The sequence below is a fragment of the Lentzea sp. DG1S-22 genome (assembly GCF_036321065.1).
Taxonomy (GTDB): Bacteria; Actinomycetota; Actinomycetes; order Mycobacteriales; family Pseudonocardiaceae; genus Lentzea; species Lentzea jiangxiensis.
The window spans coordinates 2,289,713-2,405,055 of sequence record NZ_CP143276.1; the positions used below are offsets into that span (position 1 = coordinate 2,289,713).

Here is a 115,343-nt window from a genome sequence, read left to right on the forward strand (position 1 = left end):
CGGCAGCACGCCCCTGCGCATCGCCTCGACCATCTTGATGACACCGGCGATGCCCGCCGCCGCCTGCGTGTGGCCGATGTTCGACTTCACCGACCCGAGCCACAGCGGTTCCCGCCGGTCCTGGCCGTAGGTCGCGAGCAGCGCCTGCGCCTCGATCGGGTCGCCGAGCCGGGTGCCGGTGCCGTGCGCCTCCACCGCGTCGACGTCCGAAGTGGACAGACCGGCGTTCGCCAGCGCCTGCCGGATCACCCGCTGCTGCGACGGACCGTTCGGCGCGGTCAGACCGCTGGACGCGCCGTCCTGGTTCACCGCGGAGCCCTTGAGCAGCGCGAGAACCGGGTGGCCGTTGCGCCGCGCGTCCGACAACCGCTCCAGCAGCACCATGCCGACGCCCTCGCCCCAGCTGACGCCGTCGGCGCCGTCGGCGAAGGCCTTGCAGCGGCCGTCGAGCGCCATGGCCTGCTGCTTGCTGAAGTCGATGAACGGGCCGGGCGTGGACATGATGGTCACACCACCGGCGAGGGCCAGCTCGCACTCGCCCGAGCGCAGCGAGTGGGCCGCCATGTGCAGCGCCACCAACGACGACGAGCAGGCGGTGTCGACGGACACGGCCGGCCCCTCGAACCCGAAGGTGTAGGCGATCCGGCCCGACATCATCGAGCCCGAGGTCCCGGTGCCGAGGAATCCCTCGACGTCGTCGGGGATCGTCTTCAGCTGCGAGGCGTAGTCGTGGTAGATGGCGCCCGCGAACACACCGGTCGCGCTGCCGCGCAGGTCCGCGGGCTTCAGCCCGGCCCGCTCGAAGGCCTCCCAGGAGACCTCCAGCAGCACCCGCTGCTGCGGGTCCATCGCCAGCGCCTCGCGCGGCGAGATGCGGAAGAACTCCGGGTCGAAGTCGCCGGCGTTCTCCAGGAACCCGCCGACCCTCGTGTTCGAGACGCCCTGCTTGCCCGGCGTGGTGTCGAACAGCGCCGCCAGGTCCCAGCCGCGGTCGTCCGGGAACGGGGAGATGCCCTCGCGGCCCTCGGCCACCAGCGACCAGAGGTCCTCCGGCGAGCGCACCCCGCCGGGGAAGCGGCAGCTCATGGCGACGATCGCGATGGGGTCGTCGGAGGCGGCGACCTGCGCCCGCACCTGCGGAGCGCCCGCCACCCCCAGCTCGCCCAGCAGCTCGGCGCGCAGGAAGCTCGCCAACGCGACGGGAGTCGGGTGGTCGAAGGTCACGGTCGACGGCAGGCGCAGGCCGGTCGCCGAGCTCAGGCGGTTGCGCAGCTCGACCGAGGTCAGGGAGTCGAAGCCGAGGTCCAGGAACCCGCGGCCGGGCTCGATGCCGCCCGGCGTCACGTGGCCGAGCACCAGCCCGACCTCGGTGCGGACCAGGTCCAGCAGCTCGTGGTCCTGCTCGGCCTCGGTGAGCGAGGCGAGGCGGCGCGCGAGCGAGGAACCCCGCCCGGCGCCGGACTGCGCGACGCGCCTGCGCGGCGTGCTCACGAGGCCGCCGAGCACGGCCGGCAGCGAGGTGCTCCGCGCGGAGGCGCGGAGCGCGGGCAGGTCCAGCTTGATCGGGACGGCCACGGGCGCGTCGGCCGCGATCGCGGCGTCGAACAGCGCCAGGCCCTCCGGCACGGTGAGCGCGGGGGTGCCGCCGTTGCGCAACCGGGCGAGGTCGGCCTCTCCGAGCGCCTCCCCCATGCCGGCGGCCCACAGGCCCCACGCCATCGACTGGCCGGGCAGGCCGAGGGCCCGCCGGTGCTCGGCGAGCGCGTCGAGGTAGGCGTTCGCGGCCGCGTAGCTGCCCTGCCCCGGCGCGCCGAGCACGCCGGCGGCCGAGGAGAAGGTGACGAAGAAGGCCAGGTCCTGACCGGCGGTCAGCTCGTGCAGGTACCGGGCGGCGTCGGCCTTCGGCCCCAGCACGCCCGCCACCCGCCGCGGGGTCAGCGAGTCGACCGTGCCGTCGTCGAGCACGCCCGCCGCGTGCACCACACCGGTCAGCTCGACGCCGTCGAGCAGTGCGGCCAGCGCGTCGCGGTCCGCGACGTCGCAGGCCACGGCCGACACCTCGGCGCCCAGCGCGGTGAGCTCCTCGGCCAGCGCCGCCGCACCGGGGGCGTCGAGCCCGCGGCGGCTGGTCAGCAGCAGCTTGCACACGCCGTGCGTGGCGACGAGGTGCTTGGCCACGACGGCGCCCAGACCGCCGGTGCCCCCGGTCACCAGCACCGTCCCGCCCGGCTCGGCCGCCCGCGGCATCGACAGGGCGACCTTGCCGATGTGCTTGGCCTGGCTCAGGTAGCGGAACGCCGCCCGTGCCTGGCGCACGTCCCACACCTTCACCGGGAGGGGTTCGAGCACCCCCCGGTCGAACAGCTCGACGAGGGCGGTCCACATCTGCGCCGTGCGCTCGGGCCCCGCCTCGCTCAGGTCGAACGCCTGGTAGCGCACGTCCGGGTGGTGCACGGCCACGTCGTCGCGGACGTCGGCCTTGCCCATCTCGAGGAAGCGGCCGCCCGGCGCCATCGTCCGCAGCGAGGCGTCCACGAAGTCGCCCGCCAGCGCGTTGAGCACGACGTCGACCCGGCCGAACCGCTGTTCGAAGTCGAGCGTGCGGGACGAGGCGATGCGCTCGTCGGCGATGCCCGCCTCCCGCAGCACGTGCTGCTTGCTCTCGCTCGCGGTGCCGTACACGACGGCGCCGAGGTGGTGCGCCAGCTGCGTCGCGGCCATGCCCACACCACCGGCGGCGGAGTGGATCAGGATCGACTCCCCCGCCTTCAGCTCACCGAGGTCGCACAGCGCGTAGTAGGCGGTGAGGAACACCAGCGGCACGGTCGCGGCCTGTTCGAACGTCCACGCCGCGGGCTTGCGGGTGATCATCTGACGCTCGACCACCGCCGCCGGGCCACCGCCACCGGCGACCAGGCCCATCACCTCGTCGCCGGGCGCGAGGTCGGTCACGGACGCGCCGACCTCGGTGACGACGCCGGCGAACTCGCTGACGAGCAGTCCGGCCTCGCCGCGGTACATGCCCAGGACGTTCAGCACGTCCCGGAAGTTCAGGCCCGCCGCGCGCACGGCGACGCGGACCTCGGTCGGTTCGAGCGGCTGCGCCGCCACCGGCTCCAGCACCAGGTGGTCGACGGTGCCCTTGCCGGACATGCCGAGCCGCCAGCCGCCCGCGGGCGGGACCAGGCGGCCGGTCGTCTCCGCGGCGACCAGGCGCGGCACCAGCAGCTCGCCGTCGCGCAGGGCCAGTTGCGGCTCGTCGGACGCGAGCACGGCGTCGGTGATCTCGGCGGCGTCCACGAGCGCGAAGCGGTCGGGGTGCTCGGACTGCGCGGAGCGCACCAGGCCCCAGACCGCGGCCACGGCCGGGTCGACGGCGGGGTCCTCCGGGCCCGCCGAGACGGCGCCGACGGTCTGCACGAGGAGCTTCGCGTTCTCGAACCGCTCGTCGGCCAGCCACTGCTGCAGCACTCCGAGCGTGGCGGAGACCGCCTCGTGCACGTCCTGGCCGCCGGCGCGGTGCACGACGACCGGGGGGACCTCGTCGCCCAGGTCGTCCCACCACGCCCAGCCGGGTGCGTCACCGGAAGCGGAGGTGACCGGGTTCCAAGCGAGCTCGTAGAGCCCGTTCTGCTCGGCGGACGTGCGGATCTGCTCGGCCGACACCGGCCGCACGGCCAGCGAACCGACCGTGGCGATCGGCGCTCCCTCACCGTCGGCGACCCTCAGGGTGACCGCGTCGGTGCCCGCCGGGGACAGCTGCACCCGCAGGTCGGCGGCGCCGGAGGCGTGCAGGCTGACGTCCGCCCAGGCGAACGGCAGCCGGGCCTGGCCGCCCTCGTCGGCGGCCAGGGCGTGCAGGGCGGCGTCGAGCAGCGCCGGGTGCAGGCCGAACCGGCCCGCCTGGTCGCGCGCCCGGTCGGGCAGCGCGACCTCGGCGAACGTGTCCTCGCCGCGCCTCCACACCGCGCGCAGGCCCTGGAACGTCTCGCCGTAGTCCAGTCCCAGTGCGGCGAGCTCCCGGTAGTGCCCGTCGAGTCCGACGGCCTCCGCACCGGCCGGCGGCCACTCGGCGAGGTCCCAGTCGGTGCTCGGGCTCGCGGCGACCAGCGAACCGGAGGCGTGCAGCGTCCACGCGCCGTCGACCGCGGCGCCGCTGGGGCGCGAGTGCAGGGTCAGCGGACGACGGCCCGCCTCGTCCGCGGCGCCGACCCACAGCTGCACGTGCACGCCCGCGTTCTCGGGCAGCACCAGCGGGGCCTGGAGGGTGAGCTCCTCGATGGCGGTGAGGCCGGTCTCGTCGGCCGCGCGCACGGCCAGTTCGACCAGCGCCGTGCCGGGCACGACCACCGCGCCCATGACGACGTGGTCGGCGAGCCACGGGTGGGTCCTGGTGGACAGGATGCCGGTGAACAGGAACCCGTCGGCGTCGGCGACCGAGACGGCGGCACCGAGCAGCGGGTGGTCGAGCGAGCTGAGGCCGAGCCCGGACGCGTCGCCCGCGGGCGCGGTGACGGGCAGCCAGTAGCGGTCGCGCTGGAACGGGTAGGTGGGCAGGTCGACCACGCGGGCACCGGAGAAGTACGCGGCCCAGTCGACCCGGCCGCCGTGGACGTGCAGCTGCGCGAGACCGGACAGGATCGTCGCGACCTCGTCGCGGTCGCGGCGCAGCGCGGGGACGAACCGGCCGTCCGCGCAGTCCTGGCCGGCGGCGGACAGCACGCCGTCCGGACCGAGCTCCAGGTACCGCGTGACACCGGCCGCCGCCAGGGTCGCGACGCCGTCGGCGAACCGGACGGCCTCGCGGACGTGCCGGACCCAGTAGCCGGGGTCGCAGATCTCCTCGGTGCGGGCGAGCTGACCGGTGACGTTGGAGACCAGGGCGATCTTCGGCGTCTGGTAGGTCACCGCGCGTGCGACCTCGGCGAACTCGGCGAGCATGGCGTCCATCAGCGAGGAGTGGAACGCGTGCGAGACCGCGAGGGCCTTGGTCTTGCGGCCGGAGGCGGCGAAGCCCGCGGTCACCTCGGCGACGGCGTCCGCGTCGCCGGAGATCACGACCGATCGGGGACCGTTGATCGCGGCGATGTCGACGCCGTCGCGCAGCGCGGCCCTGACCTCGTCCTCGTCGGCCTGGATCGCGGTCATGGCCCCGCCGGTGGGCAGCGCCTGCATGAGCCTGCCGCGGGCCTCGACGAGCTTGGCCGCGTCCGGAAGCGACCAGACGCCGGCGACGTGCGCCGCGGCCAGCTCGCCGACCGAGTGGCCGATCAGGAAGTCCGGCTTCACGCCCCACGACTCGACCAGCCGGTACAGCGCGACCTCCAGCGCGAACAACGCCGGCTGGGCGTTGCCCGTCTGGTTGAGCACCTCGGCGTCGTCGATCTCCCGGATGCCGGGCAGCAACGCCGCGATCTCGTCGTACGCCTCGGCGAAAACGGGGAACGCCTCGTACAGCTCACGCCCCATGCCCAGCCGCTGGGAACCCTGCCCCGTGAACAGGACGGCGAGCTGGCCGCCCACGGCCTCGCCGGTGGTGACGCCGGGGGCGCCGGCCCCCTGGGCGACGGCGCGCAGGCCCGCGCGCAGCGAGTCGAGGTCGGTGCCGGTGACGACCGCGCGGCGCTGACCGGTCGCCCGCGTCGCGGCCAGCGAGTAGCCGATGTCGGCCGGGTCCTCGTCGACCTGCAGCAATGCCTCGGCCTGGGCGCGCAGAGCGGCGTCGGTCCGGCCGGACAGCACCCAGGGGATCAGCGCGGGCGCGGGCCCGCGGTCGGGCAGCTCCGCCGGCTCCGGTGCCTGCTCGAGGATGACGTGGGCGTTGGTGCCGCTGATGCCGAACGACGACACACCCGCGCGGCGGACGCGGTCGGCCGGCCACGTGCGGTTCTCGGTGAGCAGCGAGATCGAGCCGGACGACCAGTCGACCTGCGGGGTGGGGGCGTCGATGTGCAGGCTCGCGGGCAGCACGCCGTGGCGCAGCGCGAGGATCATCTTGATCACGCTCGCGACGCCGGCTGCGGCCTGCGTGTGGCCGATGTTCGACTTGACCGAGCCGAGGTGCAGGGGGCGGTCCGCCTCCCGGTTGCGGCCGTAGGTGGCCTGCAGCGCCTGCACCTCGATGGGGTCGCCGAGGGTGGTGCCTGTGCCGTGCGCCTCGACGGCGTCGACGTCCTTCGCGGTCAGGCGGGCGTCGGTGAGGGCGGCGCGGATGACGCGTTGCTGCGATGGGCCGTTGGGCGCGGTGAGGCCGTTGGACGCGCCGTCGGAGTTGACCGCGGTGCCGCGGATGACGGCGAGGACCCGGTGGCCGTTGCGCTGGGCGTCGGACAGCCGCTCGAGCACGACCACACCCGCGCCCTCGCCCCAGCCGGTGCCGTCGGAAGCGGCGGCGAAGGCCTTGACCAGACCGTCGCGGGACAGCCCGCGCTGGCGGGAGAACTCGACGAAGGCGCCGGGGTCCGACATCACCGTGGCGCCACCGGACAGCGCCAGGTCGGACTCGCCCGCGCGCAGCGAGCGGACCGCGAGGTGCAGGGTCACCAGCGACGCCGAGCACGCCGTGTCGACGGTGACCGACGGACCCTCGATCCCCAGCACGTAGGAGATCCGGCCGGACAGGACGCTGCCCGCGGTGCCGGTGCCCAGGTAGCCCTCGACGCCTTCGACGCCCCTGGGGATGTCGCGCGCGTAGTCCACGCCGTTCGTGCCCATGAACACGCCGGCGCGGCTGCCCTTGAGCGAGCTCGGGTCGATGCCTGCCCGCTCCAGCGCCTCCCACGAGGTCTCCAGCAGCAGGCGCTGCTGGGGGTCCATCGACACGGCCTCGCGCGGGGAGACGCCGAAGAACTCCGGGTCGAACTCGTCGGCGTCGTGCACGAAACCGCCGAGCCGCACGTAGCTCGTGCCCAGGTGGTCGGGGTCGGGGTCGAACAGCGCGTCGACGTCCCAGCCCCGGTTCACCGGGAACTCGGTGACCCCGTGCCGGCCGGTGACCAGCAGGTCCCAGAACTGCTCGGGTGTGCGCACGCCGCCGGGGAAGCGGCAGCCCATTCCCACGACGGCGATCGGCTCGGCTTCGCGGTCCTCGACCTCGGCCAGCCGGTTTCGGGTGCGCTGCAGCTCACCGGTGACCCGGGTCAGGTAGTCGCGCAGCTTGGCGTTCTCATCCACGGTTGCCCCACTCATTGGTCAAGATCACGAGCGCCGGCTCAGGTGCCGAGCTGTTGGTCGATGAAGGCGAAGAGCTCGTCGTCGGACGCCTCGGTGAGGTCGGTCCGCGCCACAGCTCCGCGGGAAGGCACTGGTGCGGAGCCGAACTCCGCGACGAGCGCGTGCAGGCGCTCCAGGACGGCGGCGCGCGCCTCGCTGCCGGCGTCGAGGCCGCCGAGCACGTCGGCCGCCCGGTCGAGGTCGCGCAGCAGGGCGTCCGCCGCGCGCTCGGGCCCCGCCAGCTCGCCCCACAGGTAGTCCGCGAGCGCGAGCGGTGTCGGGTAGTCGAAGACCAGGGTCGACGGCACCGACAGCGACGCCGCCGCGTCGAGGCGGTTGCGCAGCTCGACGGCGGTCAGCGAGTCGAAGCCGAGCTCGCCGAAGGCGCGGTCCGGTTCGATCGTCGCGCTGCTCGGGTGTCCGAGCACCTTCGCGACGACTTCGCGGACCAGGTCGAGCAGCAGGCGGCGCTGCTCGGGTTCGATGAGCCCGGCGAGCCGTTCGCGCAGGTCCGGTCCAGCCGTCGCGGCAGGGGTCTCCGCCCGCGGGCGGGGGATCTCCGCGAGGACCGGTGCCGGTCGCGAGGTGTCGAGGTAGGCGGGCCAGTCGAAGTCGGCCACCGTCACGGCGGCGTCGCCCGCGGCCAGCGACTCGACCAGCGCGTCGACGGCGGCCTGCGGGGCCATCGGCCGCAGTCCCATCCGGCGCACGCCCTCGTCGAGCGAGCCGGCCATGCCGCCCTCCGCCCACGGTCCCCAGGCCACCGCCGTGGCGGGCAGGCCGTCGAAGCGCCACTGCTCGGCCAGCGCGTCGAGGTGCGCGTTGGCCGCGGCGTAGGCGGCCTGGCCGCCGTTGCCGAGCACCCCGGCGACCGAGGAGTACAGGACGAACGCGTCCAGTTCGAGGTGCCGGGTGAGGTCGGCCAGGTGGTGCGCGGCCTCGACCTTGGGCTTCGCGACGGCGGCGAACCTCTCCGGGGTGAGGCTCGCGATCAGGCCGTCGTCCAGCACCCCGGCGGTGTGCACGACGACCCGCAGGTCGTCGAGCTCCGCCACCACCGCGGCCAAGGCCTCGCGGTCGGCCGCGTCACAGGCGCGGATCTCGACGCGCGCACCGAGTCCGGTCAGTTCCGCGGCGAGCTCACGCGCTCCGGGGGCGTCCTCTCCCCTGCGCGACAGCAGGACCAGGTGCCGCGTGCCCGCCTCGACCAGCCGCCGGGCGACCACGGCCCCGAGCGCACCCGTGCCACCGGTGACCAGCGCGGTGCCGCTCGTGGTCCACGTGCCGGTGGCGGGCTCGGAGGGGACGAAGCGCCGGGCGTGCACGCCGGACGTGCGGATCGCGATCTCGTCCTCGCCGCCGGAGAGCACCTCCAGCAGCCGCGCGACGGAGCGGGCGTCCGGAACCTCCGGCAGGTCGACGCAGCCACCCCAGGACCGGGGTTGCTCGATCGCCGCGACCCGGCCGACACCCCACACCTCGGCCTGCTGCGGCGAGGCGACCCGTTCGTGCCCGCCGACCGCGACCGCTCCGCGCGTGGCGCACCACAACCGGGTGTTCTCCCGCAGCAGCGCCGCGGCAGCCATGCCGTCGCCGACGAAGGCGAGGACGTTGCCCTCGCGGGCCTCGGCGGCGCTGACGACGGTCGTCCCCAGCGCTCGCGCGGCGGCCTGCGCCCAGGCGTCGTCCTGCTCCGCCACGACAGTCCAGGGTCCGGCCGGACGGCCTGCCGAGGTCGGGACGGGCGTCCACCGGACGTGGTGGCGCCAGCCGCTCGCCCGCTTCGCCGGTGCGGGCGCGAGCCAGAACCGCTCCCGCTCGAACGGGTACGTCGGGAGGTCGACCGGTTCGGCACCGGTGCCCGCGAAGATGCCGGGCCAGTCGAGCTTGACGCCGTTCGCGAACAGGGTGGCCTGCGCGTGCGCCGCCGTGGTGACCTCGTCGCGGTTCTTGCGCTGCACGGGCAGGAACAACCCGTCCGGCACGCAGTCGGCGCCCAGCGCGGACAGCGCCGCGTCCGGGCCGATCTCGACGAAGCGGCGGACTCCCGCGGCGTGCAGGGCGGTCACCCCGTCGGCGAAGCGGACGGTGTCGCGGACGTGCCGCACCCAGTACTCCGGGTCGGTGACCTGGTCCGCGGTGGCGAGGGCGCCGGTGAGGTTGGAGATCAGCGGGATGCGCGGCGCGGCGTACTCGACGTCGCGGGCGATCTCCCGGAACTCGGCGAGCATGCCGTCCATGTGGTGCGAGTGGAAGGCGTGGCTCACCGCGAGCCGCTTGGAGCGCTCGAACCGGGAGGCCATCCGGAGGACGGCGTCCTCGTCACCCGACAGCACGAGCGACTCGGGGCCGTTGACCGCCGCGATGCTCACGCCCGGCAGCAGCTCGATCCCGGCCTCCGCAGCCCTGACCGCGACCATCGCGCCGCCCGCCGGCAACGCCTGCATGAGCTTGCCGCGGGCGGCGACCAGCCTCGCCGCGTCCTCCAGCGACCACACGCCCGCGAGGTGCGCGGCGGTGAGCTCGCCGATGGAGTGGCCGAGCAGGTAGTCGGGCCGCACGCCCCACGACAGGACGAGCTCCGCCAGCGCCACCTCGAACGCGAACAGGGCGGGCTGGGTCACCGCCGTCTGGTCGAGGGCTTCCGGCACGGTGCCGTGCACGACGTCGAGCAGGGAGAAGCCGGTGTGCTCGTCGAGGTGTGCCGCCACCTCGGCGAGCTTGTCCGCGAAGATCGGGTACGCGGACAGCTCGCGTCCCATGCCGAGCCGCTGCGCCCCCTGACCGGTGCACAGGAACGCGACCTTGCCGGTGCTCTGCGTGCCGGTCACCACCTCCGGCGACTCCGCACCGGACGCCAGGGCGGCCAGTCCGTCCTCGCCGAAGACCACCGCGCGGTGCGCGAGCGCGGCGCGGCCGGTGGCGAGCGTGAAGGCGACGTCCACGGGGTCGAGACCGGGCACCCGGCCCGCCAGGCGCCCGGCCTGGCGGCGCACGGCCTCCGCGCTGGTCCCCGAGAGCACCCAGGGGACGCGGGCGGGCGGTGCGGTCGTGCGCTCGGGGGTCGTGCGCGGCGGCGCCTCGCGGAGGATGACGTGGGCGTTGGTGCCGCTGATGCCGAAGGACGACACCGCCGCGGTGCGGGGGTGCCCGGTGGCGGGCCAGTCGCGGTGTTCGGTGAGCAGGCGCCCGTTGCCCGAGCTCCACGAGACGGCGGGCGAGGGCTCGGTGACGTGCAGCGTGCGCGGCAGCTCGCCGCGGCGCAGCGCCTCGACCATCTTGATGATCCCGGCGGCGCCGGCGGCGGACTGGGTGTGCCCGATGTTGGACTTGATCGAGCCGAGCCAGAACGGCTCCTCGCGGTCCTGGCCGTAGGTGGCCAGCAGGGCGTCGGCCTCGATCGGGTCGCCCAGCCTGGTCCCGGTGCCGTGCGCCTCGACGACGTCCACCTCGTTCGCGGGCAGCCGGGCGTCGGCGAGCGCGGCACGGATGACGCGTTGCTGCGACGGGCCGTTGGGTGCGGTGAGGCCGTTGGACGCGCCGTCCTGGTTGACCGCGGAACCCTGGATCACCGCGAGCACGCGGTGACCGTTGCGCTCGGCGTCCTCGAGCTTCTCCAGCAGCAGGATTCCCGCGCCCTCACCGAAACCGGTGCCGTCGGCGGAGGCGGAGAAGGACTTGCAGCGGCCGTCCGGGGACAGCGCGCGCTGCCGGGAGAACTCGACGTAGGTGTCGGCGATGGGCATGACGCACACGCCCCCGGCGAGAGCCATCGAGCACTCCCCCGTGCGCAGCGCCTGAACGGCCAGGTGCACGGCGACCAGCGAGGACGAGCAGGCGGTGTCGACCGTCAGCGCCGGTCCCTCCAAGCCGAGCGTGTAGGCCACCCGGCCGGACAGGACGCTGCCCTGGGTCCCGTTGCCCAGGAAGCCCTCGACGCCGTCGGGCAGCTCCCCGACGCCGGTGCCGTAGTCGCTGTACATGAGCCCGGCGAACACGCCGGTCGCGCTGCCCTTGAGCGTCGTCGGGTCGATGCGCGCGTGCTCCAGGGCCTCCCAGCTGATCTGGAGCATGAGCCGCTGCTGAGGGTCCATGGCGAGCGCCTCGCGCGGCGAGATCCCGAAGAAGCCCGGGTCGAAGTCGCCGGCGTCGTGCAGGAAGCTCCCCTCACGGGAGTACGAGGTGCCGCGGTGGTCGGGATCGGGGTGGAACAGCTCGCCGAGGTTCCAGCCGCGGTCGGCCGGGAACTCCGACACCGCGTCGGTGCCGGAGGCGACCAGGTCCCACAGCTGCTCCGGCGACTCGACGCCGCCGGGGTACCGGCAGGCCATGCCGATGATCGCGACCGGTGCGTGGGCGTCGTCGACCAGCTTCCGGTTGCGCGCGGCCAGCCTGGTGCTCTCCTTCACCGACTCCCGCAGTGCCGCGACAAGTTCTTCGTTGGAGGGCATCAGGAGTTCTCCGAACCAGAGGTGAGTGACACGGTCTTGTCCCCGGCGGCCGCCATGACGCGCTTCACCAGTTCGTCGGCGTCCAACTCGTCGACCAGGTCGTCCGCGGGGGCCACCGCGTCCACGAGTTCGGCGGCGGCCTGGTCGTTCGCCAGCCGCACCAGCGCGTCCAGCACCCCGGCCGCCCGGAGCCGGTCGAACGGGACCGCGGCGAGCACGCGGCGGATCCGCTGCTCGTCCACCGGACCGTCGTCGGCCGGCTCGTCGAGTCCCGGCAGCAGCGACAGGACGAAGACGGCGATCGCGCGGGGTGACGGGTGGTCGAAGACGACCGTGGCGGCGAGGCTCAGCCCGAACGTCGTGTTGAGCCTGTTGCGCAGGTTCACCGAGGACAGCGAGTCGAAGCCCAGCTCGGTGAACGCGCGCTCCGGGTCGATCACCGCTCCGGAACGGTGCCCCAGCACGTCGGCGACCAGCTCGAGCACGACCTCCAGCACCGCGTCCCGCCGTTCGGAGGCGGGCAGCGCGGCGAGGCGTTCGAGGAGGGAGAGCTCCCCCGCCTCGGTCGTCGTCGCGTTCCGCCGGCCTGCCGTGCGCACCAGGCCGCGCAGAACGGGCGGGATCTCGGTGGTGCGCGCCAGGCGGTTCAGGACGGTGAAGTCGAGCTTCACCGGCACCGCCAGCGCGTCGCCGACCGCCGGTGCCGCGTCGAAGGCGCGCATGCCTTCCGCGCGGTCCAGCGAGGAGAAGCCGTCCCGGCCGAGGCGGTCCGCCTGCGCCTCGTCCAGGTGCACCGTCAGACCCCGGTCCTGCTGCCACGGTCCCCACGCGAGCGACCGGGCGGCGAGACCTCGGGCACGGCGGTAGCCCGCCAGCGCGTCCAGGAAGGAGTTGGCCGCGGCGTAGCCGCCCTGCCCGGGAGAGCCCAGGACGCCGGCGGCCGACGAGTACAGGACGAAGTGCTCGAGGCCCATGTCCTGCGTGAGCTCGTGGAGGTGCCAGGCCGCGTCGACCTTCGGGGTGAGGACTCCGGCGAGCCGTTCCGGGGTGAACGCGGTGACGACGCCGTCGTCGAGCACGCCCGCGACGTGGACCACGCCGGTCAGCGGGTGCCCGTCCGGGATGCGGCCCAGCACGGCGGCGACGTCCCGGCGGTCGGCGGCGTCGCAGCGCTCCACGACGACCCGTGCGCCCAGGGCGGTCAGTTCGTCGCGCAGCTCCGCCGCTCCCGGTGCGTCGATCCCGCGGCGGCTGGTCAGGACCAGGTGCTTCACGCCGTGCTCGGTCACCAGGTGCCGGGCGGCCAGCGCTCCCAGGTCTCCGGTGCCACCGCTGATCAGCACGGTGCCCTCCGGGTCCCACGTCGCCGGGTCCCCGGCGGACGCGGCGGGGACCAGGCGCGGCACGACCAGCTCACCGCCGTGTGCGGCGACCTGGGGCTCCCCGGTCGCGACGGCCTCGCCGACCGCCTCGGCCGGACCGTCGAAGAGGACGAACCTGCCGGGATGCTCCGACTGGGCGGAGCGGACCAGGCCCCACACCGCGGCGGCGGCCGGGCTCGGTTCGCCGGGACCGGTCGCGCCGCTGGTGCGCACGACCAGGGTCGCCGCGGCGAACCTGTCGTCCGCGAGCCAGGTCTGCAGGACCTCCAGCACGGTCGCGGTGAGCCGGTGGGTGTCGGCGACCGGGTCGTCACCGGCCGGCGCGGAGAACACGACGTGCCCCGCGACGGGGCCGTCCGCGGGCAGGTCGGCGTGGTCCGTCCACGGCTCGGCGGCGCGGGCCGGCGTGCTCGACCATTCGACGGTGTAGAGGTTCTCCAGCGCGTCCGCGCCGCGCAGCTGGTCCGCCGCGACGGGCCGGACGACGATCGACTCGACGGTGAGCACCGGCTCGCCGGCGTCGTCGACCGCGGACAGCGTGCCCGAAGTCCCGTCGGTCCCCGTCAGCCGCACCCTCAGCGTGCGCGCACCGGTGGCGTGCAGCGAGACACCGCCCCACGAGAAGGGCAGAGCCGGGGACTCCTCCGCGCCGGGAACCAGGAACAGGGTGTGCAGCACCGCGTCGAGCAGGGCCGGGTGGATCGTGAAGCCGTCGGCGCCGGCTTCCGGCAGGGCGACCTCGGCGAAGATCTCGTCGCCCCGCCGCCACGCCGCCCGCAGCCCCTGGAACACGGGGCCGTAGTCGAACCCGGAGTCGGCCAGGCGCTGGTAGAGGTCGGTGACGGCAACCGGGTCGGCCCCGGCGGGCGGCCACTGCACCGGTGTCCAGTCCTGGTCGGTGGCGGTGGGCCGCAGCCAGCCGTCGGCGTTGCGGGTCCAGGCGTGCCCGGCGGGAGCGTTGCGGTGGCGGCTGTGCACGGAGATCGGCCGTCGGCCGTTCTCGTCGGCGTCGCCCACGACCACCTGCAGCGCCAGCGAGGCGTCGGAGCTCAGCAGCACCGGCGTGTGCAGGGTCAGTTCTTCGACCGTGCGGCAGCCGACCTCGTCACCGGCGCGGATGGCGAGCTCGACCAGCGCCGCCCCCGGCACGATCACGGTGCCCAGGACGGCGTGGTCGGCCAGCCACGGGTGGGACGACAGCGACAACCGGCCGGCGAACAGCGCCCCGTCCCCGTCGGCGGGCAGGATCGACGCCTCGAGCACCGGGTGTTCCGCCGAGGCGAGCCCGATCGAGCTCAGGTCGGCGGGAGCGTCGTCGTTGGCGAGCCAGTACGAGCTGTTCTGGAACGCGTAGGTGGGCACGTCGACGCGACGGGCACCCGTGTCGCCGAAGAACGCCGTCCAGTCGATCGGCGCGCCGCTGATGTGCAGCCGCGCCACCATCGTCGCGAGGTCCAGGTCCTCGGCGTGGTCCCTGCGCAGCGACGGGACGAACGCGGCGGCGTCGGGCCGCTCCACGATCTCCATCGCGGCGGCGGTCAGCACGCCGTTCGGGCCCACCTCGACGTAGCGGGTGACGCCTTCGCGTTCGAGCACGTTCACCGCGTCGGTGAACCGGACGGGCCGGCGGATGTGCCGCACCCAGTACTGCGGGTCGCCCACCTCGTCCGCGCCGGCCTGCTTGCCCGTGAGGGTGGAGATGATCGGGATGCGCGGCGCGGAGTAGGTGAGCTCCGCGGTGGCCCGGCCGAACTCGTCGAGGATGCCGTCCATCAGCGCGGAGTGCGACGCGTGGCTGACGACGAGCTTCTTGGCCTTGCGCCCCCGGTCCTTGAACCGCTGGGCGATGGCCGTGGCGGTCTCCTCGTCACCGGAGATCACGACCGACGTCGGCCCGTTCAGCGCCGCGAACCCGACCAGGCCGGTCAGCTCGGGCGCGACCTCCTCCTCGGAGGCCTGGATCGCCACCATCGCGCCGCCCGGTGGCAACGAGTTCATCAACCGGCCGCGGATCGCGACGATGCGCGCGGCGTCGGCCAGCGACCAGACGCCGGCGACGTGCGCCGCGGCGAACTCGCCGATCGAGTGCCCCGCCACGAAGTCGGGGACGACGCCCCACGACTCCAGCAGCCGTGCCACCGAGACCTCGATGGCGAACAACGCGGGCAGCATGTAGTCGATCCGGTCGAGCAGCGCGGAGTCCTCGGCGAACATCACCTCGCGCAGCGGTCGCGGGAGGTGGGCGTCGAACTCCGCCGTCACGGTGTCGAAGATGGCGGCGAACGCGGGGTGGGTCGCGCAGAGGTCGCGGCCCATGCCGAGGTACTGCGCCCCTCCGCCGGTGAACAGGAAGGCGGTCTTGCCGCCGCTCGCGCCGCCCCGCAGGACCTGGTCGCTCCTGCCGCCCTCCGCGAGGACGGCCAAGCCGTCGAGCAGGCCGTCCCGGTCGGTGGCGAGGACGGCACCGCGCTCGGCCAGTGCGGTCCGGCCGGTGGCGAGCGAGTACGCGAGGTCGAGCGGGCTCGCGGCGGGGTCGGCCTCCACGGAGGACCGCAGCCGCCGGGCCTGAGCCGCGAGCGCCTCGCGGTTCGTCCCGGACAGCACGACGGGAACGGGCGGGTGCTCGCGGCCACCGGAGGAGTCCTCGGCGTCCGCTTCGGCGGGCGCCTCTTCGAGGATCAGGTGGGCGTTGGTGCCCGAGATGCCGAAGGACGACACGGCGGCGCGGCGCGGCTGGTCGCGCCGGGGCCACTCCCGAGCCCGCGTCAGCAGCTCGACGGAACCCGACTGCCAGTCCACGAACGGCGTCGGGGTGTCGACGTGCAGGGTCTTGGGCAGCGTGTCGTTCTGCAACGCCATGACCATCTTGATGACGCTGCCGACACCCGCGGCGCACTGCGTGTGGCCGATGTTGGACTTGAGCGAGCCCAGCCACACCGGCCGGTCGCCGGGGCGGTCCTGCCCGTAGGTCGCGAGGACGGCCTGCGCCTCGATCGGGTCGCCGAGCCGGGTGCCGGTGCCGTGCGCCTCGACCACGTCGACGTCCCTGGTCGACAGCCGGGCGTCGGCGAGGGCCTGCGCGATGACGCTCTTCTGGGCGGGTCCGCTGGGTGCGGTGAGCCCGTTCGACGCACCGTCCTGGTTGATCGCGGAACCCCGGATGACCGCGAGCACGCGGTGGCCGTTGCGCCGGGCGTCGGAGAGCTTCTCGAGCATCACCATGCCGACGCCCTCGGACCAGCCGGTGCCGTCGGCGGCCTCGGCGAACGACTTGCACCGCCCGTCGGGCGACAGGCCCCGCTGACGGGAGAACTCGACGAAGACGCCGGGTCCGCCCATGATGTTCGCGCCGCCCGCCAGAGCGAGGTCGCACTCACCGCTGCGCAGTGCCTGCACGGCGAAGTGCATCGCCACGAGCGACGACGAGCAGGCGGTGTCCACCGAGATGGCGGGGCCTTCGAGCCCGAGGCTGTAGGCGATCCGGCCGGAGTGCACCGAGCACGTGGTGCCGGTGAGGAGGTATCCCTCCACCTCCAGGGCCTGCTCGTGCAGCCGCGGTCCGTACTCCTGCGACGAGACACCGGCGTAGACGCCGGTCCTCGTGCCGGCCAGGGAGCCCGGGGCGATGCCCGCCCGCTCGATCGCCTCCCACGTGACCTGCAGCAGCAGGCGCTGCTGCGGGTCCATCGCCAGTGCCTCGCGCGGGGAGATGCCGAAGAAGTCGGCGTCGAACTGGTCGGCCGTGTGCACGAAGCCGCCGGTGGTCGCGTAGCTGCTGCCGGAGCTCTCCGGATCGGCGTCGAACAGCCCGTCCAGGTCCCACCCGCGGTTGGTGGGGAACGCGGAGATCCCCTCCCGCTCCTCGTCGACCAGTCGCCACAGGTCCTCGGGGCTCTCGACGTCACCGGGATAGCGGCAGGCCATCCCGATGATCGCGATCGGCTCCCTGTCGCGGGACTCCGCCTGGCGCAGGCGCGTCCTGGTCTGCTGAAGGTCCGCGGTCAGCTTCTTCAGCAGACCGACCAGCTTCTCTTGATCCGCCATCTCACAACCTCAAAAGGAATGTTGACCAGGACAGGGGGCGTGCTCGGTCAGGACAGGCCGAGCTCTCGTTCCAGGTAGTCGACGAGCTCGTCGGCCGACGCGTCCGCCAGGTCGCCGCCCCCGGCGTCGACCGGCCCGGCCGCCGTCGCCGAGAACGTCGACAGCAGCTCCTCCAGCCGCAGCACGATCGTCAGGTGACCGTCCCCGTCGACGGCCGACAGGCTCGTCTCCAGGCGGTCCAGCTCGGCGAGCACGGCAGCCGCGGACAACTTCGCCGCGCCTTGCGGAGCCAGCAGCTGCTTCAGGTGGGCCGCGAGCGCGACCGTCGTGGGGTGGTCGAAGACGGCGGTCGCGGACAGCCGCACCTCCGCCGCGGTGTTGAGCCGGTTGCGCAGCTCGACCGCGGTCAGCGAGTCGAGGCCGATGTCCGTGAACGGCTTGGTCGTCTCCAGCGCGGCCACGTCGCTGTGGCCGAGGACGGCGGCGGCGTGCCCGCGGACCAGGTCGACCAGGAAGGCGTTCTGCTCCGTCTCCGTCAGGGAGGCGAGCCGTTCCGCGAGCGAGGACGACTGGGGCGCCTCGGTGACCCGGCGGGCCGCGGCGCGACCGAGGTCGTGCCACATCTGGTTGATCTCGTTGTGCTTGGCGAACCTGCGCAGTGCGGCGCGGTCGAGCTTCACCGGGACGGCCAGGGGCTCGTCCGCGCGGAGCGCTTCGTCGAACAGGGCCATGCCCTCGGCGATGGCCAGCGCGCCGAAGCCCTCCTGCTCCATCACGTCCAGGTCGGCGCGGGACAGGTTGGCTCCCATGCCGTCCTCCCAGAGGCCCCACGCGTGGGCCTGGCCGACGAGGCCGTGGCCGCGGCGGTGCTCGGCGACGGCGTTGACGAACGCGTTGGCCGCGGCGTAATTCGCCTGCCCCTCGGTGCCGGTGATGCTGCTGATCGAGGAGAACGCGACGAACCGCGCCAGGTCGAGGTGCCGGGTGAGCTCGTGCAGGTGCCAGAGCGCGTCCACCTTGGCGCGCTGGACCGCGTCCAGCCGTGCGGGCGTGAGCGATCCGAGCAGTCCGTCGTCGAGCACACCGGCGGTGTGCACGACGGCGGTCAGCGGCCGGTCCCGCGGGATGCCGTCCAGCACGCCGGCCAGCGCCTCGCGGTCGGCGGTGTCGCAGGCGGCGATGGTCGCGGTGGCACCGAGCCCGGCCAGGTCGGCGCGCAGCTGCTCCGCGCCCGGCGCGTCCGCTCCGCTCCTGCTCATCAGCAGGAGGTGGCGAACGCCGTGCTCGGTCACGAGATGACGGGCGACCGCGCTGCCGAGCGCACCGGTGCCGCCGGTGACCAGGACCGTTCCGTCGGGGTCGATCGGCCTGGGCAGGGTGAGCACCACCTTGCCGACGTGCTTGGCCTGGCTGATGAACCGGAACGCCTCCTGCGCCTGGAAGACGTTCCAGCTCCGGGTGGGCAGCGGCGTGAGCTCCCCGCTCTCGAACAGCTCGTCGAGCTCCGCCCAGATCTCCGCGATCCGGTCCGGTCCGGCGTCGATCAGGTCGAACGCGCGGTAGGTGACGTCACCGTGTTCCGCGCCGACCTCGGCGGCGTCGCGGACGTCGGTCTTGCCCATCTCCACGAAGTGGCCGCCGGGGGTGACCAGGCGCAGCGACGCGTCCACGAACTCGCCCGACAGCGCGTTGAGCACGACGTCGACGCCGCGTCCGAGGGTCGCCGCCGTGAAGACGTCCTCGAAGTCGAGGTCGCGCGACGACGCGATGTGCAGGTCGTCCAGTCCGGCCGCGCGCAGGACGTCCTGCTTGCCGGCGCTCGCGGTGCCGAAGACCTCCGCACCGAGGTGGTGCGCGATCTGGGTCGCCGCCATGCCGACACCGCCCGCGGCGGCGTGGATCAGCACGGACTGGCCCTTCTCGAGCCGGCCGAGGTCGCGCAGGCCGTAGTACGCCGTCAGGAACACCAGCGGCACCGCCGAGGCCTGTTCGAACGTCCACCCCCGCGGCATGCGGGTGACCAGCCGGCGGTCGGCGTCGGCGACGGGGCCGATCCCGCCGATGACCAGTCCCATCACCCGGTCGCCGGGGCGCAGGTCGGTCACGTCCGAACCGACCTCGAGCACCACTCCGGCGGCCTCGTTGCCGATCGTCCCGGCGTCTCCCGGGTACATGTCGAGCACGGTCAGCACGTCGCGGAAGTTGAGCCCGGCGGCGCGGACGCCGATGCGCACGTCACCCGGCGCGATCGGCTCCAGCACACCGGGGTTGGGCGTCAGGACGAGGTGGTCGAGCGTGCCCTTGCCCGACATCCCCAGCCGCCACGCGTCTCCCGGCGGGGGCGACAGCCGGTCCTTGGCCGCGGGCACGAGCCGCGGCGCGAAGGCCTGGCCGCCGCGCACCGCCAGCTGCTGCTCCCCCGACCCGATGAGCCTGCCCAGCAGCTCGGGCCCGATCGCCGCGCCGGGCTCGGCGTCGACGAGCAGGAAACGGCCGGGGTACTCCTGCTGCGCGGTGCGGACGAGGCCCCAGACGACCGCGGTCGCCGGGTTGTCCACGGCGGAGTCGACGGCGACCGCGCCCTCGGTCACCACGACCAGCTGGGAGTTCGCGAACCGGTCGTCCGCCACCCAGCGCTGGACGACGTCGAGCGTCCGGTGGGACAGCCTGCGCGCCGCTTCCGGCACGTCCAGGTCGCGGTCCACCGGCAGGTGCAGGACGACGTGCGCGGGGGCCCGGCCGTCGACGGCCTCGTAGTCCGTCCACTCGACGGCGTCGCCGAGCACCGCCGGCGCCCACTCCACGCGCAACGACCAGTCGCTCTGCCGCTGCGGCTGCAGCCCGTCGGCGGAGACCTCCTTCAGCACCAGGGACTCCACGGTCATCACCGGCTCGCCGGCGCTGTCCGCCACCCGGATCGACCAGGCGTCGCCGCTCTCCTCGCGCAGCCTGACCCGCAGGGCACCGGCACCGGAGGCGTGCAGCGTGACGCCGTTCCACACGAACGGCAGCGACAACGGCCTGTCCTCGGCGAGGCCGATCGCGTGCAGCGAGGCGTCCAGCAGTGCCGGGTGCAGCCCGAAGTCCGCGTGACTCGCGTCGTCGGGAACGACGACCTCGGCGAGGACGTCGTCACCCAGCCGCCAGGCCGCGGTCAGGCCCTGGAACGCGGGACCGTAGGAAAGACCGGTGGCGGCGAGCTCCTCGTAGCGGCCGGTGACCGCCACCGGCTCGGCTCCGGCCGGCGGCCACTCCCGCAGGTCGAAGTCCGGCGCGGGCGCGGCGGGCACCAGGGAGCCCGTGGCGTGCCGCGTCCAGGGATCCCCGGTGAGGGAGCTCGCCGGGCGCGAGTGCATGCTGATGGAACGACGGCCGTCCGCGGCGGCGGGGCCGACCTGCACCCGGATGTCCACGGCGCCGGACTCCGGCAGCACCAGCGGGGTCTGCAGCGTCAGCTCCTCCACGGTGCCGCAGCGGACCTCGTCCGCGGCGCGGACGGCCAGCTCGACCAGGCACGCGCCGGGGACGATCACCTGGTCCAGCACGACGTGGTCGGTCAGCCAGCCGTGACTCGCCCGGGAGAGGCTTCCGGTGAAGAGGAACCCGTCCCCTTCGGCGAACTCGACGGCCGCACCGAGCAGGGGGTGCTCGGCGGAGGCGAGTCCGAGACCGGTCGTGCCGGCCTGCGTGCGCGGCTCCTGCAGCCAGTACCGCTCGTGCTGGAAGGCGTACGTCGGCAGCGGCACCCGCCGGGCACCGGGGAACATGGCGTCCCAGGCGATGGTCACGCCGTGCGCGTGCAACCGCGCGAGCGCCGTGGTGAACGACTTGACCTCGTCGTGCTTCTTACGCAGCAGCGGAACGAAGACGCTCTCCTCAGCGCTCTCCGCGCCCATGCCGGACAGGGAGCTGTCCGGGCCCAGCTCGACGAACCGCGCCACCCCGAGCTCCGCGCACGCGGCCACCGCGTCGGCGAACCGCACGGGCTGCCGCGCGTGCCGGACCCAGTACTCCGGTGACGTCACCACGCCGGGCTCCACCAGGGCACCCGTCACGGTGGACACCATCGGCACCACCGGCTCGCGGTACTCGATCGTCTCGGCCACCGCGCGGAACTCGTCCAGCACCGGCTCCATCAACACCGAGTGGAACGCGTGCGACACGGACAACCGCGTGCACTTGCGGCCCCGCGCGGTGAGCTCCTCGACCGCGGCCAGCACCGGACCCTCCACACCGGACAGCACCACCGAACCCGCACCGTTGACCGCGGCCAGCGACACCTCGTCCGACAGGAACTGCCCGACCTCGTCCTCGCCGGCCCGCACCGCCACCATCACGCCGCCGGACGGCAGGTCCTGCATCAACCGCCCGCGCGCCACGACCAGCCGGGCCGCGTCGCCGAGCGACATCACGCCGGCCACGTGCGCGGCCGCGATCTCGCCGATCGAGTGCCCCACCAGGAACTCCGGCCGGACACCCCACGACTCCACCAGCCGGAACAGCGCCACCTCGACGGCGAACAACGCCGGCTGCGCCACCGCGGTCCGGTTCAACGCCTCCGCGTCGGTGCCGAACACCACCTCGCGCACGCCCGGCAGCAGCTCGCACACCTCGTCGAAGGCCGACGCGTAAGCCGGGAACTCGTCGTACAGCCCGCGGCCCATCGCCAGCCGCTGCGAACCCTGACCGGCGAACAGGAACGCCACGGGTCCACTGAGGACAGAGCCTTCCACCACGTCGGTGCCGGCCCCTCCGTCCGCGAGGACGTCCAGGGCGGCCACCAGCTCCTCGAGGTCCGCTCCGGTGACGGCGGCGCGCGCCTCCAGCGCGGCACGGGTCGTGACCAGTGAGAAGCCGACGTCCGCCGGGGACAGGGTCTCGTCGGCGGCGACGAAGGCGCTCAGCCGCCGCGCCTGCTCCCGCACCGCCGCCGGCGTCTTGCCCGACAGCACCCAGGCGATCCTGGAACCGGACGTGCCCCTGCCCGCCGCGCGAACGGGAACGTTTACCGCGTCCGCCGACTCGAGGATCACGTGCGCGTTGGTGCCGGAGATGCCGAACGAGGAGACGGCCGCCCGCCGCGGCCGGTCCCGCGCGGGCCAGGGAACCGGCTCGGTCAGCAGCGACACCGCGCCGGTGTCCCACTCGACGTGCGGCGTCGGGGCGTCCACGTGCAACGTCGCGGGCAGCGTCTCGTTCCGCATCGCGAGGACCATCTTGATCACGCCCGCGGCGCCGGCGGCGGCCTGGGTGTGGCCGAAGTTGGACTTGACCGAGCCCAGCCACAGCGGCGGTCGCCCGTCGCGGTCCTGCCCGTAGGTGTTGAGCAGCGCCTGCGCCTCGATCGGGTCGCCGAGCCGGGTGCCGGTGCCGTGCGCCTCCACCGCGTCGACGTCCGAAGTGGACAGACCGGCGTTCGCCAGCGCCTGCCGGATCACCCGCTGCTGCGACGGACCGTTCGGCGCGGTCAGACCGTTCGACGCACCGTCCTGGTTCACCGCCGAGCCGCGCACGACGGCCAGCACCTCGTGGCCGTTGCGCCGCGCGTCCGACAACCGCTCCAGCACGAGCACGCCCACGCCCTCGGACCAGCTGGTCCCGTCTGCGGCGGCGGCGAAGGACTTGCTGCGCCCGTCGGCGGCCAGGCCGCGCTGGCGGGAGAAGTCCACGAACGTCTCGGGGGTCGCCATGACCGTGACCCCGCCCGCGAGGGCCAGCCCGCACTCCCCCGACCGCAACGCCTGCGAGGCGAGGTGCAGGGCGACGAGCGACGACGAACAGGCGGTGTCGACGGTGACCGCCGGACCCTCCAGCCCGAGCGTGTAGGCCACCCGGCCGGACAGCACGCTGGCCGAGGTGCCGGTGCCGATGTAGCCCTCGACCTCTTCGGGGATCGAGTGCAGGCTGTGGGCGTAGTCGTAGTACATGACCCCGGCGAAGACACCGGTCCTGCTGCCCTTCAGCGCCAGGGGGTCGAGACCGGCGTTCTCGAGTGATTCCCACACGACTTCCAGCAGCAGGCGCTGCTGCGGATCCATCGCCAGCGCCTCGCGCGGGGAGATGCCGAAGAACTCTGCGTCGAACGCGTCCGCCTCATGCAGGAACCCACCTTCGGTCGCATAGGAGGTACCCCTGTGGTCGGGGTCGGGGTGGAACAGGGTGTCGAGGTCCCAGCCGCGGTTCACCGGGAAACCGGAGATGGTGTCCGTGCCCGACGCGACGACGTTCCAGAGGTCCTCGGGCGAGCCCACCCCTCCGGGGTAGCGGCACGCCATGCCGACGATCGCGATCGGCTCGTCCGTCGCGGCGGTGGTGAGGACGGGGGCGGTCGGGTCGGGCTCGTCACCGGAGAGCTGGACGTGCAGGAACGTCGCGAGCGCGGCGGGCGTCGGGTGGTCGAAGACGACCGTGGCCGGAAGCCGCACGCCGGCGGCGGCGCTCAGGTTGTTGCGCAGCTCGACCGCCGTGAGCGAGTCGAAGCCGAGGTCGGTGAAGGCCTTGTCCTGGTCGACGCGGTCCGTGGTGGAGTGCCCCAGCACGGCGGCGACCTGTGCGCGCACCAGGCCGAGCAGAGCCGCCTTCTGGTCGGACCTCGTCGTCCCGGCCAGCGGGCTCGTGGCGGGCGAGCCACCGGCGGCGCGCCGCAGCCTCGTCTTGACCAGCCGCTCGAGCAACGGCGGGAGGAGGGCTTCGCGGGACCGTGCCTCCACAGCGGCGAGGTCGAGCCGCGCGGCGACCGTGAGCGGCAGGTCGCGGGCCAGCGCGGCGTCGAACAGCGCAAGGCCTTCGTGCTCCTCCAGCGCCGGGAAGCCCTGCCTGGCCGCCCTGTCGGCTTCGGCCGGCGTCAGGCCGCCGCCCATGCCGAGCTTCCACAGCCCCCACACGAGGGACTGGGCCGGCAGGCCGTTCGCGCGGCGGTGCAGCGCGAGCGCGTCGAGGAAGCTGTTGGCGGCGGCGTAGTTGCCCTGCCCGGCACCGTCGAAGAGCCCGGACGTGGACGAGTACAGGGCGAACAAGCTCAGGTCGAGGTGGCTCGTCAGCTCGTGCAGGTGCCAGGCGCCGTCGACCTTCGGGCGCAGCACGCGCTCGAAGCGCTCCTCGTCGAGCGACATGACGACGCCGTCGGCGAGGGAGCCCGCGGCGTGCACCACGCCGACGAGCGGGCGGTCCGCCGGGATGGCCCCGATGACGGAGGCGAGTGCCGCGCGGTCGGCGACGTCGCAGGCGCTGATCGTGACGTGCGCACCGAGTTCGGCCAGCTCGGCGCCCAGTTCGGCGGCTCCCGGCGACTGCGTGCCGCGGCGGCTGGTCAGCACCAGGCTCGTCACGCCGTGGGCGGACACCAGGTGCCTGGCGAGTGCCGCGCCGAGCCCACCGGTGCCACCGGTGATCAGGACGGTGCCGTCGGCGGGCAGGACCCGTTCGGTGCCGGCCGCGGCAGGAGCGCGCACGACCCGTGGCGCGAGCAGAACGCCTTCGCGCACGGCCAGCTGGGGTTCACCGGAGCCGGCGGCGGCACCGGCGAACTCCTGCGGGCCGTCGAGGAGGACGAACCGCCCGGGGTGTTCGGCCTGCGCCGCGCGCACCAGACCGCACACCGCCGAGGACGCCACGTCGGTCACGTCCGGCCCGGCCGCGCCGCTGGTCACCACGACGAGGCGGGAGTCCGCGTACCGGGCGTCGGCGAGGAAGTCCTGCACGGCCGCGAGCACGGTGCGGGTGGCCTCCCGCGCACCGGCCGGACCTCCGCTCTCCGGTGAGACGACCAGGGCGAGCACGCCGGGGGCGGCGTCCACCGCGCCGTAGGTCGTCCACGCCGGCGAGTCCCCGGCGGGCACGGACACCCAGTCCACCGTGTACAGGCTCGTGGGCGACGTGACGGTCGCGGACGGTGCGCGGGACACCAGCGAGTCGACCGTGAACACCGGTGCGCCCGCCGGGTCGACGGCGTGCAGGCTGACCTCGTCGGCGCTCTTGACGGTGATCCTGACGCGCAGAGACGTCGCGCCGGTCGCGTGCACCGACACGCCGGACCAGGAGAACGGCAGCCGTGCCCGCCCGTCGTCGTCCCCGGCTCCGCCGAAGCCGATCGCGTGCAGGCAGGCGTCCAGCAGGGCGGGGTGCACGGCGAAGTCCGCCGCGGTCACCGCGGCCGGCTCCGGCAGGGCGACCTCGGCGAACACCTCGTCGCCGGCCACCCACGCGCCGCGCAGCCCGCGGAAGACGGGGCCGTAGGCCAGGCCGGTGGCGGCCAGGTCGTCGTAGACGCCGTCGAGCGCGACCTCCCGCGCTCCGGCGGGTGGCCACGACGTCGTGGTCCAGCCGTGCGGTGCCGACGGCTCCACGGCCAGAGCGCCCGAGGCGTGCAGGACCCACTCGTCGGACCCGGGCAGCCTGGAGTGCACGCTGATCGCGGACCTGCCGGCGGGGTCGGCGGGGCTGGACCGCAGCTGCAACTGAACGGAGCCGGACTCCGGGAGCACCAGGGGTGCCTGCAGGGTCAGCTCTTCGACCGAGGCGCACCCCGCTTCCCCGGCTGTCCGCACCGCGAGGTCGAGCAGCACGGCCCCCGGCACGACGACGCGGCCGAACACGACGTGGTCGGCGAGCCACGGGTGCGTGGCGAGGGACAGCCGTCCCGTGAGCACGTGGCCCTCCCCGCCGGCCAGTGCGACGGTCGCGCCCAGCAGCGGGTGGTCGCCGGGCTCCAGGCCCAGCGTGGCCGCGTCGCCCGCGGCCGCTCCGGACAGCCAGAAGTGCTCGCGCTGGAAGGCGTAGGTGGGCAGCTCGACGGTGGTCGCGGACGCCGGGAACACGGCGGGCCAGTCGACTCGCGCTCCGCGCAGGTGGGCGTGGCTCACGGCGCTGAGCGCCTCGACCTCCTCCGGGCGGTCGCGGCGCAGCACGGGCCGGACCAGCACGTCGGCCCCGTCCGGGAGGCAGTCGGCGGCCATCGCGGAGAGCACGCCGTCGGGGCCCAGTTCCAGGCACGTCGTGACGCCGGCCGACTCGATGACCCGCACGGCGTCGTGGAAGCGCACGGCCTCGCTGACGTGTGCCACCCAGTAGTCCGGTGTGGACAGTTCGTCCGGGCCCACGAGGCGGCCCGTGACCGTGGAGACGAACGGGATGGCCGGGGCGGAGAAGCCGAGGAACTCGAGGAGCGTGCGGAACTCGTGCAGCATCGGCTGCATCAGCGGTGAGTGGAAGGCGTGGCTGACGTTGAGGCGCTTGGCCTTGCCGCCCTGCGCCTGCCAGCGGTCGGCGATCCGCAGGACGACGTCCTCCGCGCCGGAGATCACGACGGAGCGCGGCCCGTTGACCGCCGCGATCCCCGCGGCGTGCTCGTGCCCGCTGAGCAGGCTCAGCGCTTCCTCTTCCGTGGCGCGCAACGACACCATCGCGCCGCGCACCTCGAGCTCCTGCATCAGCCGTCCGCGGGCGGCCACCAGGGTCGCGGCGTCCTCGAGGGTGAGCACCCCCGCCACGTGCGCCGCGGCGATCTCGCCGATGGAGTGCCCGCTGACGTAGTCGGGCTTCAGGCCCCACGACTCCAGCGTCCGGTACAGCGCGACCTCGATCGCGAACAGCGCGGGCTGGGCGTAGGAGGTCTGGTCGACCAGGGCGGCGTTCTCGCTGCCCTCCTGCGCGAACAGCACCTCCCGCAACGGGATGTCCAGCTGGATGTCCAGGTAGCCGAACGCGTCGTCCAGCGCACGGGCGAACACCTCGTTGCGCTCGTACAGCTCGAGTCCCATCGCGCGGCGCTGGGAGCCCTGGCCCGCGAACAGGAACGCGAGGCCGCCGGTCCCCGCGACGTCCCGCAGAGCAGGGGTGGCCGGGTCGATCACGGCGTCGAGGCCCGCGAGCAGCTCGTCGCGACCGCGGCCGACGACGGCGGCGCGGTGGTCGAGGGCGGCACGGGTGGTGGCGAGCGACAGGCCGATGTCGGCCGGGCTGAGCGCGGGGTTGTCGCCCACGAAGGCCTTCAGCCGTTCGGCCTGGGCGCGCAGGGCTTCCTGCGTCCTGCCCGACAGCACCCACGGCACGGCGACGCCATCGATGTCCTGGGCGTCACCGATCCGCTCGCCCTCCGCGGGCGGCGCTTCTTCGATGATCACGTGGGCGTTGGTGCCGGAGATGCCGAAGGAGGAGATCCCGGCACGGCGCGGGCGGCCGGTCACCGGCCACGGCTGTGCTTGCGCGAGCAGTGAGACGGCGCCCGCCGACCAGTCCACGTGCGGCGTCGGGCTGGTGAGGTGCAGCGAGCGCGGCAGGGTTCCCCGGCGCATCGCCATGATCATCTTGATCACGCCGGCGGCACCGGCGGCCGCTTGGGCGTGGCCGATGTTCGACTTGATCGAACCGACCCACACCGGCTTGTCCGCCTCGCGCTCCCGGCCGTACGTGGCGAGGATCGCGTGTGCCTCGATCGGGTCTCCCAGCCGGGTGCCGGTGCCGTGCGCCTCGACGGCGTCGACGTCGGCGGCGGTGAGCCGGGCGTTGGCCAGCGCCTGGCGGATCACGCGCTGCTGGGCGAGACCGTTCGGTGCGGTCAGGCCGTTGGAGGAGCCGTCCTGGTTGATGGCCGACGCACGCACGACCGCGAGAACGGGGTGGCCGTTGCGCCTGGCGTCGGAAAGCCGTTCCAGCGCGAGGATTCCGACGCCCTCACCCCAGCCGGTCCCGTCGGCCGACTCGTCGAACGGCTTGCACCGTCCGTCGGGCGCGAGCCCCCGCTGCCGGGAGAAGGCGATGAAGTTGCCCGGGCTCGCCATGACCGCGACACCACCGGCCAGCGCGAGGTCGCACTCACCGGACCTCAGCGAGTGCGCGGCGAGGTGCAGGGCGACGAGGGAACCCGAGCAGGCGGTGTCCACGCTCAGCGCGGGGCCCTCGAGGCCGAGGACGTACGCGATGCGGCCGGACACCACACTCGGCGTGTTGCCGGTCAGCAGATGCCCTTCGAACCCCGCGGGGGCGTTCGCCAGCCTCGGGCCGTACTCCTGCGGTTCCACGCCGATGAACACACCGGAACGGCTGCCGCGCAACGAGGTCGGGTCCACACCGGCGCGTTCCAGCGCCTCCCAGGCGACCTCGAGCACCAGGCGCTGCTGGGGGTCCATGGCGGTCGCTTCACGCGGGGAGATCCCGAAGAACTCGGCGTCGAACTCGCTCGCGGCGTCGAGGAACCCGCCGTGCCTGCTGTAGGTCTTCCCCGCCGCGTTCGCGTCCTCGTCGAAGATCCCCTCGACGTCCCAGCCCCGGTCGGAGGGGAAGTCGGTGACGGCGTCGACACCCTCGTCGACCAAGCGCCACAACGCTTCCGGCGAGTCGACCCGACCCGGGAACCGGCAGCCGACCCCCACGATCACCACGTCGTCGTCGTGCTCCACGACCGGGAACGCCGGAGCGGAACCGAACTCGTCGCTCTCCCCTCCCAGGCGCGCGGCCAGGGCCACCGGGCTGGGGTGGTCGTAGACGGCGGTCACGGGGAGCTCGAGACCGGTGGCCGCGACGAGACGCGCGTGCAGCTCGACCGACGCGAGCGAGTCGAACCCCAGGTCGAGGAACGACCGCGTGCCGTTCCCCAGCGCCGGTGCGCCGGGAACCATGTCGGCGAGGACTTCCGCGGTCACCCGCATGACGAGATCGCGCATCGACTGTGCCGCCACCGGATTTCCCGCAGGCAGCTCGTTTCCCCGGTCCACCACCTCGCCGGCAGGACGGAGGTCATCGAACTCGCTCAAGAGTGCACTCCCCAACTACTCCGTGGGACGTCAGTGGTGGCGAACGACAGCGCAGGCCGATCCCGCCAAAACACATCGGGACGCAGAACTGGCGTAACGTAATCACAGGTCGGGGAATCCGGGGGATGTGCGCATTCCACCAGGCGACCACCGGGAGAGAACTCCTCGTCCACCTGAACTGACCACTGCGGTGCACAATCGATCGGCGGCGATCACCTCGATTACCTGTCGATGACCGATGCGCGGAATCGCGACATCGATCGGCACGCCTGCCACTTCATAGGATCCAGCCTTATTTCTCCTCGGCCGCTGAAAGCAGCTTCCCGCCCGTGCGGCACAGGCTGAGACGAGGTGGATCACATGCATCTGGAGGCGTCGCCGTGAGCCGTGCAGCAGTTGTGTTTCCGGGAATGGGTCCTTCGAGGTTCGCCGATGTCGGCAGGTTCATGACCGTCAGCCCGTTCGCCAGGCGGAGACTGGCGCAGGCGGATGCCGCGCTCGGGTACTCGCTGCTCGAAGCGCTGCGATCCGGTCCCGACGAGTACAGCGCCGCGCAGCAGATCGCCTTCCTGGTCAACTCCGTCGCGCTGGCCGACTGGATGGAGAAGTCCCTGGGCCTGCGCCCGGACCTGTGCGTCGGCTCGAGCTTCGGCGAGCGCGCCGCGGTCGCCTACTCGGGGGCCATGCCGTTCGCCGAGGTCGTCCGGCTCACCGCCGAGCTGGCGCGGTGCGAGCTCGACTACTTCCGGGAGGAGCACCGGGACCTGGTCAGCCAGCTGGTCGTGCGCACACCCTCGGACCGGCTCGCCGACGTCCTCGCCACCATGGAGCAGGACGGCGAGTGGCACGAGATCTCCGGGTACTTCGACGACACCGTGCACCTCGTCACGATGCACGAGGAACACCTCGCGGGGTTCAAGGCGAAGATCAGCGACCGCGGCGGCTACTGCCTGACGACGATGCGTCCCGCGGCACACGCCCGGGTATTGGCGCCGTTGCGCGCCCGATTGCAAGAAGAAGTTCTGCGGAAGTTCTCCTTCACCTCGCCGGCGGTGCCGATCATCTCGGACCAGGACGGCTCACTCCTCAGCGGAGGAGCCGAAGTCGGCGCGATGCTCGACGCGGCCACCGTGAACCCGGTGCAGTGGGGGCACATCCACGACCGGCTGGTGAACGAGGGGACGACGAGGATCTGCGTGGCGGGTCCGGACTACCTGATCCACCGCCTGGACCTGGTGAAGAAGAACTTCGAAGTGGTGACGGCCAGCCCGAAGGACGCCTTGAAGCCCCGTCGGCCTTCCCAGTAAGCCCTCGCACGCGCGCGTTGCGCCGTCCAGCGCATTCACCCCACCGATCCGCAATTCCGTCGAACCGCTGAAACCCGACGAATCATCGAGGTCGCACAATGGGATTCACGTCGATTGTCACAGACGACGAGCCGGCACCGACCACAGGTTTGTGCCCCGACTTCCCCTTCGTCTACGACGAATGGCTCAGCCACCCGGCAGGACTGGGTGCGGTGCCACCGGATCGCCACGGCACCGAGATCGCCGTCATCGGCGGAGGGATCTCGGGCGTGGTGACCGCCTACGAGCTCATGAAGCTGGGTCTGCGCCCGGTGGTCTACGAGATCGAGCAGCTCGGTGGGCGGATGCGCACCGTGGGGTTCGAGGGCCACCCGGAGCCGAGGGCGGAACTGGGGGCGATGCGCTTCTCGCCGTCGGCCACGCTGTTCCACTACGTGAACAAGCTGGGCCTGAAAGCCGTGCCGTTCCCCAACCCGCTGGCCGAAGCCACTCCCAGCACGGTCATCAACCTGCGGGGGGAGACCCACTGGGCGCGCGGCCCCGAGGACCTGCCCCTCGCCTTCCAGCAGGTCTCCGACGCGTGGTCCAAGGCGCTGTACGAGAAGGCGGACCTGCCGGTCATGATGGGCGCGATGGAGCGCCGCGACTTCTCCGTCATCAAGGCCTTGTGGAACCGCACGGTCCGGGAGATGGAGAACCAGTCGTTCTACGGTTTCCTGTCCTCCACAGCGGCTTTCTCGTCGTTCGAGCAGCGGGAGATCTTCGGCCAGGTGGGCTTCGGGTGCGGCGGCTGGGACACCGACTTCACCAACTCCGTGCTCGACGTCCTGCGAGTCGTCTACACCGAGGTCGGCGACAAGCAGTACCGGATCGTCGGTGGCAGCCAGCAGATCCCGACGGGGCTGTGGCACCACGAGCCGGACGACCTCGTGCACTGGTCCGCGGGCACCTCGCTCGCACGACTGCACGACGGGGCACCGAGGCCCGGCGTGATCGGCATCGGTCGTGCCGGCGGTGGAACCGGGTACGTGATCGAGGACGTGTCCGGCGCCGTGCACGAGTACCCGGTGGCCGTCTTCACCGCCCAGAGCTGGAACCTGCTGTCCCGGATCAAGTGCGATCCCGACCTGCTGCCGTCCGATCTGTGGACCGCACTGGAACGAACGCACTACATGGGCTCGTCGAAGCTCTTCGTGCTGACCGACCGCCCGTTCTGGCGCGACCGCGACAAGACCGGCCGGGACGTCATGGGCATGACGCTGACGGACCGGCTGCCCCGGGGCGTCTACCTCTTCGACGACGGCCCGGACCAGCCCGGTGTGATGTGCCTGTCGTACACGTGGAACGACGACTCCCTGAAGGTCGCCACCCTCACCGCCGAGGAGAGGCTGGACGCGGTGCTGGCGTCGCTCGCCCAGATCTACCCGGACGTCGACATCCGCTCGCACATCATCGCGCCGCCGGTCGCCGTCACCTGGGAGACCGAGCCGAACTTCATGGGCGCGTTCAAGTCCAGCCTCCCGGGGCAGTACCGGTACCAGCGCGCCCTGTTCACCCACTTCATGCAGGACGGGTTGGACGAGAAGCACCGGGGGTTCCTCATGGCGGGCGACGACATCTCCTGGCTCGGGGGCTTCGCGGAGAACGCCGTGGGAACGGCCTTGAACGCGGTCTGGGGCGTGGTGCACCACCTCGGTGGCGCGTCCCACCCCGACAACCCCGGACCCGGTGACCTCTTCGACGAGCTGGCGCCGGTCGTCATCTGAGACACGTCCCAGGTCGTGGCCGCGGGTCCGGCCAGGACCTGGGGCAGGTCTCAGTACAGCTCGGGACGCCGGTCGGCGAGGTAGGTGGTCTCTGCGCGGACCTCGGCGATCAGCGACACGTCCACTTCGGACACCAGCAGCCCGTCCCGGGTCCCGGCGTCGATCGCGGCGACCCGGCCGTCCGGTCCCACGACCCTGGTGAGGCCGCAGTACTCCAGGTCGTGTTCCCGTCCGGTCCAGTTGGTGTACGCGACGAACAACTGGCTCTCGAAGGCGCGAGCCGGCACCACCGTCTCGGCGACGAAGTGCCACGGGGTCATCAGAGCGGTCGGCACCACCAGGAGTTCGGTGCCGCGCAACGCATGCGCGCGAACCAGTTCCGGGAACTCGACGTCGTAGCAGATGATCAGGCCGACGGTCAGTCCGTCGAGGACGGCCTGGACGACGCCTGTTTCACCCGCGCTGAAGCTCGACCGGTCGATGTCGCCGAACAGGTGCGTCTTGCGGTACGTGGCCAGATGCGCTCCGTCGGCACCGACCAGGCGCACGGAGTTGTGGACGCGCTCCCCGGCCAGCTCCGGCCAGCCGTGCACGATCGCGATCCCGGTCTCGGCGGCGATGCGCGCGACCTCGCCGCACATCGGCCCGTCCTCCGGCTCGGCGAGCTCCCGCACCGCCCGGCTGCCGATGTTGTAGCCCGACAGCGACATCTCCGGCGTGACCAGCAACCGCGCGCCGGCCGCCGCGGCCTCCCCCGCGCGCACCCGCAGACGGGCGAGAGCGCCGGCCACGTCCGAAGGGTGCGTGGAAGCCTGCCAACAGGCGATTCTCATCACGGATGTCCTCCTGCGCCGCACCACCGCGTCCGGCACGGTGACGGCGGAGGGCGGTGGCGCGGTCAAGGTCGATGATCAGCCGATGTGCGTCTTGTGGAAGCCGCTGCGCGGACGCGGCGGACGAATCGTGGTCATGAGCGGACCGAAGACGAACCAGGCCGCGCCCGTACCCGTCATGATCGGCATGGCGACCTTCCACATCACCTCGGTCTGCGCGGGCGTGCTCACGAAGAAGACCAACGCCGCCATGATGACGACCGAGATGACCCACGCGACCACGAACCGGCCGAACTGCTTCCACTCGTACCGCACCTTGGCCCGCCCGTACTTCGGCGGGGCGACGGGAGGCGGGCCGCCGGCGAAGCGGTGGTGGAAGCGCTGGTCGGCCCACCGCATGATGCCGTGCCCGAACCCGAGGGTGAGCCCGAGGTAGATGGCGGCCGCCGCGTGCGCCCACGTCGCCTCGCCACCCGAGCGCAGGTCGAACACCGTGACGACCAGCAGCACCACGTCCACGAGCGGCGTGCAGAGCAGCAGCGCGGCGCCGAGCCGGGGGCTCCGCATCGGATAGCGCACGACGAGCCCGGCGAGCAGGAACACCCAGAACGCGATCTCGCATCCGATGATCAGTGCGAGGATCAGGTTGTCGCGGGCATGACCGAGAATGTCCACCATTCCTCGATCTTGACACCGCGATCTATTCTTTTTCTATCGTTCCATCCTTCCGCTGTTCGCTCCAGGCGCCTGGACGCTTTTCGCGGGCACCGAAAGCAAATCGCTCGCCGCCCCACCCGCGGCGATCTCCTCGCACACCGCCCCGCCAGGCACTCCGCCGGAGTGCGCTCCCCGTCGCGGAACTCGGCCCGAGCCGCGAGGAAGTCTTCGCAGAAACACCGCCGCGGCTCGGGCGAGTTGTCTTTAGTCGTAGCCGCGAACGTGCCCGTCCTCGTCGGCGAGAATCTCATATCCGTCCATGGCACCCTCCTCTCGACAGTTCCCGGTCTCACAGGTCGGAGCTACCCGGCATGCCGCGGAAGAGGAACGGCTGCGCGAGGAGCCGGACAGCCGCGATTCCGCGGGCGGGTTAGTCGGCCTCACCCTCGTCGCCGCGTGCGATGTAACCCCGATCACACCATTCGACCCCGCGCGGCCATCAACCGACTATCGATCGACCATCGACGCGTTCGACGACGCTCGGTTCCCAGCCGGACGCCTGCGGCGTGCAAGGGTGCCGCCCCACGTCGTCGTATTGGTTGTACGGGAGCGTGGGGCGGCGCGGCGAACGCCCCGCTGAGCGTGAATCACCCAGCCGACGTTCTCGGACGACCCGCTAGATCCGGCCGAGCAGGTGGCGGGCGGCCTCGAAGTCGCGTTCCCCCACCAGGAACTCGCGCAGCGCCTGCTCCAGCTCGTCGCCGTGGATGGTGCCGTCACCGTCGTGGTCGAGCTCGCGCATGGCGGCGATCAGCTCGTGACGGCGCGGGCTGTGGTCGAGCAGGCGGGTGTACTCGTCCTGCCGCACCTCGCCGTTGCCGTCGCGGTCGATCAAGCCGCGGACCGTCGCCGCCACGGCGCCGCAGCCGCGTTCGCGGTCGGGCGGGCCGGGGTAGGTGCCATCAGCCAGGGCCGCGTTGTACGCGGCGGCGGTCACCGAGCCGTCCACGGGCGTGCCGGTGGCCGTGGCCAGCTGTTCCCACCACGAGTGGAAGGCGTCGTGGACCGCGTCCTCGTCCTTCTCGTCCAGGTCGAGGTGGGTGCTGATCTCCCGGGCCATCGCGAGCAGGTCGCTCCACCGCAGCACGCCGTCGCCGCTCTGGTCGAGCACGGTCTCGAAGAACGACTCGGGGACGACCTCGGCCCGGCGCATCCCGGCGGCCCTGATCGACGCGGCGGCGATCGGCTGGTAGCGCCACGGCTTGGGCAGCAGGTCGGTGACCATCCGCACGGCCAGGTGCAGGCCGTGCACCACCAGGTCCGCGCCGGGGACCAACGGCAGCCGCAGCCGTTCGCGGTACACCGGTGGCAGCGTGGCGGCGGTGGCCTGCACGGCTGCCGTGACCAGCGCGAAGCGCACCGGGGCCCAGAGGAGTTCCGGGATCGGCAGGCCGGGCGGTGGTGGCACGCGGTAGACGCTGCCGGACAACAGGTCCCTGACGGTCGCGTTGTCCTCCAGGACCTCGGCCACCACGCGGTCGAAGTAGGTCTGGAACTCCCCCGGCGTCGCGGGCAGGTCCTCCTCGTGCAGGCCGAACTGCCGGCCGACCCGGCGCCACTCGTCGTAGAAGCGAGCGGTCTCCTCCGCCGACAACGGGTCTCCGCCGAGCCGCTGCATGGTCAGCACGGCCTCGAACAGGGTCAGGTGCACCCACGCCCTGGCCCTCGTGTCCCCCGCGTCGAACGCCCTGCCGTACCCGTCCTGGCCCTGCATGCGGCGGTGGAGGCGTTCGAGGCGGGCGAGCTCACGTCGTTGTTCGGAGGCACTGCCGTAGACGTAGGTGTGCAGGCTTTCGATGGTGCGGAACAACCTCCGCCACGGCCGTGCGTTGTAGACGGAGAACTCGGCGACGGCCGCGCCGACAGCCGGATGCGCTGACTGGAGAACCAGCGCGCGGTGCATCACCAGCAGGAACCGCCACTGCCCGAGGCGTTCCCACGTGCTCGATCCCGGTCCCAGCGCCACTTCGACAGTCATTGCGCCGAAGCTAGTCGTGGCGCCGGTACCGGAGAACGATCTTGCCCGGGATTCACCTCATGCGGTGGCGGAATCCACCCGCTTGAAGCAGAGGATCACCGCCGGTAGATCCCGAACTCGTACAACGAGTAGCCCCACCCGGTTCCGCGCTGCGTGGCGTGCAGGCGGACGTACCGGCCGGTCGCCGTCACGTCGATCGAGTCCACACCACCGTTGTCCGACGTCGTTCCGTAGGCGGAGCGCCAGCTGCTGCCGTCGTCGGACACCTGGATCTCGTAGGCGCGGCCGAAAGCGCCCTCCCACACCAGGTGCACGTGCTGGAAGGTGGTGACGGCGCCGAGGTCGACCCTGATCCACTGCGGGTCGGACCAGTCGGTGGCCCAGCGGGAGGCGGCGTCGCCGTCCACGGCGTTGGACGGCGGGTAGGGGGCGCCGTCGCCGGTCTGCTGGTGCGACGAGGCGGTCACGGGCCTGCCCCGCGCCACGTCCACGCCGGCCGGCTGCGGCGCGACGACCCGCACCGACCGGGTCTCGATGCCGATGTTGCCGCGGCCGTCCTCGGCCAGGACGTAGACCTTCCACACGCCCAGGCGGTCGGGAGCCGTGACGGTGAGCCGGTTCCCGCCGACCCGCACGGGAGTTCCGGCGAGACCGCCGCTGTTGTCGATGTACCTGCTGTTGAACGCGGCCGACCAGGAGAGCGCGTCCCCGTCCGGGTCGGAGGCGGCGACGTCGATGGTCAGCGGGGCGCCCGCGGCGACGGTCCGCGGCACCGCCATCGACGAGATCACCGGCGGCGTGTTGGCCGGGGTGGCGCCACCGAACGCCCGTTGCACCGCGTAGAACGAGAGCCGCTTCTTGCCCGCGGGCGTCAGGTTGAACCAGACCGCGCCGAAGTCGTGCTCGGTGCCGTAGTGGAAGAGCGTGCCGCCCAGGGAGACCCCGGCGTGGCCGGTGATGCAGTTCCACGCCTGCGTGTATCCGTCGCGCTTCTGCACGTCGGTCGGTTCCGCCGGAACGCCGTTGACGTCGTTCGGCACCTCCCACTCCCCCGCCGGGCCCGCCTCGGTGAGGATGTACGGTTTGGTGTGGCCGCCGGAGATCCAGTCCTGGCGCACCTGGCAGACGTTGCCGTAGGAGTTGACCGAGTACAGGTCGAGGTCAGGGGTGTGCGCTTTCAGGTACGCCCACGCCCCGGTCCACGCGTCCGTGTTCGTCACGGGGTGGTGGGCGTCGATGGCGTGGATCGCCCGCGCGGCCTCGTTGAGGTACCGGGCGTAGGCGACGCGCTGGTTCTCGAGCTCGGTGCCGGAGTAGCAGTTCTGCAGGCCGAGGAGGGACTCGTTGCCGACGTTCCACATGAGCACGCCGGGGTGGTCCCGGTAGGTCGTGACCCAGTGGCGGATCTGGCCGAGCACGTCGTTCTTGTAGGCGGTGTCGGTGACGTAGTCGACGCAGCCACCCGAGCCGGGACCGCCGCCGGGTTGCAACCAGAAGCCGTTGATGACGCGCAGTCCGTGGGCGGCGGCGGCGTCGAGCAGCGGGCGGGTGGAGGCGTCCGTGCCCCAGGTGCGCAGGGTGTTGACGCCCATCGACGTCAGCTCCGGCATGTACCGGGCGGCGTCGGCCGCGGGCGGGCCCCAGGTCAGGCCCTTCACCGTCCACGGCAGGCCGTCGACCGTGAGCCGCCAGTCGCCCTGCGAGCCGGTGACGTGCACGCCGCTGCCCGGGACGACCGGGCCTTGCGTGCCGTGGACGCGGAACTCCCAGAGCGAGACGCCGTAACCGCCGGCGCGCTGGGTGGTGTGCACGCGGACGTACCGGCCGGTGCCGGTGACGTCGTAGCCCTGCCGGCCGCCGGCCGCCCCGGTCACGGAGCGGATGGTCTGCCACGTGTCGCCGTTCGCGGAGACCTGGATCTCGAACGCCGTGGCGTGCGCGGACTCCCAGTCGAGCTCCACGCGCGTCAGCGACGAGGAGGCGCCGAGGTCGACGCGCAGCCACTGCGGGTCGCTCCACGCGCTGGACCAGCGCGTGCCGCCGTCACCGTCGACCGCCGCCGAGGCGGGGGTGCCGCCGTTCTCGGTCGACGACGCCACCGCGGGTTTGCCTTGGGAGAGCGGAACGGGCGCGGCCTGCGCCGGGGCCACCGCCAGGCTGAGCAGCACGGCGAGCACCGTGCCGATGGAGCGGACGCGAGCCATCGCGCCTCCTGCCACAGGTAGGGATGTAGGAGGAGAGCGCTCTCACAACCCTGCCGACGACGGTACGACCAGACGTCGGTGGTGTCAAAAGAACCGGTCTTGACACCTCGCGCGACCTGGCGGGACGCTGGTTCGGAGAGCGCTCTCCAAGCCGGTTCCCCACGTCGGCAGGAGGACACAGGTGTTCAGAAAACTCAGCGCGATGGCGATGTCGGCTGCCCTGGTGGCAGCGGTCGTCGTGGTGGCGACGCAGTCGGCGCAGGCCGACGACCTCGTCACGCACCACGAGTTCCAGGCGAACTGCTCGGTCACGACGCACCTCCCGGACGACCCGATCGTCTTTCCGGGCCTGCCGGGCGCGTCGCACCTCCACACGTTCCTCGGCAACAGCTCCACCAACGCCCGAAGCACCAACGACTCGCTCAAGGCGGGGCAGACCAACTGCAGGACGCCGGACGACAGGTCCGCGTACTGGTTCCCGTCGGTCCTCAACGGCGACCAGGTGGTGCCGCCGAACTTCCCGCAGGTCATCTACTACAAGTCCGGCATCCTGAGGTACCGGGACGTCGTGCCGTTCCCGCCGGGCATCCGGTTCGTGGTCGGCAGTCCCTCGGCGTCGCAGGAGGAGTTCCGCACGGCACCGGGCGCGGTCGAGGGCTGGGAGTGCGGCGACAGCTTCCACAACTGGGACATTCCCGCCTACTGCCCGCCCGGCAGCCAGCTCAACGTCCGCTACCAGGCACCGAGCTGCTGGAACGGCCGCGACCTCGACTCCGCGGACCACAGGTCCCACATGGCCTACCCCGACCGCGCGACGCTGGTCTGCCCGCCGTCGCACCCGGTCGCGGTGCCGATGATCGAGTTCAAGATGGCGTTCCCGGTGTCCGGTGACATGTCGCGCGTCCGGCTCTCCAGCGGCCGCGGCTACACCTGGCACTACGACTTCATGAACGCCTGGGACGCGCCCACGCAGGCCGCGCTGGTCCGTCACTGCATCAACGGCGGCCTGCAGTGCGACCCGCGCGGGTACGACCTGTACAAGCCCCACCGGGGAGCCGCGCTCGGACCGGACTACCGGTTGCCGCGGTAGAGGACGAGCATCCCGGGGCGCGTGTCCGCGTCCTGGGATGCTCTGCGTCCTGGGATTTTCCGGGCCGGAGATGGACCGCTACGCGGCGGGCACCAGCACGATCGCGTTGATCTGCGGCTGGTTCACCGCACCGCGCACGAGGCCGACGCGCACCTTGCCGTCCGCGTCGGCCGTGACGGCGAAGTCCTTCTCCACGCCGAAGGCGGTCAGAGGGGCGTCCGCTCCCGCGGCGACGGCGGTCCCGACGATGTCGAAGTCGCTCAGCACGCGCTGACCGTTCACGTCGACGTCGAAGATCCGCTGGCCGGGACGGGTGAAGTACCAGTCGAGGAAGTACAGCCGCAGCTCGTACGACGCGCCCGCGGTCAGGCCGGTGAGCTCGTAGGACGACTCCAGGTACCGCGAGGTGTTCCAGAGCGAGCTGTCGATCCGGTTCCGGACGGTGCGGCTGAAGACCACGTTCGACCGCTTGTCCGCGGGCTTGGTGTCCACAAGACCGCCGACGCCGATGTCACCGGGACCGCCGGCGTCCACCACGACGGGGTCGGCTGCCAGCGAGACCTGCGCCGTGCCGAGCAGCAGAGCGGCCGCCGCGGCGGTCGCCGCGACCACCCGGGTGAAGTTGCGCATGCGTGAAGAGCACCACCTTGTTCGAGTTCAACGGAAAGGCTCGGCGTCGATGCCGATGTCGTGCGGCAGGAGTCTGTGAGAGCGCTCTCGCACGCCTGGTCCGCGATGCTATGAACCACCTCGGCCGCTGTCAAACGACCGTTCTACGCGCTGGAACCCCAGACGCGGCAACGGTCAGCGCCGCATCGGGGCCGCCCGTGAAGTCGCAGCTCCCGGCGAAGCCGAGGACGGCGCACAGGAGCAGGCCGCTGCCCGCCCCTGTGCGCCGCGTGTCCGATGCCCGTCGGAGAGCTGGTGCTCTCAGATCAGGCTCACGGGTAGTTCACCAGGTAGCGGACCTGGGTGGTGGCGTCCGCCGCGCCACCGACACCGTTGATGACGTTGGCGATGGTGCCCACGCCACCCAGCGACACCGCCACGAGGTGCGTGAACCGCACACCGGGCCGGTTCGGCGCCTCGAACGCGTTGTCCGTGACCACGCTCGGGTTCGCCTGGTTGAAGCAGTACACGCCGACGCCGAACGCCTGGTGCGTCGTCACCGAGTCGGCCACCTTGTAGCCGGCCCAGCCCCGCTTGGACCCGTTCATCCACGCGGCCTGGTTCGGCGGGTCGTACGGCAGCTCGTTCTGGTACAGGTAGACGCGGCCGCCGTTGCCGTTCCAGATCAGGTTGTGCTGCTGGTAGTGCTCGACGAACAACCCGTACGCGGTGACGTTGTCGCCGTTGACGACCACGCCGTTCTGGCCGGGGTTCGCGGTCCAGCTGACGCCCTCGCCGTGGTCGGCCCGCCACACCCACGTGTGGTCGATCAGCGTGTCGCGGCTGTTGACGCGCATGCTGACCGTCGCCTTGCCGGCCTGCGACCCGCCGACGCGCAGGTACACGTCGTGCAGCGAGGTCGGGTTGGCCGCGTGGGAGTTCGCGCCGGAGTCACCGATCTCCAGCAGCACCGGGGAGTTCTGCACGCCCGCGTCGACGAGGAACCCGGCCAGCCTGACACCGTCCACATCGGACGTCGTCAGCGCGGCCCTGCCCGTGGTCGGCGTCAGCGTCGCGAGGCCGAGGCCCAGGACGACGGTGTTCGGGCGCGTGACCCGGATGGTGTCGTCGAGCTGGTGGACGCCCGGTGTGAGCAGCAGGTGCTTGCCCTGCTGCAGCGCCGCGTTGATCGTCGCGGCGGGGGTGCCGGGCTTGACGATGAAGAAGTCCGCGAGCGACACCGACGAGCCGGGGTTGCCGTTCTCCCAGCTCGTGCCGCGCGAGTTCTGGCGCAGCGCGGGCAGGAAGACCCGGTACTCCCCCGAGCCGTCGAGGTACAGGTACGGCTTCTCGCGCGTCACCGGCGAGGTGTCGACGGTGGTGTGCGACGGGTTCGGGAAGTGGTTCGCGGGCGCGCCCTGGGTGCCGGCGAACACCATGTTCCACACCGAGCCCGACCAGCCGCCCGCCAGGTTGCTGTTGCGGGTCAGGAACTGCTGCTGCGAACCGGAGACCACGACACCGTCGATCTTGCTGTCCACGATCAGACCACCGCTGGCCCAGCCGTCGTAGCCGTTCCACAGGTGCGCCTGGCCGCGCAGGTGCATCCGCCGGTACGCGGTGGCCTGCGAGACCGCCCAGCGCTCGATCTGGTCGGCGGGCAGGGTGACCGAGAGGTTCTCGGTGCCGCGCCAGAAGTTCTGCGTCGCGTTGCCGAGGTTGTTCGGGTCGTCGCCCTGCTGCAGCCAGTCGGCCTCGACCCGGATGTGGCCGTTGATGTTCACGTCGTCGGGCATCAGCCCGAGACCGGCGATCTGCGTGTAGAACCGCAGGTTCACGTCGGCGTTGTAGGTGCCGGGCTTGAACAGCACGGCGTAGCGCTGCGGCCCGAACTGGTTGGTCTTCATCTGCGCGGCGATGGAGTCGAGCCGCGACTGCATCTCCGACTGCGACGAGCCCGGTCCGTAGACGAACACGTTCGGCCCGAAGTCGGGGTTGCGCGGGTCGGTCGGCGTCACGCCCGGCGTGTCGGGCGTGGTGACGAAGACCCCCAGCTCCCACAACGAGTAGCCCCAGCCGGTGGCGCGCTGGGTGCCCAGCACCCGCACGTACCGGCCGGACCCGGTGACGTCGAGCGACTGGGTGCCGCCCGTGCCCGTCGTGGTCGAGTGGACGTCACGCCACGAGTTCGCGGCGGCCGTGTCCGACACCTGGACCTGGAAGGCCTTGCCGTACGCGCCCTCCCAGCTCAGGGAGACGCGGCAGACCTGCTGGGTGGAGCCGAGGTCGACCTGGAGCCACTGCGGGTCCGAGAACTGCGACGACCAGCGGGTGCCCGCGTCGCCGTCGACGGCGGCCGACGCCGGTGTGCCGCCGTTCTCGGTGGAGGACGCGGTGGCCGGGCGGTTGAGAGCGACGTTGCCGGTGCCGCAGGCGGCCGCACCGGCCTGCGACGCAACACTGACTGAGGTCACCAAACACAGAGCGGCAGCGGCGAACGCGGCGGCCCTGGACAGGGTCGAGCCCATGGTCCTGCCTGACGGGGAGGGGCTGAAAGCCTTGGACAGGGGCGTGAGAGCGCTCTCCCAAGGGACGTTAACGCCGGGTGTCGGCCAGGTCAATCATGCGGAGGCCCGTACGACGAGTTCCGGTTCGAAGATGACGGATCTCGGTCGTCGTCCCGGTTTTTCCAGGTCCGCCAGCAGCAGCGCGGCCATCTCCGCCGCCATCCGCTCGACCGGCTGCCGGATGGTGGTGAGCTGCGGCCGGCAGGCCAGGGCGGGAGCGCTGTCGTCGAACCCGATCACGGCGACGTCGTCGGGGATGCGCAACCCGTGCGCCTGCAGCACGTCCACGGCCGCCTGCGCCATCAGGTCGTTCGCGGCGAACACGGCGTCGAGGTCGGGGCACTCGGTCAGCAGCCGCTGCATCGCGGTGGCGCCGCTCTCGAACGTGAACCCGCCCTCCGCGCTCGGCACGTACGGGAACCCGTGGCGGGCCATGGCGTCGCGGAACCCGGCGTGCCTGTCCTGGCTCGCCAGGACGTCGAGCGGGCCGGAGATGGTGGTGATGTTGTACCGCCCCGCGGCCACGAGGTGGTCGGCGGCCATCCTGCCGCCCGCGCGGTGGTCCATGTCGACGTAGCTGACCGGCATCGGCCGGCCGGGCCGCGCGTAGAGCACCGAGGGAACACCCGCGTCCAGCAGCCGCGCGGGCAGCGGGTCGGCGGGGTGGGTGGAGACCAGCAGCGCGCCGTCGGCGCTGCCCTGTCTGAGGAACTCGACGACCTCGGTCCGCGCGGGGTCGGAGTCGGCGAGCATGAGCACGGGGTGGACGCTGTGGCCGCGCAGGAAGTCGACCACGCCCGCCGTGACGCGCCCGAAGAACGGGTCGGTGAACACGTCCGATCCCCCGCCGGCACCGGAGATCACCAGGGCGACGGTGCCCGTGCGCCGGGTGACGAGAGACCGGGCCGCGCGGTTGGGCGTGTACCCGGTCTGCTCGATCGCGTTGCGCACCGTCTCCTGGATGCCGGGGTCGACGTTCCGCGTGCCGTTGACGACACGGGAGACCGTCGCGCGAGACACTCCCGCGACTCGCGCGACGTCCTCCAGCGTGGGCGCAACCTTGCTCATGCCACGGTTGTACCACGCTGGAGAGCGTTCTCCCGTGATCAGGAGGTGACGCGCACGTCCTTCACGGCACCTCGCCAGAAGTCGACGTTCTGGCCGTTGTACTTGGCTCGTCCGACCGCCAGAGCGCCCGTGCTCTCGACGGCCGGTCCGGCGGTCGCGGTGGCGACGAGCGCGCCGTCCACGTAGAGCCGGATCTCGCTGCCCCTCCTCTCGCCCTTGAGCTCGTACCAGCGGCCGACCTCCGGCGTGATCTCGAACCGGGCGCGGTTGCCGCCCGGCGTGCTGAACGCGAAGGCGCCCTGGCCGTACTGCAGGTAGAAGGGGTTCTCCGCCTGACGGCCGTCCTGGCTCACCGCGGTGGCGTAGTTGCCGGGCAGTTCGTCCAGCCGCACCTTCGCGGACACGGTGTAGTCCCCGGTCGTGTCGACGACCGGGCCGTAGGTCTCCGCCGAGCCGTTGCGGAGTTCGAGCGCGCCGTCCTTCCACGTGGCGCCGGTCGGGCTGAGGGTCAGCGGGTTCTTGCCCGTCGAGTCCTCGGCCGTGCTGCCCCTGGTCTCGTCGAGCTTCCACTCGCCGCTGCCCGCGTACGGGTAGGGCTTGCCGGCGTCGGCACCGGCCTCGATCACCCGCCGGTTGATCTCGCGGACGGGACCGGGGTCGACCTTGATGCGCTTGCGGTCGTAGGTCCAGAGCCCGTTGAGCTCGCCTTCGAGGTCGGTGACCTGCGTGTAGACCGACGCGGACATCTCCGCGCGGGCCTGGCCGAGGTAGAACGTGCGGGTGTTGTCGACGTACTTCGCCGTCAGCGCCGCCTTGTCCGCCACGCCGCTGTAGATCGCGATCGGGGCGCCGGGCCACTGGTGTCCCGGCGTGCGCAGCGTGAAGCCGCCGTGCTCGCCGTCCATCACAACGCGCTTGCCGTCCGGGCGGGCCGGGTCGGTGTTGTTGTAGTCGTGGTGGTCGATGACGTCACCCCGGCCGCTGTCCCCCTTGGAGGCGCAGCAGTTCACCCCGCTGTGCGCGTTGACGACCCGGCTCGGGTCGGCCGCCTTCACCTGGTCGGCGATCTGGCCGGTGACGGTGCGGTCCCACTCGCCCCAGCCCTCGTTGAACACGATCCACGAGTAGACGGACGGGTAGTTGTGCAGCTGGTCCATCAGCTCGCGGCCCTCCTTGACGAAGGCCTGCTGGGCGGCGGGGTTGCTGCCGTCCTCGAGGGACACGAAGTCCTGCCACACCATGAGTCCCAACCGGTCGGCGTGGTAGTACCAGCGGGCGGGCTCGGCCTTGATGTGCTTGCGGACGGAGTTGAAGCCGAGGTCCTTCTGCGCCTTCAGGTCGAAGACCAGCGCCTCGTCGCTCGGCGCGGTGTTCAGGCCGTCCGGGTAGAAGCCCTGGTCGAGCTGCATCAGGTGGAAGATCGGCTTGCCGTTGAGCGTGAGCTTCGGCGTGCCGCCGACGTTGGCGACGCCGGTGGACCGCATGCCGAAGTAGCTCTTGACCCTGTCCCGGCCCAGCGTGACGTCGAGCTTGTAGAGGTACGGGTCGTCCGGCGTCCACAGGTGCGCGTTCGGCACGGGCAGCCTGAGGTCCGTGTTCGCCGGTCCGGTGACGGTGCCGACCTGTCGGCCCCCGGCGTCCCTGGCGACGGCCGTGACGGTGGCGTTCCCGGCGGACCGGACGGTGACCGTGAGCGAGCCGGTGGCGAGGTCCGGGGTCGTCTTGAGATCGTCGATCCCCTGCTCCGCCACCGGTTCCATCCACACCGTCTGCCAGATGCCCGACGACGGCGTGTAGAAGATGCCGCTGGGGTTCGGCGACTGCTTGCCCTTGGGCTGGTGCGGCCCGGTGGTGTCGGTGACCGCGACGACGATCTCCTGCTCACCGCGCTTGAGGGCGTCGGTGATGTCGGCGCTGAACGCCGTGTAGCCGCCGGTGTGCTCCGCGACGAGCTTGCCGTTGACCCACACCCTGGCGTGGTAGTCGACCGCGCCGAAGTGGAGCTTCAGCCGCTGGCCGCCGCCGATCCGCCAGTCGTGCGGGACGGACACCGTGCGGCGGTAGAACATGTGGTCCTCGTGCCGCTCCAGCCCGGAGAGCTGCGACTCGATCGGGTACGGCACCACGACCTTCTCGCGCAGCTTCTTGCCGAACACCGGCTGCTCGCCCGCCTTGGCGGCCGCGAACTCCCACGGACCGTTGAGGTTCAGCCACCTGTCGCGTTCGAGCTGCGGGCGCGGGTACTCCGGCAACGGGTTGCGCGCGTCGAAGTCCTCACCCCACGGCGTCCGGAGCCGTTCGGTGGAGACGTTCCCGGTCGTGCGGGCGGTCTTGGCGACCTTCCTGCCGTCGACCGCGAGCGCTCCGGCACCGTCGTAGTAGATCCGGACCCGCTGGCCCTTCAGCACCCGCTCGCCCAGCCGGATCGTCGCCCGGTTGCGGCTCGTGGTGATGAGCGAGATCGGGAACGGGGTGGCGTCGACCTCGATCCGCAGGTGGTCCTTCAGGTCCTGCGTGCCGGTGACGCGACCGCCGAAGTCCGCGGTGAGCGTGCGCCCGTCCCGGGAGACCTCCGCCGTGCGCGGCACGACCTGGAAGTCCGGGGGCGGTGTGAACGCGGTCGTGGGCACGAGTTGCTTGGCGGTGGTCGCGCTCGACCAGCGCAGGAACATGTTGGCGCCGCCGGTGTCCTGGAACATCTCCAGCTTGAACGCGTACTGGCGCCCGGCGGTGAGCGCCACCGGCGCGCTGGTCTGCTCGCGGTCCCAGTCGCCGACCCAGTGGTCGATCACCGGCTGGTCGTCGATCAGCAGCCGGAACCCGTTGTCCCCGATGGCGTGGAAGGTGTAGTCGCCGGACTGCGGCACCGCGATCTGCCCGGTCCAGCGGGCGGTCGTGTGTTCGGTGCGGCCGTTCAGGAACCCGAAGACACCGGTCAGGTCGCCGTGGTTGACGTCGGCGTCCAGCACGGTGCCACCCAGCGTCGCGAAGTCCCGCGCGCCCGGTGCCGACATGCTGAAGTACTCGCCCTTCAGGCCGTGCACGGGCTCGGCGGCGCTCGCGGGTGACGTCCCGGGCGCTATGCCCAACGCCAGCAGCAGAGCGACGAGTACGGGGGCGGCTTTCTTCATCGGCGAAGATCCCCTTCGTTTTACAACGTTGTAAGAGCGCTCCCACACATCAACGCACACGATTCAACAGTCGGGCTACGGCCGTTCGGAGGCAACAGGCATGTCAAACCGGACAAGTTTCAGTGGAACCGCGCTGTTCGGTGCCGGGGTCTGGACGCAGTCCAGATCTCGGCGGACGTTTGGTTCGGGAGGGGCGGCGGAGATCCCTCGTGCCGTGGCGCCGTCAGCGATCCACCGGACCGAACCCCAGTTCCCGCACTGGCGCGAGCGTGCGCAGCGCGTCCTCACCCCACACCAACCGCACCGGCGGCCGGACCCACCGCGCCGCGTTGCCGCTGCCCCCGAAACCCTGAGCGGGCGACCGTCGGGGTCACGAAGGCCGGCGGAGCTCCCCCGACACCTCGACCCCGTCACCGGCCCACCGGACCGAACGCAGATCCCGCACCACCACCGGCGCCGGCGTCCGAAGCGCGTCCTCACCGACCCCGACGACGGTGGCCGCCCCGGCGGCGAGACCTGCCGCGATCCCGTTGCCGCTGTCCTCGAAGACCAGGCACTCCCCGATCGGCACGCCGAGCTTGTGCGCCGCGGTCAGGTAGCCCTCCGGGTCCGGTTTGCCGCGCGTGACGTCGTCGCCGTTGATGACCACCGGCGGCAACGGGATCCCGACGGCGGCCAGCCGGACCGCGAGCAGTCCGGGCGGGGCGGAGGTGACCAGCGCCCAGTTGCCCGGCAGCGAGTCCACCAGCTCGCGGGCTCCGGGGATCGCGGTGGTCGAGCCGGCGTCGGCGGTCTCGATGTCGTTGATCCGCCGCAGCGCCTCGGCGTGCGCGGAGGCGGGTACGTGCAGGCGGACGGTGTCCGTGGCGCGGCGGCCGTGCAGGCCGCGCAGGACCTCGGCCGGGTCGACGCCGTACTCGTGCGCCCACCGCGTCCACGCCCGTTCGGCGGCGACCGTGGAGTTGGTGAGCACGCCGTCCATGTCGAACAGGACCGCCCGGCAGGTCAGTGTCGTCGTCACGGCAGCGGGATCTCCAGGCTCACGGTGCCCCGCAGGTCGAGCCACGCGCGGTCGCGGCCGCGAACGAGCCGCAGCACGACCTCCTCGCAGTGCGGGCAGCGCGCGACGGTGCCGGGGGCGTTGCGGTAGACGCGCAGGGTCGCCACCGACCCCTGGTAGCCGCAGCCCGAGCACTGCCCGGTGGCCGCCGTCAGGTCCACCGCGAAGATCTCCCGCAGGTCTCCCGCCAGCGCGTTGCCGTCGACGTGGCCACCGGCGTGGTCGTCGCTCATCGGTGCTCTCCTGTCAGCCGAAGCGTTCGGTGCGGACGCGGCGCGGGTCGTGCCCCAGCGCCACGAGGACGTCGGACACCGTCTCGACGAACCCGGTGGGTCCGCACACGAAGACGTCGGGGGTGAACTCGGCGGGCCATCCGTGCGTGTTGAGGGTGGCCACACCCAGCCGGCCCGGCGGCTCCGGAGAACCCTCCGGGGCCTGCCGGGTGTACACGACTGCCACGTCCAGACCGGCGTCCTCACGGGCGCGGCGGCGCAGTTCGTCTGCGTAGAAGACGTCCTCGGGCGTGCGCACCGAGTAGATCAGCCGGAACGGCACGCGACTGCCCTCGGCCGCACGCGTGCGGACCATCGCCATCAGCGGCGCGATGCCCGAGCCGCCCGCCACGAGCGTCACGGGTGACTGACCGGTCGCGCGCCACACGAACCAGCCGCCGACCGGGCCGCGCAGCTCGACCTCGGCGCCGACGGGCAGCACGTCGCACAGGTACGGCGACACCTCGCCGTCCGCGACCCGTTGCACGCTCAGCTCGACGCGCTCCCCGTCCGGCGCGGAGGAGATCGAGTAGCTGCGCTGCACCGAGTAGCCGTCCTCGGCGGTGAGCCGGACGTCGACGTGCTGCCCCGGCAGGTGGCCGGGCCAGCCGGGCACGTCGAACACCAGGCTGCGCGCGCTCTTCGTCAGGTCGGTGGCCTCGGCCAGCCGGGCCACCCGCCAGGTCAGTCGCCCTGGTACCGCTGCTCGCGCCATGGGTCTCCGTAGTCGTGGTAGCCCGCGCTTTCCCAGAAGCCTGGTTCGTCCTCGAGCAGCAACTGGATCCCGCGGACCCACTTCGCCGACTTCCAGAAGTACAGGTGCGGCACCAGCAGCCGCGCCGGGCCGCCGTGCTCGGGCGTGAGCTCCTCGTCGTCGTAGCGGTAGGCGATCCACGCCTGCCCGTCGAGAAGGTCCTCCAGCGGCAGGTTCGTCGTGTAGCCGCCGTAGGACTGCACGAGCGCGAAGTCCGCGGCCGTCTCCACGTCCTCCAGCAGCACGTCCAGCGAGACGCCCTTCCAGCGGGTGCCGAGCTTGGACCACTTGGTGACGCAGTGGATGTCGGTCGTGACCTTCTCCGCCGGCAGCTCGATCAGCTGCTGCCACGACCAGTCGTGGCGCTGACCGGCCTCCGTGCTGACGGTGAACTGCCACCGGTCGGTCGTGACCCGGGGCGTCGGTCCCGCGGTGAGGACCGGGAAGTCCTCCGCCAGGTACTGGCCGGGCGGGAGCTGCGCGTCCGGTGACCGGCGTCGCCCGGCGAAACCGGGAGAGACGATTGGCATCGTGCCAGTAGACGACAACGGGGCGCCAGGCGCCACCGATGATCTCGGAGGTCACATGGACGTGCGGGTCGAGACGACCGGGACCACCACGGTGATCCGGATGAACCGCCCGGAGCGGCGCAACGCGGTCGACGGTCCGATGGCGGCCGAACTGCGGGACGCGTTCCTCGCGTTCGAAGCCGATCCCTCGCAACGGGTCGCGGTCCTCACCGGCGAGGGCGGCACGTTCTGCGCGGGCGCGGACCTGAGCTCGGTCGGTGATCCGGCGCGGCGCAACGAGCTCGACCCGTCCGGTGGCGGTGCGGGCCCGATGGGGCCGACGCGGTTGCTGCTGGGCAAGCCCCTGATCGCCGCCGTCAGCGGCTACGCGGTCGCGGGCGGGCTGGAGCTCGCGCTGCTGGCCGACCTGCGGGTGGTGGAGAGCGACGCGGTGTTCGGGGTGTTCTGCCGTCGGTGGGGCGTGCCGCTGATCGACGGCGGCACCGTGCGGCTGCCGAGGATCGTCGGGCTGGGTCGCGCGTTGGACCTGATCCTGACCGGACGGCCGGTGCACGCCGACGAGGCGTTGGCGATCGGGCTGGCCAACCGCGTGGTCGAGCCCGGTCAGGCGCTGCCCGCGGCGCTGGAGCTCGCCGCGCGGATCGCCGCGTTCCCCTTCGAGTGCGTGCTCGCCGACCGGGCCTCGACCTACGCCGGGCTCGACCTGCCGCTGGCGGAGGCGTTGCGGGCCGAAGGGGCGGCCGGGGTGCCGGTCGTGGCGCGGGAGGGGGTGGCCGGCGCGGCCCGGTTCGCGGGCGGCGCCGGTCGTCGCGGCGCTGGCGAAGGCGGCGCACGGTGAGGTCGGGGTTGCGGGCGATCCGGCGCCACGGCCACAGCGGTGGCATGCCGGGGTCGTCGACGGCGTGGCCGCGCACGACCGGGACGTCGTCCTCGGCGGCCATGTGCGCCGCGGCCGCCGCCAGGCGCGTCTTGCCGATGCCCGCCCCCCGGCGACCAGCAGCGGCGTCGTAGCCGCTCACGCAGTCGATCATGCCTGAACTCCGCGTTCGCCGGTTCGTGCCCGAGGCGCCGAACCGGACCCGAGGTCCTCGCGACCGGGGTACCGCCGTGCCGACCACAGCGTCAGCGCGGCGGCGCCCAGCCCCAGCAGCAGTGACGTCCAGATGTTGAGGCGCAGGCCCAGAACCGTGTTCGCCGCGTCGATCCGCAGCGCCTCGATCCACAGCCTGCCCAGGGTGTAGAGCACCACGTACAGGCCGAACGCGCGGCCGTGGCCGAGCCGGAACCGGCGGTCCGCCCAGATCACCGCGGCGGCCACGCCGAAGGTCCACAGCAGCTCGTACAGGAACGCCGGGTGGAACGTCCCCAGCACCACCGGCTGTCCGTCCGCGCCGACGACCGCGCGGCCGGCCCGAAGGTCCCACTCGTGGATCGTCAACGCCCACGGCAGGTCGGTCGGGGCGCCGTAGACCTCGTTGTTGAACCAGTTGCCGAGCCGGCCGATGCCCTGGGCCAGCGCGATTCCCGGTGCGGCGGCGTCCGCCAGCGGAGGCAGCGCCACGCCCGCGCGCTTCGCACCGATCCACGCCCCGAGCGCGCCGAGGGCGATCGCGCCCCACACGCCCATGCCGCCTTCCCAGATGTGGAGGGCTTTCACGGGATCGCCGCCGGGGCCGAAGTAGGGCTGCCACGTCGTCGCCACGTGGTAGAGCCGGGCGCCGACGATGCCGAACGGGACGCCCCACGTCGCGATCTGACCGACGACGCCGGGCCTGCCGCCGCGCCGGACGTAGCGGCGTTCGGTCAGCCAGGCGGCGACGAGGACGCCCGCGATGATGCAGAACGCGTAGGCGCGGATCGGCACGGGACCGAGGTGCCAGACGCCCTGGGTCGGGCTCGGGATGGCCGCGAGCAGCATCGCGCCAGGTTAGTGAAGCCGGGGCTCGCGCGAGGTGAAGTGCGCGGGCCCCGGCTCCCCGGTCAGCCCACCGTTCCGCCGACGATCGGCAGCACCACCTTGCTGGCGCCCAGCGACACGTCGAGCGCGACGCCGCTCGCCGCGGTGTCCGAGGCGATGTAGGCGTTGTGGTTGGTGACGAGCACGATGCCGATCCGGTGCCCCGCCGGGATGAGCGCGTCCCTGGCGTGCAGCTTCCAGGTCACGTCCGCGGTGGTCCCGCCGGTGGGCAACGCGGTCGCGGACTCCAGCGACAGGCGGTTCTTCGCGTCGATCGACCCCTTGGTCAGCATCGTCGCCGTGACGGCCTGGAGCGAGACGTCCGGCGGCCGCGCGCAGCCGGTGCGGTCGCGCAGGTCGTTCTTGCCGCAGACCTCGGTGGACAGCTGCAGCGGGCTGCGTTCGGACAGCACGGCCTGGGTGCTCGGGCCGTAGTCCACCAGCAGCGCCGTGAGCGGCACCGACGCGCGGTTCGACGCGACGCGGACGGTCAGGCTGACCTCACCGGACAGCCGTGCGGCCTTCGTCAGCGGCGCCGTCACGTAGGCGAGCCGGCCGGAGGTCGCGGTCTCCGGGTTCGCCATCATGCTCGCCTCGCTGATGTTCGCGTTGTTCGCGAGGCGCTGCGTGCCGCTGCCGGCCGCGGTGGTGGTCAGCGAACCGGACATGCCACCGGACGCGGGACCGAAGTACAGCGTGGTGTTCTTCGTGTCCGGGCGCGGCCAGGACGCCGCCTGCTCCCAGCTGCCGTCGGGCTTCTGCACGTCGGCCATGGGCTCGTTCATGATCCCGTTGTTCGCGCCCTTGAGCCAGTGGTCCATCCACAGGCCCATCACGCGCTGCCACTCGGCCTGGCGGAACGAGATCGGGTCGAGGTGACCGCCGCGGTGCAGCCAGATCTTGCGCGGCACACCGCGGTCCGCGAGCTCCTTCCACCAGCGGCCGAACTGCGACGGCTTGACGTTCCAGTCCGCCTGGCCGTGCACGACGAACACCGACGCCGTCGTGTTCTGCGCCCCCGGCCGGTAGTCGCGGGTCTTCCAGAACGACGTGTAGTCCCAGGACTCGTCGCCGTCCTGGGCCGCGAGCTTGTCGAACACCGGCTTGCACCTGGCCTTCTGCGCCGCGCTCACGACGTAGCCGGCGAGGAACGACGGGTAGTTCGACTCCCAGCCCTTGTAGCCGATGCCCTGGTCGCGGGCGTACTCGTACCAGCTCGAGATCGCGGCGATCGGCACGATCGTCTTCACACCGGGGATGTTCGCCGCGGCGGCCGCGTTGGGCAGCGTGCCGTTGTAGGAGACGCCGAGCATGCCGACGTTGCCGGTGCTCCAGCTCGCGACCGCTTCCCGGCCGTCCGCGTAGAACGCCTTCGCCCGGCCGTTGAGCCAGTCCACGACCGCGCGGACGCTCGCGGTGTCCTCGGGACCACCGCTGGTCGGGCAGCCGGTCGAGCGGGAGGTGCCTTGCATCTCCATCTCGACCACGGCGTACCCGCGCGGCACGAAGTACTCGTCGTACCAGCGGCCGAAGCCGCGCGGCAGCGCCGCCGACGACGCCGCCGCGCCACCCAGCCCGTAGTAGGGACTGGCTTCCATCACGATCGGCACCCGGCCCGGCGTGTCCGGCCGCATGACGTCCGCGGCGATCCGGTCGGGCTTGCCGTCCGCGTCACTGTCGATCGTGGACTCGACGTAGACGGTCTCGGTGATCGCCGCCGCGGCCTCCGGGGCCGCGTTCGAGGCAGGCGTGTGGATCGTCGCGGCCGTGAGCAGGGCGGCCGCGACGACGTAGACCCTTCGCATAGGTTCCTCCGTCGGAGGGCCCGATCGAGCAGCAGGGGTACAACGTCTCGGGCCCCACGGAGGAATCTCACCGGTTCCGGCGTGCCCGCCGGTACGGCCGAAAGATCTGAACCGCTATTCGTCTAGTCCATGTCCGGTCGTCAGGCCGCGACGAGCTCCTTGTCGCGGCTCGGCGCCTTCACCTTGGGCTTGCGGTTCGGCAGCGACAGGCGGAACACCTTGCGCCACGCGGAGAAGACCTGCTTGGGCAGCGGGCCGGTCACGTACTCCAGCTCGTACTTCTCGAACAGCGCCTTCACCTTGACCGCGACCTCGGCGTACCGGTTGCTCGGCAGGTCCGGGAACAGGTGGTGCTCGATCTGGTGCGACAGGTTGCCGGTCATGAAGTGCATCGCCTTGCTGCCGCTGATGTTCGCGGAGCCCATCATCTGGCGCAGGTACCACTGGCCGCGCGTCTCACCCTTGATGGAGCGGCGCTCGAAGACCTGCACTCCCTCGGGGAAGTGACCGCACATGATCACCGAGTGCGACCACAGGTTGCGGATCAGGTTCGCGGTGAACGTCGCGGCGAGCGTGGTCAGGAACGACGGGCCCGACAGCAGCGGGTGGATCACGTAGTCCTTGAGCACCTGCTTGCGGATCTTGCGGCCCACGGCCTTGGCCCGCGCGCGGAACTCGGGGTTCTTGCGGCGGCGCTTGTGCAGGTTCTTGCCCAGCTCCAGGTCGTACGCGGCGATGCCGTACTCGAAGAAGCAGGCGTTGATGAAGTTCCACACCGGCTGCCCGAGGTGCATGGGGTGCCACTTCTGGTCCTCGTCGACGCGCATGATGCCGTAGCCGAGGTCGTTGTCCTTGCCGATCACGTTCGTGTACGTGTGGTGCAGCTCGTTGTGCGAGTGCTTCCACTGGTCGGCCGGCGAGACGTGGTCCCACTCCCAGGTGGTGGAGTGGATCTTCGGGTCGCGCATCCAGTCCCACTGGCCGTGCAGGATGTTGTGACCGATCTCCATGTTGTCCATGATCTTCGCCACGGACAGGCCGGCGGTGCCGATGATCCAGGCCGGCGGGAAGAACGAAAACAGCAGGATGCCGCGGCTCGTCAGCTCCAGCTTGCGCTGCGCGGAGATGACCTTGCGGATGTAGGCGGCGTCCTTCTCACCACGGCTCGCGATGATCTCGTCGCGAATCGCGTCGAGCTCGCGGCCGAGCTCCTCGATCTGCTCGTCGGTGAGGTGCGCGGTGGGGTCGATGGCGGTCATGAAGCTCTCTTTCGAGGGGTCCGTGGCTGGGGGGTGGCCACTTCGCGGAGAAGGAAACGTCTGTGGTGGGGTGCGCCGGCTAGCGTTCGAGCTCGCAGGGGCCCGCCGCGGCGGACACGCAGGTCTGGACGAGCACGCCGTCCTCGGCCTCGGTGATCTCGCCGGTGCGCAGGTCCCTGACCGCGCCGGACTTCAGCGGCGTCACGCAGCCGAAGCAGATGCCCATGCGGCAGCCGGACGGCATCAGCACGCCCGCCTCCTCGCCGACGTTCAGCAGCGGCGTGGCGCCGTCGGCCTCGACGGTCTTGCCGGTCTTGCCGAACGTGACCTCGCCACCCTCGCCCGCCACGACCACGGTCGGGCGGAAGCGCTCGGTGTGGAGCTTGTCGGCGATGCCGTGGGCGGCCCAGTGGGCCTCGGCGGCGTCCAGGAGACCGGCCGGCCCGCAGGCCCAGGTCTCGCGCTCGGCCCAGTCGGGCACGAGCTTCTCGAGCTCGGCGACGTCGAGCATGCCGTGGGTGTCGGTGTGCAGCTCGACGAGGGTGAGGGCCTCGTCCGCGACCAGGTCGTGCAGGTCGTTGCGGAAGATCACGTCTTCCTTGCGCGGCGCGGAGTGGACCATCACGACGTCGGCGAGCCTCGTGTCGCGCAGCATGCCCATCACGGGCGTGATGCCGCTGCCGGCGGTGAGGTAGAGGACCTTCGCGGGCGTGGTCTCCGGCAGCACGAACTCGCCGGTGGCCTGGTCGAGCTGGATGACCGTGCCCGGCTTCGCCCTGCGGACCAGGTGGTTGCTGACCTTGCCGTCCGGGATGGCCTTCACGGTGATCGTGATGCGGCCGTCCGCGCGGCTGGTCGGCGACGTCACCGAGTAGGCGCGCCACAGCCGGACGCCGTCGACGTCCACGCCGACCCGGACGTACTGTCCGGCGACGTGACCGCGCCAGCCCTTGCCGGGCCGGATCACGATGGTCGCGGCATCGTCTGTCTCGCGGTGCACGGCCTCGATGCGGCCGCGCAGGTCAGCGCCCGCCCTGAGGGGGCTGACCAGGTCGAGGTAGTCGGACGGCAGCAGTGGCGTCGTGACCAGCTCCAGGAACTTCCACGCCCTGCTGCGGAGGGCGGCACTCGTCATGACTCCAGCTTGATGCGCCTCAGGGCGTAAAGTCCTGTCCGCAAGACGTGAATTTATCCAGCCACATTGTTCGCAGGGAACAAATCGTGACTCACGCAATGCAGAGGGCCACCGAACTCGCCCTCGACGAGAAAACCGTGACCGCGTTGCGGGCGGTCCTGAAGACGACCGCCGACGAGGTGGTCCGCGCCATCATCGACGAGGTGCCGAGCTACGCCAACGCCCTCTCCGGCCGCATGGGCGGCACGATCCGCCGGGCCGTCCGCACCGCCCTCGGCCACTACCTGGACCTGGCGAGCGGCACCGGCGGCGGCGGTGACGCCAGCGACGCCGCCTACGAGCTGGGCCGCGGCGAGGTGCGGGACGGGCGTTCGATGGACGCTCTCCTGAGCGCCTACCGCGTGGGCGCCCGCGTCGCGTGGCGCGGCCTGGCCGCCGGAGCCGTGCCCGCCGGTCTCCCCGCCGCCGAGGTCGCGAAGTTCGCCGAGCTGACCTTCGCCTACATCGACGAGCTGTCCGCCGCCTCCGCCGCGGGTCACGCCGACGAGCTGGCCGCCCGCGGCCTCGCCCACGAGCGCCACCTCGAACAACTGGCCCGCGACCTGCTCGCCGGCGCCACCCCCGAGGTGCTGCTGGCCGACTCACAACGCGCCGGCTGGTCCGCACCGACGACGCTGACCGTGGTGCTGCTGCCGTCGTTCCAGGCACGACCCGCGTTCCGCCAGCTCGACCCCGGCACCCTGGTCCTGGACGACCTGCCCGACTCGACCGGCGTGCTGCTGGTGCCGGACACCGACCGCGCCCACCTGCTGCGCCAGCTGACGGGACGGGACGCCGTCGTCGGCCCTTCCCGCCCCTGGATGCGGGCGTCCGCCTCGTACGCGCGGGCGGCACGGGCCCGTGCGTTGTCGTCCCTGATCCGCGACACCGAGGAGCACCTCCCCTCGCTGGTGCTGAGCGCCGATCCCGAGGCCTACGCCGACCTGCGCGCCCGTGCGCTGGCACCGTTGCACGCCCTGCCGGCCAGCTCCGCCCGGCGGTTGGAGGAGACGTTGCGGGCGTGGTTGCTGCACCACGGGCGGCGCGAGGAGGTCGCCGCCGCGCTGTTCGTGCACCCGCAGACCGTCCGGTACCGGATGCAGCAGCTGCGGGACATCTTCCCTGACCTCGGGTCTCCGCAGCGGGTTTTGGAGTTGACGCTGGCGGTGGGGTTGCCGGCGGCGGTCGACTGATTGGTTTTGGTCAACACTGAAGTTATAGAGACGGCTTATCGCCAGCGAAGAGTCGGCGCTCGATCTCGTCGGGCGCTCTGTCGACCTCCCGCGCCCACCGGGCGAGCAGACCGCAGTAGCGCTCGTAGGTCTCAGCCGGCCAGGGGCCTTCGCGGTGCAACGACGTCCAGCCGCAGCGCTCTCGCCCCAACCAGGTGACGCCACACCAGCGCGTCGCCGTGACCCGCACCACACGATCGCGAGAACCTGAGCCCACCACCCCGACGTCTTGCGGAGTGTGAGAGCCATCCGGGGTGAGCTGGCCGACCTCGACGAGGAACAACTCGTGCGCCGAGTCGCACGGGGTGACCGCCGCGCCTTCGAAGAGCTGTACCGGCGCACCTCGCCCTGGCTGGTGGTGCGGTTGCGCAGGCGGTGCTCGGACGAGCAGATCGTCGCCGAGGTGCTGCAGGAGACCTATCTGGCGGTGTGGCGGGCGGCGGACGCGTTCGCCGGTGCGGCCGCGGGTGGCAGCGCGGTCGGGTGGTTGTGGACGATTGCCGCTCGCCGGCTGATCGACGCCTTCCGCAGGCGTGCGCACCACGCCGCGCCGCCCCTGGCCGCCGCGCCCCGGCACACCGCGCCCGCCGCCGACGAGGCCGTGCTCGACGGGGTGGTCGGGGACGAGGTCGGGGACGCGTTGCGGCGGCTGGCGCCGGAGCTGCGGCAGGTGTTGCAGGCGATGGTGCTCGACGGGTTGTCGGTGCGGGAGACGTCGTTGCTGCTCGGGGTGCCGGAGGGGACGGTCAAGACGCGGGCTCGGCGGGCTCGGATCGCGATGAGGGAGGCGTTGGCGTGAACGCACGACACGAAGACTCGACCGCCCATCCGAGCGAGCTGCTGCTGCGCCGGTATGCGCGGGGTGACGTGGACATCGCCGCCGACGAGCTGTGGGCCGTCGAGTCGCACCTCGAGGCTTGTGCGCCGTGCCGCGCGCGCCTGGCCCCCGATCCCGTCGCCGAGGCGGTGTGGGCGGAGCTCGCGCCGCGGCTCGCCCTCACCCCGCAGATGCCGCGAGCGGGGCGGTGGCGCGGGCGGGTCAACGGGTGGGCGTCGCCCGCGGCCGGGCCGTGGCTCGCGATGATCCTGCTCGTCACGGCCGCGGCGGTGGCGCTGGACAGGCTCGGGGTCGCGGTGGGTGACCGGGTGTCGCTCGTGCACCTGATCGCACCGGTGTTGCCGGTGCTCGGGGTGGCGGCGTCGTGGAGCCGGGCGCTGGACCCGGCGCACGAGCTCACGGCCGCCACGCCGCGGGCCGGGTTGCCGCTCGTCTTCCGGCGCACGGCGGCGGTGCTGGCCGTGGTCGTGCCGGGGCTCGCGGTGGCCAGCCTGGTCACCGGTGCCGGGCTGACGCCGTGGCTGTTGCCGTGCCTCGCCTTCACGACCGGAACGTTGGCGTTGGGAGCGTTCATGGGGATCACGAGAGCGGCGGTCGTGCTCATCGCGGCGTGGGCGGTGGTGATCGTGGCACCGACGATAGCGTTCAGCCGCACGTCGACAGCGCTCGACGACGCCGCGGCACCGCTGTGGGCCGCGGTCCTCGCGCTGGCGGTCACCGTGATCGTCGTGCGCAGGATGGCGTTCACGCGGCTGGAGGCCAACCGATGACCGCACCGACCACCTACGCGTGGGAGATCGAGGCGCGCGACCTGGAGGTCAGGGCAGGCCGCAGGACGGCGGTCGACGGCGTGACCCTCCACATGGGACGCGGCGTGCACGGCCTGCTCGGTCCCAACGGCGCGGGCAAGACAACGCTCATCCGTGCGCTCGCGACGGTGCTCCAGCCGGTACGTGGAGAGCTGCGGCTGCTGGGCGGCGGGAACCTCCGCGAGACGAGGAGGAGGATCGGCTACCTGCCGCAGGAGTTCGGGCACTACCGCCGGTTCACGGTCCGCGAGTTCGTCGCTTACGTGGCGTGGCTCAAGGAGGTGCCGGAGCGGCACGTCCCCGCGGCCGTCCAGCGCGCGGTGGACAGGGTCGGGCTGGCCGACCGGGCCGACGACAGGCTCAGGACGTTGTCGGGCGGCATGCTCAAGCGGGTCGGCATCGCACAGGCCATCGTCAACGACCCCGAGGTGGTGCTGCTCGACGAACCCACGGCGGGTCTGGACCCCGCGCAGCGCCTCAGGTTCCGCGAACTGCTCACCGAGCTCGGAACGGACGCGTGCGTGGTCGTTTCCACACACCTGGTCGAGGACGTCGCCGCTGCCTGCACGGACGTGCTGCTGATGGACAAGGGGAAGCTCGTCTTCCGCGGCACTCCAGCGCAGCTCGTGGCGAAGGGCTCGGACCACCACCCCGGCGACAGCCCCATCGAACGCGGCTACAGCGCCGTGCTCGCGTTCCCGGACAAGCCCGGGACGTGGTGACACTCCACAAAGGACAGTGTGCGCCACGTCACAGCGAACGGAGAACCGCGGCGGACACACCACCGTCTTCCCGGTCGTGGGCAGCGACTTGAAGGAGAACGGGATGCAGGCCATCGAAGCCGACAGCCTGGTGGTGCGCGTGGGCGGCCGGCGGGGCCGCACCGCGGTGAACGGGCTCGACCTGCGGCTCGGGCGAGGCGTGCACGGGCTGCTCGGCCCCAACGGCGCGGGCAAGACGACGTTGATCCGCACGCTGGCGACGGTCCAGAAGCCCACCGGCGGAACGCTGTCGCTGCTCGGAACCCCGTTGCGGGGCACCGGCATGCGACCGCTGCGCAGGAGGCTCGGCTACCTGCCGCAGCACTTCGGCTTCTACAAGCGGTTCAAGGTCAGGGAGTTCGTCGAGCACCTGGCGTGGCTCAAGGAGATGCCGGCGGCCGAGATCCCGGGTGCGGTGCACCGGGCGCTGGACAGGGTCGGGCTCGCCGACCGCGCCGAGGACAGGATGAAGTCGTTGTCCGGCGGCATGGTCCGGCGCGTCGGCATCGCGCAGGCCATCGTCAACGAGCCGGAGGTGCTGCTGCTCGACGAACCGACGGTCGGCCTGGATCCCGCGCAACGCCTCAGGTTCCGCGAGCTGGTGGCCGAGCTGGGCCGGCGGTCGTGCGTGCTGATCTCCACGCACCTGGTCGAGGACGTCGCGGCGGCGTGCACGGACGTGGTGCTCGTGTCGGAGGGATCTCTCGTCTTCCAGGGAACCCCGGCGGAGCTCGCCACCAGGGGCACGCGGGAGCACGTCGGCGACAGCCCCATCGAGCGCGGCTACTCGGCGCTGATCAGCTCGGGTGGTGCCTGGTGACCGGACTGCGCGTCGAACTGCGCCGCTCGGCGGCGCTCTGGGCCGGACTGGTCGTGCTCGTGTCCGGCGCCGGCATGCTCTGGCTCGTCACGTCGGAGACCTCGCGGTGGAAGGCGAACAGCACCTCCGCGGTGCTGGAGCTCAGGCTGCCGCTGGCCTACGTCTGGGCACTGGTCGTCGGTCTCGCCGTCCTGCAGGGCATGCGGGACAGCCGGGCGGGCGTCACCGAGCTGTTCACCGCCACGCCCCGGCCCGGCTGGGTCCGGCTCGGTGCGCTCGCCTCGGCGGTGAGCGGAGCCGTCGCCGTCGCCGCGGTCCTGCTGTGCGCCGCGGTGGTGGCGACGGTCGCGTTCGGCGGTGGGCTCGTCTCGGCCGGGTTCGTGCCGCTGGTGGTGACCGTGGTGATCGGCCTGGCGTCAAGCGTCCTGGTCGGGCTCGCGATCGGCAGGCTGCTCCCCCACCCGCTGACCGTGCCGGTGGTGCTGGTGGCCACGTTCATGGTCGCGACCACCGCGGGCCGAGCCCTGGAAGTCCGATCACCGGACGACGAGATCTCCAGGTTCGCGCTGCTCACACCGGTCATGGACGCACCGGACACCGACCTGATCACCACCTCGGCCTCGGTGGACCTCGGCCAGGCCGCGTGGTTCACCGGGCTGGGCGTGACGGCGTTCCTGCTGCTCGCCGCCCGCACCTGGCCCGGCCGGCTGGCCGCGCTCGCACCGGCGGGGCTGGCGCTCGTCCTGGCGCTCTCGATCGTGCCGGCCAGGTACTCCGACGTGCTGGTCGTGGACGCGGTCGCGGGTGAGCAGGTCTGCGACGGCACCGTGTGCGTGAGCCGGGTGCACGCGGACCGCCTGCCCGTCGTGGCCGCGGCGGGCAGGGCCGCGCTGGCCGAGCTCGCGGCGTTGCCGGACGCGCCCACCGGGGTCCGCGAGGACACCTCCGCGATGGCGCACCTCACCGCGCCCCAACGGGATTCGAAGATCGTCTACATCAGCGCGTCGGGTCACCCGCGCGTGCTGACGCTGTCCGAGGACGAGGTGCGGCTCGAACTGCTCGCCGGAGCGGGTGTCCCGAGCTGCTCTGCTCCGAACAGCGTGAACTACTGGGAGGCCGCCGTTCGGTACGTGACCGCCGGCTACTTCAACGGTGGCCTGGCCGAGCTGGCGTCCGAACGCCTCATGTGGCACAACGAGCGGATGCGCGCCGAGGTCGACCGGGCGTGGCAGCAGTTCAGCGCCGCCTCCCCGCAGGAGCAGCGCGACCGCGTCGTGCGGGCGCGTCAGATGCTGCTGACCTGCCAGGACGCCGAACGCGTGCTCGAGGTGCTGAAGGCCGGCCGATGAGGCCGCTCGCGCTGTACGCGCACTCGCGCGGCGTCCTGGCCGCACTCGTGCTCCTGCCCGTCGTGGTGCTGCTCGCTTGGACGGCGCTGCACACACCGTGGTCACCGCTCAGCGCGTCGCTGACCGCGCTCGCCGCCGTGCTGGTCGGCACGACCGGCCTGGCGGGCCAGGACCCGGAGCTCGACGCGTCGACCGCCTTCCCCTGGCCGTTGTGGCGCTTCGGGCACCTGGTGCTCGCCGCGGTGGTGGCCGCGGCCGCCGTCCTGCTGGTGCAACGGCTCGGGGACGAGCCGTTGCCGGCGGCGTTCGTCGTCCGCGACGTGGCGGGCCTGACCGGTCTGGCCGGACTCGCGGCGGCACTCGCCGGGGCGAGGTTCGCCGCCACCGCACCGGTGGTGTGGTGGGCGGTGGCGGCGATCATGCCGCCCGCCGGGTCGGTGCCCGGCCGGATCGCCACGTGGCCGCTGGGGGCCCCGGACGACCCGGCGACCACGTGGACGGCGGGTGTGCTGGCCGTGAGCGGGATCGCCGCGTACAGCGCACGCGGCGCACGCCGTCAGGCGATCGTCTCCAGTGCGATGTAGTCGGCGATCGCCTGCTGGCCCCTGATGTTGGCGTGGACGCCGTCGCCGGTGTCGTACGGGCCGTTGATGCTGTTGGGCCGGATCGGGTCCTCCAGCACCTGGTCGAAGTCCTGCACCGTCGCGCAGGTGTCCGAGCAGTCGCCGCCGCGCTTCACGAAGTCGTTGACGGCGTGGCGGTCCAGGTTGTTCTGGTCGCTGTAGCCGGGCCGGGGCGTGATCGGCGTGACGTGCACGGCGATCCCGGCCTGGCGCAGCCGCCCGAACACCGCGCGGTAGCTCGCGGTGATGTCCGCGGCCGAGCAGCCGTTGGCCAGGTCGTTCGTCCCGTAGTAGTAGATGACGTCGGTGACGCCGTGCAACGCGAGAACATCCCTTTCCAGGCGCGACAACGCGTCCAAGCCGACGAACGGCGCCGGGGTGCGCGGGCACACGGCACTCGTCGTACCGCTGATGCCGGCGTTGGCGACGGCGAGCTGGGGGCGCGAGGAGGCGACGATCCGGCGGGCCAGCACGTCGGTCCACCGCTTGTCGGTACCGAGTTCCGTGCAGCCAGGCCCGCAGTTGGTGCTGCCCACGCCGTCGACGACTGAGCTGCCGAACGGCACGACCGTCCCCCTCAGCCGTGGGTTGAACACGTCGACCGCACTGACCACATAGGTCGATTGCACCTTCTCGGTGTAGGCCGTGCCCGCATCCGCGGTGTGGTCGCCCGAGCCGGCCGGGGTGAGGTAGTTGTCGCGGAACGCCGACTCGTGCCGTCCGGGCACGACGTCCCCGGCGACGTGCATGCTGACCGCGAGGTTCGTGTCCGGCAGGGTGGCGAGCGACGTGCGGTCGCTCCACACCGACCCGCCCGCGGGGACGGTGACGGTGCGGGAGCCGTTGAACGTCACCTCCCGCACCGGCTCGACGGCGGACCCGCCGGTGCTCAGGGCGACGGTGGTGCGGTCGATCGTCAGCGGCCCCGTGCCGAAGGTGTTCTGCACGCGGACGCGGACCGCGCTGCCTCCCTGGCTGAGGTGCGTGATCATCCGGAGCGACTGGTCGTGCAGGGTGACGGGGGCGAGGTTCTGCTGCGACTGCGCCCAGGAGGTGAACCAGACGGGGCGGTCGGCTTCGGCGGCCGGGGTGGAGAGCGCTCCCACGACGAGCACGGCCGACAGCAGGGCAGGGATTCGGGTTCTCATACCCCTGGTTCTTACCGCTTCGTGACGATCACGTCACCACCCGTGACCGCGGTGTGGACTCAGGTCACCAGACCGCGGCGGTACGCGTAGACGACCGCCTGCACCCGGTCGCGCAGGTCGAGCTTGGTGAGGATGCGGGAGACGTACGTCTTCACCGTCTCCTGGCTGATCACCAGCGCCGCGGCGATCTCGCTGTTGGACAGTCCTTCCGCGATCAGCCGCAACACCTCCAGCTCCCGCGGCGCGAGCTGCGTCTCCGCGACCTCCTCGGCGGGCCGGATGCGCGCGGCGAACCTGCCGACGAGCTGGCGCGTCACCTCCGGCGCGAGCAGCGCGGCACCACTCGCGACGGTCCTGATGCCCTGCAGCAACTGCGCGGGCGGGGCGTCCTTGAGCAGGAAGCCGCTCGCCCCGGCGCGCAACGCCTCGTAGACGTACTCGTCGAGGTTGAACGTCGTCACGACGAGGACCTTGACGGGATCGGCGACGCCGGCGCCCGCGAGCAGCCGGGTCGCCGCGATCCCGTCCAGGACGGGCATCCGCACGTCCATCACGACGACGTCGGGCCTCACCCGTGCGGCGAGGTCGACCGCCGACCGGCCGTCCCCGCACTCCCCCACGACCTCCAGGTCCGGCTGCGCGCCGATGATCGTGGCGAACCCCGTGCGGATGAGCGCCTGGTCGTCGCACACCAGCACGCGCACCGGTGCCGTCACGCCGGGTTCCCCGCCGGGATGCGCGCGCGGACCACGAAACCGCCGTCCCGCTGCCCCGCCGAGAACTCGCCGCCCAGCACGTCGACGCGCTCCCGCAGCCCGGCGAGACCCCGCCCGCTGCCGCCGACCTGAGCGGACGTCGTGGCGCCCGAGGTGCCGACCTCCACCGTGATTTCCCTTTCGCCGTAACGAACGCTGACGTTCGTCGGGTTGCCGTGCGCGTACTTGAGCGCGTTGGTCAACGCTTCCTGCACGACCCGGTACGCGACGGCCTCGGCACTGCCCGCGTCGCGCGACGCCCGGCCCTCCTCGGCGAACTCGACAGGCTGCCCGGCCAGGCGGGTCTGCTCGACGAGACCCCGCAGGTCGCCGACGGACTCCGGCCTGTGGTCGGGGTTCAGCAGGTCGAGCAGGTGCCGCAGGTCCGCGAGGGACCGCCGGCCGGTGTCGGTGATCGCCTGCAGCGTCTGGTCGAGGCGCTCGGGAGCGGCCGTCAGGTACCGGGCCGCCTCGGCCTGCACCACCATCGCGGTCACGTGGTGGGTCACCACGTCGTGCAGCTCGCGGGCGATCGAGGTCCGCTCCGCGGCGCGGGTGGCCTCGGCGACGTGCCGGCGGCGTTCCTCCTCGGCGCTGCGCGAGAGCCGCAGCCACGCACCGATCGCCCAGGCGGCCGCCAACGCCAGGTAGAAGGTGACGAACCCGGCGACGCCCTCGGTGGCCCCCAGCAGGTCCAGCCAAACCGCCAGTCCCGCGTAGGCCGCGGTCAACGCGATGACGGTCGCGCGGCGGTGGTGCGCCAGGTGCGCGCCCGCGCTGATCAGCGCGACGAGCAAGGCCGTGCCGGCGACCGTGTGGTAGCCGCGCGCCTGGTCCACCGCGAACGCGACCGACACCAGGACGAGGCAGACCAACGGCCACCGGCGGCGCACGACCAGCGGCAGGCACTCGAAGGCGATCACGGCGATCGCGAGCGCGTCGAACGGCCGGTTCGGCAGCCCGCCGAGCTGGGTGCCCTTGTCGTGCAACGCGGGCACCACCGATCCCAGGGCGAGCAGCAGCGCGAGCGGCGCGTCCTGGACGCGGACGTCCCAGCCGCGCCACCGCTGGAGGCTGATCACGCGCCGAGCGTAGCGGCCGGCACGGCGCGGCCACGGCGCGGCACGAGGTTGCCCCGGCGCTTCGCCAGCCACAGGAACGCCACCGTGACCACCACGCCCGCCAGCACCGAGTAGGCACTGGCCTCGGGCCCGAACCCGCCACCGGTCACGATCGCCGGACCGGACGTGACGCCGTCGAGCAGCCCCTCCGGGGCGTCCTGACCGGACACGCTGGTGCTGAAGATGCCGCCCTGCGCGAAGTTCCACGCGAAGTGCACGCCGATCGGCACCCACAGGGTGCGCGTGGCGACGTACGCGGCGCCGAGCATCAGCCCCGCCTCGATCGCGATCGCGACCGAGCTCCACACCGTCGCGTTGGGGTTGAAGATGTGCGCGAAGCCGAACACCAGACCGCTCAGGACGAGCGCGAGCCACGTGCCGAGCTTCTCCTCGGCGATCCGGAACAGCACGCCCCGGTACAGCAGCTCCTCGGTCACCGCCACCGCCACCATGAACCCGAGGATCGCGATCGCGCCCGTCGCCGAGCCCCAGCCGCGCACCTCGTAGCCGCCGAGGAAGGCGATGTTCGCGATCACCGCCGCGAACATCGCGAGTCCGATGAGGACACCGCGCGCCAGCGCCCCCGGCGCCGTCTTCCACGAGACCTCGGTGGCCTCGCGCCGTTCGGTCCTGCGCACCACCCACGCGTACGCGGCCAGCGCCAGCGCCGCCGCCAGGAACCCCGCGACCAGGGTGAGCGGCCAGTTCCACCCCAGCGCCTGCACTCCGGCCCCGCCCACGAACGACACGACCACCACCACGACCAACTGCTTCACGAATCGCATGGCCGCAACGCTAGGGATTTCGTGGTGCCACAACGTCCCCACGCGGTGGACATCCGCGTGTAGCTCTCCTGGGGGACAAGGCGGGTGATGCGGCCGTCTCACCGAGCCCAGCCCGTCGTCTCCCCCGACGCCGGGAGGTGCAACGTCGAGCCGGCTGACATGCTTCCCACGATCGGCTTACTTGAGCATTACCATCCCTTTACCTATGCTCTCCGGCGAGGGGAGTACTTCCCAAAGCGTCTGCCCGGTCAGTACGGACACCCGGACGGTGTCCTCGGGAGACCGCCCGCCCACGGGTGAAGGAGACCTCGAACGCAGGAGTTCGAGGAGGTTCCGTGTCCGTCGAATCCGTGGCGTCGCCCGGACTGTGGTTCATCAGCATCGCGGTGCTTCTCGGCCTGCTCGTGGTCGACTTCCTCGTCACCCGGCGCCCGCACGAGGTCTCCCTGAAGGAGGCCACCGGCTGGTCGGTGTTCTACCTGGCCCTCCCCCTCGTGTTCGGTCTCTGGCTGTGGTTCGAGTTCGGCAGCGGCCAGTCGGTCGAGTTCATCACCGGCTTCGTGGTCGAGAAGTCGCTGTCGGTGGACAACCTGTTCGTCTTCATGCTGCTGCTGACCGCTTTCGCGGTCCCGTCCGAGGTCCAGCAGCGCGTCCTGCTCTACGGCATCGTCGGCGCACTGGTGCTGCGGGGCGTCTTCATCGCGGCCGGCGCCGCCCTGCTCTCCGCGGGGACCTGGGCGTTCCTCGTGTTCGGCCTCGTCCTCTTCGCCTCGGCGATCAAGATCCTGCACGCCGCCCTGTCCGGCGAACCGGCCGAGAAGGACACCTCGCAGATGCGATCGGTGCGGCTGCTGCGCAGGCTGATGCCGGTCACGGACGACTACCGCGGCACGAAGATGGTCGTCCGCGAGCACGGCCGCCGCGCCCTGACGCCCCTGGCGATCGTGGTGGTGGCGATCTTCGCGACCGACGTCGTGTTCGCGATCGACTCCGTGCCCGCCGTGTACGGCATCACCGAGGACCCGTACCTGGTGTTCACGACCAACGCGTTCGCACTGATGGGCCTGCGCGCCCTGTACTTCGTGCTGCAGTCCGTGCTGGCGAAGCTGGTGCACCTCAACCACGGTCTCGCGATCATCCTGGCGTTCATCGGCGTGAAGCTCGTCCTGCACTGGGCCCACGGCGTCTGGCCCGCCGTGCCGGAGATCCCCACGCCGGTCTCGCTCCTGGTGATCATCGTCGTGCTGGCCACCGTCACGTTCACGAGCCTGCGCTCCCGTCGCGGGGCCGACACCAGTCCGGTGTGACGACATGGCCACCGCACGCCTGATCGGCTTCCTCGTGGACCTCGGCGTGACCCTCCTGGTGCTGACCGCCCTGGTGGTCGCGTGCGTGGCCCTGGTCTCCCGGCCGTGACCGGACGGGCAGGATCGGACAACTGCCCGCACCAGGAGCGGCCCTCGGGGACGACGAACTGACCTCGCGGCAACGGGCGGACGCGATCTCGGTCGCCCGTTGCGCGGCGGACGGCGTGCTGACCGTGGACCACGAGGTCGTGCCGCTCTCCGACGTCACTGAGGTAAGACACCGCAGGTCCCGGGGCCGGACCGTGCTCGCCGCGCGGTCCCGCGCCGAAATGCGGAGATGATCATCACGTGCCACCATCGGCCGCGTGGAACGACGCAGGTTTCTGAAAGTCGCAGGGCTGGCGGGCGTCGGCGCCGCACTCGCGGCCTGCGGCTCGCCCACCGCCCCGCCCTCCCCGTCCTCCCCGCCTTCCCCGGTCGTCCCTCCGTCCAGTTCGTCCGTTCCGAGTGGACCGCCCGACTGGGTGGCGCTGCGCTCGCGGCTGTCCGGCGGGCTCGCGCTCCCGAGCGACGACGGGTTCGCCTACCAGGGTTTCAACCCGGTGTGGGACGGCCGGAGGCCCGCCGCCGTCGCGAAGGTCACCTCCCCCGCCGACGTGCAGGCCTGCGTCGAGGCCGCACGGCGGCGCGTGCCGATCGCCGCGCGCAGCGGTGGTCACAGCTACGCCGGGTACTCGTCGCCGTCCGGGGGTCTGCAGGTCGACGTGCGCGGTCTGGCGGCCGTCGAGGTGCTGCCGGGCAACCAGGTCCGGATCGGCGCGGGTGCCGCTCTCGGGGACGTCTCCGCGACGCTGGCGGAGTCCGGCCTGTGCCTGCCGACCGGCACCTGCCCGTCGGTGGGCGTCGCGGGTCTCACGCTCGGCGGCGGCATCGGCGTGCTCTCCCGCAAGTACGGCCTGACCTGCGACCACCTGGTCTCGGCCCAGGCCGTGACGGCGGACGGCCGGGTGGTCACCGCGTCGGCCGAGCAGGAGCCCGACCTGTTCTGGGCGCTGCGCGGCGGTGGGGGCGGCAACTTCGCGATCGTCACGGAGTTCGTGTTCTCCACCGTGCCCGCGCCCCGGGTCACCGTCTTCTCGCTGTCCTACAGCGCCGGCACCGCCGACGTGCTCGGCGCGTGGCAGACCTGGATCGCGCAGGCGCCGGACGAGCTGTGGTCCAACGTCGTGGTGCGCGGCGGCCCGCAGCCGACGTGCAAGGTGGGCGGCTGCTTCGTCGGCTCCGCCGGCGAGCTCTCCGCGTTGCTGGCCCGGCTCCCCGCGCCCGCCGACAGGTTCGTCCAGCAGAAGAGCTATCCCGAGGCCACGCGGTACTTCGCGGGCGGGCCTGTCGCGCGCGAGTCGGCCGTGGCGTCGTCACGGGTGGTGCGCGAGCCGATCGGCGATCCCGCCAAGGCCGTGGGGCTGCTGACCGGCCGGTCCGACGAGACGTACCTGATCTTCGACGGCCTGGGTGGGGCGGTGGCCGCCGTCGCGCCGGACGCCACGGCGTTCCCGCACCGCAAGGCGCTCGCCAACGTCCAGATCTACCTCAAGACGCCGCCCGAGACCGCGGACGCCGCCCGCGCCGAGCTCGCGGAGATCCGCGACGGGCTCGGCGCGCTGGTCGGCGACACCGGGTACGTCAACTACATCGACCCGCAGCTCCCGCGCTGGGCGGAGGCCTACTACGGCGCGAACCTCCCCCGGCTGAAGGACGTGGCGAAGCGCTACGACCCGGACGGCGTGTTCGCCTTCGCGCAGTCGGTGCCCCGGTGACACCGGGCCGGTGGTCGTGACCGGCCCGGCGTGACACGGGCCCCCGTCAGCCGATGCGGGCGCCGACCGCGGCCAAAGCCGTGGTGACGGGCTGGAAGAACGTCACGCCACCGGTGCGGCAGTTGCCACTGCCCCCGGAGGTCAGGCCGATCGCGGTGCCGTTGGCGGTGAAGAGCGGCCCGCCGCTGTCGCCGCCCTCCGCGCACACGGTCGTCTGGATCAGGCCCGTGACGCGGCCCTCCGGGTAGTTGACCGTGGCGTTCAGGCCGGTGACGCGGCCGGCGCGCAGCCCCGTCGTGCTGCCCATCCGCTGGACCTGCGTGCCGACCCGCGCCTCGGCGGCGCGCTGGATGCGGACCCTGCGGCCGTTGCCGGTGTCGACCTCACTGGGAGCGGCGGTGCCGCGGTCGTTGTAGGTGAGCAGGGCGAAGTCGCCGTTGCCGGGGAACGTCGAGTCCACGACGGTGGCGGCCGCCCTGCCGCCCGGGGTCAGGGAGAACCGCCTGCCCGCGGCCGTGCAGTGGCCCGCGGTCAGGATGCCGGGGCGGCCGTCGCCGGTCACGACGTTGAAGCCGAGCGAGCACCGGCTGCCGCCCGCGAAGATGGCGTCTCCGCCCTCCGCGAACAGCCGGAAGGTGCCGGTCGTGCGCCGCAGCGTCACCCCGGCGCCCATCGCGTCCACTGTGGACTTGAGGTTGTCCCACCTGGCCCCGGTGACGGTGTCGTCGGCGGTGACCAGGACCTCGTCGGTGGCCGGGTTGACGGCCCACGCGGTGCCCGGCACCGACGCCTTCTGCCGCAGCGTCTCGGTGGCCTGGGCGGGAGCGGTGCGCTGCTGCGGCGCCGCCTGGCTCGCGGTGAACGTCGTGGCGGTGATCACCACGGCCACCAGCCCGACGGCGCCCGCGATCACCTTCACCCGGCGGTGGTCATCGTGGTGCTTGCCCATGTGGCGCCCTCTCGTGCGGCGGCTCGTTACCGGACCGAGATGTGCTCATGTCCAGGTGTACGTACAGCGGGGCGCACCGGTTTAGGTGAATGGCGAGATGACGCGGTGAGCACCGGACCGCGCTGCTGCTCGCCCGGCGCCGTCAGAGCTTCCGGACGAAGTGGAACGCGGTGATGTCGTACCCGGAGCCGAGGTAGAGCCGGTGCGCGTGGTGCCGCGGCGTGCCGGAGTCGAGGTGGACCGCCGTGCACCCGAGACGGCGTGCCTCCTCGTCGACCCAGCGCAGCAGCGCGCCCGCGTGGCCCTGCCTGCGGGCGGACGGGAGCGTGCTGAGGTCGTCGATGTAGAGGTGGGAGCCGGCGTAGAGGTTCGTCATGTGCCGGAAGCCGGCGACGGCGACGACCCGGCCGTCCGCGTCGAACGAGGCGGCGATCCGGTAGCCCTCCCGCCGCTGGGCGCGGACGACCTCGACGAACTCGCCGACGTCGGTGAGGTGCGGCCGGAGCTCGCGCAACGCGTCGAAGGCCAGGGCGGTGTCCCCGCCGTCGAGCTCGGCGATCCGGGTGGTGTGCTGACTGGTCACGCCGGTGATCGTCACCCGAGAAGTGGCATCCCAGAAGGCCCAATGCAGGCCGAAACCAGGATGCCACTTCGCACCGGTGCTACGGGGTCAGGTTCACGCTCCACGTGTCGAGGCTGCTGTCCGGGCCCGCGAGCTCCGGCGCCCGCGCCACGCCGCCGGACTCGCTCGCCCCCGGTCGCAACCGCATCCACCTCGTCGTGGACGACCTCGACGCGGAGGTCACCCGGCTGCGCGCCGCCGGGGTGCCGTTCGCGAGCGAGGTGGTCAGCGGGCCGGACGGCCGCCAGGTGCTCGTCACCGATCCCGCGGGCGACCTCGTCGAGGTGTTCCAGCCCGCCGGGTGACGCTCAGCGGGGCCAGCGCACGTGGTCGTCGTTGATGCGGAACTCGTGCGCGTGCGTCCACACGGCACCGTCGAGGTCGCGGTGCTCGTGCTCGACGACCACCGGGTCGTGCGCGGGCCAGAACCAGAGGGCGCACAACGTCCCTGCCGCGGCCAGCACGCCGAGCACCACGAACGCGGTGGTGATGCCCGCGGTCGTGGCGAGCCAGCCGGCGAGCGGGTAGCACAGCAGCCAGCAGGCGTGGGACAGCGCGAAGTCCGCGGCGAACAACGACGGCCGGTCGGCGTCGTCGGCGGACCGGCGCAGCAGGCGCGCACCCGGCGTGAGGGCGAGCGAACACCCTGCGCCGATCAGGCCCCACACCAGCAGCAGCGCAGGCCAGTGGTGCGCGAACAGCGCACCGGCCGACAACACCACCACAAGTGTAGTGGCCGCACGCGTCACCACGACGCGGTCCGCGAAGCGTTCGAGCAGGCCGGGCAACGCCAGCGCGGCGACGAGCGAACCCGCACCGTTGGCCGCCAGTGCCACCGCGACGTCCGCCGCGTCACGCCCGAGGCCGTCCCTGACGTGCGCCACGGTGTTGACGAACACCATCGACCCCGCGGCCGCCGCGGCGAAGTGCACGGCGAGCAGCCCGCGCAGCCGCGGCGTGGCGAGGTAGATCCGGATGCCCTTGGTCGTCGCGTCGTACCGGTGACCCTTTCGCGGCAACGGTGTCGGGCGTGGCAGGACGACCGAGAGCACGAGCAGCGCCGACGCGGCGAAGCCGAGCGCGGTGCCGAGGAAGAGCTGGTGGAAGCCCAGCACCGCGAGCGCCGCGGCCGCCAGTGCGGGGCTGAGCAGGCCTTCGAGGTCGTAGACCATGCGGGACAGCGTGATCGCGCGGGTGTAGTCGCGTTCGCCGGGCAGGACTTCCGGGATCGTCGCCTGGAACAACGGCGTGAACGCGGCGGACCCGGCCTGCAGCAGGAACACCAGGACGTAGACCTGCCACACCTCGCCGACCCACGGCAGCACCGCCGCCACCGCGACCCGCAGGACGTCGAGCGACACCAGCACGGCCCGGCGGGGCAACGCGCCGAGCAGCGCCGTGGCGATCGGCGCGACCCCGACGTAGGCGATCATCTTGATCGCCAGGGCCGTGCCGAGCACCGACCCCGCCTCGGACCCCGCCAGGTCGTAGGCCAGCAGCCCGAGCGCGACCGTGGCCACTCCCGTTCCGGTCAGCGCGGCGACCTGGGCACCGAACAGGGCCCGGTAGACCGGATCGCGGAGAACGGAAATCACCGCGGAACTATAAGCACCACAACAGGTTTGCGTCGACGGTGCAACAGCCGGTCACTGGCGACAGCAAAACTCCGGCACCGGCCCCGCCGAGGCAATAAGGTTCCGCCGTGACCGATCCGCTCGAGGCCACCCGGACCTCTTACGACGCCGTGGCGTCCCTCTACGCCGAGCTGTTCGGCGACGTGCTCGACACCCGTCCGCTCGACCGCGCGGTGCTGGCGGCGTTCGCCGAGCTCTGCCGGAGCGCGGGCCCGGTCGCCGACCTCGGCTGCGGCCCCGGGCACCTCACCGCGCACCTGGCCTCGCTCGGCCTCGACGTCTTCGGTCTCGACCTCTCCCCCGCGATGATCGCCCTCGCGCGCCAGGCGCACCCGGACCTGCGGTTCGACGAGGGGACGATGACGGCCCTGGACCTCGCCGACGGCACGTTGGGCGGCATCCTGGCGTCCTACTCGGTCATCCACACGCCGCCTTCCGAGGTCCCGGCGGTCTTCGCGGAGTTCCACCGCGTGCTGGCACCCGGCGGTCACCTGCTGCTCGGGTTCTTCGCCGGGGACCACGCCGATCCCCAGGCGTTCGACCACAGGGTGACCACCGCCTACCGGTGGTCACCCTGTGGTCTGGCGGAGGTGCTGGGCGAGGCGGGGTTCGCGGAGGTCGGGCGGGTGGTGCGCCCGCCGATCGAGGGCGAGCGGTTCCTGCAGGCCCAGCTGCTGGTGCGCAAGGCTCAGGCGGTTCCGGGAGCTGTCACCTCCGCCAGGTACTCGACGCACGCGTCGCAGAGCCAGGCCGCGAGGTAGCCGGCGAACGACGAGCGCACCAGGACGGTGAAGGCGTCCTCGCCGGTCACCTGCAGGACGATTCCCGTCCGCGCGAGCAGCGTCTGCACGCAAGTGCCGGCGGGAGCCGAAGACGGGTGCAGGTCCACGGAACATCCGTGGGCCAGCACGTCCCGGACGAGCGGCCCTTCGAGGACCACCGTCGTGCGCTGAGCCGAAGTGTCCACCACGGACCCTCTCGCGGTTCCGAGCGCGTCACGCACCACCTCCTCGATCGCGATCTGCAGGCCGGGCGCGGCCACGACGAGGAACTCGCCGGGCCCCAGCCAGAGCACCTCGACGTCCCCGAACGGCCCGGAGCCCGTCGTGAACGTGCAAGGGGCGGCGGGGAACGGCACGCCGAGTGCCGAACCCGCCGCCGCGATGGCCTCCGGGTCGGACACGCGCACGGTGAGCTGCGAGCGGAACGGCCGCTCCGCCACGGCCAGCACGGGGGCGAGCGCCGCCAGCCTGCCGGCCCGGGCGTGCAGGGGGCTGGTCGGTTCAGCCGTCACGTCGGGCACCTCCCTCGTCGTACAGCACGGATCCGGTGACCGTGACCGGCACCAGCGAGTCCTCGACGGGCACGTACACCGTCTCGCCGATGCGGTCGCGGCCCGAGCGCACCAGCGCCAGCGCGAAGGTGCGGCCCAGGGCGGCGCTCGGGTAGCTGGACGTGACGTGGCCGAGCATCCGCACCGGCGGTTGCGGCAGCCTGTCGGTCTCCACGACCTGCGCCCCCTCCGGCAGCAGCACCGAGGGGTCGACGGGCAGCAGGCCGACGAGCTGCTTGCGGTCCGCCCGGTTGTTCTCGGCACGGGCGAACGACCGTTTGCCGATGAAGTCGGCCTTCTTCTTCGACACGGCCCACGCCATGCCGAGGTCTTGCGGCGTGACCGTCGCGTCGGTCTCCCGCCCGATGATCGGGTAGCCCTTCTCGGCGCGCAGCACGTGCATGGTCTCGGTGCCGTACGGCGTGATCCCGTACTCCTCCCCCGCCGCCATGAGCGCCTCCCACACGGCGATGCCGTGCCAGGCGGTCACGTTGATCTCGTAGGCCAGCTCGCCGGAGAAGCTGATCCGGCACACCCGTGCCGGCACACCGGCGACCACGGTGTCGCGCCAGGTCATGAACTCGAACGCCTCGTTCGACACGTCCAGCCCGGAGGCCACGGCGGCGAGCACGTCCCGGGACCTGGGGCCCACCAACGGAATTGTGGCCCAGTGCTCGGTGACCGAGGTGCAGTGCACGTCGAGGTGCGGCCACTCCGTCTGCAGCCACTCCTCCATCCAGTCGAGGACCTTGGCGGCGTTGCCCGTCGTGGTGGTGACGACGTACCGCTGTTCCGCGACGCGGATGACCGTGCCGTCGTCGATCACCATCCCGTCGAGGCCGCACATGACGCCGTAGCGGATCCTGCCGACCTTCAGCGTGCTCATCATGTTCGTGTAGAGCATGTCGAGGAACTCGCCGACGTCGGCGCCCTGCACGTCGATCTTGCCCAGGGTGGAGCCGTCCATCATGCCGACGCTCTCGCGCGTGGCCTTGCACTCCCGCAGCACGGCCGCGTGCAGGTCTTCGCCGTCCTTCGGGTAGTAGCGGGGGCGCTTCCACTGGCCGACGTCCTCGAACAACGCGCCGTGGGCCACGTGCCACGGGTGGAGCGCCGTGACGCGGACGGGGTCGTGCAGCTCGCCGCGGTCACGTCCGGCCAGCGCCGCGAACGACACCGGGGCGTAGGGCGGGCGGAACGTCGTGGGCCGCTGTTCGGCGACCTCCACGCCCAGTGCCTCGGCGACGATGCCCGCCGCGATCATGCCGGACGTCTTGCCCTGGTCGTGCGCGGTGCCGATGGTGGTGTAGCGCTTGATGTGCTCCAGCGACCGCAAGCCCGCCCCGATCGCCCGCAGCACGTCCGAGACCGTGGCGTCCCGCTGCAGGTCGACGAAGCTCGTGTCCTCGTCGCCCGGCACCCGCCACAGCACCAGGCCGGACCGCGCGGTGCACCGCGAGTCGGAGACGGGCAGCGGGACCTGGCCACCGGGGGCGAACCCGGCCGCCGCGGCGGCAGCGGCTCCGGCGTCCCGTCCCTGCCGCGCACACGCGGTCAGATCCAGCTCACCGGTGGCGGATCCCGCCACCGCCACGGAAGGCAGCTCCTCCCCCGGCACGAAGGCACCGAGCTCGGCGTCGTAGCGCAGCTTGCCGCGCGCCTGGCTGAACAGGCCCATCACGGGGTTCCAGCCACCCGACACCAGCACGGTGTCGCACACGACGGTGTCGGGGGGCCCCGGGACTCCGCCGAACGGGGCGACGTGCGCGCCGGTCACCCGTCCCGCGCCCACGGTCCCGGTCACGACGTGCCCGGCGCGGACCTCGACGCCCCGCGCCGCGCACTCCGCCGCCAGCCGCGCGGGTGCCTCCGGGCGCGCGTCGACGACCAGGGCGATGTCCACTCCGGACTCGGCGAGGTCGATCGCCGCGCAGTACGCGCTGTCGTTGGTGGTGAACACGACCGCCCGCGAGCCCGGCAGCACGCCGTAGCGGTGCAGGAACGTGCGCGCGGCCGAGGCCAGCATGATCCCCGGCCGGTCGTTGCCGACGAAGACCACCGGACGCTCGTGGGCACCGGTGGCGAGCACGGTCCGCCTGGTGCGGATCCGCCAGACCCGCTGCCGTGCCGCCGTCGTCGGCGCCGCGAACCCGAGGTGGTCCGTCCGCTTCTGCAGCGCGAGCACGAACCCGTCCTGGTACATGCCGAACGCCGTGGTGCGCTCCAGCACGAGCACACCGGGGGTGCTCTTCAGCTCCGCGACGACGTCCGCGACCCACTCGGCGGACGGCCGGTCGTCCAGGTACTCGTCCACGCCCAGCAGTGCGCCACCGGCCTGGTTCCGCTCGTCGGCCAGCACCACCCGCGCACCGCTGCGGGCGGCGGTCAGGGCCGCGACCAGACCGGCGGGACCGGCACCGACCACCAGCACGTCGCAGTGCTCGTGCTTCGCGTCGTAGCGGGCCGGGTCCGGTTCGGTGGACAGACGTCCCTGACCGGACAGCCCGCGGGCCTCCAGGCCGTCGTACAGCTCCACGGTCGTGGCGAGCAGCATGGGTTCGGAGAACGGCGCCTCCACCTGCACGAGCGAGGTCGGGTCCTCGGAGCCCGCCGCGACGACACCGCGCGGCCGGCCGAGCTTCACGCTGCGCCCGATCTCGTGCACGCCGTGGGCGAGCAACGCGGAAGCAAGCGTGTCACCGGGGTGCCCGGTGTAGGCGCGGCCGTCGAAGGTGAAGCGCAGCAGGGTGTTCCGGTCGATCGAGCCACCGGTGGGCGTGCGGAACGTCACGGGGTCACCTCGGGCATCGGCTCACCGACGCGGTACACGGCGAGCAGGTCGTGGGTGCGGGTGTCGCGCACGGCGTTGAACCACCGCCGGCACCCGGCGCTGTGGCTCCAGCGCTCGGCGAACGGGCCGCTCGGGTTGTCGCGGAAGAACAGGTACCGCGCCCATTCCTCGTCGGTCAGCGCCGAGGGGTCCTCGGGGTACGCGACGTGGGCCTGACCGCCGTAGTGGAACTCCGCTTCCTCGCGCGGGCCGCACCACGGGCACGGGATGAGCTGCATCGTCAGCGCTCCTAGTGGGCCACGGCGGCGGCGCCGTGCTCGTCGACGAGAGCGCCCGTGGTGAAGCGCTCGAGGGTGAACGGCTCGTTGAACGGGTGCGGCTCGTCGTTCGCGATCGTGTGCGCGAAGCAGTGGCCGACCCCCGGCGTGGCCTTGAAGCCGCCGGTTCCCCAGCCGCAGTTCAGGTACAGGCCCGCGACCGGGGTCAGCCCCACGATCGGCGAGGCGTCCGGGCTGACGTCGACGATGCCCGCCCACGTGCGCAGCAGGTGGGCCCGAGCGAACACCGGGAAGAGCTCCAGTGCCGCAGACATCTGCTGCTCGATGACGTGGAACGAACCCCTTTGGCCGTAACCGTTGTAGCTGTCGATGCCAGCACCCATGACGAGTTCTCCCTTGTGCGCCTGGGAGACGTAGACGTGCACGGCGTTCGACATCACGACGGTCGGGTGCACGGGTTCGAGGAGCTCGGACACCAGCGCCTGCAACGGGTGCGAGGCCAGCGGCAGCCTCAGGCCGGCCATCTCCGCGAGCACCGAGCTGTGCCCGGCCGCGCACAACGCGACCTTGCCCGCCAGGATCCGCCCGCGGGAGGTCCGCACCGCGCTGATCCGGCCGCCCGAGGTCTCCAGCCCGGTGACCTCGCAGTCCTGGACCAGGTCGACACCCATCGCGCGCGCGGCCCGCGCGTAGCCCCAGGCCACGTGGTCGTGCTTCGCGATGCCCGCGCGCGGCTGGTAGGTAGCGCCGAGCACCGGGTAGCGGACGTCGGGCGAGGTGTTGACGATCGGGCAGATCTCCCCGACCCCGGCCGGGTCCACCCACTCCGCGTCGATGCCGTTGAGGCGGTTGGCGTTGACCCGCCGGACGCCGTCCCGCACGTCCTGGAGGCTGTGCGCCAGGTTCAGCACCCCGCGCTGGTCGAACAGGATCGGGTAGCCGAGGTCGTCCTCCAGGCCCTCCCACAGCTTGAGCGAGTGCTCGTAGATGCCGGAGCTCTCGTCCCACAGGTAGTTCGACCGGATGATCGTGGTGTTGCGGGCCATGTTGCCGCCCGCGAGCCAGCCCTTCTCGAGCACGGCGACGTTCGTGATTCCGTGGACCTCGGCGAGGTAGTAGGCGGTGGCGAGGCCGTGGCCGCCGCCACCGACGACCACGACGTCGTAGGACGCCTTGGGTTCCGTGTCGTCCCACAGGAAGTCGGGGTGTTCCGGCAGGTGCGCTCCGGGCGGCTGGGCCGAGCTGCTCATGCGCGACGCCTCCAGCGTGGTCGAACACTGGTATATCAGTTTGTGCGTTACCGTAGGACACATGAACGCACGGGTCAACGACGAGCCCGCCTCGGCAACCCTGACGGAGCAGGCGTACGCCGTCCTGCGCGACCGCCTGGTGATGCTGGAGATCAGGCCGGGCGAGCCCATCAACGAGGAGAGGCTGCGCACCGAGCTCGGCGTCGGCCGCACCCCGATCCGCGAGGCCTTGAAGAGGCTCGAGCAGGAACGGCTCGTCGTCGCCTTCCCGCGCCGCGGCACGTTCGCCACCGACGTGAACATCTCCGACCTCTCGCACATCTCCGAGGTGCGCAGGACGCTGGAACCCCTCGCCGCGGCAGCCGCGGCCGAGCGCGCCACGGCCGAGGACAGGGCCTTCCTCACCGACTTGCGCTCGCGGCTCGACACGGCGACGCCCCGTGGCGACAACACCGAGCTCCTGCGCGCCGACGTGGGCGTCCACCGCGCCGTCTACCGGTGCGTGCACAACCCGTTCCTGGAAGACACCCTGGTCTCCTACGACAACCTGGCCACCCGCATCTGGTGCGTGTTCCTGCCGCGGCTGTCCGGGATGGCGGGCCACGTCGACGAGCACGTGCCGCTGCTCACCGCCATCGTCGAAGGGGACGCCGAGAAGGCGTCCGAGCTCTCCGCCGAGCACGTGATCAGGTTCGAACGCGCCATCCGCGCGCTGATCTGAGCCGCCGGCCGTGTGCCGCCAGGGCCTGTGTCGGAGTCCCGTTCGATGAGAGTCGCGCCTGAGGTGGTTCCTGGCGGTGCGGCCGATCGACCCGCATACCGGTGTTGTACGTGGGTCGGTCGACCGTGCCTCTGGGCCCCTCAGGCCCGGCTATCGCGGACATGGACTTCGACACAGGCCTCAGGCGAAATCCTCGGCCCGCAGCTCCACCCGCGACGACACCCCGAGCTTCCGCAGCACCCGCGCGGCGTGCTGCTCCACGGTCCGGGGCAACAGGAACAGCACGTCGGCGATCTTCCGGTTCGTGTGCCCCGCGGCCAGCAGCCGCGCCACCTCCTGCTCGCGCGGCGACAGCTCGTTGCCGTAGCCGCGCCGCCTCCGCCGCGACGGCTTGCCGCCACCGATGCCGCGCAGCCGGTGCCGGCACCGCGCGGCGTCGCGGGTGGCGCCGAGGGCGTCGAAGGTGTCGACCAGGGCGGACAGGGCCTCGGCGGCCTTCTCCTGGTCGGACGGCAGCAGGCAGCCCGCCTCGCGCTCGGCGACCAGCGCGGCGAAGTAGGGCGCGGGCAGCGCCGCGTAGCGGCCGGCCGCCTCGCGGTGCAGCGACACGGCGTCGTCGAGCCGACCGCGTGCTTCGGCGAGCAGGCCCCGGCACCAGGCGAGCGCGGCGAACGCCATCGGCGCGTCGCGGCCCTCGATGCCGGTGGCGATCTCCGCGATCAACGCCTCGGCGTCGGTCTCCCGGCCGGCCGCGAGGAACGTCGCCACGGCGATCGGGCCGAGCTCGGTCGCCCACACCCAGACGCCCTTCGCGCGGACGATGGCGAGGCCGCGGTCGACGTCGACGCAGGCGCGGGTGACCTCGTCCTGGGCCAGCATGGTCCTCGCCAGCGCGGCGCAGCCCGCGATGGCCACCGGCGCGATCGACTCCTCGGGGGCGAACGCGCCGGTCTCGGTGAGGTAGCTCGTGGCCTCCGACCACTCACCGCGCGCCGTCGCGAGACAGCCCAGGACCAGGCTCAGCTCGCTGGCCAGCGGGAAGAGGTCGCGGTACTCGTCGAGCAGGCCCGCGGCCCGTTCGGCGAGGCCGTCCCAGCCCCCGGTCAGCCAGTCGAGGCGGGCCCGCGTGGCGTGCGCGGTGCTCGCGACGAACGGGGCCCCGCACTCCGAGGCGAACCGCAGGCCGTCGCGCAGCAGGTCCGCGCACAGGCCGAAGTGGCCGGTGGTGGTCAGGGCATCGGCGAGGTTGCAGTGGGCACGGGCGAGCTGGCGCAGCTCACCGGGCGTGCCGGCGGGCAGGAACTCCAAACCGGGCAGCACTTCCGGGTCACCGGTGTGCATCCGCGAGCCGACCACGTTGGCGTACAGGGACATCTTCAGCTCGGGGTCGTCGAACTCCTTGCGCGCACGGTCGACGTGGTCGAGCCACGGCCGCACTTCGCTCATCGGGGCGTCGCCGAGGTAGGACAGCCCCAGCACGGCGGCGCCCCGCGCGGCGAGGTCCGGCCGTTCCGCCAGGTCGGCGACGGCCCGTTCGAGCTCGGACCGGGCCTCCTCCACACCGCCCGCCTGCCGGATCAGCAGCACGCCGCGGTAGAAGCGCACCTGCCCGCGCGCGGCCGTCGACAGCCGCCGGTCGGACAGCAGGCGCTCGAGCGCCTCGGCCGGGTCGAGCTGGTCGAGGCCCTGGTGGGCGATCTGCCCGAGCTTGATCGCGAGCCGGTCGACGTCGGCCGCGGGCACGGCCGGGTCGAGCAGCAGGCGTTGCAGCAAGGCGGTGGCGGTGCCCGCGTCACCGATCTCCACGGCCCTGTCCGCGGCCGCCTCGCCGTAACGCAGCCATGCGGACGTGCTCCCGGCGCGTTCGCTGTGCTCGGCGAGCTGGACCAGCGGACGGGGCTCCACCTGGTCGAGCACCTCGACGGCGCGGTGGTGCAGCGCCTGCCGGTCGGGACCGCTCAACGTGTCGTAGACGGCCTGCTGCGCGAGAGCGTGCCGGAAGCCGTACCGCCGTGCGTCGACCTCGTGCAGGACGTGACCCGTCAACGCGTGCGTCAGCGCTTCACGGCTCTCGGAGGTCTCAGCCACCGCGGCCAGCAACTCGGCGGACGCGGGGGCGCCCAGCACGGCGGCGGCCTGGACGAGCCGGGTGGCGGTGGCGGGCAACGCGGCCAGGCGCTCGGCCATCGCGTCGCGCAACAGCACCGGCACGTCGACGTTGTCGAGCAACCGGCGGGCCGTGGCGCCGTCCGCGTGCACCGCACCGGCCGGGTTCCGCAGCGCGCGCAGGGTCTCCTCGACCACGAACGGGATGCCCGCCGTGCGTTCGTGCAGCTTGGCGGCGAACTCCGCGGACACGGGCTCGCCGTCGAGGATGGCCGAGGTCAGCGCCCGCACCTCGACGACGTCGAGCGGCACCAGTTCGAGCAACGCGCTGGTGATGCCGGTCGGCGGCCGGTACGCCGAACCCAGCGGCACGCCACCCGGCACGTCCTCGCGCCGGTACGTGACCACGATGGACAGGTTCGCCGGCGGATCGCCCATCAGGAACCGCAGCAGCTGCCGCGAACCGTCGTCCGCCCAGTGCAGGTCCTCGACGACGAGCAGCACCGGGCCGAGCACGCCGATCAGCTCCCGCATCGCCCGGAACAGCCGGTGGCGCTCGGCGCGCGGGTCGCCGGTCGGAGGTGGTGGCGCGGGCAGGTACCCGGCGAGCTCCGGCAGCAGCACACCGAGCACACCGGACACCGGGCTGAGCCGCGAGTGGTTGCGCGCCAGGCGTTCCGTGCAGTCGCGCAACGCCTCCAGCACCGCCCCGTACGGGAACGGCTCGCCCACCGGCTGGCAGTGGCCCATCAGGACGGAGATCGGCCCCAGGTCCGAGTCGAGGAGCTCGCGCACCAGCCGTGACTTCCCGACGCCCGCCTCACCCTCGACCATGATCACCGCGGGGTGGTTCGGCACGGCGGCGCGCAGCGCGCCGAGCTGGTCACCTCGCCCCACCAGCACCGGCGAGCTGGTTCTCATCAGTCCGGTGGGGTCGCCACGGCGCGCCCTGGACCTCGGTGTCCGGCTCATCCGCACCGATGTTAGGTGAAAGTCGGGTATCCCTACGTAGCGATGTCCGGATTGTTCGCGCTCCGGCGCCGCTCGATGGTGATCCGCACGTGCCGCCCATCCCTGCAGCGGCGGCCAGAACGGAGAACCCGAGATGCGACTCGACCGCACAACGCGCGCACTGGCGGCCGCCGGCGTCGGCCTGGCCGTCGCGGCGGCGATGACCAGTCCCGTGTCCGCTCAGACGGGCTCGGTCCAGAGGACCGCCGACCCCGTCGCGGGCAGCTACGTCGTGGTGTTCAAGGACGGCGCCACGGACGCACCGGCCACCAACGCGAAGGCGTTCGACCTCGCCCGCAAGCACGGCGCCAAGGTCACCAACACCTACGTCGCGTCGGTGCGCGGCTTCGCGGTGAAGATGGACGAGGCGGCGGCGAGGCGGCTCGCCACCGACCCGTCCGTCGCCTACGTCCAGCAGGACGGCTGGGCGCGGATGTCCGAGACCCAGACCGGCCCGACCTGGGGCCTCGACCGGATCGACCAGGCGAACCTGCCGCTCGACCAGCGCTTCACCTACCCGAACACCGCGTCGAACGTGACCGCGTACATCCTCGACACCGGCATCCACAAGGCGCACCCGGAGTTCGAGGGCCGGGCCAAGGACGGCTACGACTTCATCGACAACGACCCGGACGCCTCGGACTGCCAGGGCCACGGCACGCACGTCGCCGGCACCGTCGGGTCGAAGACGTACGGCGTCGCGAAGAAGGTCGGCCTGGTCGGGGTCCGCGTGCTCGACTGCTCCGGCAACGGGCAGTACTCGCAGATCATCAAGGGCATCGACTGGGTCGCCCAGAACGCGCGGAAGCCCGCCGTGGCGAACATGAGCCTCGGCGGTGGCGCGGACTCCACTGTGGACAGCGCGGTGAAGCGCGCCATCGCGACCGGTGTCACGTTCGGCCTGGCCGCCGGGAACAACAACGGCAACGCCTGCAACACCTCCCCCGCCCGCCTGCCGGAGGGCATCACGGTCGCCGCCAGCGACTCGGCCGACAGGCGCTCGATCTACACCGGCGGCCAGGCGTCGAACTGGGGCTCGTGCGTCGACCTCTTCGGCCCCGGCTCGAACATCACGTCGACCCGCAACGGCGGTGGCACCACGTCGATGGGCGGCACCTCGATGGCCACCCCGCACGTCGTCGGCGCCGCCGCGCTGCACCTGTCCGCGAACCCGTCCGCCACCCCTGCCCAGGTTCGCGACGCACTGGTGAACAACGCGACGACCGGCAAGATCACCGATCCGCAGGGTTCGCCGAACAAGCTGCTCAACATCAGCTACCTCGGCGGCGGGGGTCCCGACCCCGAACCGTGCGCCGCCGTCACGAACGGCGACGACGTGGCCATCCCGGACAACGGCACCGCGGTGACCTCGTCGGTGAACGTCACCGGCTGCACGGGCAAGGCCTCGGCGACCACGAGCGTCAAGGTCGACATCAACCACCCGTACACCGCCGACCTGGCCATCGACCTGGTCGGTCCGTCCGGTGCGGCCCACAGCCTCAAGAAGGCCGGCGGCACCACCTCGACCGGCGGCGTGCACGAGACGTTCACCGTCGACGCCTCCGCCGAGGACCGCAACGGCACCTGGAAGCTGCGGGTCACCGACGTGTGGGCCTACGACGCCGGAAACATCGACGCCTGGACCCTGACGTTCTGACGACGCCCGGAAGGACCTCCCATGCACCGCACCACCTGCGGGCTCGCCGTTCTCGCCGTCACCTCCGCCCTGCTCGTCACCCCGGCTCAGGCGGCTGAGGCGGACTTCGTCCGGGCCAAAAGCCCCGCGGCCGGCGGCAGCTTCATCGTGTCCCTCGAGCCCGGCGCCGCCGTCCAGGCGTCGTCCCAGGCCCTCACCCGGAAGTACGGCGGCACACTCGACGCCGTGTTCTCCCACGCCCTGCGCGGTTTCCAGGTCACGAACCTGACCGAGGCCGCGGCGCGGAGGCTGGCGGCCGACCCGGCCGTCAAGGCCGTGTACCAGGACGGCACCGCGAAGGCGCTCGACGTGCAGACCGACCCGACGTGGGGCCTGGACCGGATCGACCAGGCCTCGCTGCCGCTGGACAGGAAGTTCACCTACCCCGGCGGTGGCGCGTCGAACGTCACGGTCTACGTCACCGACACCGGCATCAAGACGGGGATCGCCGACTTCGAGGGCCGCGCGTCCGTCGGCGCCGACTTCATCGAGGACGGCCAGAACGGCCAGGACTGCTCCGGCCACGGCACCCACGTGGCCGGGACGGTCGGCTCGAAGACCTACGGCGTGGCCAAGAAGGCCAAGCTCGTCTCGGTCCGCATGCTCGGCACGAACTGCACGGCCAACGGTCCGGACTCGGCCGGCGTCAAGGCCATCGAGTGGATCACGGCGAACGCCCGCAAACCCGCCGTGGTCAACGCTTCCTGGACCTTCGACACCGCGGACATCGGCAACGACGCCATCGCCGGCATGATCGCCTCCGGCGTGCAGATGGCGGTCGCGTCGGGCAACAGCTCGACCAGCGCCTGCTCCACCGGCCCCGCCAAGATCGCGTCCCTCATCACGGTCAACGCGACCTCGTCCAACGACGCGCGTGCCTCGTTCTCGAACTACGGCTCGTGCACGGACATCTTCGCCCCCGGTGACAACATCACCTCGCTGGGGCTGAACGGCGGTGCCACGAGCATGTCGGGCACGTCCATGGCCACCCCGCACGTCGCGGGTGTCGCGGCGTTGTACCTGTCGGCCAACCCGTCCGCGAGCCCGCAGGCCCTGCGCGACGCGGTGGTGGGCAACGCGACCGACGGCAAGGTCACCAACCCGGGCACCGGTTCGCCGAACAAGCTGCTGCACAGCGGTTTCGTCGGCGGCGGTCCCGACCCGCAGTGCGGTCCCGGCACGAACGGCGACGACGTGGCCATCCCGGACAACGGAACCGCGGTTTCGTCGTCGGTGACCATCTCGGGCTGCACCGGCAACGCCACGGCCTCGGCGACGGTCAAGGTCGACATCAACCACACCTACACGGGTGATCTGGCCATCGACCTGGTCAGCCCTTCCAGCAGGTCCTACGTGCTCAAGAAGGCGGGCGGCGCCTCGTCCTCGGCGGGGGTCCACGAGACCTACACCGTCGACCTGTCCTCGGAAGCGCGCAACGGCACCTGGAAGCTGCAGGTGAAGGACGTCTACACCTACGACACCGGCACCATCGACACCTGGACCCTGACGGTGTAGCCGGAACACGCGTGCGGGGTGTGGTCGCTTCCGCGGCCACCCCCCGCACGTCTTCGCCCTACCGGGTGACGGTCAGCGTGAACGTCGTGGTGCCGGTCTTCCCGTCGGCCGAGGTGGCCCTGATCGTGATCGGGTAGGTGCCGGGCGGGGTGGAGAAGTTCGTGAAGATCCAGACGTTGCTGCTGCCGTTCTGGCCGATCGTGGCCGGGTTGAACGACAGCTGGGCGCCCGCGGGCACACCGGAGGCGGTCAGCGCCAGGTTCCCGGTGCCGCCGGAGGCCTTCACCAGCGTCTGGCCGAGCAGGCCCTGCCGGACGGTGGCGGACGACGGCGTCGCGGTCACGGTGACCTCACCGGTGGGCGGTTCGGTGCCCTCGACCGTCAGCGACACCGTGGTGGTGGCGGTCGTGCCTCCCGCGTCGGTGCCGGTGACCGTGATGCTCGACGTGCCGGCGGTCGCGGTGGCCGAGACGTCCAGCGTGAGCTTGGCCGAGCTGCCCGCGCCGATCGACGCCGGCTGGAACGCCGCCTTCACACCGCTGGGCACGCCGCTCGCCGAGAGGGTGATCGTCTGACCGCCACCGGTCGAGGAGATGGTGGTGGAGACGTACTTCCCCTTGGCCGCCTTCACGCTGCCCGGCGAGGCCGCGAGCGTGAAGTCGCCGGGCTGCGGGTCGCCGCCGCCCGTGACGGTCAGCGAGTACCTGCCGGACGCGGTCTTGCCGCTCGGCGTCGTGCCGGTGACGGTGATCTCGTAGGTGCCGTTCGGCGCGGTCGTGCTCGCGTCGAAGGTGACCTTGGCCGAGTCGCCGGTGGTCACCGACGCCGGCTGGAAGACCGCCTTCACCCCGCTGGGCAGGCCGCTCGCCGAGAGGGTGGCGTTCTCCGCGCCACCGGACCCGGCGGTGGTGGTGATGCCGGCGGACACCGTCCTGCCGGCCGCCACCGCACCGCTGCCCGGCGCGACGGACAGGCCGAAGTCACCGACCGGGGGCTGCGAGCCGACCTCGGTCTTCACCCAGTCGCCCATCTCGTTGTCGAGGCGGCCGTAGATCGAGTACCACTTGAAGTCCGACCGGCTCCAGGACGCGACGCCGTAGATCTTGCCGCCGACCACGAGCGGACCGCCGCTGTCGCCGGGCAGGATGGTGGTGCGGCCGTCGGAGTAGCCGGCGCAGATCATGGTGGCGGACTTGAAGCCCGCGCCGACGCCCTGGCAGGTGCTGTCGCCGTTGACGATCGGCAGGCTCGCCTTGTCGAGGGTGACGTCCTGCGAGGTGTCGTTGAAGTCCTTCTTGCCGTAGCCGAACCCGACGCCCGTCGCGCCCGGCGCGGCACCGCCCGCGTCCGCCGAGGTGGCGAACGCCGGGTACGCGGCACCGCCCTTGAGCGCGATGTCGCGGTCGACGGTCACGACGGCGACGTCGTACCCCTGGTCGAAGTTGACGTACTTCGGGTGCTTCTTGTAGCTGACGACGCCGACGGCGAACCCGCTGCCGGCGCCGCCGTCGTGGTCCGCGAGGTCGTCGAGCCCGTAGACGAACTTCTTCTCCCCCTGGGCATCCGCGCAGTGGGCCGCGATGAGGATCTTGCGCGGTGCGACGACCGTGCCGGAGCAGGTCTGGCCCTCCGGGCGGGTGCCGCCGGCGCGGATGCCCGCGACGATGCCGGGGAACTCGCTCACGGTGGCGTTCTGCCCGCCCGCGAACAGGGGTGAGGCGTCGCCGAGGCTCGTGGGACGGTGTCCCCCAGATAAGTGGCGGCAGGGGCGTTGCGGGGCGCGGCCTGCGCGGTGCTGACCGGCGTCAGCACCGTGGCCGCGACCAGGGCCAGCAGGCCCCAGGACCGTGGTGTTCTCGTCACGTCAGTTCCTCTCGGGATCTCGGGAACGCCCACCTCAGGGCAGGGACGGCGGCCGTTCGCTGCGATCACTGTCGGAGGAGTCCCGGTGCGGAACAATCAGGGTCCGCATCCGTAGGGGTACGGAACTTTCTCGCGGTCAGGGCCTGCGGAAGATCGTGATGGAGTGCCCGACCGAGTCGATCGGCGCGCTGGTGCCGAGCAACGCGCGGAGGCGGTCGCCCGCTTGGGCGATGGCGGTGTTCGACACGACGAGCAGCCCGTGCACGTCGCCGGGCTCGGCCTCGCGCGGGTCGGCGGCGTGGACGCCGTAGTGCTCGGGCACGCCGGCGCCCTTGTACACGAGCCACAACCGCTCGCCCGGGTAGCGCTTCAGCCGCTCCGCGAGCCTGCCCAGGTCCTGGCCCCAGTCGACGTTCGAGTCGTGCAGGTGCAGGTGGGTCTTCGACGGACCGCCGAACACCTCGTTGGAGTACGGCAGGTAGTACGGGAACGTCCACAGGGAACTGACGGCGACCAGCGCGGCCGCGAGCACGGCCCAGCGCCGGTGCGCGACCACGGCGGCCGCCACGGCGAGGAAGACCGGCGCGGCGATCGCGTACCGCACACCGAGGTCGCGGTTCCCGCTCATGGCGACGACCAGCAACACCGCCGCGGGGGCCAGCAGGTGCAGGGCGGCCTCGCGCTTCTCCTCGAGCAGCGCCACGACCCCGGCGCACCACAGGAGCAGCGCGCCGACCGGTGTCTTCACCAGCAACGCGGCCGGCAGGTAGTACCAGTGCGAGCCGTCGTAGTGGGTGCCGAACAGGTAGCCGCCCCACACCCGGTTCCCGAACCCGGCCTGCGCGCGCAGCCCGTCGAGGTACGGCTCGGGCAGCGGTAGCCAGCCGACCGGCGCGGACGGCAGGTCCGGCGGGCTTTCCCAGCGCAGCAACGGATCCACGGCGAGGTAGGTCGCCCACACGACCGCGAGCGCGACCACCACGAGCCAGGTGGCCCTGGCGCGGTGCCGCCAGACCGCGAGGACGAGCAGCACCGCAACGGCGGCCAACGCGTTCATCTTCGTCGCCACGGCGGCGCCGAGCGCGAGCCCGGCGAGCGGCAGGTGGAGCGCCGGGTCGTCGCGTGCCCTCCACAGCAGCCAGGCCGACGTCAGCAGGAAGCCGGTCACCGGGACGTCCAGCGTGGCCAGGGAGCCGTGCGCGATGACGCCCGGGGAGAACGCGTGCAGCGCCAACGCGAGCAGGCCGCCGGTCCTGGTCGAGATGTCCGCGGCGAACCGGAAGACGACCAGCCCGAACAGCAGCATCAGCACGATCATCGGCAGCCTGGCCGGCAGCAGCACCTCCCCCGGGTCGTTGCCCTGCCCGTAGAGCACGTGCCGGCCGAGCTCGGTCTGGTCGCCGGAGAAGCCCAGGTCGAGCCGCAGGCCGGCGAACGCGAGCCCGGTCGCCATGACGAGCTTGCCCAGCGGCGGGTGCTCGGGGTTGTAGCGCAGGCTGTGCTGCTCGAGGTAGACGGCCGCGGCACCGACGTGGACGGGTTCGTCGGCGGTCGGGGTCTGCTGCACCGCCGTCGTGACCATGGCGATCGCCATCTGGGCCAGCAGCGCGGTGACGGCCGGCGCGAACGGCCACCGCCGCGGCGGTGGTGCGCCGGTCCGCACCTCGGCGGTGCGCTGGAGCGTGGCGTGCGACAAGACCGGGTGGTCCCTTCCCGAGTGCCGGCTGACCCGACACTGCCCGAAACGGGATGCCCGCGGGATCGGTTGCCCGGCCCCGCGGCCGGCCGGGCGGAAATCCGTTTCGGCGCGCCCGCCCGCCGGGTCTAGCCTGCGCCAATGGCGCACGAGGACATCGACAGGATCGCCGGGGACACCGGCTTCTCCGGCGTGGTGCGGATCGACCGCGCGGGCGAGGTCGAGTTCGAGAAGGCGTACGGGTTCGCCCACCGCGCCCACCGCGTGCCCACCACGGTCGACACCCGGTTCGGCATCGCCAGCGGCGGCAAGGGGTTCACCGCCCTCACGGTGCTGTCGCTGGTCCGGGAAGGCGCGCTCACCCTCGGCACGACGGCCCGGTCGCTGCTCGGCGACGACCTCCCGCTGATCGCCGGCGACGTCACGGTCGAGCACCTGCTCACGCACACGTCCGGCATCGGCGACTACCTCGACGAGGAGGGCGACTGGGAGGCCGACGACTACGTCATCAGCGACGTGCACCGGCTCACGACCACCGAGGCGTTCCTGCCGCTGCTCGACGGGCACCCCGCGAAGTTCGGCGCCGGTGAGCGCTTCGGCTACTGCAACGGCGGCTACGTGGTCCTCGCGCTGCTCGCCGAACGGGCCTCCGGCCGGGGCTACCACGACCTCGTCCGCGACCGGGTGCTCGACCCGTTCGGCCTGACCAGGACCGGGTTCCTCCGGTCGGACGAGCTGCCGGGCGACGCGGCGGTGGGCTACCTCGACGGCGTCGACCGGACCAACGTCTTCCACCTGCCCGTGCTCGCGAACGGCGACGGCGGCATCTACACCACCGCGGGCGACATGACGAAGTTCTGGCGTGCGCTGTTCGCGAGCGGCTACGCGGACGAGGCCGTGCGGCCGCGCCACGACGTTCCCGAGGAGTCGTTGCGCTACGGCCTCGGCTTCTGGCTGCACCGGACCGGTGACACCGTGCTCCTCGCCGGGTACGACGCCGGGCAGTCGTTCAAGTCCACCCACGACCCGCACACCGGCACGACCGCGACGGTTCTGTCCAACACCGCGCCCGGCGCCTGGCCGATCGCCCGCGCGATCAGGTGACCACGCTGTTCTGATCGGGTGACGGATGCGAACATGTGTTCGTGAGCAGCCCGATCCTGCACGCCGACCTCGACGCGTTCTACGCGTCGGTCGAGCAACGGGACGACCCGGGCCTGCGCGGTCGTCCGGTGATCGTGGGCGGCGGGGTGGTCCTGGCCGCGAGCTACGAGGCCAAGGCGTTCGGCGTCCGCACCGCGATGGGCGGCGCGCGGGCGCGGCGGCTGTGCCCGCACGCGATCGTCGTGCCACCGCGGATGCCGGTCTACTCCGCCGCGAGCAAGGCGGTCTTCGAGGTGTTTCGCGACACGACGCCGCTGGTCGAGGGCCTGTCGATCGACGAGGCGTTCCTCGACGTCGGCGGCCTGCACCGGATCGCGGGCCCGCCGGAGGTGATCGCCGCACGCCTGCGGGCGGCCGTGCTGGAGCGGGTCGGCCTGCCGATCACGGTAGGGGTGGCGCGGACGAAGTTCCTCGCCAAGGTCGCGAGCGGCGTCGCGAAGCCGGACGGCCTGCTGGTCGTGCCCGCCGGCCACGAGCTCGACTTCCTGCACCCGCTGCCGGTCGAACGGCTGTGGGGCGTGGGCGAGGTGACGGCCGCCAAGCTGCGCGGCCTCGGCATCCGGACGGTCGGCGAGGTCGCCGGGTTCGACGAGAAGGCGCTGGTGTCGCTGCTCGGCCGGGCCGCGGGCCGGCACCTGCACGCGTTGGCGCACAACAGGGACCCGCGGCCGGTCCAGACAGGACGGCGCCGCCGGTCCATCGGCGCGCAACGGGCGCTCGGCCGGCGGGAACGGACGCGGGAGGACCTCGACGCCATCCTCGCGTCGCTGGTCGACGGCATCGCGCGGCGCCTGCGCACCGCCCGCCGCGCGTGCCGGACCGTGGTGCTGCGCCTGCGCTTCGGCGACTTCGACCGCGCGACCCGGTCGCACACCGTGAGGTACCCGACGACGGAGACCGAGGTGCTGCTGGCAGCAGCCCGGCAGTTGCTCGACGCCGCGATGCCGTTGATCTCCAGCCGCGGCATCACGTTGCTGGGCGTGTCGCTGACGAACCTGGAGGACGAGACGCCGGTGCAGATGGCGCTGCCGTTCGAGGAGCGGAAACCGGCGGCGCTGGACGCGGCACTGGACCACGTGCGGGACCGGTTCGGGTCCCGGTCGGTGACGCGGGCGACGTCGATCGGGCGCGATCCGGGGATCTCGGTGCCGCTGCTGCCGGACTGACCGCAGCGCCTTTACGTCTGATGGACTCTTGTAAACTGAAACGTGTTCTAGTTAGTCTACCCGCATGATCGCCACAGTGGTGTGGGGTACGGGAAACGTCGGGCGTGCCGCGATCCGGGCCGTCGAGGCCCATCCGGGGCTGGAGCTGACGGCCGTGGTCGTCCACAACCCCGAGAAGCAGGGCCGGGACGCGGGCGATCTCGCGGGGCTGGACCACGAGCTCGGAGTCGCGGCCACCACCGACGTCGACGCGGTGCTGGCCACCGGACCGCGCGCCGTCGTCTACGCGGCGTCGGGTGACATCAGGCCCGACGACGCACTCGCCGACATCACGAAGGCCATCAGGGCGGGCGCCGTCGTCGTCACGCCGTCGCTGTACGCGTTGTACGACCACCGCAGCGCGCCACCCGAGTTGCGAGAACCGGTTCTAGCGGCGATCGCGGAGGGCGGCGGGTCGCTGTTCGTCTCCGGCGTGGACCCCGGCTGGGGCAACGACGTGCTGCCGCTGATGGTCAGCGGGCTCGGGCACACCGTCGACGCGGTGCGGTGCCAGGAGATCTTCGACTACTCCACCTACGACCAGCCCGACGCGGTGCGGTGGCTGATCGGGTTCGGGCAGCCTCTCGACTACCAGGCGCCGATGCTCATGCCGGGCGTGCCGACCATGGTGTGGGGCGGGCAGATCCGGCTGATGGCGAGGGCCCTGGGCGCGGAGGTCGACGAGATCCGCGAGACCGTCGACCGGCGCGCGCTCGACGGGACCGTGACGACGCGGTGCATGGGCGAGTTCGAGGCGGGCACGCAGGGCGCGATCCGGTTCGAGGTCCAGGGGATCGTCGGCGGTGAGCCGTTGATCGTCATCGAGCACGTGACGCGCATCCACGCTTCCTGCGCGCCGGACTGGCCGATGCCCCCGTCCGGTGACGGTGCGCACAAGGTGATCATCGAGGGCCGGCCGCGCATCGAGGTCTCGGTCGAGGCCGTGGACGAGGGCGAGAACCGGTCGGCGGGCGGCAACGCCACGGCGGTCGGCCGCATCGTCAACGCCGTCGACTGGCTGGCCGAGCAGGAACCCGGGCTCTACGACGCGCTCGACGTCCCGTTGCGGCCCGTCGCGGGCAAGCTCGGAAGGGGCAAGCCGTGAACATCGACATCCCCGAGGGCAAGGACCCGATCGGGTACGTGTGGGGTGAGCTGGTGCCCGGCATCGGCGTCGCCGCCGCGAACCTCTCCCTCGCCGTGTACCAGCACACCACGCTGGGCCTGCGCGAGTTCGAGGCGGCGCGGCTGCGGATCGCGCAGATCAACGGCTGCCTGTTCTGCCTCGACTGGCGGACCGAGCGCGACGGCGTGAAGGTCGAGGACGGCTTCGTCGACGCGGTGGCCCGGTGGCGCACCACCGACGCCTTCGACGACCGGGCGAGACTGGCCGCGGAGTACGCCGAACGGTACGCACTGGACCACCACGGTCTCGACGACGAGTTCTGGTCGCGCATGACCCGGCACTACACCCAGGTGGAGGTCGTGGAGCTCACGATGAGCATCGGGGCCTGGCTCGTGTTCGGCCGGCTGAACCGGGTGTTCGGCCTCGACGCGCTGTGCGTGCTCCCGGAGCTCTGACCGTCCGGACAGGACCGGGCGTCAGAAGTCGGTGGCGATGATCCTCTCGATGTTCCTCTCGGCCAGCGCCGTGATCGTGACGAACGGGTTCACGACGGTGCAGCCGGGGATGAGCGCTCCGTCCACGACGTACAGACCCCGGTACCCGTGCAGGCGCCCGTGGTTGTCGGTCGCCCTGTTCAGCACGGCGCCGCCGAGCGGGTGGTACGTGAGGTGGTCGCCCCAGATCTTGTAGACGCCGAAGAGGTCGGTCCGGTAGATCGTCCCCTCCTTCGAGTTGATCCTGTCGAAGATGGTCTTGGCGGCGTTGATCGAGACGCCCTTCCACGCCGTCTGCCAGTCGAGGTCGACCTTGCCCGCGGCGGCGTTCCAGGTGAACCGGGCGCGGTGCGGGGTCCTCGTGATGGACAGGTAGAACGACGCGTAGGTCTCGATCCCGGTCGGCAGCGGCGCCACCTCGGCGAAGGCGCCGCCCGCCGCCCAGTTGTCGATGCCCAGCGTCGGGATCGACGACTGCAGCTCGCCGGTCGGGTCCCACATGTGGTTGGCGCGGCCGCACATGACGTTGCCGTTGTCGCCCCAGCCCCTGCCGACCTCGCCGTTCAGGTTCGGCAGCGCGCCCGTGGCCTTCAGCTTCACCAGCAGCTTGCTCGTGCCGACGCTGCCCGCCGCGAAGAACACCTTCGCCGCGGTCACCTCCTTGACCGCGATCGGGTCGCCGGTGGTGTCGAGCTGCTCGACGGTGACCCGGTAGCCGCCCGTGGCGGGCCTGACGTCGACGACCCTGTGCAGCGGCGAGATGGTGACGCGACCGGTCGCCCTGATCTTGGGGATGTACGACTTCTGCAACGACTTCTTGCCGTGGTTGTTGCCGTAGAGGATCTCGCCGATGAGAGCGGACTTCGGGACCGTCCCGGCGGCCTCCTGCTCCATGTAGTTCCAGTCGTACACGGTGGGCACGAAGACGTACGGGAAGTTCGACCGCTGCGCGTGCTTCCTGCCGACCCGCGCGTACTGGTAGGCCTTGGTCGTGTCGAACCACTCCGGCCGGATCAGCCCGACCCCCAGCTCGGCGTTGGCGCGCGGGTAGTAGGTGCCGTACATCTCGTCCGGGTTCACGGTCGGCAGGACGTCGGCGAAGTTCTCCCGCCTGGGCGTCACGGCCATGCCGCCGTTGACGAGCGAGCCGCCGCCGACACCGCGTCCCTGGTAGACGGTGATGCCGGCGAACTCCTCCGCGTCGAGGATCCCCGTGTACTTCGGGATCGTCTTGTCGATCGGGAAGCCGAGGAAGTTGCTCAGCGGCTGTTTCGTCCTGGTGCGCAACCAGAACGAGCGCTGGTCGGGTGTGGTGGTGTTGGCGAAGACCTTGCCGTCCGCGCCGGGGGTGTCCCACGCCATGCCCATCTCGACCATGTGGACGTCGACTCCGGCCTGGGCGAGGCGCAGGGCCGTCACGGAACCACCGTAGCCGGTGCCGATCACGAGAGCGGGAACGACGGCAGCGTCACCGATCGAGGCCGCGGCCTGGGCCACCGGCGCGACGCCCCCGAGGGCAGCCACGCCAAGAATAGAACTTGTTCCAGCAATGAACGAACGTCGTGAAGGACCCTTCAAACCGTTGTCACACGTCATTGTGTGAGTCATGTGATCTTCCTCACTCCGACAACATGAGAACAAGTTATACCTGTGCTTGTTAGATCAAGTCACTACCTGGTAGTCCCGGTTCCCTCGGGGAGCGCAGCAGGTGAGGGCTTGGCACCGAGATCCCGAACTCTCGCGGACGTCGCGGACGACGCGGACTGCCCAGCGAGACCACACGATCCGGGAATGTCCGAACACGCGTGGCCGCCCCACAATCGAACGATGCCCGAGGTATCCGAAGGTGAGGACGCCAGACCCGGCGTCGTGGTGGTGGGTGCGGGGATCGCCGGTCTGGCGGCGGCGCGTGCGCTGCGCGAACGGGGCCACGCGGTCACCGTGCTGGAGGCGCGGGACCGGGTCGGCGGCCGGATCTGGACCGACGAGCACGGGGTCGACCTCGGCGCGCACTGGATCCACGGCACGGACGGCAACCCGATCACCGAACTCGTCGAGGAGCTGGGCATCCCGCACAGCTACGTGGGCGGGGACAGCGCCTACACGGGCGGATTCGACAGCCTCGACCTGTTCGGCGCGGACCGGCGTGCGGTGAACCACCGCTACAAGAGCCGCACCCTCGAACTCGCCGACGAGGTGCTGCACCAACTGGAGCACCGCGCGGCCGTCGCCCGCGCGGAGGACCACCCGGACGTGCCGCTGGGCGAGGCGGTGCGGCAGGTCCTCGCCGGGCGCGACCTGTGCGCGGAGGACGAACAGGCCGTGCGCTACCACCTCAACGTGATCTTGCGCGAGGACGCGGCGGAGGACCCGGACAAGCTCTCGCTGAAGCACTGGGAGGACGGCTACCTCGTCTACGGCTACGGCGACAGCACGCTGCACCACGGCTACCAGTCCGTTGTGGACGCTCTGGCGCGCGACCTCGACATCCGGCTCGGGCACGTCGTGACCCGGGTCGAGAACGGCAGGGTGACGACGGACCGCGGTGTGTTCGAGGCGGAGAAGGTGCTCGTCACGGTGCCGCTCGGCGTGCTGAAGGCGGGCGCGGTGGAGTTCGTGCCGCCGCTGCCCGAGGCCAAGCGGACCGCGATCGCCCGGCTCGGGTTCGGCACGCTCAACAAGATCGCGCTGCACTACGCCGAACCGTTCTGGCCCACCGAACAGTACGTCTTCGGCTACCTCTGCCGGGACACGGACCGCTACCCCACCGTCGTCATCAGCATGTGGAAGTCGCACGGCAAGCCGGTCCTGGTGATGCTGCTCGGCGCCTCCCTCGGCCGGGAGGCCGAGACCTGGTCCACAGAGGACGTGTCGTCCTACGCCAAGTCCGTCGTCGAGGACCTCTTCGGCGCCGACGTCCCGGCGCCGCACCAGATCTCGCGCACCAGGTGGTCCGCGGATCCGTTCGCGCGGGGCTCGTACACGTGCATCGGCGTCGGCTCGTCGTCCAAGGACATCGCCGCTCTGGCGGAACCGGTCGGTGACGGGCTGTTCTTCGCCGGCGAGGGCACGAACCCGTACCACTGGGGCTGCGTGCACAGCGCCTACGAGTCCGGTCTCCGGGAAGCCGCGCGGATCAGCGGCGACGCGGCGCTCTACACCCCGCCGAGCGCCGGGAGGTCACGCGCCCAGTCGCGCGGCACGGACAGGATGCTGCGGTTCGTGCGGATGAGGATGAACCACCTCACCGAGCACGAGCTGACCGAGCGGGTGACGTGCCTGCGGCAGAGCGCCGACCCCCACGGCGTGCGGCTGTTCACCTCGCTCGCCGACTCCGAACTGGAGACGCTCGCGTCGATGTTCGACGAGATCCCGTACACAGCGGGCGATGCGCTCTTCCACGAGGACGAGCCCGCGCACGGGGTGTTCCTGGTCGCGCGGGGCGCGGTCGAGGTCGACTTCGGCGGCATCTACGAACGCGAGGTCCTGGGTCGTGGAGGGCTGCTCGGCCACTACGACATGTTCTTCAACGCCCGCACCACGTCGGCGACGGCCCTGAGCGACGACGTGGTGGTGTTCTACCTCGACCACTACCGCTACCAGAGCTTCCTGTACGCGTTCCCCGACGTGATGATGCTGATGCTCGCGGACCTCGTGACGCGGTGGGAGCAGCTGGAGACCGTGCTCGGGCCCGCACCCCTGCCGAAAATGGATGGAGCGCCACCACCGCGAGCCGCTACCTTCCTGGCCGACTGAGTCGCCGAGGCAGGGACGTGCCGTTGTACACCTCTTGAGTCTTCCCGAGCGCTGGTCTTCGTTGCGCGCCGCTCTCTGAGCAGCGCGCTCCCCTTGCTGCGGATTTCTCACCGAACGGTGTACTCCTGTGCTCAACACCTGGGCCGTCGTGCCCACCTGCCTTCCGCTCGTCCGCCGCCGTTGCCACGTGTGCGAGGCCGACCGCTTCCGGGCGAGCGGCAAGTTCCGCGTCAACGCCAACCACAAGGTCCTCGACGCCTGGCTGCTCGTGCTCTGCACCGGTTGCGGGGACACGGTCAAGCTCACGATCTTCGAGCGGACGCACGTCCGCTCGGTGCGTCCCGAGCTGCTGAACCGCCTGCACGACAACGACCCCGGCCTGACCGCCGAACTGCTGCGGGACCCGCTCCTGCAGCACCGCAACCGCGTCTCGCTCGACTGGGACGGCGCCTGGCGCCTCGACACCGCCGGCTCCGACCTCGACCAGGAGGTGGTGGACGTGGCGGTGCGGTTCGAGGCGCGGATCCCGGTGCGCCCCGTCCGGCTGATCGCGCAGGGGTGCGGTCTGTCCCGCGCCGAGGTCGGGCGTCTCGTCGCCGACGGGAAGGTGGTGTCGGCGGTCCGGTTGAGCGGCAAGGTCTCCGGCGACTTCACCTTCACGCTCAAGCGCTGAGCGCTCCCGTCAACGCGGCCGGTGCGGCGGCCACGCCCGGTGGACCGCCGCCGCACCGGCCGCACGTCAGGTGAGGGGCAGCGGCGTCCCCGGGGTGCGGGCGACGACGGCCGCGGTGGCGATCAGGTCCCACCCGGCCGCGTACTCGTTGCCCGTCTCCATCTGGGGAGCGTGCTTCTCGTAGCGGTCCAGCAACTCCCACACGGACTCGAAGACGGCCTTGTGCGGGTGGCCGGGCGGGACGTGGCAGCAGTGGCGGGCGAGGTCGAGCGTCTGTCCCGGCGACTCGCCGCGCTTGGTGGCCTCCACGCCCGCGCAGAGGTAGACGAAGAGCCGTTCCAGCAACGGGTCGAGCGGCGGCACACGTCCCGGAGCGGGCCCGAGGTCGGCGGGGTCGGCCCGGTCCACCAGTCGGCGGGCCTGGCCGCCCATGACGCTCGCGACCTGGTCCGGTGCGAGGCCGGCGTACTGGGCGCAGCGCGCCGTGGCGTGCGCGCCCCAGGTCGGCGTCGAGTACGGGACGTCGCTGCCGAGGAGCACCTGACCGGGAGGGATCGTGCCGAGCACCGTCACCACGTCGGTGGCGCTCCACCAGGACGTGTCGAAGAACAGGTTGGGCTTCGGGTTCCCGGCCAGCCACGCCAGGTCCGTCAGCCCGGCGTGCGCCAGCACGAACCGCGCTCCGGGGAACCGGTCCAGCACGTCCGGCAGGGTGACCCCGTACGGGTCGATCTCCGGTCCCGCGTGGAGCAGCACCGGCAGGCGCAGCTCGTGCGCGAGGCCGAAAACCTCCTCCAGCCGGTCGTCGCCCAGGGCGAACTCGTCGCTCGCCGGGTGGAGCTTGATGCCCGCCGCCCCGGCCTCCACGCAGCGGCGGGCCTCACCTGCGTCGTCGGGCGTGACCCGGCAGAACGCGACCAGCACCTCGTCGGACCGCGCTTCGGCGAGGACCGCGTCGTTGGCTTCGCGGTAGCCGTCCGGCTCGGTCAGGGGGAACACGGCCGCGCGCGCGTCCACACCGGCCAGGGCTTCCCGCAGCTGGGCCGCGGTGGCCGAGAACCCGCTCGGGTCGTTCGTGCCCAGGTGCGTGTGCACGTCGAACAGCGGATCTTGCACCTGCAGGGCGTCCCACCAGGGTCGCACCAGGTCGTCGGAGTACATCCACCCCTCCTGTCGTCACCGACGTGGTGCCCGTACGGGCAGCGGGCAAACCGGTGATCCGTTCGCAGGTGGCCGATGTGGGCCAAGTGGAGTCTTGATCGCTCCACACGGTCAGGCCAAGGTGAGGAAGGTTCAGCTACTTGAACACCTCGGAAGCCGACGGCGTCAGACGAGGAGCACCATGCGGAAACGCACGACCGTCATCCCCCTACTAGCTCTGGTGACACTGGCCCTCCCCGCTCCGGCGACCGCCCAGCCCACCGGCACGGTCACCTCGGGTCAGGCCCGGTTCCAGATCCTCTCCCCCACCCTCGTGCGCAGCGAGTTCGCCGGCGACCGCAGGTTTGAGGACCAGGCCACTTACAACGTTGTAAACCGCACCTTCCCCCGTACCCCCTACACCTCGCGCACCGAGAACGGCTGGCTGGTCATCACCACGTCGGCCATGACGGTGCGCTACCGCGTGGGCTCCGGCCCGTTCCGCGCGGACAACCTGGAGATCAAGACGGCCGGCACGACCGCGTCCCCGTGGCGGCGGGTGGTCTGTGCCACCGGTCAGCTCTGCGAGGCCGAGGACCAGCAGCGCGAGGGCATGCTCGTGGCCGCCGACCACCCCGGTCACACCGGCTACGGGTTCGTCGCGGGCTTCTCCTACGCCAACAACTCGGTCACGGCCACCGTCCGCGCGGCCACCGCCGGCAGGCACCGGGTCGTCGTGAAGTACGCGAACGGCCAGGGCGGCGACGGCCGGCACGAGGACCGCACGCTCGGGCTCAGCGTCGACGGGCAGGCGGCCCGGCAGGTCACGCTGCCGCGGACGGCGGACTGGCGAGACTGGCGGCAGGCGGAGTTCGAGGTCGACCTGACCGCCGGCGAGCACCGCGTCTCGCTGACCCGGCGGTCGGGCGACTCGGGCAATGTCAACGTTGACAGCCTCGCCCTGCTCACCGCCGGCCAGGCCTACCCGGCCGAACGGGCGGTGGACGACTGCCGCTTCGGCACCACCTGCGAGGCGGAGAACGGCCGGATCAGCGGTCCGGCGGGCATCGCGGACGAGCACGCGGGCTTCGCGGGCACCGGCTTCGTCGCCGAACTGCGCGGCGGCACGACCCTGACCCAGCGCGTCACCGGCGTCCCGGCCGCGGGCACCCACCCGGTCGTGCTGCGCTACGCCAACGGTGCCGGCGGCGACGGCAAGCACGAGCCCCGGACCGTGTACCTCAACGGCCAAGCGGTCACGTTGCCCACCACGGCGAACTGGGCGACCTGGGCCACGGCGACCGCTCAGGTGGCGTTGCCCGCGGGCACCTCGGACCTCAGCCTCACGTGCCCGGACGCCGGCTGCCACGTCAACCTCGACAGCGTCGGTCTCAACAGCACGGCGCAGCACGTCGCGCTGGGCGGCTACCGCCGTTCGCTCGACGGTTACACCGGCACCAACGGTGACCCGAAGCTCTACCCGGGCCTGATGCACCGCGACGGCTGGTACCTGCTGGACGACACGATCTCCGCCCTGCGCAGCGGAACCCCGCGCGCGGACCGGGGTGCGCAGCCGTACCAGGACGGCTACCTGTTCGGCTACGGCCAGAACTACAAGGCGGCGCTCGGCGACCTGGCGGCGCTGACCGGCGGGTCGAAGCTGTTGCCGCGCTGGGCCTACGGCGTCTGGTACTCCGAGTACATCGACAGGACCGCGGCCGACTTCCGCGACCGCATCCTGCCCGCGTTCCGCCAGCACGGCGTTCCCCTGGACGTCCTCGTGGTCGACACCGACTACAAGGCGCACAACCTGTGGAACGGCTGGCGGATGGACTCCTCGAAGTTCCCCGACCCGCAGGGCTTCCTCGACTGGGCGCACGGCGAGGGGCTGCACAGCACGCTGAACATCCACCCGAGCATCCAGGGCGACGACCCGGACTTCGCCCAGGCCCAGGCCACGGCGAAGGGCAAGCTCGCCAAGGGCAGCTGCGCGAACTGCTACGTGTTCGACTGGGGCGACCCGGACCAGCTGCGGGCCTACCTCGAGCTGCACCGCAAGATGCCGACCGACTTCTGGTGGCTCGACTGGTGCTGCGACGGCTCGGGCTCGTCGTTGCGCGGCGTCACGCCGGACACGTGGATCAACGAGCAGTACGCGAAGATCGGCGCGTTCGCGTTCTCGCGCGGTTTCGGTTCCCTGCAGGCGGGCGGGTACAGCGGCGCCGGTCCGCTGCAGACCGGTCCGTGGGCGGAGAAGCGCACCACCCTGCACTTCACGGGTGACACGTCGTCGACGTGGGGCGTGCTGAAGGGCACCATCGCCTACACCTCGGCCGAGGGCGTGGCGACGGGCATGTCGAACATCAGCCACGACATCGGCGGCCACAACGACACCACGGGCCTGCGCGGGTCGGAGACCTACCTCGACAACGGGCAGGTCCGCTACACCACCAAGATGCCGGACGACATGTACGCGCGGTGGGTGCAGCTCGGTGCGTTCCAGCCGATCACGCGCCTGCACAGCAACCACGGCGACCGGCTGCCGTGGCAGTACGGCCCGGCCGCGCAGGCGTCGGCGACGAAGTTCCTGAACCTGCGCGAACGCCTCGTGCCGTACATCTACACGCTGGCCGAGGAGGCGAACCGCACCGGTGTGCCGATGGTGCGTCCCGCCTGGCTCGAGCACCCCGGCAGCCCGGAGGCGTACTCCACCGTGGACAGCCAGTTCATGCTCGGCTCCGACGTGCTGGTCGCTCCGATCACCACGCCCGGTGACGTGGGCGAGACGCGCGTGTGGTTCCCGCCCGGCCAGTGGACCGACTACTTCACCGGCCGCGTCTACCAGGGCAACTCGTGGGCGACCGTCAGCGCGGGCTGGGACACCATGCCGGTGTTCCTGCGCTCGGGCGGGATGCTGGTGGAGCGCACCTCGGACGTGGCCAACGACGTGAAGAACCCGGCCGACGAGCTGACCGTGCACGTGACGGCCGGCGCCAAGGGCGAGTTCACGCTGTACGAGGACGGTGGGCGGAAGCTGTCGTCGCGGACGCGGATCGTGCAGGACGGCGACACGGTCACCGTGCACCCGGCTCGGGGCTGGTTCCCGGGCAAGGTGTCCAAGCGGGACTGGACGGTCGTGGTGCACGAGGCTGACGGGACTTCCCGCACGGTGAAGGCGGCCGGGAAGCCGGCGCAGCAGAAGGTGGTGATCCGGCTCCGCTGACGGGTGCGGGTGCCGCGCCGGGGTGTCGTGTGAGCGGCACGTCCGGCGCGGCACCGGCGGCTCAGTCCTCGGGCACCCACGTCAGCAGCCGCACCTTCGCCACGGTGCGCACGTGCCTGCGCATCGCCGCCGCGGCCTTCTTCCCGTCACCCGCGGCGATGGCCTCGTAGATCGCCGTGTGCTGCGCCAGCGACCGGGACGGGCGCCCCGGCTGGCGCAGCGACTCGGTGCGGCTCTCGGTGATCTGCCGGGCGATCGTCTTCATGAAGTCGGCCAGCAGCGAGCTGTGCGCGGCGGCGGTGACGGCGGCGTGGAAGCGGCGGTCGCCCTCCACGCCGCTCGCGCCGTCGGCGATCTCGTCGCGCATGAAGTCGAGGGCGAGCCGGATGGTCTCCAGCTCGGCTTCGGTGCGGCGTTCGGCGGCCAGTTCGGCGAGCTTGGTCTCCAGGGCCTCGCGGGCCTCCAGCACCTCGGGGAGTCGCTTGCGGCGTTCGACGAGCTGCTCGACCGGTTCGACGTCGAGGGTGTCGCGCACCAGGTAGGTGCCGCCGCCGTGGCGGGCCTCGACCAGGCCCTGGACCTCCAGCACCACGATCGCCTGCTTGACCGACGCGCGGCTGACGCCGAGGCTCGCGGCCAGGTCCCGTTCGGCGGGAAGCCTGTCCCCCGCCTTGAGGCCGGCCTCGCCCACGTACGCCCGCAGGCGCTCGAGCACCTGCTCGTACAGGCGCGATTTGACCATGGGCCGCAGTGCCTCGGACATCGCCCCAGGATAACCGGTCAAGTGGCTCAGCCACTAGGCCACCTCTTGACAGCCGGTGGACGGTGGGCGGAAAGTGGCTCAGCCACTTGGCCACTGTGCCGAATCGGACAGTCCCAACGACGGGAGCCCCCGCATGTCCGCCGAACTGATCTCGATCCTCGTGCTGGTCGTGGTGTTCGTCATCGCCACGACCAGGTCGATCAACATGGGTGCGCTCGCCTTCGCCGCCGCCTTCGGGGTCGGCACGCTGGTGGCGGACATGAAGACCGACGACATCTTCAAGGGCTTCCCCGGTTCGCTGTTCGTCGTGCTGGTCGGGGTCACGTTCCTGTTCGCGATCGCCCGCGCGAACGGCACCACGGACTGGTTGGTGCACAGGGCGATCCGGCTCGTCGGCGGGCGCATCGCGTTGATGCCGTGGGTGATGTTCGCGATCACCGGCGTGCTGACCGCGATCGGCGCGGTGAGCCCGGCGGCGGTCGCCATCGTGGCGCCGATCGCGATGGGCTTCGCGGCCAGGTACCGGATCAGCCCGCTGCTGATGGGCGTGATGGTCGTGCACGGCGCTCAGGCCGGCGGGTTCTCCCCCATCAGCATCTACGGCACGATCGTCAACGGCATCGTCGACAAGGAGGGCCTGCCGGGCAGCCCGGTCGTGCTGTTCCTGGCGAGCCTGGTGGTGAACCTGCTGATCGCGGTCGTGGTGTTCGTGGTGTGCGGCGGCATGAAGCTCGCCCGCCAACCCCTCGACGCTCCCGTGCCGGCCCGCACCGGCGGCGGGAGCAGCGGTGACGGGCCGAGCGACGACGAGAGCACCACCCTGACGGCGCCCCGGATCGCCACCCTCCTCGGCCTGGCCGCGCTCGTGGTCGCCGCCCTGGTCTTCGACCTCGACGTCGGCCTCGCCGCGATCACCGTCGCCGTCCTGCTGAGCGTGGTGTGGCCGGAGACCTCGAAGGAGGCGATCACCCAGATCACCTGGCCGACCGTGCTGCTGATCTGCGGCATCCTGACCTACGTCGCCGTGCTGCAGACGATGGGCACGATCAAGTGGGCGGGCGACTCGGTCGCGGGCGTCGGCGCTCCCCTGCTCGCGGCGCTGCTGATCTGCTACATCGGCGCGATCGTCTCCGCGTTCGCCTCGTCGGTCGGCATCATGGGCGCGCTCATCCCGCTGGCGGTGCCGTTCCTGCTCCAGGGCGAGGTCAGCGCGATCGGCCTGATCGCGGCGCTGGCGGTGTCGGCGACGGTGGTCGACGTGAGTCCGTTCTCCACCAACGGCGCTCTCGTGCTGGCCGGTGCGCAGGACGTCGACCGCGACAAGTTCTTCAAGCAGCTGATGGTCTACGGCGGGATCATGGTCGCGGCGGCGCCGCCGCTGGTGTGGCTCGCCCTCGTCGTCCCGGGAATCTGGTGAGTTGATGTTCGCCTCGCAGTCCGACCGCGTCGCCCTCCGCTTCGGCGACCGCGCCCTGACCCACTCCGAGCTCGCGGCCCGCGCGGGAGCCCTCGCGCAGCAGCTGTCCGGGCTCCCCCGCGTGGCGGTCTGGGCGACCCCCACGATCGAAACGTGCGTCGCGGTCGTCGCGGCCCTGCTCGCCGGGGTGCCGGCCGTGCCGCTCAACCCGAAGGTCGGCGAACGGGAGCTCGCGCACATCGTCGCGGACAGCGCACCAGCGTCCGTGCTCGCGGCACCCGGCGTCACCCTGCCCGAGGGCCTGAGCTCCGTGCCGCGGCGGGACATCACGCTCGACGGCGACTCCTCGGAGACGTTCGCCGATCCCGGTGACGAGGCTCCGGCCCTGATCGTCTACACCTCGGGCACCACCGGCTCCCCCAAGGGTGTCGTGCTGCCGCGCCGCGCCATCGTGTCCACTTTGGACGCCGTCGCGGAGGCGTGGCAGTGGACCGCGGACGACGTGCTGGTGCACGCGCTGCCGCTGTTCCACGTGCACGGCCTGATCCTCGGCGTGCTCGGGCCGTTGCGACGCGGGGGGACGCTGCACCACCTCGGCAAGTTCTCCACCGAGCAGCTCACGAGGGCGCTCGACGGCGACGGCACGATGATGTTCGGCGTCCCGACGATGTACCACCGCATCGCCGAGGAGGTCGGCGGCAACCCCGCGCTCGGCGGGGCCCTGGCCGGGGCGCGCCTGCTGGTGTCGGGCTCGGCGGCGCTGCCGGTGCGCGACCACGAGCGGATCGCCGCGGCGACCGGGCAGCGGGTCGTCGAGCGCTACGGCATGACCGAGACGTTGATGAACACCAGCGTGCGCGCCGACGGCGACCGCCGGCCGGGAGCGGTCGGGGTGCCGCTGCCGGGCGTGCGGGTGCGGCTCGTCGACGACGCCGGGCAGACCCTGGACGACGCCGGCGCGATCGGCGAGATCCAGGTGCGCGGCCCGAACCTCTTCACCGAGTACCTGAACCGGCCCGACGCCACCGCGGAGGCGTTCGCGGACGGCTGGTTCCGCACCGGCGACGTCGGCACGCGCGACCCCGACGGCTACTTCCGCATCGTCGGGCGCAAGGCCACGGACATCATCAAGAGCGGCGGCTACAAGATCGGCGCGGGCGAGATCGAGAACGCGCTGCTGGAGCACCCGTCGGTGAAGGAGGTGGCGGTGACCGGTGAGCCCGACGACGACCTGGGTGAACGGATCGTCGCCTGGGTCGTGCCCGCGGGCGCGGCACCGCCCGCCGACGAGCTCTCCGGCCACGTGGCCCGGTTGCTCACCCCGCACAAGCGCCCCCGCGTGGTTCGGTTCGTGGAGTCGTTGCCGCGCAACGACATGGGCAAGGTGATGAAACGTGCCCTCGGGACGTGAGACCGCCCGCGAGGTGATCGGCGACGTGACGTCGTCGTTCACCGAGCTGCCGGACGAGCCGGTGCGGTCCGGGGTGGACGGACCGCTCGGGTGGCCGGGGTACGGCGACCAGCTGGCCCGTGCGGCCGAGTCGACCGGGGAGAGCGAGTCGGTCGTCTGCGGGGTCGCCGGCATCGGTGGCGTCACCGCCGTGGTCGTGGCGTTCGAGTTCGGGTTCCTCGGCGGCTCGCTGGGCACCCGGACCGGCGCCAGGATCGAGCGGGCCTTCACGCACGCCCGCGAACGGCGGCTGCCGGTGGTGTCGCTGGTCGCGACCGGTGGCAGCCGCATGCAGGAGGGCACGCTCGCGCTGCTGCAGCTGTCCAGGATCGCCCGCCAGATCACCCTGACCCGCGAGGCCGGGCTCGCGCACGTCGCCGTGCTGCGCGACCCCACGACCGGCGGCGGCTGGGCGACGCTCGGGGCGGGCGCGGACGTCGTGCTGGGGCTGCGCGGTGCCCAGGTGGGGTTCGCCGGCTCGCGGGTGCGGCCGCCCGGTTACACGGTGGCGCAGCAGTTCGCGGCCGGGTCGGTCGACCAGCTCGTGCCGCGGGAGGAGCTGCGCGACCGCCTGGAGCGGTGGCTGCGGCTGCTCACCACGTCCGCCCGCGCCGCCGCTCCCCCACCGGTGGCGTTGGGCGAGGCCCTGCTGCCGACGACGGGATGGGACGCGGTGGTGCGCGCCCGGACGCTCGGCCGTCCGCGCGCCAAGGCCTACCTCGGGTCCTACTTCGAGTGGCACGAGCCGATCAGCGGCGACCGCGCCGGCGGCGTCGACCCCGGGGTGTTCTGCGGATTCGGCCACCGCGACGGGGAGACGTTCGCGTACGCGGCGCAGGACGGCACGGCGACGCGACCGGCGGGGTTCCGCACGGCGGCGCGCCTGGTCCGGCTCGCCGACCGGCTCGGTGTGCCGGTGCTGACGCTCGTGGACACGCCCGGTGCGGCCAACGACGAGGCGGCCGAGAAGGCGGGCGTGGGTGCCGCGATCGCCGACCTCTTCACGGCCATCGCGTCCGCGCGCGTGCCGGTCACGACGCTGCTGGTCGGCGAGGGCGGATCGGGTGGCGCGCTGGCGTTCGCCGCGCCGGACCGGATGTGGGTGACGCCGGACAGCTACTTCGCGGTGATCTCACCGGAGCTCGCGACCGGGATCCTGAAACGGGATCCCGCGCAGGCCCGGCGCACGGCCGACGAGCTGCGGCTGCGGCCGCAGGACCTGGTCGAGCTGGGGGTCGCGCGCGGTGTGGTCCAGCCCGGCCGGTCCTCCGATCAGGTTACGGCGATGTAGAAGGCCTGAAGCGGGACGCAGATCGGGCCTCGCCATCGGCGCGGTCCCGATGGCGGTCGGCTGCGGGGTGGTCGTCGCGCTCGTCACGCTGGCCGGCGCGGTGGCGACCGCGCGCGCTTCACCCGGAGGTGACGCGGTCGGCGTGGACGTGCGTGCGCACCCCCTGGGGGTCGAACAGGATCAGCAGTTCGACCGCACCGCCGTCCGCGCTGCCCAGCCAGTGCGGCTTCGCGGTGTCGAACTCGGCGGCCTCACCGGGCGGCAACGTCAGGTCGAGGTCGTCGAGCACCAGCCGCAACCGTCCGTTGAGGACGTAGAGCCACTCGAAGCCGTCGTGCGTCTGCAACGTCGGCTCGAGCGGCCGCGACACGGCGGGGATCAGCATCTTGAACGACTGCACCCCGCCCGGCCGCCGCGACAGCGGGACGAACGTCATGCCGAACCTGTGGATCGGCTTGAGGTGGATGCGCGGGTCCCCGGTGCGCGGAGCGCCGACGAGGTCGTCCAGCGGCACGTCGTACACCCGCGACAGCGGGAGCAGCAGCTCGAGGGTGGCGCGCCGCTGCCCGCTCTCCAGCCGGGACAGGGTGCTCTCGGAGATCCCGGTGGTCGTCGCGAGGTCGGCGAGCGTGATGCCGCGGTGCCGCCGCAGCGTCCGCAGCCGCACACCCACCCCGTCCAGCACCTGTTCGGTCTCGGCGTTCACGACCCGCAGCTTGCCACATCAGCAAGTTTTCGTGCCGAGAACAGCAAGTCCACCGCAGGCTGAGGCCATGAAACGCCTCGCAGTCGCTCTCCTGCTCCTGCTCACCGCCTGCTCGGCCGCTCCGCACCCCGCACCGGCGCACGCCGCCGTCACCCGGAACGACCCGGCTTTTGGGAAGACCTTCCGGCACGAGTTCGCCGACGTCGGCGGCGTCCGCCTGCACTACGTCACGGGCGGCAGCGGTACCCCGGTCGTGCTGCTGCACGGCTGGCCGCAGACCTGGTACGGCTGGTGGCCGGTGATGCCGGACCTCGCCGAACGCCACACCGTCTACGCCGTCGACCTGCCCGGCCTCGGCGACAGCACCGGCACACCGACGAGCTTCGACAAGGCCACGCTCGCGCGGTACGTGCACGCGCTGACCGAGGAGCTGGGGCTGCGCAACGCCTCGATCATCGGCCACGACCTGGGCGCCGCCGTCGCGTTCCAGTACGCCAGCCAGTTCCCGCGGGACACCGCCCGGCTCGGCTACCTCGACCTGCCGCTGCCGGGCCCCGCGATCGACGCGCGCACCTACCGCTCGCTGAGCTGGCACATCGCGTTCCACTCGCAGCCCGGGATCCCCGAGACGCTGGTCGACGACGAGGTCCGCGACTACCTGAAGGCCTTCTACCCGCAGGTCTCCCACCAGGGCAGCGCTTTCGGTGGCACGTCGGCGAAGTCCCCGTTCACCGACGCCGACATCGACGAGTACGCGCGGACCTACGGCAAGAACCTGGCCAACGGTTTCAAGCTCTACCGCGCCCTGGAGCAGGACGTCCGCGACACCGAGGCCGCCCGGCCGGTGGAGGTGCCGACCCTGGTGATGGCCGCGGAAGGCCAGGCCCAGGCGGTCCAGGGCACCGCGGCGCCGCGGATGACGAACGTCGTGCGGGCGGTCGACGTGCCGAAGGCGGGCCACTGGCTCGTCGAGGAGAACCCGGAGTTCGTCACCGCGGAGCTGCTGCGCTTCCTCAGCTCATGACCGGGAAGCGCGCCGCCCACGGCGCCGCCTGCTCCAGCTGGGCCGCCAGCTTGATCAGCAGCGACTCCCCCGCCAGCGGAGCCACGAACTGCACGCCGAGCGGCAGCCTGTCGGCCGTCCAGTGCAGCGGCAGCGACAGCGCCGGCCGGCCGGTGATGTTCGCGAGCTGCGTGTACGGCACCCAGCCGAGGTTGTCCCTGATCATGTCGTCGACCAGGCCCGTGTGCCGCAGGAACCGGGCGGTGCCGGTCTTGAGCACCGCGTCCGTGGCCCGTCGCAGCGACACCGGCAGGTCGAACTGGCCGACCTTCGGCGGCGGGGTCGCCAGCGTGGGCGTCAGCAGCAGGTCGTAGGACTCGAAGAACGTGCTGAGGCGGCGGGTGTGCGCGTGCCGCCGCTGCACGGCGTCCACGTAGTCGACGCTGCTCGTGGCCCGTCCCAATGCGGCCATGAGCAGCGTGTCGCGTTCGAACGCCGCGTCCGGCGCCCCGGTCAGCCGCTTGGCGTCGGCCACCTTCCAGGCGAGGTTCACGAACCACGTCAGCAGGAAGTCCTTGGCCAGCACGGCGTCGTCGAACGGTGCCTCCGGCAGTTCCTCGACGTGGTGCCCGAGGTCGGTGAGCACGCGGACCGCCGAGGCGACGGCCGCGACCGCCTCCGGGTGCGGAGCGGGGTTGATCGCCGACGGCACCCGCACGCCGATCCGCAGCTTTCCGGGTTCCTGCCCGACGCACGAGGCGAACGACGACTCCGGCAGCGCGACCGAGTACGGACCGGCGAGCTCCCCTCCGCAGATCACGTCGAGCATCGCGGCCGTGTCGCGCACGGTCCGCGACACGACGCCCTGCACCGCCGCGCCGTGCATCATCTCGGCGGTCTCGGGGCCGAACGGCGTGAGGCCGCGCCCCGGCTTGAGCCCGACGAGCCCGCAGCACGCCGCAGGGATCCGCGTCGAGCCGCCGCCGTCGTTCGCGCCGGCGCACGGCACGATCCCGGCGGCGACCGCGGCCGCCGACCCGCCCGACGAGCCACCGGGTGTCCGGTCGAGGTCCCACGGGTTGCGCGCGGGACCCCAGACCTCCGACTCGCTGATCGCCTTCGCGCCGAACTCCGGCAGGTTCGTCTTGCCGAAGATCACCAGGCCGGCGTCGAGCCACCGCTGCACCACGGTCGAGTGCTCGGTGACCTTCTTGTTCGCGAGCGACCGCGAGCCGTTCGACGTCGGCAGGCCCGCGTAGTCCTGGCCGAGGTCCTTGATCAGGAACGGCACGCCCGCGAACGGGCCGGTGAGGTCGTCGGACGGATCGGCGGGCACGTCCCGGACGATCGCGTTGAGCCTCGGGTTCACCTCGGCGGCACGCTTGCGCGCCACCTCCAGCAGTTCGGCCGCGGACACCTGCCTGTCCGCGACGAGCCGGGCCAGGCCGGTCGCGTCGTACTTCCGGTACTCGTCGAAGTCCACGCGCACAAGCTAGCCGGTCGGCCGCGGCGAGCACGCCGTCACAGGTGCCCGTTGCCGAGGTGGCTCATCGCGGCCGCCACGCCGACGTCGAGGGCCTGCTGCATGACGTGCGGACGCCGTTCGGTGCGGCCGATCACGGCGCTGCCCAGCGGCGGCCGGATCTGCAGGCACGCGGGGTGCGACGCGAGCATCTCCTCGTCCTTCGCCCGGATCTCCTCGCGGCGCAACCAGTTCGAGACGACCCCGGGCGCGTGCCGGGCGAACCAGCGCGACAGCACCAGGCGCTCGCCCCGCGACGGCGGCACGCCCAGGAACTCGTCCTCGCGGCGGGTGCGCAGCGCCACGACGTGGGTGGCGCCCTGCGCGACCGCCGTGCCGACCGGGATCGTCTCGCTCAGCCCGGCGTCGACGTACGGGCGGCCGTCGATCACCACCGGGTCGCCCGCGAGGAACGGCATGGCGGTCGACGCCCGCAGCGCGGTCTGCAGGCTCGCGGTGTCGCGGACGTACCCGTGCAGGTCGGCCGGCTCGCCGGTGAGCCCGTCCGTGGTCATCGGGTGGAACTCGACGGGGTTGTCGACGACCTCCTGGAAGCCCATCGGGTGGACCTGCGTGTAGATCGTGTGCACGAGGTGGTGGGTGTCGACGACCGGCCGCCGGGTGAACGCGCGCCGCGGGTTGATGGTCGTGCGCATCACGGCCGGGTCCCACCACGCGTGCTTGCTGCTGTCCGCCCGCCCGCACAGCAGCCAGGCGGCGTTGAGCGAGCCCGCGGAACTGCCGTACACGGCGTCGAACAGCGGCAGCAGGCCGAGCCGTTCGATCGCGACGGTCATCCCGCTGGAGTAGACGCCTCGCGAGCTCCCGCCTTCCACCAGCAGGACGAGACGGGCGTCGTCGGTGCGCCGACCGGGGGTGCTCCGCTGCCGCCGGCGCTCCCGCAGCAGCTCCAGAACCGTTGTCACACAGCCGAGTGAACCACGACCGCACCATCCACTTGCGAACGGCTGCTAGCGTGGAGATGAGATCAACCGCCTCGACGAGGAGCTCGACGTGCTGGTGGGTGAAGACGACATCTCAGGGTGAGCCCTGGATGTGACAGGCCATCCCTCGCGGTGGCCGTTTCGTCGTCCCCTTTTCCCTCACGCGCGGTGGTTCCGCGCGCGGCACATCCCGAGGTCTCACACCCATGTCCGACGCTTTCATCGTCGTGTCGTCCCTGTCGTTCTCCTGGCCGGACGACACCCCCGTGTTCGACGGCCTGTCCGTCTCGGTGCCCGGCGGCCGGACCGGTCTCGTCGCCCCGAACGGCGCCGGCAAGTCGACGCTGCTCAAGCTCGTCGCCGGAGCGCTGACGCCGTCCGCGGGCAGCGTGTCCGTGACCGGCGTGCTCGGCTACCTGCCCCAGGACCTGCCGCTCACCGCCGGGCTGACCGTCGCGCAGGTGCTCGGCGTCGCGGACGTCCTGAGCGCGATCCGCGCGGTCGAGTCCGGTGACGTCGCCGAGGAGCACTTCACCACCATCGGCAACGACTGGGACCTGGAGGAGCGCACGCGCGCCCAGCTCGACCGGTTCGGCCTCGGCGACCTGGCCCTCGACCGCGTGCTCGGCACGCTGAGCGGCGGGCAGGTCGTCTCGCTGGGGCTCGCGGCGCAGTTGCTGAAGCAGCCGGACGTGCTGCTGCTCGACGAGCCGACCAACAACCTCGACCTCGACGCCCGGCACCGGCTCCACGACGTGCTCGACGACTGGCGCGGGTGCCTGCTCGTGGTGAGCCACGACCGCGCGCTGCTCGACCGGGTGGACCGGATCGCCGAGCTCGACGGCGGCGAGGTCCGCTTCCACGGCGGCAACTTCAGCGCCTACGAGGAGGCGGTCGCGGCCGAGCGCGAAGTGGCCGAGAAGAACGTCCGCAGCGCCGAGCAGGAGGTCAAGCGTGAGAAGCGGGAGATGCAGCAGGCCCGCGAACGTGCCGCGCGCCGGGCGTCCACCGCGCAGCGCAACCTCTCGAACGCCGGACTGCCGAAGATCTTCGCGGGCACCATGAAGCGCAACGCGGAGGTCTCGGCGGCCAGGGCGGACGGCACGCACGCCGCCCGGCTCGGTGCGGCCCGCTCGAAGCTCGACCAGGCCGAACGGGCGTTGAAGGACGAGCAGAAGATCAGCCTGGAGCTACCGCGGACCGCCGTTCCCGCCGGTCGCACGCTCTTCCTCGGCACCGGTCTGCGGGTGCGCGACCTGTTCGCGGACCTCGACCTCGCGATCCGCGGTCCGGAGCGCATCGCGCTGGCCGCCCCGAACGGCGCCGGCAAGTCGACCCTGCTGCGGCTGGTCCACGGGTCGCTCACCCCGGACAGCGGTGAGGTGAAGCGGGCCGACGGCCGCATCGCGTACCTGTCGCAGCGGCTCGACCTGCTCGACGACTCCCGCACGGTGGCCGAGAGCCTGGCGGACTTCGCCCCGGCGATGCCTCCCGCGGACCGGATGAACCTGTTGGCGCGCTTCCTGTTCCGGGGTGCACGGGCGCACCTGCCGGTCGGCGTGCTGTCCGGTGGTGAGCGGCTGCGGGCGACGCTGGCGTGCGTCCTGTTCGCCGAACCCGCGCCACAGCTGCTGTTGCTCGACGAACCGACGAACAACCTCGACCTCGTCAGCGCCGGACAGCTGGAGAGCGCGCTGAACGCGTACCGGGGCGCGTTGGTGGTGGTGAGCCACGACGAGCGGTTCCTGAACGAGGTGAGGATCGACCGCCGGCTGCGCCTCGACGGCGGCAGGCTGCTGGAGGTCGCCCGTGGCTGAGGCGGCACTGGTCGCCGACGACCTGGTGCACGGCTTCGGCGGCGCATCGGGCTGATCGGCGAGAACGGCGTGGGCAAGCCAAAACCTGCCATCCGGCACTGGTGAGCAACGCTGCTGGTCAGGGCGTGTCCACGCAGGCAGGGCACCTCCCCGCCGCGCCCACCTGCCGGGGAGGTGCCGAGTCAGTGGGGGTCGCTGGCCGCGGCCACTACCGCGATCACGACCACCAGGCCGATCACGTACAGGACCGCCATCGGAGAGTTCACGACAGTCGCGGTACGCGAGCGCGACGGGGCGGAATGCCCTCGTGCTCTGGCCACCGGTCATCACACGCAGGGCATTCCGGCCAACAGCCATCAGGGAAACGCGGCGGCGGAAGACGCGGAGTGGCGATCTCCAACCCGCACAACGTTTTGCCTTGATCGCCAGGCTTCAATTCGACTGGGATTGCGTAACGCGCGGACCGATGCGGCAACCACTGGAACGGACGCAACGCCACTGCCCACCTCCCGCGCAGGTTCACCTTGATCGAGATGAACCGTAAGAACGCAGGCAGATGATCTTTTGCCACACAGGCAAAGTCGCTCGAACGGGCTACACGGGCAATCCGGCGCGATACGCCATGCCGCGAAGCTCACGACCAACCGCGTCACGCTTCGCCTTCACGAGCAATTCGGCCAGCACCGATCGCATGAACGGGTGCCGGCGAATTCGTGCGGGAGAGATCAGCTCCGCGCGACGGAGAGCCATCACGGCGTCATCCTGCCGGCGGGGAAGACGTGCCAACGCCCGACCATATTCGCGCCAGTAAGCCGATTTCCTCGTGGGGGACGGAAGCGCTTCGGGGTTGACGGTCGCCGCGATTCGAGCGGCTTCGGCACAGTCGCCGGATTCCAGTGCGATCGACATCCGCCACACGCCGACGTTGCTCGGGCCGAATCCGAACCACAGGGCGTTTCCTTCTCCGGTGTGCTCCGCGAGATCCGCCGCGTGGTCCAGAGCCGCGATCCGTGCCGACTGATCACCTCGGGCGGCGGACACGAGCGACGACGTGAGGGCGAGCATTCCTGCCGCCTGCATCGCTTCAGGGGTCGACGTGGCGAGACTCGGCACCGCAAGCGCCTTGGACGCCAGTTCGAACGCTCCAGCGCCCATCAGGCCGAAGGACGTGCCGAACGCACTCACGGCGTGGGACAGCGGGTTGTCCAGCCGTTCTGCCGAGTTCTTGGCCAGCAACGCCGCTTGCCAACCGAGGTCGAGGTTCGCGCCGATGTCCGTCAACCACGCTTGAGTGCCTTGAACATGGGTCAAAGCCAAGAGTTGCAACAGCTTCTCGACATCGCGACCGGCGTTCAGCGATGTGTGCAGATCGCGGATCAACTCGGGCAGCGCGGCACCAACGGTCACGTAGTCGCACTGCCGTTGTGCTTCCAGCACAGCGGATACCCGCACCTTCAGGACATCGATCGGCACAACCGAACCGTCAGGCTCACCCATGCTCACAGACAGCAGCGCGAGTCGGACCGGGCCCAGCGACCGGTCCCTCTTCGAGATGACCAACCGTCGCGGCTCCCGTGATCTCGCTTGGCGCGACTTCGAGCGCGTCCGCCAGGGCCACGATGAGCGACCGACGATCCAGCGCCCGTTCGCCGGACTCCAGTCGCGAGAGGTACGAGATCGAGATACCTGCCCGACCAGCGACGACAGCCAGCGACTTTCGCCGCGCGTTGCGGAGCTGCCGCAGTCGGTGGCCAATCGCGTTCGGGTCGTCGGCACCCATGCCCACCAGGGTAACCAGCGCCACGAACGCGCTGGTAGCGGCGACGTGATCCGCTCCTGATCAGTGGAACCGGACTTTCTTGCTCGGAAATCTCGATTCAAGAGAGGGATTCGCGGCGAGCGGGGTCGCCTCAGTGCGACGAGTTGGAGGACGTGCTCGGGCGCGATCGTGGTGGCCAGTCGCGACCGGTGGCTGCGGGGCCGGTGGCGGGGGTCCTCGGCTCGATCTGTGAGGAATCGCGGTGGACAGCCCTCGGATGATGGCCTGGGGGTTGATCGATGGTGGTGTTCGAGTGCATGGCGTGCGGTGCCGCGCTGACCGTCCCCCTGACACGGGTTGACAGACCCGACCACGAGCGCCACTCGTACGGCAACAGCGACCACTTCATGCCTCCCCTGCTGGCCCACGGAACGTACGCGGCGCAGGGCGACTTCCTCGTGGCGCCCGGCGACGGGCGCCGTCCCGATCTCCGCCGAACTGCGGCTCTGGCTGGCCCGGCGGGACCAGCCGGTCCTCCCGCGGACCGGCGGTCAGTGGGAGCCGCACCTCGGCGACGATCCGCCGGCCGCCCGACCGAGGGACCTCGAAGCGGCCTGGCCGGTGACCGAACGCGCGTCGGCGGCGATGTCGAAAAACCCGTGACGGCTTCGACCTGGGTGTGCAGGGACCGACCACACCACGGAGGAACAGCCATGACCGGACTCCCGCCCGTCGCCGACCTCGCCACCTGGCAGAAGGCCCGCGACGAGCTCCTGGTCCGCGAGAAGGCCCACACGCGCGAGGGCGACGCGATCGCGGCCGAACGCCGGAAGCTGCCGATGGTCGAGTTCGACGGGAAGGTCGAGGTCGTCGGAGCGCAGGGGGCTGTGCCGTTCGTCGAGTTGTTCGAGGGGCGCGAGGAACTCGTCGTCTACAAGCACATGTGGTGGGATGGCGCGCCACACCAGGGACAGTGCGAGGGGTGCACGCACGTGCCGTGGCACTTCCAGGACGCCGCCTACCTCCACGCGCGTGGTGTTTCGTTCGCCGTGCTGACGACCGGTGCGTGGGAGGAGGTGGCGCCGTTCGTGGAGTTCATGGGCTACACGCAACCGTGGTACTCGGTGCGGGGCCTGGACGAGCCCGTCGGCGGGGAGATGGGGTACCTGACCAGCTACCTGCGCGACGGCGACCGCACGTTCCTCACCTACTCGACGACCGGGCGCGGGTGCGAGCGCGTCAACGGGTCGCTGGCGCTGCTCGACATCACCGCGCGCGGGCGGGGCGAGCAGTGGGAGCGGCACCCCGAGGGCTGGCCGGAGGCGCGGCAGGCCGGCTGGTTCTGGCGGACGAACGCGGACGGGCGGTCCAGCTGGGACGAGGACAGCCGGCCCGTTCCCCAGTGGACGCGGCCCGGCGTCACGCCGGTGCGGACGCTCGGCAGGCAGGGGCACTGCCACTGACGCAGGCGGTGGCGAGGACGCGGCGCTTCCCGTCGAACGTCGACAGGACGCTCCGCGCCTCGCCCCGCAGCGACACCACCGCGGGGTCGTCCGGCGACCTCGCGGCCGAACTCACCCCACGCCAGGTTCAGCAACACGACGGCGGAAGCGAGACACACGGCCGCCACGACCTTGTACCGTTCGATCTCACGCCCGCGGCAGTCTGAGCAGCGCGATTCGTCGTGGTGCTGACGCTCCGTCCCGGACCGAACGCCCTCCGCAGCGGCCCGGCGACGCCTGGACCAAAGTATGACGGCGCGTTAGGCCAGGGTATGACGACGCGCGAGCGGCGACGTCGTTATTGTCCGTTCCGATGGGGTTGACCTGGTCCTAAACCCCTTTTTCCGCCGAAGGGACAGCCGCGTCATGTGGGAAGTTCTGCAGTCAGCGACCGACGTGCGGTCGCGCGTGACCGAGTGGATGGGGAAGCGGTTCCTCGCCCACCTGAGCAAGACCGGGTTCGACCTCGAGTCGTCCTGGTTCGTGCCGTCGCGCGTGCTGGCACCCCTGCGGCGCACCGGGCTGGACCCGGTGCCCGAGATGGCGCGGATGCAGGCCACCGCTCCGCTGACGCGGCTGCCGCTGCCCGTGACGGTGTGGCTGGTGACGGGGTACGAGGCGTCCAAGCAGGTGCTCGT

At 72.0% G+C, this 115,343-nt stretch carries 76 protein-coding genes and 1 pseudogene (2 of these 77 running past the window's edge); 32 read left to right on the plus strand and 45 right to left on the minus strand.

Features of this window, described 5'->3' with window-relative positions:
• From V1227_RS09915 to V1227_RS09930, 4 genes and pseudogenes are all read right to left on the minus strand, one after another.
• Window positions 1-7,173, minus strand: partial view of an SDR family NAD(P)-dependent oxidoreductase gene (locus V1227_RS09915; protein ID WP_329792211.1) — the 5' end (the start) only. Its footprint begins 7,485 nt before the window's first position; the window shows 7,173 of its 14,658 coding nt (coding positions 1-7,173); it begins with the start codon at window positions 7,171-7,173; its stop codon lies beyond the left edge, outside the window.
• 38 nt (window positions 7,174-7,211) lie between these two features.
• The gene (locus V1227_RS09920) at window positions 7,212-11,663 is read right to left on the minus strand and encodes a type I polyketide synthase (protein ID WP_329792212.1); all 4,452 of its coding nucleotides are present in this window, start codon (window positions 11,661-11,663) and stop codon (window positions 7,212-7,214) included.
• On the minus strand, window positions 11,663-17,089 hold the full coding sequence (locus V1227_RS09925; protein ID WP_329792213.1) for a type I polyketide synthase: 5,427 nt from the start codon (window positions 17,087-17,089) through the stop codon (window positions 11,663-11,665). The genes V1227_RS09920 and V1227_RS09925 overlap by 1 nt, the downstream gene beginning before the upstream one ends.
• A 47-nt stretch (window positions 17,090-17,136) precedes the next feature.
• Window positions 17,137-28,665: pseudogene (locus V1227_RS09930) on the minus strand (SDR family NAD(P)-dependent oxidoreductase); the annotation flags it as partial.
• Window positions 28,666-29,249: 584 nt separating this feature from the next.
• Here V1227_RS09930 and V1227_RS09935 point away from each other — a divergent pair.
• Window positions 29,250-30,146, plus strand: coding sequence for an acyltransferase domain-containing protein (locus tag V1227_RS09935; protein ID WP_329792215.1), 897 nt, complete (start codon window positions 29,250-29,252; stop codon window positions 30,144-30,146).
• A 98-nt stretch (window positions 30,147-30,244) separates the two neighbouring features.
• Window positions 30,245-31,912, plus strand: coding sequence for a flavin monoamine oxidase family protein (locus tag V1227_RS09940; RefSeq protein ID WP_329792216.1), 1,668 nt, complete (start codon window positions 30,245-30,247; stop codon window positions 31,910-31,912).
• Window positions 31,913-31,962: 50 nt separating this feature from the next.
• Here V1227_RS09940 and V1227_RS09945 read toward each other — a convergent pair whose 3' ends face one another.
• The 4 genes from V1227_RS09945 to V1227_RS09960 all read right to left on the minus strand — a co-directional run bounded on the left by V1227_RS09945 (window position 31,963) and on the right by V1227_RS09960 (window position 37,644).
• The gene (locus V1227_RS09945; RefSeq protein ID WP_329792217.1) at window positions 31,963-32,745 is read right to left on the minus strand and encodes a carbon-nitrogen hydrolase family protein; all 783 of its coding nucleotides are present in this window, start codon (window positions 32,743-32,745) and stop codon (window positions 31,963-31,965) included.
• A gap of 78 nt (window positions 32,746-32,823) precedes the next feature.
• Entirely contained in the window at window positions 32,824-33,423 is a 600-nt protein-coding gene (locus tag V1227_RS09950) for a hypothetical protein (protein ID WP_329792218.1), read from the minus strand.
• A gap of 655 nt (window positions 33,424-34,078) precedes the next feature.
• Complete coding sequence (locus tag V1227_RS09955) at window positions 34,079-35,440, minus strand: oxygenase MpaB family protein (RefSeq protein WP_329792219.1); 1,362 nt, start codon at window positions 35,438-35,440, stop codon at window positions 34,079-34,081.
• Window positions 35,441-35,535: 95 nt separating this feature from the next.
• The gene (locus V1227_RS09960; RefSeq protein ID WP_329792220.1) at window positions 35,536-37,644 is read right to left on the minus strand and encodes a discoidin domain-containing protein; all 2,109 of its coding nucleotides are present in this window, start codon (window positions 37,642-37,644) and stop codon (window positions 35,536-35,538) included.
• Window positions 37,645-37,825: 181 nt separating this feature from the next.
• On the opposite strand from V1227_RS09960, the gene V1227_RS09965 reads away from it, so the two are divergent.
• Window positions 37,826-38,734 carry a DUF1996 domain-containing protein gene (locus tag V1227_RS09965; protein WP_329792221.1) on the plus strand — a complete coding sequence of 303 codons (909 nt, stop codon included), beginning with the start codon at window positions 37,826-37,828 and terminating at the stop codon, window positions 38,732-38,734.
• A gap of 78 nt (window positions 38,735-38,812) precedes the next feature.
• On the opposite strand, the gene V1227_RS09970 is transcribed toward V1227_RS09965, so the two are convergent.
• From V1227_RS09970 to V1227_RS10005, 8 genes are all read right to left on the minus strand, one after another.
• The gene (locus V1227_RS09970; RefSeq protein WP_329792222.1) at window positions 38,813-39,364 is read right to left on the minus strand and encodes a malectin domain-containing carbohydrate-binding protein; all 552 of its coding nucleotides are present in this window, start codon (window positions 39,362-39,364) and stop codon (window positions 38,813-38,815) included.
• Between the two features lie 311 nt (window positions 39,365-39,675).
• Entirely contained in the window at window positions 39,676-41,871 is a 2,196-nt protein-coding gene (locus tag V1227_RS09975) for a discoidin domain-containing protein (RefSeq protein WP_442916477.1), read from the minus strand.
• Window positions 41,872-41,964: 93 nt separating this feature from the next.
• Entirely contained in the window at window positions 41,965-42,978 is a 1,014-nt protein-coding gene (locus V1227_RS09980; RefSeq protein ID WP_329792224.1) for a LacI family DNA-binding transcriptional regulator, read from the minus strand.
• A gap of 38 nt (window positions 42,979-43,016) precedes the next feature.
• Window positions 43,017-46,109, minus strand: coding sequence for a PA14 domain-containing protein (locus tag V1227_RS09985; protein WP_329792225.1), 3,093 nt, complete (start codon window positions 46,107-46,109; stop codon window positions 43,017-43,019).
• A 370-nt stretch (window positions 46,110-46,479) separates the two neighbouring features.
• Window positions 46,480-47,130, minus strand: a complete 651-nt coding sequence (locus V1227_RS09990; protein ID WP_329792226.1) for an HAD-IA family hydrolase — start codon at window positions 47,128-47,130, stop codon at window positions 46,480-46,482.
• Window positions 47,127-47,402: a DUF6510 family protein gene (locus V1227_RS09995; protein WP_329792227.1), complete on the minus strand. Its 276-nt coding sequence runs from the start codon at window positions 47,400-47,402 to the stop codon at window positions 47,127-47,129. The genes V1227_RS09990 and V1227_RS09995 overlap by 4 nt, the downstream gene beginning before the upstream one ends.
• A 13-nt stretch (window positions 47,403-47,415) precedes the next feature.
• Window positions 47,416-48,156 carry a ferredoxin reductase gene (locus V1227_RS10000; protein ID WP_329792228.1) on the minus strand — a complete coding sequence of 247 codons (741 nt, stop codon included), beginning with the start codon at window positions 48,154-48,156 and terminating at the stop codon, window positions 47,416-47,418.
• Window positions 48,126-48,725, minus strand: coding sequence for a sulfite oxidase-like oxidoreductase (locus V1227_RS10005; RefSeq protein WP_329792229.1), 600 nt, complete (start codon window positions 48,723-48,725; stop codon window positions 48,126-48,128). The genes V1227_RS10000 and V1227_RS10005 overlap by 31 nt, the downstream gene beginning before the upstream one ends.
• Window positions 48,726-48,780: 55 nt before the next feature.
• Here V1227_RS10005 and V1227_RS10010 point away from each other — a divergent pair, with 55 nt between their 5' ends.
• The gene (locus V1227_RS10010) at window positions 48,781-49,563 is read left to right on the plus strand and encodes a crotonase/enoyl-CoA hydratase family protein (protein ID WP_329793993.1); all 783 of its coding nucleotides are present in this window, start codon (window positions 48,781-48,783) and stop codon (window positions 49,561-49,563) included.
• A gap of 189 nt (window positions 49,564-49,752) precedes the next feature.
• Here V1227_RS10010 and lgt read toward each other — a convergent pair whose 3' ends face one another.
• The 4 genes from lgt to V1227_RS10030 form a co-directional block, all read right to left on the minus strand.
• Window positions 49,753-50,643, minus strand: coding sequence for a prolipoprotein diacylglyceryl transferase (gene lgt / locus V1227_RS10015; RefSeq protein WP_329792230.1), 891 nt, complete (start codon window positions 50,641-50,643; stop codon window positions 49,753-49,755).
• A gap of 62 nt (window positions 50,644-50,705) precedes the next feature.
• Entirely contained in the window at window positions 50,706-52,487 is a 1,782-nt protein-coding gene (locus tag V1227_RS10020) for a CocE/NonD family hydrolase (protein WP_329792231.1), read from the minus strand.
• Window positions 52,488-52,627: 140 nt separating this feature from the next.
• Window positions 52,628-53,746, minus strand: a complete 1,119-nt coding sequence (locus V1227_RS10025) for a fatty acid desaturase family protein (RefSeq protein ID WP_236218519.1) — start codon at window positions 53,744-53,746, stop codon at window positions 52,628-52,630.
• Window positions 53,747-53,825: 79 nt separating this feature from the next.
• Window positions 53,826-54,881: a ferredoxin reductase gene (locus V1227_RS10030; RefSeq protein ID WP_329792232.1), complete on the minus strand. Its 1,056-nt coding sequence runs from the start codon at window positions 54,879-54,881 to the stop codon at window positions 53,826-53,828.
• 86 nt (window positions 54,882-54,967) lie between these two features.
• On the opposite strand from V1227_RS10030, the gene V1227_RS10035 reads away from it, so the two are divergent.
• Complete coding sequence (locus tag V1227_RS10035; RefSeq protein ID WP_329792233.1) at window positions 54,968-56,113, plus strand: helix-turn-helix domain-containing protein; 1,146 nt, start codon at window positions 54,968-54,970, stop codon at window positions 56,111-56,113.
• Window positions 56,114-56,135: 22 nt separating this feature from the next.
• On the opposite strand, the gene V1227_RS40615 is transcribed toward V1227_RS10035, so the two are convergent.
• On the minus strand, window positions 56,136-56,372 hold the full coding sequence (locus tag V1227_RS40615; RefSeq protein ID WP_442916478.1) for an 8-oxoguanine DNA glycosylase OGG fold protein: 237 nt from the start codon (window positions 56,370-56,372) through the stop codon (window positions 56,136-56,138).
• 18 nt (window positions 56,373-56,390) lie between these two features.
• Here V1227_RS40615 and V1227_RS10040 point away from each other — a divergent pair, with 18 nt between their 5' ends.
• From V1227_RS10040 to V1227_RS10065, 6 genes are all read left to right on the plus strand, one after another.
• Window positions 56,391-56,951: an RNA polymerase sigma factor gene (locus V1227_RS10040; RefSeq protein ID WP_442916479.1), complete on the plus strand. Its 561-nt coding sequence runs from the start codon at window positions 56,391-56,393 to the stop codon at window positions 56,949-56,951.
• Window positions 56,948-57,760, plus strand: coding sequence for a zf-HC2 domain-containing protein (locus tag V1227_RS10045; protein ID WP_329792234.1), 813 nt, complete (start codon window positions 56,948-56,950; stop codon window positions 57,758-57,760). Before V1227_RS10040 ends, V1227_RS10045 begins: the two co-directional genes overlap by 4 nt.
• Window positions 57,757-58,521 carry an ABC transporter ATP-binding protein gene (locus tag V1227_RS10050; RefSeq protein WP_329792235.1) on the plus strand — a complete coding sequence of 255 codons (765 nt, stop codon included), beginning with the start codon at window positions 57,757-57,759 and terminating at the stop codon, window positions 58,519-58,521. Before V1227_RS10045 ends, V1227_RS10050 begins: the two co-directional genes overlap by 4 nt.
• A 103-nt stretch (window positions 58,522-58,624) precedes the next feature.
• Window positions 58,625-59,380 carry an ATP-binding cassette domain-containing protein gene (locus tag V1227_RS10055; protein WP_329792236.1) on the plus strand — a complete coding sequence of 252 codons (756 nt, stop codon included), beginning with the start codon at window positions 58,625-58,627 and terminating at the stop codon, window positions 59,378-59,380.
• Window positions 59,377-60,729, plus strand: a complete 1,353-nt coding sequence (locus V1227_RS10060; RefSeq protein ID WP_329792237.1) for a hypothetical protein — start codon at window positions 59,377-59,379, stop codon at window positions 60,727-60,729. The genes V1227_RS10055 and V1227_RS10060 overlap by 4 nt, the downstream gene beginning before the upstream one ends.
• The gene (locus V1227_RS10065) at window positions 60,726-61,313 is read left to right on the plus strand and encodes a hypothetical protein (RefSeq protein WP_329792238.1); all 588 of its coding nucleotides are present in this window, start codon (window positions 60,726-60,728) and stop codon (window positions 61,311-61,313) included. The genes V1227_RS10060 and V1227_RS10065 overlap by 4 nt, the downstream gene beginning before the upstream one ends.
• Here the strand turns inward: V1227_RS10065 and V1227_RS10070 are convergent.
• From V1227_RS10070 to V1227_RS10085, 4 genes are read right to left on the minus strand one after another with little or no spacing between them, the layout of a single operon-like run.
• Window positions 61,286-62,500, minus strand: a complete 1,215-nt coding sequence (locus tag V1227_RS10070) for a GDSL-type esterase/lipase family protein (RefSeq protein ID WP_329792239.1) — start codon at window positions 62,498-62,500, stop codon at window positions 61,286-61,288. The two genes, V1227_RS10065 and V1227_RS10070, sit on opposite strands and share 28 nt — an antisense overlap.
• 59 nt (window positions 62,501-62,559) lie before the next feature.
• On the minus strand, window positions 62,560-63,216 hold the full coding sequence (locus V1227_RS10075) for a response regulator transcription factor (RefSeq protein WP_329792241.1): 657 nt from the start codon (window positions 63,214-63,216) through the stop codon (window positions 62,560-62,562).
• The gene (locus V1227_RS10080; protein ID WP_329792242.1) at window positions 63,213-64,337 is read right to left on the minus strand and encodes a sensor histidine kinase; all 1,125 of its coding nucleotides are present in this window, start codon (window positions 64,335-64,337) and stop codon (window positions 63,213-63,215) included. The genes V1227_RS10075 and V1227_RS10080 overlap by 4 nt, the downstream gene beginning before the upstream one ends.
• The gene (locus tag V1227_RS10085; protein WP_329792243.1) at window positions 64,334-65,161 is read right to left on the minus strand and encodes a CPBP family intramembrane glutamic endopeptidase; all 828 of its coding nucleotides are present in this window, start codon (window positions 65,159-65,161) and stop codon (window positions 64,334-64,336) included. Before V1227_RS10085 ends, V1227_RS10080 begins: the two co-directional genes overlap by 4 nt.
• Window positions 65,162-65,496: 335 nt before the next feature.
• Here V1227_RS10085 and V1227_RS10090 point away from each other — a divergent pair, with 335 nt between their 5' ends.
• Both V1227_RS10090 and V1227_RS10095 read left to right on the plus strand, forming a co-directional pair.
• Window positions 65,497-66,468 carry a TerC/Alx family metal homeostasis membrane protein gene (locus V1227_RS10090; RefSeq protein ID WP_329792244.1) on the plus strand — a complete coding sequence of 324 codons (972 nt, stop codon included), beginning with the start codon at window positions 65,497-65,499 and terminating at the stop codon, window positions 66,466-66,468.
• Between the two features lie 365 nt (window positions 66,469-66,833).
• Window positions 66,834-68,285 (plus strand): FAD-binding oxidoreductase, encoded by a 1,452-nt coding sequence (locus V1227_RS10095; RefSeq protein WP_329792245.1) that lies wholly within the window; start codon window positions 66,834-66,836, stop codon window positions 68,283-68,285.
• Between the two features lie 46 nt (window positions 68,286-68,331).
• On the opposite strand, the gene V1227_RS10100 is transcribed toward V1227_RS10095, so the two are convergent.
• Together V1227_RS10100 and V1227_RS10105 are read right to left on the minus strand one after the other, a co-directional pair.
• A complete protein-coding gene (locus V1227_RS10100; RefSeq protein ID WP_329792246.1) occupies window positions 68,332-69,234 on the minus strand; it encodes a S1 family peptidase in 903 nt (300 codons plus the stop codon).
• Between the two features lie 142 nt (window positions 69,235-69,376).
• The gene (locus V1227_RS10105) at window positions 69,377-69,817 is read right to left on the minus strand and encodes a GNAT family N-acetyltransferase (protein ID WP_329792247.1); all 441 of its coding nucleotides are present in this window, start codon (window positions 69,815-69,817) and stop codon (window positions 69,377-69,379) included.
• A 104-nt stretch (window positions 69,818-69,921) separates the two neighbouring features.
• Here V1227_RS10105 and V1227_RS10110 point away from each other — a divergent pair, with 104 nt between their 5' ends.
• Window positions 69,922-70,161 carry a VOC family protein gene (locus tag V1227_RS10110; RefSeq protein ID WP_442916480.1) on the plus strand — a complete coding sequence of 80 codons (240 nt, stop codon included), beginning with the start codon at window positions 69,922-69,924 and terminating at the stop codon, window positions 70,159-70,161.
• 3 nt (window positions 70,162-70,164) lie between these two features.
• Here V1227_RS10110 and V1227_RS10115 read toward each other — a convergent pair whose 3' ends face one another.
• Window positions 70,165-71,451 (minus strand): MFS transporter, encoded by a 1,287-nt coding sequence (locus V1227_RS10115; protein WP_329792248.1) that lies wholly within the window; start codon window positions 71,449-71,451, stop codon window positions 70,165-70,167.
• A 107-nt stretch (window positions 71,452-71,558) separates the two neighbouring features.
• Here V1227_RS10115 and V1227_RS10120 point away from each other — a divergent pair, with 107 nt between their 5' ends.
• Window positions 71,559-72,251, plus strand: coding sequence for a class I SAM-dependent methyltransferase (locus tag V1227_RS10120; RefSeq protein ID WP_329792249.1), 693 nt, complete (start codon window positions 71,559-71,561; stop codon window positions 72,249-72,251).
• On the opposite strand, the gene V1227_RS10125 is transcribed toward V1227_RS10120, so the two are convergent.
• From V1227_RS10125 to V1227_RS10140, 4 genes are read right to left on the minus strand one after another with little or no spacing between them, the layout of a single operon-like run.
• Entirely contained in the window at window positions 72,179-72,784 is a 606-nt protein-coding gene (locus V1227_RS10125) for a sarcosine oxidase subunit gamma (RefSeq protein WP_329792250.1), read from the minus strand. The genes V1227_RS10120 and V1227_RS10125 overlap by 73 nt on opposite strands.
• The gene (locus tag V1227_RS10130) at window positions 72,774-75,614 is read right to left on the minus strand and encodes a 2Fe-2S iron-sulfur cluster-binding protein (protein ID WP_329792251.1); all 2,841 of its coding nucleotides are present in this window, start codon (window positions 75,612-75,614) and stop codon (window positions 72,774-72,776) included. The genes V1227_RS10125 and V1227_RS10130 overlap by 11 nt, the downstream gene beginning before the upstream one ends.
• Window positions 75,611-75,892, minus strand: a complete 282-nt coding sequence (locus V1227_RS10135) for a sarcosine oxidase subunit delta (RefSeq protein ID WP_090096928.1) — start codon at window positions 75,890-75,892, stop codon at window positions 75,611-75,613. Before V1227_RS10135 ends, V1227_RS10130 begins: the two co-directional genes overlap by 4 nt.
• A gap of 11 nt (window positions 75,893-75,903) precedes the next feature.
• Complete coding sequence (locus V1227_RS10140; protein ID WP_329792252.1) at window positions 75,904-77,142, minus strand: sarcosine oxidase subunit beta family protein; 1,239 nt, start codon at window positions 77,140-77,142, stop codon at window positions 75,904-75,906.
• Between the two features lie 61 nt (window positions 77,143-77,203).
• On the opposite strand from V1227_RS10140, the gene V1227_RS10145 reads away from it, so the two are divergent.
• Window positions 77,204-77,863 carry a GntR family transcriptional regulator gene (locus V1227_RS10145; protein ID WP_236218561.1) on the plus strand — a complete coding sequence of 220 codons (660 nt, stop codon included), beginning with the start codon at window positions 77,204-77,206 and terminating at the stop codon, window positions 77,861-77,863.
• Window positions 77,864-78,043: 180 nt separating this feature from the next.
• Here V1227_RS10145 and V1227_RS10150 read toward each other — a convergent pair whose 3' ends face one another.
• Window positions 78,044-80,890: an ATP-binding protein gene (locus V1227_RS10150; RefSeq protein WP_329792253.1), complete on the minus strand. Its 2,847-nt coding sequence runs from the start codon at window positions 80,888-80,890 to the stop codon at window positions 78,044-78,046.
• A gap of 184 nt (window positions 80,891-81,074) precedes the next feature.
• On the opposite strand from V1227_RS10150, the gene V1227_RS10155 reads away from it, so the two are divergent.
• Entirely contained in the window at window positions 81,075-82,637 is a 1,563-nt protein-coding gene (locus V1227_RS10155; protein ID WP_329792254.1) for a S8 family peptidase, read from the plus strand.
• A gap of 21 nt (window positions 82,638-82,658) precedes the next feature.
• Window positions 82,659-84,191 carry a S8 family serine peptidase gene (locus tag V1227_RS10160; RefSeq protein ID WP_329792255.1) on the plus strand — a complete coding sequence of 511 codons (1,533 nt, stop codon included), beginning with the start codon at window positions 82,659-82,661 and terminating at the stop codon, window positions 84,189-84,191.
• A 58-nt stretch (window positions 84,192-84,249) separates the two neighbouring features.
• On the opposite strand, the gene V1227_RS10165 is transcribed toward V1227_RS10160, so the two are convergent.
• The 3 genes from V1227_RS10165 to V1227_RS10175 form a co-directional block, all read right to left on the minus strand.
• Complete coding sequence (locus V1227_RS10165) at window positions 84,250-85,875, minus strand: trypsin-like serine protease (RefSeq protein WP_329792256.1); 1,626 nt, start codon at window positions 85,873-85,875, stop codon at window positions 84,250-84,252.
• A complete protein-coding gene (locus V1227_RS10170) occupies window positions 85,872-86,054 on the minus strand; it encodes a hypothetical protein (protein WP_329792257.1) in 183 nt (60 codons plus the stop codon). Before V1227_RS10170 ends, V1227_RS10165 begins: the two co-directional genes overlap by 4 nt.
• Window positions 86,055-86,190: 136 nt before the next feature.
• A complete protein-coding gene (locus V1227_RS10175) occupies window positions 86,191-87,750 on the minus strand; it encodes an ArnT family glycosyltransferase (RefSeq protein WP_329792258.1) in 1,560 nt (519 codons plus the stop codon).
• A 141-nt stretch (window positions 87,751-87,891) separates the two neighbouring features.
• Between V1227_RS10175 and V1227_RS10180 the strand changes: the two genes are divergently transcribed.
• From V1227_RS10180 to V1227_RS10195, 4 genes are all read left to right on the plus strand, one after another.
• The gene (locus tag V1227_RS10180) at window positions 87,892-88,854 is read left to right on the plus strand and encodes a serine hydrolase domain-containing protein (protein ID WP_329792259.1); all 963 of its coding nucleotides are present in this window, start codon (window positions 87,892-87,894) and stop codon (window positions 88,852-88,854) included.
• 35 nt (window positions 88,855-88,889) lie between these two features.
• Entirely contained in the window at window positions 88,890-90,080 is a 1,191-nt protein-coding gene (dinB, locus tag V1227_RS10185; protein ID WP_329792260.1) for a DNA polymerase IV, read from the plus strand.
• A gap of 64 nt (window positions 90,081-90,144) precedes the next feature.
• Window positions 90,145-91,224 (plus strand): NAD(P)H-dependent amine dehydrogenase family protein, encoded by a 1,080-nt coding sequence (locus tag V1227_RS10190; RefSeq protein WP_329792261.1) that lies wholly within the window; start codon window positions 90,145-90,147, stop codon window positions 91,222-91,224.
• Window positions 91,221-91,700 carry a carboxymuconolactone decarboxylase family protein gene (locus V1227_RS10195; protein ID WP_329792262.1) on the plus strand — a complete coding sequence of 160 codons (480 nt, stop codon included), beginning with the start codon at window positions 91,221-91,223 and terminating at the stop codon, window positions 91,698-91,700. Before V1227_RS10190 ends, V1227_RS10195 begins: the two co-directional genes overlap by 4 nt.
• A 21-nt stretch (window positions 91,701-91,721) precedes the next feature.
• On the opposite strand, the gene V1227_RS10200 is transcribed toward V1227_RS10195, so the two are convergent.
• Window positions 91,722-93,335, minus strand: a complete 1,614-nt coding sequence (locus V1227_RS10200) for a GMC oxidoreductase (RefSeq protein WP_329793995.1) — start codon at window positions 93,333-93,335, stop codon at window positions 91,722-91,724.
• Window positions 93,336-93,566: 231 nt separating this feature from the next.
• Between V1227_RS10200 and V1227_RS10205 the strand changes: the two genes are divergently transcribed.
• Together V1227_RS10205 and V1227_RS10210 are read left to right on the plus strand one after the other, a co-directional pair.
• Complete coding sequence (locus V1227_RS10205) at window positions 93,567-95,495, plus strand: FAD-dependent oxidoreductase (RefSeq protein WP_329792263.1); 1,929 nt, start codon at window positions 93,567-93,569, stop codon at window positions 95,493-95,495.
• Between the two features lie 127 nt (window positions 95,496-95,622).
• Window positions 95,623-96,168, plus strand: a complete 546-nt coding sequence (locus V1227_RS10210) for a DUF1062 domain-containing protein (RefSeq protein WP_329792264.1) — start codon at window positions 95,623-95,625, stop codon at window positions 96,166-96,168.
• Between the two features lie 66 nt (window positions 96,169-96,234).
• Here V1227_RS10210 and V1227_RS10215 read toward each other — a convergent pair whose 3' ends face one another.
• Window positions 96,235-97,329, minus strand: a complete 1,095-nt coding sequence (locus V1227_RS10215) for an amidohydrolase family protein (RefSeq protein ID WP_329792265.1) — start codon at window positions 97,327-97,329, stop codon at window positions 96,235-96,237.
• A 181-nt stretch (window positions 97,330-97,510) separates the two neighbouring features.
• Between V1227_RS10215 and V1227_RS10220 the strand changes: the two genes are divergently transcribed.
• Entirely contained in the window at window positions 97,511-100,531 is a 3,021-nt protein-coding gene (locus V1227_RS10220; protein WP_329792266.1) for a TIM-barrel domain-containing protein, read from the plus strand.
• Between the two features lie 61 nt (window positions 100,532-100,592).
• Here V1227_RS10220 and V1227_RS10225 read toward each other — a convergent pair whose 3' ends face one another.
• On the minus strand, window positions 100,593-101,294 hold the full coding sequence (locus tag V1227_RS10225) for a FadR/GntR family transcriptional regulator (RefSeq protein ID WP_329792267.1): 702 nt from the start codon (window positions 101,292-101,294) through the stop codon (window positions 100,593-100,595).
• Window positions 101,295-101,427: 133 nt separating this feature from the next.
• On the opposite strand from V1227_RS10225, the gene V1227_RS10230 reads away from it, so the two are divergent.
• The 3 genes from V1227_RS10230 to V1227_RS10240 are packed head-to-tail and all read left to right on the plus strand — an operon-like array spanning window position 101,428 to window position 105,452.
• The gene (locus V1227_RS10230; protein WP_329792268.1) at window positions 101,428-102,711 is read left to right on the plus strand and encodes an SLC13 family permease; all 1,284 of its coding nucleotides are present in this window, start codon (window positions 101,428-101,430) and stop codon (window positions 102,709-102,711) included.
• 4 nt (window positions 102,712-102,715) lie between these two features.
• Complete coding sequence (locus tag V1227_RS10235) at window positions 102,716-104,122, plus strand: acyl-CoA synthetase (protein ID WP_329792269.1); 1,407 nt, start codon at window positions 102,716-102,718, stop codon at window positions 104,120-104,122.
• Window positions 104,106-105,452 carry a carboxyl transferase domain-containing protein gene (locus V1227_RS10240; RefSeq protein ID WP_329792270.1) on the plus strand — a complete coding sequence of 449 codons (1,347 nt, stop codon included), beginning with the start codon at window positions 104,106-104,108 and terminating at the stop codon, window positions 105,450-105,452. Before V1227_RS10235 ends, V1227_RS10240 begins: the two co-directional genes overlap by 17 nt.
• Before the next feature lie 118 nt (window positions 105,453-105,570).
• Here the strand turns inward: V1227_RS10240 and V1227_RS10245 are convergent, their stop codons facing one another.
• Complete coding sequence (locus tag V1227_RS10245) at window positions 105,571-106,158, minus strand: helix-turn-helix domain-containing protein (protein ID WP_329792271.1); 588 nt, start codon at window positions 106,156-106,158, stop codon at window positions 105,571-105,573.
• A 67-nt stretch (window positions 106,159-106,225) separates the two neighbouring features.
• Here V1227_RS10245 and V1227_RS10250 point away from each other — a divergent pair, with 67 nt between their 5' ends.
• Window positions 106,226-107,182: an alpha/beta fold hydrolase gene (locus tag V1227_RS10250; protein WP_329792272.1), complete on the plus strand. Its 957-nt coding sequence runs from the start codon at window positions 106,226-106,228 to the stop codon at window positions 107,180-107,182.
• On the opposite strand, the gene V1227_RS10255 is transcribed toward V1227_RS10250, so the two are convergent.
• Both V1227_RS10255 and V1227_RS10260 read right to left on the minus strand, forming a co-directional pair.
• Window positions 107,172-108,644, minus strand: coding sequence for an amidase (locus V1227_RS10255; protein WP_329792273.1), 1,473 nt, complete (start codon window positions 108,642-108,644; stop codon window positions 107,172-107,174). The genes V1227_RS10250 and V1227_RS10255 overlap by 11 nt on opposite strands.
• 38 nt (window positions 108,645-108,682) lie before the next feature.
• Entirely contained in the window at window positions 108,683-109,609 is a 927-nt protein-coding gene (locus V1227_RS10260; RefSeq protein WP_236218595.1) for a patatin-like phospholipase family protein, read from the minus strand.
• 224 nt (window positions 109,610-109,833) lie between these two features.
• Between V1227_RS10260 and V1227_RS10265 the strand changes: the two genes are divergently transcribed.
• A complete protein-coding gene (locus V1227_RS10265; protein WP_329792274.1) occupies window positions 109,834-111,444 on the plus strand; it encodes an ABC-F family ATP-binding cassette domain-containing protein in 1,611 nt (536 codons plus the stop codon).
• 262 nt (window positions 111,445-111,706) lie between these two features.
• Here the strand turns inward: V1227_RS10265 and V1227_RS10270 are convergent, their stop codons facing one another.
• The 3 genes from V1227_RS10270 to V1227_RS10280 are packed head-to-tail and all read right to left on the minus strand — an operon-like array spanning window position 111,707 to window position 113,224.
• Window positions 111,707-112,015, minus strand: coding sequence for a zinc finger protein (locus V1227_RS10270; protein ID WP_329792275.1), 309 nt, complete (start codon window positions 112,013-112,015; stop codon window positions 111,707-111,709).
• A 23-nt stretch (window positions 112,016-112,038) separates the two neighbouring features.
• Window positions 112,039-112,941 (minus strand): XRE family transcriptional regulator, encoded by a 903-nt coding sequence (locus tag V1227_RS10275; RefSeq protein WP_329792276.1) that lies wholly within the window; start codon window positions 112,939-112,941, stop codon window positions 112,039-112,041.
• The gene (locus V1227_RS10280; RefSeq protein WP_329792277.1) at window positions 112,934-113,224 is read right to left on the minus strand and encodes a helix-turn-helix domain-containing protein; all 291 of its coding nucleotides are present in this window, start codon (window positions 113,222-113,224) and stop codon (window positions 112,934-112,936) included. The genes V1227_RS10275 and V1227_RS10280 overlap by 8 nt, the downstream gene beginning before the upstream one ends.
• Before the next feature lie 692 nt (window positions 113,225-113,916).
• Between V1227_RS10280 and V1227_RS10285 the strand changes: the two genes are divergently transcribed.
• Together V1227_RS10285 and V1227_RS10290 are read left to right on the plus strand one after the other, a co-directional pair.
• Window positions 113,917-114,666, plus strand: coding sequence for a DUF899 family protein (locus V1227_RS10285; protein WP_329792278.1), 750 nt, complete (start codon window positions 113,917-113,919; stop codon window positions 114,664-114,666).
• 405 nt (window positions 114,667-115,071) lie between these two features.
• Window positions 115,072-115,343, plus strand: partial view of a cytochrome P450 gene (locus tag V1227_RS10290; protein ID WP_236218602.1) — the 5' portion only. The gene runs 1,045 nt beyond the window's last position; the window shows 272 of its 1,317 coding nt (coding positions 1-272); it begins with the start codon at window positions 115,072-115,074; the stop codon falls past the right edge of the window.

Coding starts and splice junctions, on each gene's coding strand:
- V1227_RS09920 (WP_329792212.1), bottom strand. CDS start 11,663: ATGCCCTCCAACGAAGAACTTGTCGCGGCACTGCGGGAGTCGGTGAAG.
- V1227_RS09925 (WP_329792213.1), bottom strand. CDS start 17,089: ATGGCGGATCAAGAGAAGCTGGTCGGTCTGCTGAAGAAGCTGACCGCG.
- V1227_RS09935 (WP_329792215.1), top strand. CDS start 29,250: ATGGGTCCTTCGAGGTTCGCCGATGTCGGCAGGTTCATGACCGTCAGC.
- V1227_RS09940 (WP_329792216.1), top strand. CDS start 30,245: ATGGGATTCACGTCGATTGTCACAGACGACGAGCCGGCACCGACCACA.
- V1227_RS09945 (WP_329792217.1), bottom strand. CDS start 32,745: ATGAGAATCGCCTGTTGGCAGGCTTCCACGCACCCTTCGGACGTGGCC.
- V1227_RS09950 (WP_329792218.1), bottom strand. CDS start 33,423: ATGGTGGACATTCTCGGTCATGCCCGCGACAACCTGATCCTCGCACTG.
- V1227_RS09955 (WP_329792219.1), bottom strand. CDS start 35,440: ATGACTGTCGAAGTGGCGCTGGGACCGGGATCGAGCACGTGGGAACGC.
- V1227_RS09960 (WP_329792220.1), bottom strand. CDS start 37,644: ATGGCTCGCGTCCGCTCCATCGGCACGGTGCTCGCCGTGCTGCTCAGC.
- V1227_RS09970 (WP_329792222.1), bottom strand. CDS start 39,364: ATGCGCAACTTCACCCGGGTGGTCGCGGCGACCGCCGCGGCGGCCGCT.
- V1227_RS09975 (WP_442916477.1), bottom strand. CDS start 41,871: ATGGGCTCGACCCTGTCCAGGGCCGCCGCGTTCGCCGCTGCCGCTCTG.
- V1227_RS09980 (WP_329792224.1), bottom strand. CDS start 42,978: ATGAGCAAGGTTGCGCCCACGCTGGAGGACGTCGCGCGAGTCGCGGGA.
- V1227_RS09985 (WP_329792225.1), bottom strand. CDS start 46,109: ATGAAGAAAGCCGCCCCCGTACTCGTCGCTCTGCTGCTGGCGTTGGGC.
- V1227_RS09995 (WP_329792227.1), bottom strand. CDS start 47,402: ATGAGCGACGACCACGCCGGTGGCCACGTCGACGGCAACGCGCTGGCG.
- V1227_RS10000 (WP_329792228.1), bottom strand. CDS start 48,156: ATGGCGCGAGCAGCGGTACCAGGGCGACTGACCTGGCGGGTGGCCCGG.
- V1227_RS10005 (WP_329792229.1), bottom strand. CDS start 48,725: ATGCCAATCGTCTCTCCCGGTTTCGCCGGGCGACGCCGGTCACCGGAC.
- V1227_RS10010 (WP_329793993.1), top strand. CDS start 48,781: ATGGACGTGCGGGTCGAGACGACCGGGACCACCACGGTGATCCGGATG.
- lgt (WP_329792230.1), bottom strand. CDS start 50,643: ATGCTGCTCGCGGCCATCCCGAGCCCGACCCAGGGCGTCTGGCACCTC.
- V1227_RS10020 (WP_329792231.1), bottom strand. CDS start 52,487: ATGCGAAGGGTCTACGTCGTCGCGGCCGCCCTGCTCACGGCCGCGACG.
- V1227_RS10025 (WP_236218519.1), bottom strand. CDS start 53,746: ATGACCGCCATCGACCCCACCGCGCACCTCACCGACGAGCAGATCGAG.
- V1227_RS10030 (WP_329792232.1), bottom strand. CDS start 54,881: ATGACGAGTGCCGCCCTCCGCAGCAGGGCGTGGAAGTTCCTGGAGCTG.
- V1227_RS10050 (WP_329792235.1), top strand. CDS start 57,757: ATGACCGCACCGACCACCTACGCGTGGGAGATCGAGGCGCGCGACCTG.
- V1227_RS10055 (WP_329792236.1), top strand. CDS start 58,625: ATGCAGGCCATCGAAGCCGACAGCCTGGTGGTGCGCGTGGGCGGCCGG.
- V1227_RS10065 (WP_329792238.1), top strand. CDS start 60,726: ATGAGGCCGCTCGCGCTGTACGCGCACTCGCGCGGCGTCCTGGCCGCA.
- V1227_RS10070 (WP_329792239.1), bottom strand. CDS start 62,500: ATGAGAACCCGAATCCCTGCCCTGCTGTCGGCCGTGCTCGTCGTGGGA.
- V1227_RS10085 (WP_329792243.1), bottom strand. CDS start 65,161: ATGCGATTCGTGAAGCAGTTGGTCGTGGTGGTGGTCGTGTCGTTCGTG.
- V1227_RS10100 (WP_329792246.1), bottom strand. CDS start 69,234: ATGGGCAAGCACCACGATGACCACCGCCGGGTGAAGGTGATCGCGGGC.
- V1227_RS10135 (WP_090096928.1), bottom strand. CDS start 75,892: ATGCAGCTCATCCCGTGCCCGTGGTGCGGCCCGCGCGAGGAAGCGGAG.
- V1227_RS10140 (WP_329792252.1), bottom strand. CDS start 77,142: ATGAGCAGCTCGGCCCAGCCGCCCGGAGCGCACCTGCCGGAACACCCC.
- V1227_RS10145 (WP_236218561.1), top strand. CDS start 77,204: ATGAACGCACGGGTCAACGACGAGCCCGCCTCGGCAACCCTGACGGAG.
- V1227_RS10150 (WP_329792253.1), bottom strand. CDS start 80,890: ATGAGAACCAGCTCGCCGGTGCTGGTGGGGCGAGGTGACCAGCTCGGC.
- V1227_RS10155 (WP_329792254.1), top strand. CDS start 81,075: ATGCGACTCGACCGCACAACGCGCGCACTGGCGGCCGCCGGCGTCGGC.
- V1227_RS10160 (WP_329792255.1), top strand. CDS start 82,659: ATGCACCGCACCACCTGCGGGCTCGCCGTTCTCGCCGTCACCTCCGCC.
- V1227_RS10180 (WP_329792259.1), top strand. CDS start 87,892: ATGGCGCACGAGGACATCGACAGGATCGCCGGGGACACCGGCTTCTCC.
- V1227_RS10190 (WP_329792261.1), top strand. CDS start 90,145: ATGATCGCCACAGTGGTGTGGGGTACGGGAAACGTCGGGCGTGCCGCG.
- V1227_RS10200 (WP_329793995.1), bottom strand. CDS start 93,335: ATGACGTGTGACAACGGTTTGAAGGGTCCTTCACGACGTTCGTTCATT.
- V1227_RS10205 (WP_329792263.1), top strand. CDS start 93,567: ATGCCCGAGGTATCCGAAGGTGAGGACGCCAGACCCGGCGTCGTGGTG.
- V1227_RS10215 (WP_329792265.1), bottom strand. CDS start 97,329: ATGTACTCCGACGACCTGGTGCGACCCTGGTGGGACGCCCTGCAGGTG.
- V1227_RS10220 (WP_329792266.1), top strand. CDS start 97,511: ATGCGGAAACGCACGACCGTCATCCCCCTACTAGCTCTGGTGACACTG.
- V1227_RS10225 (WP_329792267.1), bottom strand. CDS start 101,294: ATGTCCGAGGCACTGCGGCCCATGGTCAAATCGCGCCTGTACGAGCAG.
- V1227_RS10230 (WP_329792268.1), top strand. CDS start 101,428: ATGTCCGCCGAACTGATCTCGATCCTCGTGCTGGTCGTGGTGTTCGTC.
- V1227_RS10235 (WP_329792269.1), top strand. CDS start 102,716: ATGTTCGCCTCGCAGTCCGACCGCGTCGCCCTCCGCTTCGGCGACCGC.
- V1227_RS10250 (WP_329792272.1), top strand. CDS start 106,226: ATGAAACGCCTCGCAGTCGCTCTCCTGCTCCTGCTCACCGCCTGCTCG.
- V1227_RS10265 (WP_329792274.1), top strand. CDS start 109,834: ATGTCCGACGCTTTCATCGTCGTGTCGTCCCTGTCGTTCTCCTGGCCG.
- V1227_RS10275 (WP_329792276.1), bottom strand. CDS start 112,941: ATGGGTGAGCCTGACGGTTCGGTTGTGCCGATCGATGTCCTGAAGGTG.
- V1227_RS10280 (WP_329792277.1), bottom strand. CDS start 113,224: ATGGGTGCCGACGACCCGAACGCGATTGGCCACCGACTGCGGCAGCTC.
- V1227_RS10285 (WP_329792278.1), top strand. CDS start 113,917: ATGACCGGACTCCCGCCCGTCGCCGACCTCGCCACCTGGCAGAAGGCC.